The organism is Acidocella sp. C78 (assembly GCF_907164655.1).
Map to the genome: position 1 here is coordinate 1 of NZ_CAJQZK010000067.1, position 100,447 is coordinate 100,447.

Consider the following 100,447-nt stretch of genomic DNA (forward strand, 5'->3'; position numbering starts at 1 on the left):
CACGGTGACCGCGGTGAACGCGGCGATGCCGTTCCTCGAAAAATCCGATGCCGCCTCGATCGTGGTGATCTCCTCGGTCTCGGGCCGCGAGGTGGATTTCGCCGCCGGCCCTTATGGCGTGTTCAAGGCGGCGCTGATCCATTACGCCAAGGGTCTGTCGTTCCAGCTCGCCGGCAAGGGCATCCGCGTCAACGCGCTCTCGCCGGGCAATACCTATTTCCCCGGCGGGGTGTGGGAAAAGATCGAGCACGGCAATCCGGCGCTGTACAAGGAAGCGCTCGCCCTCAACCCGACCGGGCGGATGGGCCGGCCTGACGAGGTGGCGCGCGGCGTGGTGTTCCTCGCCAGCCCGGCGGCAAGCTTCGTCACCGCACCAATCTCGTGGTCGACGGCGCGCTGACCCGCGGCGTGCAGTTCTGATCGCGCGTCATCTCCGACCGACAAAAAACCCGCCCGGATCGTCTCCGGGCGGGTTCGTCTTTGCCGCGAAGGGCGAGGCTCAGTCGTAATAGCCAGGCGCGTGTTTGAAGCTCGGCCAGGCGATCGGATCATGGCCAGTCACCACCGTCGCACCGGTCTTCTCGGCGAGCGTGCGCAGCTTCTGCACCGAGCGCACGGTATCCACCGTGCTGGCAAGGAAGCCCGGCAGCGCCTTCTCATCCCAGTGATCGGTCGTATAGGCGGCATCCACCGTCAGCAGCATCGGGCCCGCCTTCGGCAGCGTGACGAGGAACGATTGATGCCCGGGCGCGTGGCCGGGGTGAAGACGGTGCGGATCACTCCATCGCCGTAGAGATCGTAGAAATCATCGGCGGCGCCGTTGAGGAACTGCCATTTCAGGCCCGGCCTGTCGAAATCCTTGCGGATATAGCCGCCGGCGGCGAACCAGTCCGGCGTGTAGGCATATTCGTATTCCGCCCGCTGCACGAGATGGGTCGCGTTCGGAAACCGGCCGATCGCCCCGGTATGGTCGAGATGCAGATGCGATTGCAGCACGTAGCGCACGCTGGCCGGATCGATGCCGAGCTTCTGCAACTGCGGCAGGCAGGCTTCCTCGCGCGTCATCACCGGGAGGTAGACATCGCAGACCGCGCCCCAATGCGCCCGCATGTCCTCGGCGACCTCGGCGGCATTGCCGCCATCGATCACGATATTGCCTTTCGGATGCGTGATGAGGAACCACGGCACCGGGATTTCGTAGGGATCGTTGCCCTGGTTCATCTTGATCGAGGCGGTCACGGTCTTGAGCGTGCCGCAGCTGAACATGTAGAGCCTGATGTCTGACATTTTCCTTACCCTTGTGTTATTGAGGTTTTACCAATTGCGCATCGACTGGCGGAGTATGGTCTCCAGAATGCCGGCATCCACCGGCTTGGGCGATCCGGCGAGCAGGCGCTGCTGTTTCAGCGCGCCGTCGATGATCGCGGGAATATCCGCCTCGGTGTAGCCGAGTTCGGCGATGCCCGACGGGGCGCCGACGGCCTTCATCAGGTCGATCAGTGCCGCCGGCAGCGAGTCCGGGCCGGGGGTCTCGATATCGTGGCCGCGCAGCAGGCTGGCGGCGCGGATATGTTTCTCGGGTGCCGCGTCATAGGTGTAGCGGAATGCCGCCGGCGACGTGACGATCACCGAAAACCCGTGCGGCACGAAGGCGTGGTTCCGCGAATAGCCGGGCGCGTGATAGACGTGCTTCAGCCCGGCGATCGGATAGGCGCAGGCATGGGGAATGTGCACGCCGGCGGTGCCGAAGCCGATGCCGGCCATCGTCGCGCCGAGCATCATCGTCCCGCGCGCCTCGTAATCCTCGCCATCGGCCACGGCGCGGGCGAGATATTTCCCGCCGAACTCGATCGCCTGGAGCGACCAGATATCGGCCACCGGGTTCGAGCCCTGATAGGGCGGCCGATCGTCCGGCGAGGCCGGTTTCGGCCGCTGGTTGAACGGTTTCGAGATATAGCTCTCGACTGCGTGGCAGATCACGTCGAGCCCGGCAGAGGCCGTCACGCCCGCCGGCGTGGTGCGGGCGAGGGCGGGATCGACCATGGCGAGGGTCGGCCGCATGTAGCGATGCGAGATGCCGCTCTTGACCTTCAGTTCGGGGATATCGAGCACGGCGACGGTGGTCGCCTCCGATCCCGAGCCGGATGTGGTGGGTAGCGCGATCAGCGGCCGCAGCGGTCCGGGCGGCTTCTTGCCGCCGCCGATCGGCGGGTTGACATAGTCGATCACCGCCCCGCCATGGGTGCTGATCAGGTTGGCGACTTTCGCGGTATCGATCGTCGAGCCGCCGCCCAAGGCGATGAACCCGTCGCAGGGATGCGCCTCCGCGAAGGCCGCGCCGCGGGCGAAACTGTCAATCGTCGGCTCGACATGGATATCCTCGAACCGGTCGAAGGTGATGCCGGATGCGGCGAGGATTCCCTCGATCTGCTCGATCAAGCCGAACTGGTGCAGCATCGGGTCGGCAACCAGGATGACATGGCGAAGGCCAAGGCGCTTCGCCTCCCAGCCGAGCTCGTCAGCCGCGCCGATTCCGTATTTCAACTGGGTGGCTTCGAGCGTGAAGACGCTTTCGAAGCCTTGCTCTGCCGTCTGGCTCATGAGTTCCTCCATTTTCCGGCCGGGAGCTGGCCGGTGCGGGAGGGACTATGCCCTTTCCAGGGCGGCGCGCAATCGCCCGCCCGCCGCGCCAAGCCGCAGGCGCGCCTCGGTCGTGCCGATTCGCAACACCAGCATGACGATCGCCGTTTTTACTTCGTAACCGCTTGTTTCAAGGGCATCTTTGGCATCGGCCTCGGACGCGCCGGCAATCGCGCGGACGATGCGGATGGCGCGGGCGCGCAGCTTCGCATTGGTGGCGCGGAGATCGACCATATAGGGGCCGAACGTCTTGCCGAGGCGCATCATCACCGTGGTGGAGAGCGCGTTGAGCGCCAGTTTCTGGCTGGTGCCGGCCGAAAGCCGGGTCGAGCCGGCGAGCACCTCAGCACCCGTCGCGATCACCACCGCGATGTCGGCGGCGGTGGCGAGCGGGCCATCGGCATTGACGATCGCCCCGGTCAGCAGGCCGCGCGCGGCGGCGGCGCGCAGCGCGCCGAGGGTGAACGGCGTGCGCCCGGAGGCGGCGATGCCGACGAGACCATCCGCCGGGCCCGCCTTGTGCTCATCGAGCAGGGCGGCAGCGGCATGCTCATCGTCTTCGGCGCCCTCGACCGCGCCGGTCACCGCCGCGCGGCCACCGGCGATCAGGGGAATGATCACCCCGTCCGGCAGCGAGAAGGTCGGGCCGCATTCCACCGCATCGAGCACCGCGAGGCGGCCGGAGGTTCCAGCACCGGCATAGAACAGCCGCCCGCCGGCTTCGAGCCGCGCCGCCACCTCCTCCGCCAGCCGGGCGAGCGACGGAATGGCTCGCTTCACCGCCGCCGCCGCTCCCTGTTCCTGATCCAGCAACGCGCCCATGATCGTGCCGGTGGCCGCCCGGTCGAGTTCGTCGAGATCGCGGCGGATCGTCTCCGTCGCCGGCATGGCGGGGGCCTGGCGCGCCGGGGCGGGCAGGGGATGCAGCGCCGCGCCGCCGATCCAGGCATTGCGGATCTCGAATCCATCGTCGAACCAGATGAGATCGGCCAGGCACCCGGCGGCGAGCCGCCCCCGATCTGCCAGGCCGAGGGCTGCGGCGGGGGCTTCGGTCGCCGCAGACAGCGCGGCAGCGGGTGCGATGCCGGCACCGATCAGGCGGCGCAGCCCTTCATCGAGCGTGATCGTCGCACCGGTGAGCGACCCGTCCGGTCGCCGCGCGGCGCCGTCCCGCGCCTGCGCGGAATCGCCGCCGAAGCGTGCCATGCAGCCCTCGGGCAGGCCGGCGAGGCTGACCGAGTCGGTCACCGCCACCGCCCGCGCCCCGGCGGCGGCGAAGCCGAAGCGCAACGCCAGCGCATCCGCATGCACGCCGTCGGCGATGAAACACGCATGCACCCGCGCATCGGCGAGGGCGACGCCGATCAGCCCCGGATCGCGATGATGAAACGGCCGCATCGCAGTGAACACATGCGTCACCAGGCGGGCGCCGGCCTCGATCGCGGCTTGCGCGGCTGCCGCATCGGCATCGCTGTGGCCCAGTGCCACCGCCACCCCCGCGCCCGTCAGCCGCCGCACCGCCGCAAGCCCGCCCGGCCGCTCCGGCGCGAGGGTGACGAGCTTCAGCGTGGCGGCAAGATCGGGGTCGGCCAGAAGCTCGTCCAGCGCCGCGCCGGTCGGCTCCCGCAGCCAGTCCGCGCGGTGGGCGCCGCGCCGGTTCGGTGCGAGGAACGGGCCTTCGAGATGCAGGCCAAGCATACGCGCGGCCGGTTCGCCCGCCATCGCCGGCATCGCCGCGCGCAGGCGCCGCGCCGCGCCGTGCAGGGCGGCGAAAGGCGCGGTGATGACCGTGGGCGCGAAGCTGGTGACGCCCCGCGCGGCGAGGTTCCGGCAGAGATGGCGGAATCCCTCGGTGTCCGCCTCGGCGCAATCGACGCCGAAGGCGCCGTTATTGTGCAGATCGATCAGGCCGGGGGCGAGGACGCCGCCCTCAAGCCGCAAATCCGGGTTCGCGGGATCGTAGTCAAGCACCGCGGCGATCCGCCCGCCCTCGACAACGACCGCGCCGGGGCCGGTGATCGCCCCGTCGCGGAACAGGCGGTCCGCCGCGATCAGCATCGGCTCAGCGGACGAGCATCGGCCCCAGCGGATGGCCGGCAAAGACATGAACGTGCAGATGCGGCACTTCCTGGTGGCTGTCCGGCCCCATATTTGCGAGCAGCCGATAGCCGGTCTCTTCCGCGCCGATCTGCCGCGCCACCTCGCCCACCGCGCGCACGAAACCGGCGATCTCGGCGTCGCTGGCGGTGGCCGAGAAATCGGCGAAGGAGACGTATTTCCCCTTCGGGATCACCAGCACATGCTGCGGCGCCTGCGGGTTGATGTCGTGAAAGGCGAGGGCGAATTCGGTTTCGAACACTTTCCGGCAGGGGATTTCGCCGCGCAGGATTTTGGCGAAGACGTTCTGCTCGTCATAGGGCGGCTTGCCGCTCACACCTGGTTTCATGGAATTTTCCTCGTTTCCGCGATCGACAGCAGCATCGGGCGGGACGCTTTTTCGGCGATCCCGGATATCCCTTCCCGGCGCTGGAGTTCCAGCCATACATCCTCCGGCCGCAGCCCGGCCGCCACCCACATCACCAGCAGGTGATACAGCACGTCCGCGCTCTCGGCGATCAGCGCCTCACGATTGCCGGAGATGGCCTCGATCAGGCACTCGACCGCTTCCTCGCCGAATTTCTGCGCCACCTTGTTGATCCCGCGCGACAGCAGCCGCGCCGAATGGCTGACCAGCGGATCGGCCGACTTGCGGGCAAGGATGGTCGACCACAGCCGGTCGAGAACCTGGGCGTTGGGGGCTGCCGGGTTCAGTGGCGGAACCGGCGGATGGGTCGCCGCCGCGCGAGCCTTGGGCTTGGCTTTCGGTTTGGCGGCGGTCTTGCTGCCCGCCTTCTTCGCCTTGGTATCCGGCAGGGTGGATTTCACGGGTTTCTTGGGCATGGGGAACCTCTAGCGCGGGCCGACCGGGCGAACCGGCAGGCCGGCGGCGGCAAGAGCGGCCTTCACCTCGGCGATGGTGAACTGGCCAAAATGGAACACACTGGCAGCAAGCAGGCCGGTCGCGCCCGCCGCGGCACCCTCGACGAAATGCGCGAGCGTGCCGACGCCGCCCGAGGCGATCACGGGGATGTTCACCCGCGTGGTCACGGCGCGCAGCAGGTCGAGATCGAAGCCGAGGCCGGTGCCGTCGCGGTCCATCGAGGTAAGCAGGATCTCGCCGGCGCCGCGCGCCGCCATCTCGGCGCACCAGCCGACCGCGTCGATCCCGGTGCCGCGCCGCCCGCCATGGGTGAATACTTCCCAGCCATCGCCGCCGCGCCGCGCATCGACCGCGACGACGACGCACTGGCTGCCGAATTTCCGCGCCGCCTCGTTGATGAAGTCAGGCCGGGATATGGCGGCGGAGTTGATGCTGCACTTGTCCGCACCAGCCAGCAGCAGGCGGCGCATGTCATCCGTCGTGCGGATGCCGCCGCCGACGGTCAGCGGCAGGAACACTTTGGCTGCGGTGCGGCCGACCACGTCGATGATCGTGTCGCGGTTCTCGTGGCTCGCGGTGATGTCGAGAAAGGTGAGTTCGTCGGCGCCCGCGCGGTCATAGACCACGGCCTGCTCCACCGGATCGCCGGCATCGCGCAGCGAGACGAAGTTCACCCCCTTCACCACGCGCCCGTCCTTCACGTCGAGGCAGGGAATGACGCGCAGCTTCAGCATGAAGCGGCCTCCGCCAGCGCCGCCTGCGGATTGATCCGGCCATCGTAGAGGGCGCGGCCGATGATCGTGCCGGCAAGGTTCGGCGTGCGGCCGGCGGCGGCGCGCAGGTTACGGATATCCTCGATGCCGGCTACACCGCCCGAGGCGATCACCGGGATGGTGATGGTGGCGGCGAGGGCTTCGGTGGCATCGAGATTGAGGCCCTGCAGCATGCCGTCGCGCGCGATATCGGTATGGATGATCGCGGCGATGCCGGCATCCTGCAGCCGCATCGCCATCTCGGTCGCCGGTAGCGACGATGTCTCGGCCCAACCCTCGGTGGCGACCATGCCGTCCCGCGCGTCGATGCCGACGACGATCCGCCCCGGAAAGGCGGCGGCCGCCTCGCGCACTAGGCCAGGGTTCTTCACCGCGGCGCTGCCGAGAATGACGCGCGAGATGCCAAGCTCGATCCAGGCGGCGATGCCCGCCATGTCGCGGATGCCGCCGCCAAGCTGCACCGGCATCGCCACCGCGGCGAGGATCGCGCGCACCGCCGCGCCATTCACCGGCCGCCCGGCAAAGGCCCCGTTCAGGTCGACAACGTGCAACGCGGCAAATCCGGCGGCCTCGAAGGCGCGGGCCTGGGCGGCCGGGTCCTCGGCATAGATCGTCGCCTCGTCCATCTCGCCGCGGCGCAGCCGCACGCAGGCGCCATCCTTGAGGTCGATCGCCGGGTAGAGGGTCAGAGCCATGTCAGGACGCCTGCAACATCTTGTAGTAGAAATGACCGCCGATCGTCTGCCCATCGGTGCGGGCATAGGCCGGATGGGTGCCCCAGCGGATGAAGCCAACCGTCTCGTAGAGCGCGATGGCGGCGGTCTGGGTCTCGCGGACATCGAGGTTGAGCACCTGATAGCCGAGCGCGCGCGCGCGGTCTTCTACCCGCTGGACGATCAGCCGGGCGAGGCCATGGCCGCGTGCGTAGGGGGCGACGAAATTATGCGCGAGCGTCGCGCCGAAAGCCTGCGCCTCGTTGTTGCGGGGCGGGCGGACGAGTTGGGCTGCGCCATAGATCACGCCATCCATCCGGCCGACGAACAGCTCCCGCTCCGGCACCATCACGACGCCGCGGAAATACTGTTCGAGTGCCGCGCGCCCCGGCGGGCGCAGCCAGCCGAACCCGCCGCCATCGATGATCGCCGCATCGGCCGCCTCGCACAGCGTCTGCATGTCGTCATCGGCGAGCGATGTCAGGCGGTCCACCTGCATGCTCGATGGTGGCGGCAGGTCGCAAAGATCGGAACAGGTCATCATGGCATCCAGCGCAGGAAATTCCCCAGAATGGTCAGGCCGACCTCCTGGCTTTTCTCAACGTGGAATTGTGTACCCGCCCGGTTCCCGGTTGCAACCATTGCCACGATCTCTTCACCGTACGAGGTGGTGGCGATCACCGTGCTGCGGTCGTCCGTGCGCAGGGCGTAGGAATGCACGAAATAGGCATGGTCGCCCGGCGTCAGCCCCTCGAGCAGCGGATGCGCGCCCGGGGTGAAGGCCAGCTCGTTCCAGCCCATATGCGGCAGGCGCAGGCCATCGGCGCGAATCGGCGCGATATCGCCGCGAATCCAGCCGAAGCCGGGCGTGGTTTCGTGTTCGAGCCCGCGTTCGGCCATCAGCTGCATACCGACGCAGATACCAAGGAACGGCGCTCCGGCCTCGACCCGGCGATGCATTGCGGCGGCAAGGCCGGGGCGGGCGGCGAGCCCGTGCGCGCAATCGGCGAAGGCGCCCTGACCGGGCAGCACGATGCGGTCGGCGTCACCGACGATCCCGGCATCGTCGGTGATCGAGACGGTCGCATCGAGCCCGAGCCGGGAGGCGGCGAGTTCGAGCCCGCGCGCCGCCGAGGCGAGATTGCCGCTGCCGTAATCGATGACCGCAATCCTCACAGCACCCCCTTGGTCGAGGGAATCGCGCCGGCGGCACGCGGATCGGGCTCGACCGCCATCCGCAGCGCCCGCGCCGCGGCCTTGAACGCGGCCTCGGCCACGTGATGCGCGTTGTGCCCGGCGCGGCGGGTCAGGTGCAGCGCGAAGCCGCCATTGGCGGTCAGCGCCTGGAAGAATTCCTGCACGAGCTGGGTGTCCATGTCGCCGATCGTCTGCCGCTCGAACGGCACGTCGAACACCAGGAAGCCGCGGCCGGAAAGGTCGATCGCGGCCTCGCACAGCGCTTCGTCCATCGGAGTCGCGGCGAAGCCGAAGCGGGTGACGCCGCGCTTGTCGCCCAGCGCCTCGCGGATCGCCTGGCCGAGCACGATGCCGACATCCTCGACAGTATGATGGGCATCGATATGCAGGTCGCCCTCGGCGCGGACGATCAGGTCCAGCATGGCGTGCCGGCCGAGTGCGGTCAGCATGTGATCGAAGAACCCGATTCCGGTGGCGATGTCGGTGTTGCCGGCGCCATCGAGGTCGAGCATCAGCTCGATCGAGGTTTCGGATGTGGTGCGCGTGATGCTTGCAGTTCGGCTCATGCGGGCTGGCCTAGCCCAATTTCGCCGGCCCGCCAATCAGCCGGCCGGCGAAACTTCGCTCAGTGGTTGATCTGTTCGAGCGCGAGCCCCCTGGTCGAGGGGCCGAGCGCGATCATCGCGATGCCCACCAGCATCGCGATCCCGATGAACACCGCCACTCCCGGCACGCCGTACCGGGCGAGCAGAACGCCGATCGCGAGGCCGGCGAAGGCTGCCGCCAGCCGGCTCCACGAATACACGAACCCGACCGCGCGGGCGCGAATCCGGGTGGGATACAACTCAGGCTGGTAGCCATGATAGGCGAAGGACATCACGTTCGACGCGAGGGTGAACAGCACGCCGAGGGCGATCAGCACCGGCGGCGCCGAGCTTTGCGCGAACAGGCCGATCACCACCGCCATGATCACGAGCGCGCCGATGATCTGCGTCTTGCGTTCGATCCGGTCGGCGAAAACCGTGCCGAGCAGTGGGCCGAACGGATTGGCGATGGCGATGATGAAGGCGTATTCGAGACTGTGCGTCACGGTGATGCCGCGATGGATGAGCAGCGTCGGCACCCAGGCGGCGAAGCCGTAGAAGCCGATCACCTGCGCCATGTTGAAGACCGACAGGATGATGGTCCGCCGCAGATACTCGTCGCCGAAGATCTCCATGATCGACCCCGCGCCGCCTTCTTCCGGCGCGGCGGGCTGCGGCGGCGGCAGGGGATGGCCGGTTTCTGCGGCCACCCGCCGCTCGATATCGGCGACGATCGCCTCCGCCTCCGCCATCCGGCCGTGGCGGGCCAGCCAGCGCGGGCTCTCCGGAATGCCCCGTTGCAGGGCAAACACCACGACGGCGCCGACCGAGCCGATCAGGATCAGCACCCGCCAGTAGTCCAGCCCGAACGGCTTGCTGCCCTTCATGGCATAGGCCAGGAACGCGATCAGCGGCACCACGAGAAACGTGATGAACTGGTTCACCGCGAAGGCCTTGCCGCGCTCGCCCCGGGGGATGAGTTCCGAAATGAAGGTATCGATGGTCACGAGTTCGACGCCGATGCCGATGCCGGCGATGAACCGCCAGATATCGAGCGCGAGCCCGCTGGTCTGAAACGCCATGATCGCGGTGCAGACCATGTACCACAGCAGCGCCCCGGTGAAGACCGCGCGGCGTCCGAACTTGTCGGCGATCTGTCCGAACAGCAGCGCGCCAACCCAGAGCCCGGCGAAGGTGGCGAACACGAAAGTGCCGAAGCCCGCGACCTTCAGCACGCTGAGCCCCGCCAGGAAGCCGAGCGATTCCGGCTTGAACAGCCCTTCGCCCACCATGCCCGGCGCGACATAGCCGGTGAAGAACAGGTCGTAGAACTCGAAAATGCCACCCAGCGAGATCAGGACGATGATGGTCCAGACCGCGCGCGACGGCGGCAGGCGGTCGAGGCGGGCGGCGATCGTCGCCGCAGTCCGGTCCTGCATCCGGTCCTGCATGTGAGTCTCCCTGAATGTTTTTTATCGGTAAATTTGGGTAGCCAACACTAAGCCCGGGCCCGGAAACCTGGCAAGCCGGGCCTGCCACGGGGGCCGGTCAATCCCGCTGTTCCCGGCGGTCCTGGTCGCGCACCAGCCAATAGACGATGCCGAGCGACAGGAACGCGACCGAAAGCGCCATGAGCTGCAGCGCGTTCTCATGCGCCAGATCCATGATGATCAGCTTGCGAACGATCGCGAGCATCCCGATCAGGATGACCACCCGCACGCGCACCGGCCCCTCGTCGCGCTCGCTGGTCACCAGGATCGAGCGTTTGAATTCCAGCGCGATGACGACGGTGAAGATTCCCCCGAACACCGACTGGAACACCGCCGCGTTGGTGGGGTCGAACGTCGTGGCGAGAATGTCGTGCGCGATGTTCACGACGAGATGCGCGAGCGCCGCCGTCACCACGATCGCCATCAGCAACGTCACCGCCTGGACGACGATGAATTCGAAATACTGATAGGCCCTGCTGCCGAACCGGCGGTCCATCCTCTGGTCTCCCCGAAGCCGCGACGGGGAATATAGCGGTTTTTTCATCGCTTGCATGCATGAAAGGCACTCAGGCTTGCATCGCCCTGTCCCCTTGGGCGGCTTGCCCGCCCCTTCGCGCGGTGCCATCTGGAGGGCATGATGAACTCCAATGATCCGGTCGGCTGGCACGGCACGACCATTCTCTGTGTGCAGCGGGACGGGCAGGTGGCCATGGCCGGCGATGGCCAGGTCTCGCTCGGCAACACCGTGGTGAAGGGCAATGCGCGCAAGGTGCGGCGCATCGGCAACGGCAACGTCGTGGCCGGGTTCGCCGGTGCCACGGCCGATGCCTTCACCCTGCTCGAACGGCTCGAGGCGAAGCTGGAGCGCTTCCCCAACCAGCTTGAGCGCGCCTGTGTCGAACTCGCCAAGGACTGGCGGACCGACCGTTATCTCCGCCGGCTCGAGGCGATGATGGCGGTGGCCGACCGCACCCACGCCTTTACCCTCACCGGCAATGGCGACGTGCTTGAACCCGAGGACGGCATCATCGCCATCGGCTCCGGCGGGAATTACGCCCTCGCCGCGGCGCGCGCGCTGATCTCGGTGGACGGCATGACCGCCGAGGACATCGCCCGGCGAGCGATGAAGATCGCCGGCGACATCTGCGTCTACACCAACCATCACGTAACGGTGGAAATCCTGTGATCGACAGCCCGACCTACACGCCGCGCGAAATCGTCTCCGAGCTCGACCGGTTCATCATCGGCCAGCAGGACGCGAAGCGCGCCGTCGCCATCGCCCTTCGCAACCGCTGGCGCCGCCAGCAGCTCCCCGAGGGGCTGCGCGAGGAGGTGGTACCGAAGAACATCCTGATGATCGGCCCGACCGGCTGCGGCAAGACCGAGATCGCCCGCCGCCTGGCCAAGCTCGCGCAGGCGCCCTTCATCAAGGTCGAGGCGACGAAATTCACCGAGGTCGGCTATGTCGGCCGCGATGTCGAAAGCATCGTGCGCGATCTTGTCGAGGTGTCCCTCACCATGCTGCGCGAGATGAGCCGCAAGGGCGTGCAGGCCCGCGCCGAGCTTGCCGCCGAGGATCGCCTGCTCACCGCGCTGGTGGGCGAGGGCGCCTCGTCGGAAACGCGCAACCGCTTCCGCCGCATGCTGCGCGATGGCGAGCTGGAGGACAAGGAGATCGATGTCGACGTGAGCGAGGCGCCGCCCAACGTGATCGGCCAGATGGACATGCCGGGCATGCCGCCGGGCGGAGCCATCAATCTTGGCGACATGATGAAGTCGATGTTCGGCCGCCAGCACGGCCGCAAGCGCATGACCGTCTCGGCCGCCCGCGCCGCGCTGGAGCGCGAGGAGGCCGACCGCCTGCTCGACAACGAACAGCTCAACGCCGACGCCCGCCTGCATGCCGAGACCCACGGCATCGTCTTTCTCGACGAGATCGACAAGATCTGCGCCCGCACCGAGAGCGGCTTTCGCGGCGGCGATGTCTCGCGCGAAGGCGTGCAGCGCGACCTGCTTCCGCTGATCGAGGGCACGACGGTCTCGACCAAATACGGCCCGGTGAAGACCGATCATATCCTCTTCATCGCCTCCGGCGCCTTTCACGTCGCCAAGCCGTCCGACCTTCTGCCGGAACTGCAGGGGCGGCTGCCGATCCGCGTCGAGCTCGCCTCGCTCTCGCGCGAGGATTTCCGCCGTATCCTGACCGAGCCGGAACACTCGCTGCTGAAGCAGTATGTCGCCCTGCTCAAGACCGAGACTGTCGACCTGCACTTCACCGACGATGCGATCGAGGCGGTGGCAGCACTCGCCGCCGACATCAACGACCGGGTCGAGAATATCGGCGCGCGCCGGCTCGCCACGGTGCTGGAGCGGCTGCTCGAGGAGATCAGCTTCGCCGCGACCGACCGCGCCGGCGAGACGGTGACGGTCGATGCAGCACTCGTCGAGGAGAAGGTTGCCCCGCTCGCCGCGCGCGGCGATCTCGGCCGCTTCATCCTGTAACGGCTCTGGCTGTAACGGCTTTGGCCCCCGGCATCGCCGGGGGCTCAATCCCCCAGCAGCCGGCGCCGCGACTCGAATTCGGCGGCGTCGATCTCGCCGCGCGCGAACCGCTCCTTGAGAATGTCGAGCGCCGTGCGCTGCGGCGGATGCGCCGGCCCGTGGGTGAACATTCCGGCGGAACGCAGCACCGCCACCGCCACCATGACGATCACGGCGAGAACGAGGATCATGAAAAAAGGTCCGAGAAACATCGTCGTCCACCCATCATCCCACCACATCATGCCCGGCCTGTAGCCGAATCCGCCCGGTCCCGTCCCGGCCTGCGCGAAGGCGAGGCCTGGCAGGGCGACGAGCGCGGCCGGTGCCGCAATCCGTTTCAGCCTGTTCATGATCGAGCCTCCTTATCCATCAGATTACGAGGCCAATATCGCGGTATCACGCCCGTCTCGGCATTGATCTATATGGATAAGCCCCGGCGCTCCGCGTAACGCTGGCTTGCGCCAACCGGGCGCCAACCGGAACGCAGCGGAAGATCAGCCGGCGCCGCGCGGGTCGACCGGCATGATCGGCGCATCGTCTCGCGCAATCGCGGCGCCGGCGGCGAGCAGCACGTCCTCGCGGAAGGGGGCTGCGACGAGTTGCACGCCCAGCGGCGCGCGGCCGGCGAACCCGGTCGCGACATTCAGCCCCGGCAGGCCGACCAGGGGCAGCGCGATCTGCGTCGCCTGCGCGTCCCACACACGGCGGAACGCATCGGGCCCGGCAAGGTCGAGCCCGTCGCGGAAGGGCAGTTCGCCGGATGTGGGCATCATCAGCACCGGGAAGCGGGCGAGCTGCTGGCGCCAGGCGCGGGCGATGGTGGCGCGGCGCTTCAGCGCCTGGGCAACCACGTCGCCCGGCCAGGATTGTGCCTGCTCGCGGAACGAGTCGATCACCGTCATCGCGCCCGGATCGCCTTCCTGCGCCACGGTCGCGGCCAGCGTGGCGAACCCGTCGCCAAGCCAGAGCTGGATCTGCACCTCGACCGCCTCGCGCATATGCGGCAGGTCGTCGATCGTCTCGACCGTCCAGCCCGCACTCTCAAGCGCCCGGCCGGCCGCGATCAGCGCCGCCTCGACCTCCGGCGCCACCGCCATGCCGCCGGGGCGCAGGCAGAGTGCCGCCCGGCGCGGCAGATCCGGCCCATCGAGCGGTGCGGGGCACCACCACGGGTCGCGCGGGCCGTCCGGATCAGGATCCGGCTGCGCCATCGCCGCCAGGGCCAGCCGCAGATCCGCCATGCTGCGCCCGATCGGGCCGGAGACGGCGGTGATCTGCGCGCCGATGCCGCGCTCGGGCCCCGAGGCGTTGAACGCTGGAACACGGCCGATGCTGGGCCGCAATCCGTGCAGGCCGCAGGCATAGGCAGGGTAGCGGATCGAGCCGGCAATGTCGGTGCCGTGGGCGAAAGCGCCGATCCCGCTCGCGACCGCCGCCGCCGCCCCGCCGGACGAGCCGCCGGGGGTCAGCGCCGGGTCATGCGGATTGCGCGTATCGCCGTGCAGCAGGTTGGTCGTGAACCAGCGCATCGAGAAGGCGGGGGTATTGGTGCGGCCGATGATGACCGCCCCCGCGCGTTCGAGATTGTCGACCACCGGGCTGCTGCGCTGCGCGACCAGGTCTTTCTGCAGGCGGATGCCGTTGGTGGTGGCGAAGCCCTTCTGGTCGATATTCACCTTCACCGTGATGGGAACGCCGGCGAGCGGGCCCGGATCGTCGCCGCGGGCGAGTGCCTCGTCGATCCGTGCCGCGGCGGCCAGCGCCTGCTCCGGGCGATGGTCGATCACGGCGTTGATCGCCGGGTTCGCCTCGTCCAGCCGGGCGAGCGCGGCGGCTGCCGCCTCGCGTGCCGAAACCTCCCGCCGGCGGATGCGCCCGGCGAGGTCGGATGCGGTGAGGTGCCAAAGTTCGGTCATTGTCGCTCCTGTCGTCTCCGCCGGTTCAGCCCGGCTCCAATCCGCACCAGGCGGCGACGAAGAGCGCGATCGCCTTCGTCACCCGCCGCACCGAGGCAAGGTCGACCGCCTCGTCGATCCCGTGAATGCCGCGCGAGACCGGGCCGTAGCACAGCGCCGGAATCCGGTCGTAGAGCGCGTGAACCCGCGCATCGAGATAGGCGCCGGTGGTCATCGTGCCGAGCGGCGCGCCGGTCGCCGCCGAATGGGCGTCGGCCAGCGCTGCCTCCGCCGCCGATCCCGGTTCCAGCACATAGCCCTCGGCGAAGAAGCCGTTGAAGCTGACGCGAGGCTTGTTGTTCGCAAGCATCGGGTCGGTCGCCGCGAAGGCAGCGATCCGCGCCTCGATCTCGCGCGCGGCATCGGAGGCTCGCGTACCGGGATAGAGCGAGATGCGGCAGGAAAGCCGGCATTGGCTCGGCACCGAGGAGGCCCAGTCCCCGCCCTCGATCCGGCCGAGATTGAGGTTGATCGGGTGCGGCTCGGCGGCGAAATGCGGATGCGCGCCCTTGCGCGCGTTCCACTCCGCCTCCAGCCCGCGCAGATCGGCGATGATGCGATACGCGGCATCGATCGCGTTCGCGCCCTCCGCCATGGCGCGCACATGCGCCGGCGCGCCGCGCACCTCGATCTCGAACCAGAGCACGCCGACATTGGCGCGCACCAGCCGCTCGTCCTGCGGTTCGGGAATCAGCGCGGCGTCGGCGCGATAGCCGCGTAGATGCGTCATCAGCGCGCCATTGCCGGTCGATTCCTCCTCGACCACCGATTCGACATGCACGGTGCCCGCCGGCTGGAACCCGGCGCGGCGCAGCGCGTCGAGCGCGAAGATATTGGCGGCGTGGCCGGCCTTCATGTCGGCAGCACCCCGCCCGTGCATCCACCCCTCCGCGATCACCGGCTCGAAGGGCGGATGGCGCCACATATCCGCCGGGCCCGTCGGCACGACATCGACATGCGCCTGCAGGATCAGCGACCGGCCGGCATCGCGCCGCGGGCGATGGGTGCCGATCACGATCGGCGCATCGGAATGTTCGGCCGAAATCCGGCCCGCGCCCGCATGCCGCGCCAGCGCGTCGCGGTCCATCGTGAAGCGGTCCATCGCATAGCCGCGGTCCCGCAGCGCGCGATGAACAAAATCCTGGATCGGCGCCTCGGCGCCGCGGATGGAGGGGAAGCGCACCAGCGCCTGGGTGAAGGCGATCTGCTCGTCGAAGCCGGCATCCACGGCGTCCATCAATCGTGCCGCCAGATCCGGCTCCAGTGTCATCGCCGCCTCCCGTTATTCTGGCGACGATTTGAGAAGCCGCAGCTGCCCCTGTCAAGCAAGGGCGGGCAGGATCAGAACAGACCGGCCCCCGACAGACCGCCATAGACGCCAAGCCCCGCCGTCAGCACCGACATCGCGATCGCGAGCCCGGCATACCAGCCCCGCAGCCGCACCTGCGGCGGCAGCGCCTTGAGGCCGAGCATCACCAGGAAGCCGAGCACCAGCGGCAGCAGCAGCGCGTTCATCACCTCGACGGCGATGTTCAGGATAACCAGATTCGGCACCACGCCGACCAGCACCGCGCCGAGGATCAGGCAGGCGGCATACACACCATAGAACCACCTCGCGCGCAGCGGATGATCCTCCAGCGAGCGGCGATAGCCCGCCACCTCGCCAAGTCCCCAGGCCAGCGCCAGCGAGGCGACGATGGCCGCCACCAGCCCGGCGCCGAGCACGCCGGCGCCGAACACGAGCTTGCCCATCGCCACGCCGAGATAGGGGGTGAGTGCCGCGGTGATATCGCCCACCGTGTTCAGGCTCGCATTGGGGTTGTGCCGGCCGATCGTCGCGGCGGTCGAGATCAGCACCGCCGCCATGACGAGCTGGGTGACGATGGCGCCGATCGCGGTATCCCAGCGCGCATATTTGAAATCCGCCGGCGTCAGCCGCTTATCCGCCACCGCCGATTGCTGGTAGAAGATCATCCACGGCATGATGACGGCGCCGATATTGGCGGCGACAAGGTAGAGATAGCCCGGATCGCCGAGCGCCGGCTGGAAGGTCTGGGCGGCGATCTGCCCCGCATCCGGCCGCGAGACGAAAGCGATGACAAAGAACACCAGCTCGAACAGCCCGAGCCCGATCGCCACCCGCTCGACCCGACGATAGGAGCCGGTGAACGCGACCACGAGCAGGAACACCACCGAGAGCGTCAGCGTCGCCGCGCGGGGGATGCCATAAAGCTCGCCCACGCCGGCCACGCCCGAGAATTCCGACAGCAGCGCCCCGATCGTGGCGACCGCGAGGCCCGCGGCCGAGAGCCACGCCCAGCCCTTGCCGAACGTGTCGCGGATCAGCTCGCCATGGCCCTTGCCGGTGAAGATGCCGAGCCGGACGGTCAGCTCCTGCACGACATACAGGATGGGGATCAGGATGAACTGCAGCAGCAGCAGCCGATACCCCCAGGCGACGCCGGATTGCGACGCCGTGATGATGCTGCCCACCTCGGTATCCGCGAGCATGACCACGATGCCAGGGCCGAGCACGGCGAGAAAGGGCAGGCGCGAACGACGGGAACGCGGTGACACGGCGGTCTGCGACAAGAGCGGTCTCCGGGATAAATTGAGAATGAGAATTATTCTCAATTACTGGTCACGATGGATACAGGACCTCTCAGGTCCTGTCAACGAGCGGGCCGATTCATCGCTGCCGCCGACGCGCCGGTTGACTTCCGCTTGCCCGGAGAGGAAATCCGCGGCCATGATCCAGATCAAGCTGCACAACACGAAAACACGCCGGCGCGAGCCCTTCGTCCCTGCCGATCCCGCGCATGTGAAGCTCTATGTCTGCGGTCCCACGGTCTATGACCGGGCGCATCTCGGCAATGCGCGCACCGTGGTGGTGTTCGACACGCTGGTCCGCCTGCTGCGCCACCTGTTTCCGCGCGTCACCTATGTGCGGAACATCACCGACATCGATGACAAGATCAACGCCCGCGCCGCCGAAACCGGCGAGCCGATCGGCGAGATCACCGCGCGGACCACAAGCTGGTTTCATAACGACATGGCGGCGTTGTATTGCACGCCACCCGATATCGAGCCGCGCGCAACCGGCCATATCGGCGATATCATCGCCCTGATCGAGCGCCTGATCGCCCGCGGCCACGCCTATGCCGCCGAGGGCCATGTCCTGTTCGCCGTCGCGACAGACGCGCAATACGGCAAGTTCTCCGGCCGCTCGCCCGAGGAGCTGCTGGCCGGCGCGCGGGTGGATGTCGCCACATACAAGCGCGATCCGGGCGATTTCGTGCTCTGGAAACCCTCGCCGCCCGACCTGCCGGGCTGGGACAGCCCCTGGGGAAGCGGCCGGCCGGGCTGGCACATCGAATGCTCGGCGATGATCCACGCCACGCTCGGCGAGACGATCGACATCCATGGCGGCGGTGCTGACCTCATCTTCCCGCATCATGAGAACGAGATCGCCCAGTCCTGCTGCGCCTTTCCCGGCTCGGAACTCGCCCGCGTCTGGGTGCATGCCGGCATGTTGCAGGTGAACGGGCAGAAAATGTCGAAATCCCTCGGCAATTTCCGCACCGTGCAGGACGTGCTGGGCGAGGCGCCAGGCGAGGCGGTGCGCTTCCTGCTGCTCAAGACGCAGTATCGCGGCGTGCTCGACTTTTCCACCGCCGCGCTGGCCGAGGCCAAGCGGGAGCTCGACCGGTTCTACCGCGCACTGGAAAAACACGCCGACCCCGCGCCCGCCGCCACACCGCCCGCCGCCTTCATCGAGGCGCTGGCGGATGATCTGAACACGCCCGGCGCCATCGCCGAACTTCATGCGCTGGCCGACGCGGCGATGCAGGGCAATGCCGCCAGCGCCGCAAGCCTGCGCGCCGCCGGCGAGCTGATCGGCATTTTCAACCAGACGGCCGGCCAGTGGTTCCGCGGCGATGTGGCCGACGATGCGCGGATCGACGCGCTGATCGCCGAACGCCTCGCCGCGCGGAGGAACAAGGATTTCGCCCGCGCCGACGCAATCCGCGCCGAACTCGCGGCCGCCGGCATCCTGCTCGAGGACGGTCCCGGCGGCACCACCTGGCGGCGCGCGTGACCGGTCGCGACGAAGGCGCCGATCTCGCGCCGATCGACCCGTCCCCCGTCATCATCCTGGTGCGCCCGCAGCTGGCCGAGAATATCGGCTCGGTCGCGCGGGCGATGGGCAATGGCGGGCTGTTCCATCTCCGCCTCGTCGCCCCGCGCGACGGCTGGCCGCAGGACCGGGCGATGCGCACCGCCTCCGGCGCCTACCGCATCCTTGAAGCCGCGACGGTGCATGACACGGTGGCCGATGCGGTGGCCGACCTGCACCGCGTCTTCGCCACCTGTCCGCGCCCGCGCCACATCGTCAAGCCGCTGCTCACCGCCCGCGGTGCCGCCGCAGAACTGCGCGAGGTCGGCGCCCGCGGCCTCAAATGCGGCATCCTGTTCGGCCCCGAGCGCGCCGGCCTCGACAATGACGACATCGCCTGCGCCGACAGCCTGATCCGCTACCCGCTCAACCCGCGCTTCATGTCCCTCAACCTCGCGCAGGCGGTGATGGTGATGGCCTATGAATGGTGGATCGCCGGCGAGGCCGCGCCGGTCCGCACGTTGCAAACCCACAAGACCCATGTCGCGACCAAGGGCGAGCTGGAAAACTTCCTCACCCACCTGATCGCCGAATGCGACGAGGCCGGGTTCCTGCGCAACGAGCAGAAGCGCCCCGGCATGGTGCGCAACATCCGCCATTTCTTCCAGCGCGGCGAGGTGACGGAACAGGAATTGCGCACGCTGCATGGCATCGTCACCGAACTCGCGCGCGGTCGTCGCGCGCGTTGAGTCGGCGTCCCCATTCTGTCATCATGAGGCCGCCGCAGCGAGGCGGCGATCAGCGGAGTGGACAGCGTGATGGACCAGGTCGAACATGCAGCGCCGAACGCCTTCCTCAACGACGTGCGCGCCGTATCGGCGCAGATGCAGGGCGCGTTCCGCGAGGAACACGCGGCGGGTGCCGACCCCGCGCTTGTCCTGCTGCAAAGCGCGCTGACCGCCGAGATTCTCTGCGTCTGGCGCTACACCATGATGTCGGTCTCGCTGGCCGGGCTGAAACAGCCGCGCATCGGCGCCGAGTTCCAGGAACAGGCGAATGACGAGCGCCGCCACATGGTCGCCATCGCCCAGCGCATCCGCGAACTCGGCGGCACGCCGGATTTCTCCCCGCACGGGCTCGAGACCCGCTTCGGCGAATTCGGCACCAGGGCGGATCTCGCCGGCCTCGTCGAACAGAACCTCGCCGCCGAGCGCGAGGTGATCGGCCTCTATCGCCGGATGATCGACCATTTCGAGCCGCACGACCAGGTCACCGCGCTGATGCTCGCCAACATCCTCGAAGAGGAAAGCGAGCACGCGACCGACATGCAGGACCTGCTCTCGATCGAGACCGGCGGCCACGGCTGAAACGACTGCCGCGCGGTTGCCGAACCGCTACCCCAGCAGGCCGATCAGCCCGCGCAGCAGCATAGCGGGCGGCGGCGGGCAGCCCGGAATCGTGAGCGTGACCGGCAGGACCGACGCCGTGCCCCCGAGGCAGTCCGGGCTCGCCGCGAACACCCCGCCATCGCGCCCGCAATCGCCCACGGCGACGACGAATTTCGGCGCCGGCATCGCCTCATAGGCCAGCCGCGTCGCGGCGCTCATGTTCCGCGTCATCGGGCCGGTGACCAGCAGCACATCCGCATGGCGCGGCGAGGCGACCAGTTTCAGCCCGAACCGCTCCAGATCGTAGAGCACGTTGCCGAGGGCGATGATTTCCAGCTCGCACCCGTTGCACGATCCCGCATCCACCGCGCGGATCGCCAGCGACCTTCCAAGCCGCCGCAGCGCTGCGCGGTCGAGTTCCGCGACCAGCGCGGCGGTCTCGGTGTCGTGCGGCGGAGCCGGCTCGGTCAGGGTGCCGCGATGGAGGCTCTCGAAAAGCGTTCTGCGCATTACAGGTCGCACCCCGAATAGGCGGCATTGAAGCTCTTGTTGCAGAGCGGGAAGTCGGCGACGATGTTGCCCTCGATCGCCGCTTCCAGCGCCGGCCAGAGAAACCACGACGGATCGCGCAGGAACGCATCCGCCACCACCGGGCCGCACAGCCGCACCGCGGCGAAGATATCGCCCCTGAACCCTTCCGCCAGCGCGCAGCCGAATGCCTCGCCGCCGCTTTCCGGCAGCGCCGCACGAATGCCGCCCTCCGGCAACGCGTCGAGCATGTCGCCGATCAGCGCGGCGCTGGCGCGGATCTCGGCGATCCTGATCCGCGCCCGCGCATCGACGTCACCGGCCGAGAGCGACGGCACGGCGGGCGCGTGGCGGTCATAGGGCGGGTAGGGCGCATCGCGCCGGGCGTCGAAATCCTGCCCCGCGGCGCGGCCGACATAGCCGCCGCAGCCAAGGCGGCGGGCGAGATCGGGAGCGAGCCGCCCCGCGCCGACCACCCGGTCCTGCAACGAGGCGGTCTTGCCATAGAGTTCGACCAGCCTCTCGAACCGCCCGAGCCACGCCGGCAGCTCGGCCCGCAGGGACGCGGCGGCCACGGGCGCCAGATCGGCGGCAACGCCGCCGGGGACAATGCGGTCCATCATCAGCCGGTGGCCGAAACAGGCATCGGCCTGGCGCAGGATCGTCTCGCGCAGCGCGCCGGCATGGGCGTTGATCAGCGGGAATCCGGCATCGTTGCAGATCGCCCCGAAATCGCCGGCATGATTGGCGAGACGTTCGAGTTCCGCCATCACCCCGCGCAGGGCGGAGGCTCGTGGCGGCACGGCAACCTCGCGCGCCGCCTCCACCGCCCGCGAAAAGGCCCACGCATAGGCCACGGTCGAATCGCCGGAAACCCGCCCGGCCAGCCGCACCGCGGCATCGGGCGCGCTGCCCTGCATCAGCCCGAGCGTGCCCTTGCGCGTGTAGCCCAGCCGCGCCTCCAGCCGCACGATCGTCTCGCCGTTCACCGTGAAGCGGAAATGCCCCGGCTCGATCGTCCCGGCATGGATCGGCCCCACCGGAATCCGGTGCAGCCCCTCGCCCTCGGCGGGCAGGAACGCGAAATCCCGCTCATGGTCGAGCCAAGGGCGAGGATCGGGCAGTCCTTCGGCGCGCAGCCCGCTCGCATCCTGCAAGGCCCGCTCCATCAGGATCGCCCCCGGATGATATTGTCCGATCGAGGGATAGGTGCCGTCCTCCGCGCGCAGCGCGATCACCGCGAGATCGCTCCCATCCGGCCGCCGTGTCGCGAGATGAACGCGCGAACCCGCGTCATCTCCTGTCGCCCAGACCGCGACCAGCACCCGCGCCCCCGCGGCGAGCGAAGCGCCGGCGGCGCGCCATCCGGCGGCATCGACCATAAGCGGCGCGTCAGCCGAGCAGGGCAGCGGCATGGGCGAACCAGTCATACAGAAATCCCGGCAGCGCGATGCCGACGGCGAGCACGAGCGCGAGATGCAGCAGCAGCGGCGTCGCGGCGGCGGAACTCGGTGCGTCGCCCGGGCTCGGCGCGCCGAAGCAAAGCCCGGTCATCCGCAGCAGCAGCGCGCCGAAGGCGAGCAGGATGCCGAGGCCGAGCAGCACCGCGAGCAGCGGGGCGCGGGCGAAGGTCGAGGTGATCAGCAGGAATTCGGAGGTGAAGATGCCGAAGGGCGGCAGGCCCGCAATCGCCGCGATGCCGGCCACGAGTGTCCAGCCGAGAAAGGGGTGGCTCGCCGTCAGTCCGCCGATCTCGGCGATTTTCTGCGTCCCCTTGGCCTGCGCCACATGCCCGACCGCGAAGAAGATTGCCGACTTGGTCAGACTGTGCATCGCCATCTGCAACAGCCCGGCGAGATTGCCGATCGGCCCGCCAATGCCGAAGGCGAAGGTGATGATGCCCATGTGCTCGATCGAGGAATAGGCGAACAGGCGTTTGATGTCGCGCCTGCGGTAGAGCATGATGGCGGCGAAGAACAGCGTGACGAGGCCGAACCCCTCCATCAGTCTCCCGGCGGCGATGCTCGCATGGCTGGCGGCGAGCAGGATCTTGAAGCGCAGCAGCGCATAGAGCGCCACGTTCAGCAACAGGCCGGACAGCACGGCCGAAATCGGCGTCGGTCCCTCGGCATGAGCGTCGGGCAGCCAGGCGTGCATCGGCACCAGCCCGGATTTGGTGCCATAGCCGATCAGCAGGAACACGAAGCCGACATCGAGCAGCGCGGGGTCGAGCGCGGCGGCATGGCGGAGCAGGCCGGTCCACTGCATCGCCTTCATTCCGCCGCCCAGCGCCGGCTGGGCCGCGAGATAGACCAGGATCGTGCCGAACAGCGCGAGCGCGATGCCCACACTGCCGAGGATGAGATATTTCCACGATGCCTCGATCGCCGCCGGCGTGCGGTAAAGCCCCACCATCATCACCGTCGACAGCGTGGCGAGTTCGACGCCGAACCACATCAGCCCGAGATTGTTGCTGACCAGCGCGAGATTCATCCCAAGCATCATCGCCTGATACATCGCGTGATAGAGCCGCAGGTGATGCGGCGCGAGGCGGCCGGTGTCGATCTCGTGGCCGATATAGCTCGCGCTGAACAGGCTGGTGGTGAAGCCGACCAGACCGTTCAGCAGCAGGAAGGCGATGTTCAGCCCATCGACCAGGAACAGCCCGTCCGGCGCCGGCTGGCGGAACAGCAGCACGGCGGCGGCGGCAACCGTCGCGAAACTCGCCAGCGCGTTCAGCCGCGCGGCCAGCCGCCATGAGGGTATGAAGGCGAGCAGCAGCATGGCGCCGCCCGGAATGGCGAGGGTGCCAATCACCGCGGCGAAGGCGGCGCCCGCCCCGGTCATTGCAATTCTCCCCGGAACGCGTCCAGCGCCGCGCTGTCCACCGTGTCGAACCGCTCGCGGATGCGGAACAGGAACACGCCGATCACGATGAAGGCGATCAGGATCGAGAAGGCGACGCTGATCTCCACCACCAGCGGCATGCCCTCGGCACCCGCGGCGGCGAGGATCAGCCCGTTCTCCAGCATCATGAACCCGGCGATCTGGCTCACCGCGTTGCGCCGTGTGACCATCATCAGCATGCCGATCAGGATGACCGACAGCGCGAGTGCGAGATCCTCCCGCGCCAGCGCGTCGGCCTGGGCGGCGGTGCGCAGCATCACCAGCAGCGACAGCGCGACGAGGCCGATCCCGGCCAGCATCGTCAGGCTGATCCCGCCCACCGTCTCGACCTCGCGATGGATGTCGAGCCGCTCGATGATCCGGTGCAGCGCCAGCGGAATCGCCACCGCCTTGAACCCGATCGCGATCGCCGCGGTGATGTAGAGTTCCGGTGCGCGCTGCAACCAGGCCTGCCAGCCGACCGCGATACCGAGCAGGGCCGCGTGCAGCGCCAGCACATTGACGAGTGCGGGCAGCCGGTCCTGATACAGCATCATCAGGCTGACCAGCACCAGCGCGCCCGCCAGCACATGGGCAAGGCCGAAGGCGGTGGCGCCGGGGGTGAAGGGGGCGAGCATCAGCGTCACAGCGAGGCCGACATGAACAGCAGCAGCGTGCCGAGCAGGCCGAGCATCAGCGCCGCGCCGACGAAATTCGGAATCCGGAAGACCCGCATCTTGGCGATCGTCGTCTCGAACCCGGCCAGCGCCACCGCGCCGAAGCCCAGCTTGCCGGCATAGCTCGCAAGCCCCAGCGCGAGGGCAGCGGGCCCGGCACCCGGCGGCGCGATGCCGAAGGGCGCGAAGATGCAGGCGATCAGCGACATGTAGAGCAGCAGCCGCATCGCCCCGGCCAGCTCGATCAGCGCGAGGTGCCGCCCGGAATATTCCAGCACCATCGCCTCATGCACCATGGTCAGCTCCAGATGCGTCGCCGGATTGTCGACCGGGAATCGCCCCGTCTCGGTCAGCCCCACCATCACCAGCGCGACCAGGCCGAGCGCGAGCGACAGCCTGAGCCCCTCGGCGCCGGAATGCATGAAGGTGGCGATCGCCGAAAGCTGGCTGGTGCCGGCGACGAGGGCGACGGTGAAGACGATCATCAGCATCGCCGGTTCGGCGAGCGAGGCGAGCATCGCCTCCCGGCTCGCGCCGATGCCGCCAAAGGCGGTGCCGGAATCGAGTGCCGCCAGCATCTGGAAAAAGCGCGCGCTGCCGAGCAGGGCTGCGATCACGATCAGGTCGCCCGACCATGAGAATTGCAGATTGGTCGCGAATTCCGGCACCAGCGCCGCGGCGACCCAGGTGGCGGCGAAGATCACGTAAGGGGAGACGCGGAATAGCCATGAGGAGTCCTCCGGCACCACCGCCTCCTTCGCCACCAGCCGGGCGAGATCGCGATAAACTTGCAGCAGCGGCGGCCCGGCGCGGCGCTGCAACCGCGCCTTGACCTTGCGCACGAAGCCGGTCAGCAGCGGTGCCGCCAGCAGCGCGATCGCCATTTCCAGCGCCTGCAGGGCCAGATGCACGATCAGGCCCATAGCGCCACCGTCGCGAGCAGGATCAGTAGTGTGACGAACACCATCGCGAGATAGCGCCGTATGGTCAGGAATTGCAGCCGGTTGGCACGGTCGGCGGCGCGATTGATCAGTGCGGCCAGCGCCAGCGCGCCGCCATCCCACACCGGATCGGTTATGCGCGCGGCGAAGCGAGCGGGCGCGGTCGCTCCCGGCGGTGGCATCACCACCTCGTCGCGGGCGCGGAACAGCAATGTCGCGAACACGCGGCGGATCGGCTGGCTGAACCCCGCGGGCGAATATTGCGTGCCCGCCGGCAGCGCCGCGTCGCCCGCGGTGAGAAAGCCGCACCCCAGGGCACCGCCCGGCGCAGGGCGCGCGAGCCGAAGCGATGCAGCCCCAGCGCCGCAAGACCGCTGGTCACCGCGATGAACAGCGCGATCAGTAGCGGATCGTACGAACTCTGCCGCGCCGGCACCGGCAGCAGTGTGAGCCCGCTCCAGCCCGGCCGCGCCGGCAGCGACACCCCGGCCAGTTCCCGTACCACCGGGGCGAGATGGCCGAGCACCAGCGCCGGCATCAGCCCGAAGATCACGCAGAGCGACGCGAGCCCGATCATCGCGGCGCGCGAGATCCCGTCGGCCTCATGCGCCGTGGCGGCGGCCGCGCTGCGGGGGCGGCCGAGATAGGCCATGCCGTAAAGCCGGACGAGACAGGCGCTGGCAAAGGCCGCCGCCAGCGCCAGCAGCGCGCCGGCCGCCGGCACCGCGAGCTTGAGCCCGAATTGCGGCAGCGACGGGCTGAGCAGCACCGCCTGCAACAGGAGCCATTCCGAGGCGAACCCGTTCAGCGGCGGCAGGGCCGCGATCGCCATCGCCGCGACCAGCATCGGCACCGCGCTGACCCGCATCCGGTGGATCAGCCCGCCAAGCTCGGAAAGCCGCCGCGTGCCGGCGCCGTGCTGGATCGCGCCGGCGCCGAAGAACAGCGTGCTCTTGAACAGCATGTGGTTGAAGGCGTGGAACAAGGCGGCGGTGAGCGCGAGGCTCGCGGCCAGCGCCAGGCCATCGGCCCGGAAGGCGAGGGCAAGGCCCAGCCCCGCGAAGATCAGTCCGATATTCTCGATCGTGCTGTAGGCGAGCACGGTCTTTACATCGTCTTCCAGCAGCGCCTGCAGCACGCCGAGCACGGCGGAAACCGCCCCCGCCGCGAGCACCACGAGCCCCCACCACCAGGCGGCCGGCCCGGCGAGATCGAAGGCGATGCGGATGAAGGCATAGACCACCACCTTCGTCATCACCCCGCTCATCAGCGCCGAGACATGGCTCGGTGCGGCGGGGTGCGCGCGCGGCAGCCAGACATGCAGCGGCATCAGCCCCGCCTTCGACCCCGCCCCCAGCAGCGCCAGCAGCATCGCCACATCAGCCGTCCATTGCGGTCTGTGCGAGGCGATGATGGCGGCGAATGCGTATGCCCCGCGCGGCCCGGCGAGCAGGCCGAAGGCGAGCAGCAGCATCAGCGTGCCGGCGCTCGCCATCAGCAGATAGACGAACCCCGCCAGCCTCGTCTCCGCCCGCTTGTGGTCCGCCATCACCAGCGCCCAGGAGGCGAGCGACATCAGCTCCCAGAACAGCAGGAACCCGTAGGCGTCGGCCGCGATCACCACAAGGTTCATCGCCGCCAGAAACACCGGGTAGAAGGGCAGCACGCGCCACGGTTCGGCCTCGTGCCGCCCGTAGCCGAGCGCGTAGAGACTGGCGGCCGCACCGCCGAGATCGACCAGCACGAGGAACGCGGCCGATAGCGGATCGACGGCGAAGCGCATGCCGATCCCCGGCAGGCCGAGCGGCAGGGTGACGCCCGGTGCCCGGCCGCCGAGCGCGCCAAGGGCAATGGCAAGTGCGACCAGTGAAACGGCGAGCGACCCGCCATAAACAACCATTCGCCCTGCATCGCGGCGGGACAGAATGGCGCCCGCCGCGCCGAGCGCGAGCCAGGCCAGGGCGCAGACCAGCAGCGCCGCCGTCACGTCCCGCTCTTGAGGCGCACGCCGCGCCCGCCAGTGGCATCCGATACATCGCCGGGCCGGATCACGATGATCCCCGCCCGATCCAGCGCGTCCAGCAGCTTCATCAGCGAGTCGACATTGCCGCGGATCACCCCCTCGCTCGCCTCCATCCGCTGGATGGTCGGCAGCGACAGGCCGGACAATTCCGCCAGATCCCGCTGGTCGATGCGAGCAGGGCGCGCGCCGCCTTCAACTGACCGGAAGAAATCATGTATGAAACATCATCTCATGCGTTTGAACCATCATAAATAATCGGCAGCTCATACCGGCACGCATTTTGTTCGCAGCAGGAATGCGCCCGGCACGCAGCGGCGCGCCGGGCGACGGGTCAGGAGCCGGTCAGGACACGATCCGGTCCGGGTCGCGCATCACCACGTAGATCGCCGGGATCACCAGCACCGTCAGCAGGGTGGACGAGGCGAGGCCGAACAGCAGCGAGATCGCCAGGCCCTGGAAGATCGGGTCGAGCAGGATCGTCGAGGCGCCGATCATCGCCGCGAGCGCTGTCAGCAGGATCGGCCGGAAGCGGATGGCGCCGGCCTCCAGCAGCACCTCGCGCAGTGTCAGCCCCGGCCGCGCGCCGTGGCGGATGAAGTCCACCAGCAGGATCGAGTTGCGCACGATGATGCCGGCCAGCGCGATGAAGCCGATCATCGAGGTCGCGGTGAACTGCGCGTGCAGCAGCCAGTGCCCGGGCATGATGCCGATCAGCGTCAGCGGCACCGGGGTGAGCACCAGCAGCGGCACCTTGAAGCTGCGGAACTGTGCCACCACCAGAACATAGATGCCGAGCAGCGCGACGAGGAACGCCGCCCCCATGTCGCGGAACGTGACATAGGTGATCTCCCATTCGCCATCCCAGAGCAGGGTCGGGTGCGCCTCGCTCGCCGGCTGGCCGCGGAAGCTGATCACAGGTTTCGGCAGCTTTCCCCAGTCATGCTGGTTGATCAGCTTGTCCACCGCGAACATCGCATAGATCGGTGCCTCGAACTTTCCGTCCAGCTCGGCGGTGACCATGTCGGCGAAATGCCCGTCGCGCCGGTAGAGCACGCGCGAGCCCTCGCTGCGCGTCACATGCACCACCTGCCCGAGTTCGACGACCGACTTGTCCGCCGGCACTGCGTTGGCCGGCACCGGCGTATCCGCCAGTTGCTGGCTCCAGTCGAGCGCCCGATTGGGCAGGCCGATCGCGATCTCGATCGGCAGTCTGTTCTCGCCGCGATAGGAATAGCCGACCTTCATGCCGCCGAAGAGATCCTGGATCGTGTCATAGACATCGGCCTGCCGCACGCCGAAATATTCCAGCCGGTCCTGGTCGATCGCGATATGCAGCTGCTTCTGCCGATGCCCCCAGGAATCGTCGACATCGACGATGTAGGGCACCTTCCTGAACAGCTTCTTGACCTCCTGTGCGACCGCGAGCCGCGTCGCCTCGTCCGGGCCGTAAATCTCGGCGAGCAGGGTGGCAAAGACCGGCGGGCCCGGCGGCGCCTCGACCACTTTCAGCACAGCTCCCTTCGGCAGCGCCAGGCGCCTGAGCAGGCGCCGGCGCAGCTCGCCCGCGATCTGGTGGCTCTGCTGCGACCGCTCGCCCTTGGGCGACAGCATCACGTGCAGGTCGCCCTGCCAGGGCTGGTCGCGCAGGTAATAATGCCGCACCAGCCCGTTGAAATCGAAGGGCTGCGGCGTGCCGGCATACACCTGCATGGACCGCACCTCCGGCATCGTCCCGGCGATCCGCGCGGCGGCGAACAGCGTCTGCTCGGTCTGCTGCACGGCGCTGCCGGCGGGCAGGTCGATCAGCACGTTCAGGCTCGACTTGTTGTCGAACGGCAGCAGCTTCACCGTCACCGCCTCGGTATAGAACATCGCGCAGGCGGCGATGGTGGCGATGCCAACCAGGGCGAGAAACAGCCCGGCGCGCCGCCGTGTGCGCAGGATCGGCGCGGCAACGGCGCGGTAGAGCCGCCCCAGCCGGTCCGGATGCGCCGCCGCCACCCCCGCCTCATGGGCGAGGGCAGGGGTGGTCAGTTCGAGAAACTCGATGTCTCCGGCCCGGTCTTCCTCGGTGAAGCGGTCGCGCCCGGCCAGCTTGTACATCAGCCACGGGGCGATGATCATCGCGGCGAAGAACGAGAACATCATCGCCGCCGAGGCGTTCACCGGGATCGGCGCCATGTACGGCCCCATCAGACCCGAGACGAACAGCATCGGCAGCAGCGCCGCGATCACCGTCAGCGTCGCGACCACCGTCGGGTTGCCCACTTCCGCCACCGCCTCGATCGCCGCCCGCCGGCGCGAGCGCGTATCCGGCATCGCCCAGTGCCGCGCGATGTTCTCCACCACCACGATCGCGTCGTCCACCAGGATGCCGATGGCGAAGATCAGCGCGAACAGGCTCACCCGGTTGATCGAGTAGCCCATCATTTCCGAGGCGAACACGGTGGCGAGAATGGTCGTCGGAATCACCACCAGCGTCACCACCGCCTCGCGCCAGCCCACCGCGAAGGCGATCAGCACGACGATGGAAATCGTCGCCAGCCCGAGATGGAACAGCAGTTCGTTCGCCTTCTCGTTGGCGGTGCGCCCGTAATCCCGCGTGACCTGCACCGAGATGTCGGAGGGGATCAGCGAGCCTTCGAGGCTCTTCACCCGCGTCAGCGCGGCGTCGGCCACCACCACGGCGTTGCTGCCCGCGCGCTTGGCCAGCGCCACCGTCACCGCCGGCGCCGTGCGCCAGTGCCCGGCATCATGCGTGATGGCGAAGACATGGCTCTGCAACGGCGCCGGCCCGACGACGACATGGGCGACATCCCGCAGATAGACCGGCCGCCCGTCCCGCGTGGTGATCAGCAGCAGGCCGATATCCGGCACGCCGAACAGCGTCTGCCCCGCGGCCACGTCGCGCAGCCCGCCGCGGTCGAACACGCGGCCGGCGATGAAGCTGCGATTGGCGTCGGCCACCCGTGAAGCGAGCTGCTGCAGCGTCACGCCATAGAGCATCAGCTTGTCCGGTTCCGGCTCGACGCGGATCTGCATCGGGTCCGATCCGGCGATGTAGCTGAGCCCGACATTCGGAACCTTGATCAGCTGGTCCTGCAGCTTGGTCGCGATCTGCGACAGCGCGCCCTGGGTCCAGTGTGTCGCCGCCCCCGGTTTCGGCGCGAGGGTGAGGGTGAGGATCGCGACATCGTCGATCCCGCGCCCGACCACCAGCGGCGGCGGAATGCCGATCGGGATGCGGTTCATGTTGGCGCGGATCTTGTCGTTCACCCGCACCACCGCGGCATCCTCGTTGGTCCCCACCCGGAAGCGGGCGGTGACCAGCACCTGGTCGTCGCGGGTCTGGCTGTAGATATGCTCGACGCCGGGGATCGCCTTCAGGATCGTCTCCAGCGGCTTGGTCACGAGTTCCGCGGCGTCGGCCGCCTTCAGCCCGTTCGCCTGCACCATCACGTCCACCATCGGGACATGGATCTGCGGGTCCTCGTCGCGCGGAATGGTGGTGATGGCGACCAGCCCGGCGGCCAGCGCCGCGAGCAGGAACAGCGGCGTCAGCGGCGAGCGGATGAAGGCGCGGGCGAGCCGCCCGGAAATGCCGAGCCTCACGGCCGCACCAGCACGTCGCCCGGCACGAGGCCGGCAAGGATCTGCACCCCGTCGGGCATCGCGCGGGTCGGCAGCGGCAACCCAAGCTGCACCGGTGCGTCGATCACGCTGCCATCCTTCTGCCGCAGCCTCACATAATCCTGGCCGAAACGGGTGAACACGAAGCCGGACGGCACCACGATCGTCCGCCGCTCACCTGCCGGCACAAAAACCCGCACGCGTTCGCCCACGAAATAGCTGCCGATCCCCTTCACCTCGGCATCGGCGCGCACATCCCCGGCGACGATCTGCGGATAGACCAGGGTGATGCGGCCGAATTGCGCCCCCGCCAGGCCGAATTCGCCGCCATCCAGCCGCACCATGTCGCCCACCTTCAGATGCAGCGCGTGCCGTTCGGGAATCCTGAGGCGGAGAATGAAATTCTGCTCGGCGACGGTTGCGACCGTGTCGCCCGGCAGCACCACCGTGCCATCGGTCACCGGCACGCTGAGCACCCGCCCGGCGATCGGCGCCAGCACCGCGCCCTCGTCCTGCTGCTGGGCGGCCACGGCGCGCTGCGCGATCCGCGCGCGGAGCGTGCTGGCGGCAACATCCACCGCCGTCCGCGCCTGGTCGAGCTGCTGGCGCGACACCGCGCCGCTATGCGCCAGCGCCGTGGTGCGCCGTAGATCGGTCTGCGCCTGGACGAGGCTCGCCCGCAACCCCGCGATCTCGGCGTCCAGCGCCTTGATCTGCAATTCGAGCTTCCGGTCGTGCACGGTGGCGATGACCTGCCCCGCCGTCACGCTGTCGCCGTCATGCACCGTCAGGGCGGCGACGGTCCCGCCGATCCGCGTGCGCGCCGGCACCACGTTGCGGCTTTCGACGGTGGCGAACACGGCCTTCTGGTCCGGCACCATGCGGGCGGCGACGGTGAAGGTCGCCGCGGGCGTTGCGGCACCTGCCGGCGCCGCCCCGAACAGGAGCAGGAGCGGCAGCAGCAGGGCGGGAAGGGAGAGCGGGCGGGGCATGCTGGCGTTCCTTGTCCGGGGCGGCGCGATGGCGGGAGGTCAGCGGCGGTCGATCACCTGGCCGGTGGCGGAATCGAGCGCGACATACGGCATCCCCGCCGCTTTCCACGCCATCATGCCGCCGGCGAGATGGGCATTCACCGCAAGGCCGGCCTCGCGACACTTCGCCGCCGCCATCGCCGAGCGCTTGCCCGAGCCGCACTGAAACACGATCGGTTTGCCGGGGTCCTGCGGCAACATCGCCGGATCGAAGGTGGAGAGCGGAAACAGCATCGCGCCATGAATGCGCTCCACCGCGAATTCCTGCGGTTCGCGCACATCGACCAGCAGGATGCGGCCGGCGCGCAGGTCGTCATGCACGGTGGCAGGGTCGAGGTCGCGCAGAGGTGTAGGTGTCGTCATGTCGAAATCTCCGTTGTCGATGAAGGATCGGGCGCCGCGCAGGTCGCACCCTCCGGACTACAATAAATTCCGGCAAGGGCCGCAATCACGGTGCGGGCCGGTGCGCTGGCGATGGAATACCGGATGCTCTGCCCCTCGCGCCGTGCGGTCACCAGCCCGTCCTTGCGCAGCAGCGCCAGGTGCTGGGAGACCGCGCTGTCGCGGATCTGCAGGAACGCGACCAGCTCGCCCACCGACCGCTCGCCGTCGAGCAGCTGGCAGAGAATGAGCAGGCGATGCCGGTTGGCCAGCGATTTCAGCAGATCGCTGGCTTCATCGGCCGCCAGGTTCATCGCGTCGACATCCAGTTTCATACTTGCGTATATACGAATATATGCATATATTGTCAATTGTGGCGGCGCCGGAACGTCCGGCCGCACCGCAGCGGCAGTGTTCTCCCGGCTGTCCGCGCGGGCGTTGATCCAGGTCAAGCCGGCGTCGCCGCAAACCAATTAACATCGCCCCGGGCGCGGCGGAGCGCCGCCTTCGCCGGAGCGTTCGGAAAGGCAGGAAAGCATGGCAGAGATTGTGGTCCTTGGCGCGGGGCTCGGCGGCACGCTCGCCGCGTTCGAAACCGCGGGACAGATCCGGCCGGAAGACAGGATTACCCTGATCGGCGAGCGGAACACGTTCCAGTTCACGCCGTCGAACCCCTGGGTCGCCGTCGGCTGGCGCGACCGCGCGGATATCGAGGTCTCGCTCGACAAGGTGACGCGCCGCAAGAACATCACCTTCCGCACCGAGGGCGCCGCCCGTGTGCACCCTGCCGAAAACCGCGTCGAGCTGAATGGCGGCGACAGCATCCCCTACGACTATCTGATCATCGCTACTGGCCCCGAACTCGCCTTCGACGAGATTCCCGGCTGCGGCCCGGAGCGGAACACGGTCTCGATCTGCCAGACCGATCACGCCGCGTCCGCCTTCGAGGCGTTCGAGCGCTTCTGCGCCAATCCGGGGGCGGTCGTGGTCGGCGCGGTGCAGGGCGCATCCTGCTTCGGCCCGGCCTACGAATTCGCCTTCATCCTCGATCGCGAGCTGCGCAAGCGCCGCCTGCGCAGCAAGGTGCCGATGACCTTCGTCACCTCCGAACCCTATATCGGCCATCTCGGGCTCGATGGCGTGGGCGACACCAAGTCGCTGATGGAGAGCGAGTTGCGCCATCGCCACATCAAGTGGATCACCAACGCGAAGATCGCCGCGGTGGACGCGGAAAAGGTCGTGGCCGAGGAAGTCGACACCGACGGCCAGACGATCGCGACCCACGACCTGCCCAGCCGCTTCACCATGTTCCTGCCCGCCTTTCGCGGCGTGCCGGCGCTGCGCGGCATCGAGGGGCTGGTCAATCCGCGCGGCTTTGTGCTGATCGACGAGCACCAGCGCAATCCGGCCTATCCGAACGTCTTCGGCGTCGGCGTCTGTGTCGCGATCCCGCCCGTGGGCAAGACGTCGGTGCCGGTCGGCGTGCCGAAAACCGGGTTCATGATCGAGTCGATGGTCACCGCCACGGCGCATAACATCGGCGCGCTGCTGCGCGGCGAGGCGCCGCACGCGCGGGCGACGTGGAACGCCGTCTGCCTCGCCGATTTCGGCGATGGCGGCGTGGCCTTCGTCGCCCAGCCGCAGATCCCGCCGCGCGACGTCAACTGGGCCTCGACCGGCGCCTGGGTGCATCTCGCCAAGATCGGCTTCGAGAAATATTTCCTCCGCAAGATCCGCGCCGGCGAGAGCGAGCCCTTCTACGAGCGCTTCCTGATGAAGCAGCTCAATATCCACAAGCTTCATCACAACGACCGCAAGTCAGCGAAAGGAGCGGGCCATGGCTGACGCGACCCATATCGTCTGTCCGCATTGCGGCGCGGTGAACCGCATCCCGCCGGCGCGCCCGGCCCGCGCCGCGCAATGCGGCGCCTGCCATCGCAAGCTGTTCGACGGCCATCCCGTCGCGATCGACCAGGCCGGCTTCGAGCGCCACGCCGAGCGGGACGGGATTCCCCTTCTGCTCGATGTCTGGGCGCCGTGGTGCGGACCGTGCCGGATGATGGCGCCGCAATTCGAGCAGGCGGCGGCGATCCTGGAACCGGAGGTCCGGCTGCTCAAACTCAATGCCGACGAGGCGCCGGAGGTCTCCTCCCGCCTCGGCGTGCGCGGCATCCCGTCGCTGTTCCTGCTCAGGGGCGGCCAGGTGATCGGCCAGAGCGCCGGGGCCATGAGCGCGCAGGCCATCGTCGATTTCGCGCGCCGTCACCTCGCGGCGGCCGCGTGATTTTCAGAGCCCCATCCGAGCAGATGGAGTCATCTGACCGGATAAAGATGCTCTGTTAATGAATATCATAGAGCACTGCATCCGATCCAACAGGATCGGAAAGTGCTCCAGGACAAGGGACATGTAATCATGAATGTGGACAAGACCGTTCTCAGCTTCGCGGGCTTCATGGTGCTGCTCAGCCTCGTGCTGGCCTGGCTGGTCAGCCCATGGTTCTACGTCCTCACCGCACTGGTGGGGCTCAACCTGTTCCAGGCCGGCATCACCGGTTTCTGCCCCGCCGCCATGCTGCTGCGGCGGCTCGGGGTGAAACCGGGCTGCGCCTTCCGCTGAGGGTGTCCCGGCCGCTCAGCGATAGCGGCCGTGGCGTTGCAGCACCTCGATCTGGTATCCATCCGGGTCGGCAACGAAGAAAAACCGCGCGAGCAGGGCGCCGTCGCGCTTGAACTCGACGATCTTGCGCGGCGCCCAGCCTGCCGCCTCGAAGCGTGCGTGCTCGGCATCGAGATCGTCGACGCAGAAGGCGATATGGCCATAGCCGTCGCCGAGCGCATAGGGCTCGGCCCAGCCCTTGTTGATCGTCAGTTCGAGTTCGAAATCATTTTCCGCGTTGCGCAGATAGACCAGCGTGAACGTGTCGAAATCGAGCCGGTCGGCGATCGCAAGACTGAACGCCTGCTCGTAGAACGCAACCGAGCGCGCCTCGTCGAGCACGCGGATCATGCTGTGGATCGCCTTGGCCATGCGCAGTCCCTCCTGTTCGGCGCCGGGGCGGCCGGCGCGGGTTGCATCGGCGCTGTATAGGCTGCCGGCAGCTTCTTCCCAAACCTCTCCGGCAGGCGGTGTTCGGGCGGTTCAGCATGTCATGGCCGGAAGCAGAACAGCGCCGGTACGCATTCGTTCCGTTTCAGAACACCGCACCACCGCCGGCGCCCCGATGCATGCCGCCCCGCGCGTCTGGCATTGCTTTTGCTTTGAAACATCCGAAGCCGGGCAGGCCGCCCGGCGCGGGCGCCTGGCCGCAAGGCGCCTTCGGGGAGGAACGATGTGCAATCTGTTGCAGGGGCAGAACCCGGGGCATTTCGCCCAGACCAGCCGCTCGATCCGGCTGGCCGGCCGTTCGACCAGCGTGCGGCTCGAAGGCGTGTTCTGGGTCACGCTGGATGAAATTGCCGCCGCCGAGGGCGTTTCGGTTCCCCGCCTCATCGCGCAGTTGCATGACGAAGCGGTGGATTGGCTGGGCGACATCGCCAATCTCGCCTCGCTGCTGCGCGCGGCATGCATCATCTACCGCCGGCGGTCTCCCTGATCCGGCTCAGGCGGGAGGCGTGCCGCCGCCAATCCTGTTCTCGGCGATCCAGCGTGCGGCCAGCACCAGCGTCCCCATCGTGAAATCAGGTCCGTGGCGCGCCACCATTTCCTCGGCAAGCGCGGCAACCCGCTGGAAGTACGCGTCCTTGCTGCGCTGCTCGTCGTTCATCTCCATTTGCATCTCGGTCTCCCTTCCTGAGTCGCCGGTCATTTGAACATCCGCTCCGGAAACGTGGTGATGCTCACCATTCCATCCGCGCCAGCGGCGGCGAGATGGTGGCCGTCGTCCGACCAGCCGAGCGCTGTCACCGCGCCGCCCTCGGGGCGGATGAGCACTTCATCCCGCCCGCCGATCTGGACGAGCAGGATCTGGCCGTTGGCGTAGCCGGCCGCAACCAGCGGCCGCGCCGGATGGGCGGCGATACTCTCCACCGCCACCAGCCCGGCCCGGCCGCTCACCAGCGCGCCGGTCATGTCGCCATCGAGCGGCGGCGTCGCCATCGACCAGGCGGCGACGCGATAGGCGCCCGAGGCGACGATCGACGCGGCGGGGATGCTCCAGGCCGCATCGCGCGTCGCCATCGGAAAGCCGGTGACGGTGCCGCTGCGCCCCCCGGCGTGATCGACCATGAGAAAGCCGCCCGCCTCCAGCGTGCAGGCGAGCCAGGCCCCGTCGTCGCGCCACGCGAGCGACAGCGGGCGCGACAGCAGGCCGAAGACCATCGGCGCCCTGCCGCTCCCATCGAGTGCGACGATGCTCAGGCTTTCCGCGCGCGCGATCGCGAGGTGACGTCCCGCAGGCGATAACCGGATGGCGACGACCTCGCCCTCGCCATCATCGGCGAGCGGATCGGACAGCGCGCCCGCGCCCTGGCACAGCCGCACCGCGTCCCCGCCGGCGATGGCCGTGAGCGAGGCGGCCCGCGCGTGATCGAGAGCGACGACCGGCGTTCCGATCCGCGCGCGCGTGCCGCGCACCGCGCCATCCGGCCCGAGCGTCAGCACGCTGCCATCACCGGCGCCGACCAGGAAGCCGCTTTCATCGCCGGCGACGATGGGGGGCACATCCTGATGCAGCGCGGCGGATACGGCGGGGGGCGGTGCCGGGCGGCTGCGCGGGCGGATCGTCGTCTGGCCGACATCGCCGCTCACCCGGATCCGCGTCTCCGGTGGCTCCGGATCCTCGATCGGCACGACCGTTACCGTGCCGTCGGCGCAGCCGAAAGCGACCGCGGCACCATCGGCGCTGAAGCGCGGCGGGCCGGCCGGCGCCGCGCATGGCCAGGCGCGGCCCAGCAGGTCGAACAGCGTAAGGTGTTTTGTCGCGGTCTGGTTCATCGCCCGTCTCCCCGGTTCAATTGCCCGCCAGAGCCGCCAGATGCCGGTCGATCTCGGCCATTTCCGCCTCCACCGCCTCGATCCGCGCCGCGCAATCGGCCTGCGCCTCCCGCAGCGCGGCGGCTTCGCCGTTTGCGGCACTTAGCGACCCCGAGTCCTGCATGCGCGCATCATCCTCAAGCCGCTGCATGTCGATCTCGAGCCCGGCCAGTTGCTGCAGGGTGCGCAGCGCCTCGGCGTTCAGCGCGGAGATGGCGCCGACAAGGGCGAGCCTGCGTCGCAGCAGTTGCTGCCGCTCGGCATCGGCGCCGGTCATGGAGCTTCGCCCCGCGCCGCGTCCGGTGCGGCGAAATCCGCGAGCTGGCCCGGCAGGTCAGGAATCTGCGCGCGGAACCGCGTCTCCGCCATCTCGATATGGTTGCGCAGCTGGTCCCAGATATCGATCCGCAGCAGCGACGAAGCATCGCCGATCAGATGCTCGATCTCGCCGATCCCGAACTGTCGCGACAGGGCGACGCCGGAAAACACGAACTCGCGCAACAGCGTGGCATGCCGCTCGACGAACAGCCGGATCATCGGGTGGGTGGTCTGGTTCATCCCGGCGCGCGCAAGCGAGGCGGTGATGAAGCTCTCGAAATGCGTCTGCATCCGGTGCTGGCTTTCGCCGAGAAAGGTCATGGTGAACACCAGGTCGCGTGACATCAGCCGGATCAGCTGCTCGGTCACGTCTCCGCCGCCTGCCGCCGGGGATGTCGGGTCCATGTCTGGCCGCTGTTTGTCGGGCACCTGCGCCTCCTCGCCTCGATCGCCATGCCTCGGCTGGGCGATCGTCGCTTGGCGAGAATTAGCCACCCATGCGGGCGAAAGTCAATTTGATTGTTTGAAGTGATATTCATCTATATTTGAAATATGCCAAGTATTACACTTGTCATTTACAGATGTAAATTTCCTTTACATTGTGCGTTGCGGCATTGCGTCGGCACTTTCCGATATCCGCCGCGTTCGTGCGCATGACCATCCCGCCGGCCTTTTGGCATGGGATTTGCTCTGATTTGTCCAGAAGAAAATCATCGCGCGTGGCGCGGTGCCAGAAGAACGAAGGAACGGAGGAAACCGGATCGGCTTCGCGCGACACTGCGCCGTCACCGATCAGGATCGTTCGAAGACCTTTGCCGGGATCCGGCAGGCAACGCCCCGCAACGCGGCGCAGGCCATCCGGAAACTCGCACGGCGGCACCTGAGCCGCTTTCCGCCCGGGTCACGGGACCCGCGGCGCAAACAAGGTGGAGGTTTGAAAACATGACGTCCCTGACGCTCAACAAGATCACCTCGCAGCGCGGCATATCCGTGGGCGAGGCAACCAGGAAGATTTCCGATCTCGGGTGGAATCCGACCTATGTCCAGGAGGCGATGACCTACCCGACCGACTACAAGATCACCAAGGCCCCGCGCGATCCGATGAAGCAGGTGCTGCGCTCCTACTTCCCGATGCAGGAAGAGAAGGACAACCGCGTCTATGGCGCGCTCGATGCGGCGCTGCGCGGCGACATGTTCCGCAATGTCGAGCCGCGCTGGGTCGAATGGATGAAGCTGTTCCTCGCGATCATCCCCTTCCCGGAAATCTCCGCGGCGCGTTCGATGGCGATGGTCGCCCGCCTCGCGCCGGGCGAGGACCTGCGCACCGGGTTCACGATGCAGATGGTCGACGAATTCCGTCACTCGACCATCCAGATGAACCTCAAGAAATGGTACATGGAGAACTACATCGATCCGGCGGGCTTCGACATCACCGAGGAAGCCTTCGGCAAATGCTATGCGACCACGATCGGCCGGCAGTTCGGCGAAGGCTTCATCACCGGCGACACGATGACCGCCGCCTGCATGTATCTCACCGTCGTCGCTGAAACCGCCTTCACCAACACGCTGTTCGTTGCCATGCCCTCCGAGGCCGCCCGCAACGGCGACTACGCGCTGCCGACCGTCTTCCTCTCGGTGCAGTCCGACGAGAGTCGGCATATCGGCAACGGACACTCGATGCTGATGGCCGCCCTCAAGGAGCCGGAAAATCATCTCCTGCTCGAGCGCGACCTGCGCTACGCCTTCTGGCAGAACCACGCGATCGTCGATGCCGCGATCGGCACCTTCATCGAATACGGCACCACCAATCGCGACAAGTCGAAGGAATCCTACGCGGAGATGTGGCACCGCTGGATCTTCGAGGATTACTACCGCACCTACATGCTGCCGCTTGAGAAATACGGCATCAAGGTGCACCACGACGATGTCCAGGCCGCCTGGAAGCGCCTGACCGAGAAGCTCTACGTCCACCACGTCGCCCAGTTTTTCGCTGTCGGCTGGCCGGTGAATTTCTGGCGCATCGAGGCCCAGCGCGAGGCCGACTTCGAGTGGTTCGAGCAGAAATATCCAGGCTGGTACGCCAAGTTCGGCGATTTCTGGAAATGGTACGACAAGCTCAGCCATCGCGGCGAGAAGGTCATCACCTTCAATGAGGAGGTCGGCTACGTCTATCCGCATCGCTGCTGGAGCTGCCTCGTCCCCTGCCTGATCCGCGAGGACATGGTGGTCGACGAAATCGACGGCAAGCTCCACACCTTCGCCCACGAGCTCGATCGCTGGACCGCGGTCGAGGCCTTCGCCGACGAGTATCAGGGCCACCCGACCCCCGCGATGGGCCGCTTCAGCGGCAAGCGCGAGTGGGAGACGGTCTATCACGGCTGGGATCTCGCGGATGCGATCAAGGATCTGAACTTCGTCCGCTCCGATGGCAAGACCCTGGTGCCCCAGCCGCATCTGCGCTTCGAGGATAGCGAACTGTGGACGCTCGATGACGTGCGTGGCCACACCCTGCTCTCGCCGCTCACCCTGCTGCGGGAGATGAGCCCGGAGGATCGCGCGAAGCATATCGCCGAATATCGCGCGGGCTTCACGATCACGCCGTTCAACTGATCCGGCGGACCTTGCGGGAGCCGTTGCCCCGGCTCCCGCTTCCTTCTCAACGCGACACCTCCGGCGCCCCGCCGGAGCGTGATGGACTTTCGGGAGATGGGCCAGATGGGTGGCACGCATACGGTGAGGCTCGAGCCGGTCGGTGTCGAGTTCGAGGTCGAGGACGGCGAAACGGTGCTCAACGCCGCCTTCCGCCAGGGCATCGCCCTGCCGCATGGCTGCAAGGAGGGCCAGTGCTCGGCCTGCAAGTGCATCCTGACGGATGGCGAGGTCGACATGCTGAAATACTCGACCTTCGCGCTGAACGATATGGAGCGCGAAAGCGGCCATATCCTGCTCTGCCGCACGATCGCCTATTCGGACATGGAGGTCGAACTCCTCAACTATGACGAGGAAGTGCTGGCGCGGTCGATCGCGGTGCGGACCTTCAACGGCCGGATCGCCGAGATTGCAAAGCTGACGCACGACATTCGCGGAATCACGATCGATCTCGACTCCCCGATCAAGTTCTGGGCCGGACAATATGTCGACATCACCGTCACCACGGAAAAAGGGGAGACGATTACGCGCTCGTTTTCCATGGCAAATACGCCGGACCAAGCCAAAAGCCTCTCCTTCATCATCAAGAAATACCCCGAAGGAAAATTCTCCGGCGAACTCGACAGCGGCGGAATCAGAATCGGCGCCGATGTCTCCCTCACCGGACCCTATGGGACCTGCTTCCGGCGGGAAGGACGAGCCGGACCGCTGATCCTCGTCGGCGCCGGCTCCGGCATGTCGCCGATCTGGTCGATCCTGAACGATCATCTCGCCAGCGGCGAAAGCCGGCCGGTCTATTTCTTCTATGGCGCGCGCACGCGGGAGGATCTTTTCCACCTCGATCGCATCGCGCAACTCACTGATCGCTACCCGGAGCTGGAATTCATTCCGGTTCTCTCGCACGCCGGCGGCGATGCCGGCTGGGAGGGCGAACGCGGCTTCGTCCATGAATGCGTCGATGCGAGGCTGAAGGCCCTCGGCATCGATGGCGAGGGCGACGTCTATGCCTGCGGCCCACCCCCCATGATCGACGCGCTGCAACCGGTGCTGTTCCTGAACGGCTTCGAGAACGAGCGCGTCTTCTTTGACAGGTTCACCACATCCTCGAGCGTTCCCGTTCCCGCCGGTCACTGATCGCGCGCCGCACGGGCAAACCGAAACCCAGGGAGAGACACCATGCCAGCCTTGTCGAGTTCAGTCGGATCGGGTGCCGCGGGAGCGGCGATTTTCGCGGATTCCGACAGCCGCCGCTACCGTTATTTCGAGCCGCGCGGCAAGCGCGCGACCCATTACGAAGACGTCACCGTCGATGTCCAGCCCGATCCCGAGCGCTACCTGATCCAGAACTGGATCATCTCCTTCGCGAACGGCAAGGGCGCCTATGTGAAGGACGCCACGGCGCTGAAAAGCAGCAACTGGCACGCCTTCCGCGCGCCGGACCAGGAATGGGAACGCACCCACTACCAGCGCCAGTCCCGCATCGAGACGATGGTGCAGAGCGTCATCGCCAATGCCCGCCGCGCCGGCGCCCCGGCGAATTTCGACAAGGTCTGGCAACGCATCCTGCAAGCCCATCTCGGCGCCTGGAAACACGCCGAATTCGGCCTCGGCACCTCGCTGATGCAGGCGCAGCGCTACGGCTACACGCAGATGATCAACAACGCGACGCTGACCAATTCCTCCTACAAGATGCGCCTCGCGCAGGATATCACGCTCTACCTCGCCGAAATCGGCATGGACATTCCCGGCTGGAACGACGAGCTCGGCAAGGTCGCCTGGCTTGAGGACCCGATCTGGCAGGGCACGCGCGAGGCGATCGAGACGATCATGGGGTCGAGCGACTATCTCGAACAGTATTTCGCGATCAACATCGTCTTCGAGCCGCTGGTGGGCGAGCTGTTCCGCTCCGGCTTCCTGATGCAGGTCGCCGCCGCCAACAACGATTTCGTCACGCCCCCGGTGATCTCCGCCGCCGAGGCCGATTACGAACGCAACCTCGCGAACACGATCGACCTCATCTACCTCCTTGCCAACGACGAGAAACACGGCGGCGAGAACCGCGCCATCCTCCATGGCTGGCTCGAAAAACACCGCGCCCTCGCCGACAAGGCGGCCCTCGGCCTGCAACCGATCTGGTCGATGCCCCATTCCAAACCCGTCTCGTTCCAGGATGTCAGGGCGCAGTCGCAGGAGCGCATCGGCAAGATCCTCGGCGAACTCGGTCTCGCCTGACGCCCCGCACAGGAGATAATATCATGTCAACAGCAGCACGCGACGCGACCCATTCGACCATCTTCAAGCAGATGAAGGATATCACCTTCGAGCAGACGATCTCGGATCAATGCGGCGTGACGATGAACGATTCGGTCGAGGCCCGCGCCATCGCCGAATTCATGAGCGACAAGCCCGGCGTCACCGTCACCTACCAGCCCGCCCTGATCCGCATCGACGGCCACGGCAAGCTGATCTTCAAGATGGACGAGATCGGCGAGTATCTCGGCCGTGACATGACGGCCGAGATCTTCGAGGTGAACACCTCGACGCATTACGGCCGCATGGTCCGCGTCGACGACAACACCGTGATCCTGTTCGGCAATATGGACGACGTCTTCGAATACATCTGAACCGCGGCACTCCGGCGCGCCCGCGCGCAACCCGCGCGTGGCGCGCCGACCGGCAAGCAATCAACACGTGGAGGAAACCATGTTCGTAACGCCCGAGGGCAAGGAAATCTTCATCGTCGATGGCCACACCCATTTCTGGGATGGCAGCCCGGCGAACCAGAGCAACATTCACGGCAAGCAGTTCATCGAGTGCTTCTTCGCCTATCACAACGCGCTGAGCCCGCCCGACAAATTGTGGCCGAAGGAGAAGTTCGAGAAATACAGCGCCGATGATCTCTATCGCGATCTCTTCATCGACGGCCCCGACGATGTCGCGATCGTGCAGTCCACCTACCTCAAGGATTTCTACAAGACCGGTTTCAACACGATCGAACGCAATGCCGACGTCGCCGCCCGCTATCCCGAGCGCTTCATCATCAATGGCGCGTTCGACCCGCGGGATGGCGAGAAGGCGCTCGAATATATCCATTACATGAAAGAAACATATAATATCCAGGGCGTGAAACTCTACACCGCCGAATGGAACGGCGCCTCCCGCGGCTGGCGGCTGAACGATCCCGAGGCCTACAAATGCTTCGAGCTGTGCGAGAAGCTCGGCATCAGGAACATGCACGTCCACAAGGGTCCGACCATCATCCCGCTGAGCAAGGACGCCTTCGACGTTCACGACGTCGATTACGCCGCGACCGACTTCCCCAATCTCAACTGGGTCGTCGAGCATTGCGGCCAGCCCCGCATCGACGATTTCTGCTGGATCGCGGTGCAGGAAGCGAATGTCTATGGCGGCCTCGCCGTCGTGCTCCCCTTCATCCACTCCCGGCCGCGCTACTTCGCCGAAATCATGGGCGAGTTGCTGTTCTGGCTCGGCGAGGACCGCATCCTGTTCGGCTCCGACTACGCGATCTGGACGCCGCGCTGGCTGGTCGAGAAATTCTGGAATTTCGAGCTGCCTGAGGATGTGAAGCAGGAGCGCGGCATCGATCTCACCCCGGCGATCAAGGAAAAGATCCTCGGCCTCAATGCAGCCAAGCTCTACGGCATCGATATCGCGGCGAAGAAGGCGGCGCTTGCGGCCTCGCCGCTCGCGGTCGCCGCCGAATAGGCCGGTCCACGCAGCGCGCCGGTCATTCGGCCGAAGGGAGACAAAATGGCTAAGCTGCTTCTGCATAATTCCGAAGCGCGTCGCGCGCTGGCCCGCGGTGTGGGCCGGCTCGCGGCCGCCGTCGAGCCGACGCTCGGGCCTAAGGGAATGAACGCGATGATCGACCGGCCGATCGGCACGCCGATGGTCACGCGCGATGGCGTCAGCATCGCGGTGGAAATCGAGCTGCCGAACCGGTTCGAGAACATGGGCGCGCAGGTGGTCCGCGAGGTCTCGATGCAGACCAACGAACTGGCGGGAGACGGCACTACCACGGCGATCGTGCTGGCCAACGCGCTCGTCCAGGCCGGCGTCGAGGCCAGCGAGCGCGGCGCCCGCGCGGTCGATCTCATCCGCGGGATCGATCTCGCGGTCGAGCGCGTGGCCTCCTCCCTCAAGGCCGCCGCCCGGCCCGCTTCCGGCAACGGCATGCTGGCCGCGGTGGCCAACATCGCCGCGACCGAGCCGCATCTCGGCGCCTTGGTAGCCGAGGCCTTCGCGCGGGTCGGCGCCGAGGGCGTCATCACCACCGATTTCAGCGTGACCACCGAAACCACGCTGGACGTCGTTGAAGGCATGTCCTTCGATCGCGGCTATATCTCGCATCACATGGTGACCGATCAGGAGAAGATGGAGGCCGTGCTCGAACGGCCACTGATCCTGATGACGGATCTCAAGATCCGTGATCCCCATGCGCTCGATGCGGCGCGGGCGCTTGCCGCCGAGGCCGGCCGCCCGCTCCTCGTGATCGCCGAGGAGGTGGCGCCGGAGGTCGTCGTCAGCCTGCTCGGGCGCGACGGGCCGGGCCGCTACCTCGTCGTGCACCCGCCCGAATACGGCAACTGGCGCAAGGCGATGATGGAGGATATCGCCATCATCACCGGCGGCCGCGTCATCGCTCGCGATCTCGGCGGCCGGATCGAGGATGTCACCGAAGCTGATCTCGGCGGCGCCGAGCGGGTACGCACCAGTGCCACGCACACCGCGATCATCGGCGGCGCCGGCGATCCGGCTGCGATCGCCGCGCGCCGCGCACAGGTTCAGCGCATGCACGATGCGGCACCGCCCAACATCGAGCAGGACAAGCTGCGCGAGCGCCTCGCGAAACTTTCCGGCGGCACCGCCATTCTCTATGCGGGCGGGGCGACGCCGGTCGAGCAGAAGCGCACGATCCAGCTGATCGAGGATTCGCTCGCCGCCGTGCGCGCCGCGAGCGAGGAGGGAGTGGTTGCCGGCGGCGGCACCGCGTTGGCGCAGATCGGCCCGGTGCTCGACGAGGTGCTGGCCGGCGTCAGCGGCGATGTCGCGGAGGGGGTGAAACTTGTCCGCTCCATCCTCACAAGGCCGCTCTGGCGCATCGTGACCAATGCCGGCGGCGACCCTGACCACGTGATCGCCAAGGTTTCGGCGGTGAATGGCGGCTTCGGCTACAACGCCGCCATCGGCACGTTCCAGAACATGTATGATGCCGGCATCATCGATCCCGTCCGCGTCACCTGCACGGCGCTGCGCAACGCCGCCTCGGTCGCCAAGCTGATCCTGACCACGGAAACGCTGGTCGGCGATCTGGGCGAGGACGAGGAAGACCCGACCGCTTCTCCCGCCCGTGGCGGCGGCGCCGAGCGTCTCGGCCGCGCCTGACCGCAGGGGCGGGCCGAGCGGTGGTCAGAACAGCGACAGCTGCGCCGCCGCAGCTGTCGCGCGCGGCTTGGCGAACTGGCTGCAATCGAGCGGCGGCGGCGTTTCGCTCAGCCCGAACTGGCGCGCCGCCCGTTCGAAACGCGCGCGCAAGAGCCCCGCATAGGCCCCGGTGCCGCGAAACCGGCTGCCGAAGGCGGCATCATTCAGCGCGCCGCCGCGAGTCTGGCGGATCAGGCTCAGCACATGCGCGGCGCGGTCCGGCATGGTGCGGTTCAGCCAGTCCTCGAACAGCGCGCCCAGCTCGTGCGGCAGGCGCAGCAGGATCGCATTGGCGGACGACGCGCCCGACCGCGCCGCCGCTTCGAGAATGCGCTCCAGCTCGGGATCGTTGAGCCCCGGAATCATCGGCGCGGCCAGCACGCCGACCGGGATTCCCGCCTCTTTGAGTCCGGCCATCGCATCGAGCCGCCGCGCCGGTGTCGCCGCGCGCGGTTCCATCGCCCGGGCGAGCCTTGCGTCCAGCGTCGTCACCGAGAGATGCACGCGGGCGAGGTTGCGCGTCGCCATCCGCGCCAGAATGTCGGCATCCCGCAGCACTCCGGCCGATTTGGTGACGATCGCAACCGGATGTCCGAACCGCTCCAGCACCTCCAGCACCGCGCGCGTCAGCCGCAGCTGCCGCTCGACCGGCTGATACGGGTCGGTATTCGAGCCCAGCACGATAGTGGCCGGTTGATAGCCCTTGCGCGACAGCTCGCGCTCCAGCAGCGTCGCCGCCTCGGGCTTGAACACCAGCTTGGTCTCGAAATCGAGCCCCGCCGACAGGCCGATCCACGCATGGGTCGGCCGCGCATAGCAGTAGATGCAGCCATGCTCGCAGCCCCGATACGGGTTGAGCCCGCGATCGAAACCGAGATCCGGACTGTCGTTGCGGCTGATCACCGATTTCGTCGCGTCGCGGATCAGCACCGTCTCGGGGGCTGCCTCCTTCTCGTCCAGCATGCCCCACCCGTCGTCGAACGCATCATGGCGCGTGGTTTCGAACCGGTTGGGTGGGGCAAGCCTGGTGCCACGGCCGTCGGGCCGAAGGCCTCGCGGTATGAATGTGTCCATGTTCGTGCTCCGTTCCTACGCAGCACACCGGAAATCACGCGCGCTGTCAAGAACAAAACAAGAACATAGGCCGAATTCAGCTCCGCCCGTACGTGTCCTCGTAGCGAACGATATCGTCCTCGCCGAGATAGGAGCCAGACTGCACCTCGATCAGCGTCAGCGGGATCTTGCCGGGATTCTCCATCCTGTGAACGCAGCCGAGCGGCAGGTAGATACTCTCGTTCTCGCGCACGAGATGCGTCTCGGCGTCCCGCGTCACCAGCGCCGAGCCGGCCACCACCACCCAGTGCTCGGCACGGTGGAAGTGCTTCTGCAGGCTGAGCTTCGCGCCGGGCATCACCACGATCCGCTTGACCTGGAAGCGGTCGCCCTGAATCAGGCTCTCATAGAACCCCCAGGGCCGGTACACTCGATTGTGATCCTCCGCCTCGGGCCGCTTCATCCGCTTCAGCGCATCGACGACGCGCTTGACGTTCTGCGCCTTGTCCCGGTGCGCGACCAGCACGGCATCCGGCGTCGTCACCACAACGGTGTTCTCGAGCCCGAGAACCGCGGTCATCGCGCCGTCACTGCGGACATAGCAGCCGCTGGAATCCTCGATCACGGCATCGCCCAGCGCCGCGTTGCCGGCCGCGTCCTTCTCGGCGATGTCCCAGATGGCCGACCACGAGCCGACATCCGACCAGCCGAGCGCGGCCGGCACCACGGCGGCGCGGTCGGTCTTCTCGGCAATCGCGTAGTCGATGCTGATATCGGGCGCGCTGCGGAACGCCGCGGTTTCAAGCCGGATGAAATCCAGATCGGGGATCCGCGCGTCGAACGCCGCCCGCACGCTGCGCGCGACCTCGGGGGCCAGCCGCTCCATCTCCGCCAGCATGGTCCGCGCGGTCGCGACGAACATGCCTGAATTCCAGTAATGCCGCCCGTCGGCGATCAGCCTCGCCGCTGTCGCCGCATCCGGCTTCTCGACGAAGCGGGCGATGCGGAACGCGCCTTCATGCCCGGCCAGCGTTTCGCCCTGCTCGATATAGCCATAGCCGGTTTCGGCCATATTCGGCTGCATCCCGAAGGTGACGATCTGCCCGTCCCGCGCGGCAGCGGCGGCGATGGCGAGCGCGCGGCCGAGCGAGTCCGCATCCGCGATCGAGGCGTCCGCCGCCATGATCCACATCACCTGGTCGGGATTGGTTTCGGCGATCAGCAGCGCCGCGGCTGCGATGGCCGGCGCGCTGTTCCGCCCCACCGGCTCCAGCAGGATCCGCGTTCCCTCATGGCCCTCGCCGCGCAGCTGTTCGGCGACGATGAAGCGATGCGCCTCGTTCGCCACCACGATCGCGGGCGCGAAACGCTCGCCCTGGGCCCGCGCCGCGGTTTCCTGCAGCATGGTCCGCGACGACACGAGCGGCCAGAACTGCTTCGGATACGATTTGCGTGAAACCGGCCAGAGCCGTGTTCCGGTTCCGCCGGCCAGGATGACCGGCACAATTCCGGCCATGGGCAAGGGCGCTGGCGATGAAGTCGGTCCTGACATGCAAATTCCCTCAAATTGGATGCGTTCCATTGCCAGCGCACAACAATTGCGTCCAGCATGGATCCCCGCAGGAGGATGAACAAATGTTTAAAACAGCTTTCGATGATCTGACCAGTGCCGAATTGCAAGCCCTCCTGCCGCGCCGTCCGCTGGTGCTGCTGCCACTCGGCAGCCAGGAAGACCAGGGCGCGCATGCCCCGATGGGCGATTTCCGCCTTGCCGAAGCGCTGGCCCGGCGGATCGCGCGCGCCGCGACCGATTCGGGCACTCTCACCCTCGCGGCCCCGGCGCTGCCCTTCGGTGCCGCGGATCATTTCGGCGCCGTGCCCGGCGGCCTCGCGCTCGCCCCCGCCACCTTCCGCGCCGTGCTCGCCGACCTGATCGCCGATCTGCGCCGCACGGGGTTCGAGCGTATCGTCATTCTCAACGGCCATGGCGGCAACGCGCCGCTGGTGCATGAGGCAACCCTTGCCATCCGCCGCGCCGGCGGGCCGGTGATCCCGTCCTTCTATCTCTGGAAGGTCGCAAGCCGCCTGATGCAGGCCCGCATCGGCCCCGCGCCCGGGCGGTTCGGCCATGGCGCCGAGCCGCTCGCCTCGATCGCGCTCTGCCTCCGCCCGACGTCTCCCGCCCCGATCTTGCGCGCAAGCCCGCCGCCGGCGCCAGCCTGCTTGGCTGCCCGGTCACCGGCTTCGGCACGATCGGCTTCGAGGGGTCGATATCGACGCGCCCGCCGAATATCCCGAGATCGCGCCGGCCTCCGCCACCGCCGACGCCACCGGCGCCGATGCCGCGCTCGGCGAGGCGGTCGTCGCCGATCTGGTGGCGCTCGCCGCGCGTTTCTGCGCCCATGTCGCGGCGCTGGCATGAGCCTGGTTCCCGCCTGGATACCGGTGACCATCGCCGCCGCGCTGTTCCAGGTCTGGCGAACGGCGCTGCAGGCCCGGCTGCGCGGCGCGCTCAGCGCCCCGGCGGCCGGCTTCGTCCGGTTCGTCTACGCGCTACCGGCCGATATCCTGCTGCTCGGCGTGGCGCTTCTCCTGCTCCGCCGCGCCCTGCCGGCGATCCCGCCCGCCTTCCTGCTCGATTGCCTCGCCGGCGGCATCGCCCAGATCTTCGGCACCATGCTGCTGATCATGGCCTTCGGCCACCGCAATTTCGTGGTCGGCACCGCCTATGCGAAGACCGAGGCGGCGCAGCTCGTCATCTTCTCGGTTCTGGTGCTCGGGGTGCGGATTCCGCCGCTCGCCATAGTCGGGATCATGCTCGCGGTTGCCGGCGTGCTCGCGCTGTCCTTCGTCGGCCAGAAACTCTCCCCGGCCGATCTGCTGCGCGCCTCGGTGCAGCCCGCCGCTCTCTGCGGCCTCGGGTCCGGCTTCGGCTTTGCCGTCACCGCGATCCTGCTGCGCGAGGCGACGCTGACGCTCGGCCCCGCCACGCCGGTCGTGCTCAAGGCCGTGCTCACCCTCACCGTCACCAACCTGCTGCAAACCCTGGTCCAGGGCGGCGTCATGGCGCTGCGGAACCGGGGCGAACTGGCCAAATGCTTCACCCTCTGGCGGCGGGCGGCGCCGGTCGGCCTGCTCTCCGCCTGCGGCTCGGGCTGCTGGTTCGCCGGCTTCGCGCTGACCAGCGCCGCCCTCGTGCGCGGCTTTGGCCAGATCGAGATCCTGTTCACCCTTGCGGTCGGCCATTTTTTCCTCGGCGAGCGCACGCGGCGCGGCGAGATGGCCGGACTCGCTCTGGTCAGCCTCGGTGTCGTGCTCATCGCCGCGGCGGGGATCGGCTGAGCCAACGGCGCGCCAGGGCAGGGGAGGGCAGGGCCCGGGACTACCCTGATCGGCGCCTGCCCTGATCGGCGCCTGCCCTAATCTGCGACGGCCAGCAAGCGCCCCCGTTCGCGCAGCATGGCCTCGGCGCGCAGCAGGTCGGCCTCGGTCGTGATCTTGAAATTCTCCTCGCTGCCCGGGACCATCTCGACCGTGAGGCCTGCGAGCTCCGCCACCGCGCAATCATCGGTGAAGTCTCGCCCCGGATGTGCCGCATGCACGCGCCGATGCGCGCCGAGGATCGCCTCGTAGCGGAAGCCCTGCGGTGTCTGCGCCCGCCACAGATCCGCCCGCTCCACCGTTCCGGTGACCACGGCGCCGCGGCACCGTTTCAGCGTGTCGGTGACCGGCACGCCGACCACCGCGCCGGGCACGCGGCCGAGCGCGTCGAGCACCGCGCCGATCACGGTCGGGGCAACGAAGGGCCGCACCCCGTCATGGATCAGCACCGTCTCGGGGGCGAGGGAAGCGATCGATTCGAGGCCGTTGCGCACCGATTCCTGCCGCGAGGCGCCGCCCGTCACCGGTTCCACGAGCCCGAGCCCTGCCATGGCCTCGTCATACAGCCCCCGATCGGCGGGGTTGATCACCACCCGCACCGCCCGCACCGCCGCATGCCGGCGCAGCGCCTCAGCCGTGCGGCGAAGGATCGGCACGCCGTCAAGCAGACGGTACTGTTTCGGAATGGGACCGCCGAGGCGATGGCCACGGCCGGCGGCGACGATCAGTGCGACAGTCATGGGTTCCCCGGTCTGGCGCGGCGGCGCCGCGCTCCGTTCCCCCTGAAAGCAGAACCGGCCGGCAAAGGCAAACCGCGCCGCCCGGGGCTGTGAACCGTTTGTGTCAGCGCCGCCATAAAAATAACAAAATCATAGGTTTATATGGAAATAATCAGAAATATTCATTGATTTCCCTCCGCCGTCCCGCCGGGCTAGTTTGCACCGCAATAACGAGCCTGTCGAAGGCTTTCGCGTTTAACACAAGGCTTTCACCGCATGATGTCCACCGCCATTCCGTTCAGCCGCCCCTTCATCGTCGGGCAGGACAGCCCCGTGAGACGGCGTGGCCTCGGTGCGGAGATCGCCTGCCGCGGCGTCGGCCTGCATGGCGGACAGGACGTGACTCTGCGCCTCGTCCCCGCCGAGCCCGGTTCTGGCATCGGCTTCCGCCGCACCGATCTCGGCGTCACCATTCCCGCCCGCCACGACCTTGTGGCCGATACCAGGCTCTGCACCGTCCTGGCCGATCCGCACCGGCCGGAAGCCAGGATCGGCACGGTCGAACATGTCATGGCGGCGCTCGCCGGCCTCGGCATCGACGATGCGCTGATCGAGGTCGACGGCCCGGAGGTCCCGATCCTCGATGGTTCCGCGGCGGAATTCGTTTTCCTCATCCGCTGTGCCGGCATTGTCGAAACCGCCTTGCCGCGGGACATCATCGACATCTGCCGCCCCATCCGGGTGAGCGACGGCGCCGCTTTCGCCGAGCTGCGCCCCGCCGCCGCGGGTGAATATGGCTTCACCGCGGCACTGCAGATCGACTTTCCCGCCCGTGCGATCGGCCGCCAGGCGCTCTCCCTCGAAATCACCCCGGAAAGCTTCACAACCGAGCTGTCCCGCGCCCGCACCTTCACCATGAAACAGGATATCGACCGTCTGCGCGAGGCGGGCCTCGCCCTCGGCGGCACCCTCGGCAACGCCGTGGTGGTCGATGGCGACAGCATCCTCAACCCCGAAGGGCTGCGCAGCCCTGACGAGTTCGTCCGCCACAAGCTGCTCGACGTGGTGGGCGATCTGGCGCTGGCCGGCGCCGCCATTCGCGGCCGGTTCATCGGCGCGCGCACCGGCCACCGGCTCAACAACCTTCTGCTGCGCGCCTTGTTCGCCGATGCCGCGAACTACCGCCGCGCCAGCACCGCCGCCCCGGATCTCGCCGCCGTCGCCTGAGCCGGCGGCTGCGGCCTCGCGGCGCGGCGACGCCCCTATCTCGTCGCCACCGTCAGCTTGCCATTCTGCAACCGATAGATCCTGTCGAGCTTCTCCACCCCGGTCAGCCGGTGGGTGATCATCAGCACCGTCCGCCCGTCCAGCGTGTTGTTGAGCGTGGCGAGGAAGGCGCGCTCGGTTTCGAGGTCGAGGCCCGAGCACGGCTCGTCGAGAATCAGGATCGGCGCCGGGCTCAGCAGCACCCGCGCCAGCGCGAGGCGCCGCCCCTGGCCGCCGGAAAACTGCGAGCCCTGTTCGCCGACCCACGTCTCCAGCCCGTCCGGAAGCGCACGCACGACATCGGCGATCCGCGCCGCCTCCAGCGCCGCCCAGAGCGCCTCGTCATCGGCATCGTCGCGCCCGATCAGCAGGTTGTTACGGATCGTGTCGGCGAAGAGATGCGTCGCCTGCGACAGCCAGGCGATCCGCGCGCGCACATCCGCGGCCCGCAGCGTGCCGATATCCGTCCCGCCGAGCCGGATCCTGCCCTGCTCGGGCGCCGCCAGCTTCAGCGCCAGTGCGGCGAGCGTCGACTTTCCCGCCCCTGACGGCCCGAGCACCGCGACCCGCGACCCCGCCGGCACGTCGAGCGACAGGTCGTCGAACACCGCCTGGCCCTCCGGCGTCCAGCGGAACCCGACATGCTCGAAGGCGAGCGCGTTGCCGGCCGGCATCGGCGCCGGGCGCTCGGGATCGCGCACCGGCGGCGCGGCCTCGGCCGCTTCGAGAACCCGCGTCGCCGCCGCCGAGGCCCGTCCCGCGATCACGCCCGCGCGCGGCATGCCGCCCACCGCCTCGAACGCGGCGACGACGACGAAAACCGCCACCACCACGGCCAGCGGATGCGCGCCATGGATCAGCAGCACCGCGAGCAGCGCGCCCTGGGTGGCGAGGAAGGCGAGACCCTGCAATGCCGCCCCGCGCGCGGCGAGGTCGCGTTCGGCGCGGAACAGCCGGGATTCCTGCCATTGCACACCGGCGAGCATCCGCCCCTCGGCCTCGTAGACCTTGATTTCCCGCAACCCCGTCAGCGTGTCGAGCACCGCGACGCGCAGGGCGCCGCCTGCCTCGGTCTCGTCCGCCGCGGCCGCCCGCGCCGCGACCATCGCCCGCCACGGCATCACGAACGCGACGATGGCGAACAGCGCCAGCACCAGCACCGCGGCGGCGTCGTCATCGTGGCCGATCACCACCAGCAGCGCCGGCACCAGCATCACCGCGCCGAGCAGCGGGATCAGCAGCCGCAGCAGCACCCCGTCCAGCGCCTCGATATCGTTGACCAGCCGCGCCAGCACATCGCCCGAGCGCCGGAACCCGAGCCCGCCGGCGGCACTGCGCGCGAACCCGCGATAGAACCACAACCGCAGCGCCGCCAGCGCGCGGAAGGTCGCATCATGCGTCGTCAGCCGCTCCAGATACCGCAGCACCACCCGCGCGACGCCGGTCACCTCCAGCACCACCGGCACGACAACGGCGAGGCCGATCGCCGAGGCCGCGATATAGTGCCCGGCGCCGGCCATCAGTGCGACTCCGGAGGCAAGCGAGGCCAGTGCGACCAGCGCGCCGAAGGCGATCGCCGGCGCCTGCCGCCGCCAGATCAGGATCACCCGCAGCAGCGGCGCGAACACGACATCCCTCATCACGCCACCCCCTCGAGCCGCGCCGCCTGGGCGGCGCCGAGATCGAGCTTGCGGCCGCTGAATTCATGGGCGAAGGCGGCATGGCTGGCGAGCACTACGGTCCGCCCGATCGCCAGCCGCCTGAGGCTGTCCACCACCTCGCGCTCGGTCGCCGGATCGAGCTGCGCGGTCGGCTCGTCGAGCAGCAGCAGGCTGGCATCCTTGAGAAAGGCGCGGGCAATCGCGATCCGCTGCGCCTGGCCGCCTGACAGCCCGTAGCCGCCATCGCCGATGCGGGTCGCCAGTCCTTCGGGAAGCTGGTCGGCGAACTCGCTCACCCGCGCGAGCCGCGCCGCCTCCAGCAGGTCGGCCTCGCTCGCCTCCGGCCGGCCCATCCGGATATTCTCCTCGATCGTTCCGGCGAACAGCACCGGCCGCTGGCTGATCAGCGCCGTCATGCGGGCGAGGGCGGCTGGCACGATCGTCTCGATCGGCGCGCCGTTCAGCGTGATCCGCCCGGATTGCGGCCTGATATAGCCAAGGAGCAGCTCGATGATGGTGGATTTTCCGGCGCCCGAGGGGCCGACCAGCATCATCATCTCCCCGCGGGCAACTGGAAGCTGAGATCCTGCAACACCGGGCCGCGCGCCTCGCTCCAGGCGAAGCCGACCTGCTCGAAACCGATCGTGATGCCCCGCGCCGTCACCGTGCGGATGGCATCCGGCGGCACCGCGACCGTCTGCGGCTCGGGCAGGCCGACCAGGTCTTCGGCCGCGGTCTGCGCGGTCATCCGGTCCTGATACACGGCCGAGAACGCGCGCAGCGGCGCGAAGAACTCCGGCACCAGCAGCACGCAGAACAGCGCGGTCGGCGCCAGTGCTGCGTGGCCGGCGAGCAGCGGCCCGGCGAAGCGGATGGCGATCCCCACCAGCGCCGCCGCGGCCAGCAGGTCGAGCGCCGTGGCGTTGAGGAAGGCGATGCGCAGAATTCGCATGGTGCGGTGGCGCAACTCGTCGGCGGCGCGGCCGAGCGATGCCGCCTCGGCCTCCGCGCGCCCGGCCAGCACGATGGTGGCGATGCCGCGCACGCGATCGAGAAAGCGGGTCTGCAACCGCGCCATCGCGGTGAACTGGCACCGCGCCGCGACCCCGGTGCCAATCCCGGTCATGGCCATGAACACCGGCACCAGAACGCCGCTCACCGCTAGGATGAGCCCGCTGCGCCAGTCCGCGATCGCGGCGGCGAGCGCGACCAGCGCCGGCCCGATCGCGGCGAGCCGCGCCGCCGGAATCCAGCGCCCGTGCAGCCCGTTCATCGCCTCGACGCGGTCGACCACGATGATCGACAGCTCCGCCGAATGCCGCCCGCGCAGCAGCCCCGGCCCCGCGCTCATCAGCCGGCCCAGCGTGTCGCTGCGCAGCCGCCGGCGGGCGGCGATACCGAGCCGGCTCGCCTCGTGTTCCTGGCCGACGATCAGCCCCGCCCGCAGCAGGGCGGCGGTGATGAAGCCGAGCCCGAGCAGCGCGACGGGCAGATGCCCCGGCGCGATCGCCGCGGCCAGCAGCCCGGCGGCGCAGGCGATCTGCCCGATCGCGATGAGGGTGGAGGCGATGCCGAGCCCGATCGCGAGCCGGGCGCGGCGTCCTCCAAGCCTGATTTCCTGATGGATCCACTGTTTCGCGGGAGACGATTGGCGTGCCATGACCGCTACATATAGTTACCCCGCCGATTTCCAAAGTGCGCTTCCGCCTCCGGCGCGGCCCGCTCGCGGATAGTTTATGTTTTCCGAATGTATGGCCGCGCCTTTGCCGGCGGAACAGCCTTCCGCCAGCGGGCATGGACGCGGCCGCCGGATTCCCTCAAAACGCCCTCAACCAGCCGTCTTTCATGGAGACACACCATGCAGATCGTCCGTCATCTCCACGACCTGCGGGCCGCCCGCGCGGCGCTGGCGGAAGGCGGCCGTGCCTCCCTCGCTCTGGTGCCGACCATGGGCGCGCTGCACGAGGGCCATCTCTCCCTGGTTCGCGCGGCCCGCGCGGCCGGGCACGTCGTGGCCGCCTCCATCTTCGTCAACCCCACCCAGTTCGGTCCGAACGAGGATTTCACCCGCTACCCGCGCGACCCCGCGCGCGACTGCGCGCTGCTCGCCGATGCCGGCTGCGCGCTGGCCTGGCTACCCGAGGTGGCGACGATGTATCCGCCCGGCGATGCCACCATGATCGATGTCGCCGGGCTGTCGACGGTGCTCGAAGGCGCGGTCCGACCCGGCCATTACCGGGGCGTGGCGACGGTCGTGGCCAAGCTGCTCGGCCAGGTGGGGCCGAACGCCGCCTGGTTCGGCGAGAAGGACTGGCAGCAGGTGCAGGTCATTCGCCGCGTCGCGAGCGACCTGTTCCTGCCGGTGGAGATTGTCGTCGGCCCGACCCTGCGCGAGGCAGACGGCCTCGCGATGTCCTCGCGCAACCGTTATCTCGACGCCGCCGAGCGCGCCCGCGCGCCGCTGCTGCATCGGGTCCTGCTACGCACGCGCGACGAGCTGCGCGCCGGCGCCCCGGTCGGCGCGACCCTTGCCGCGAGCCGGCAGACGCTCGCCGCCGGCGGGTTCGTCCTAGATTATCTCGAACTCGTCGACGAAACGAGTCTGGCCCCGCTCGCGGCGCTCGATTCGGGCGCCCGCCTGCTCGCCGCCGCCCGTCTTGGCACCACCCGCCTGCTCGACACGATCGGCGTCTGAAACGCCCTAAAATAAGCTCGTCGTCGCATTTATCGTGTCACGTTAAGGTATATTTTACCCATCCTGCTTCATCATCCCGTCACGTGGGACGCGTCGATGGAGTAGTGTCTTTTGAGTGTATCGCAGTCACCGGACTTTCGGCCGACAGCGGCCACCGCGCCGGTTCGGTCGGGCGTTTCGGAGTCCGGTTCGGCTGAAACGGAGCGTCGCGAGCGCGCGTCGCTCCGCCGTCTCGAAGCCGGCGAGCAGCGCAAGCGGGCGGCCCGCCTCGCCGATGCCTTGCGGCAGGACAGTTTCGTCCGCCGCTACATCCCGCGCCTCAGCCTCGCCCCCTCCGCCGAGCGGTTCGTTGGCGCCGATCTCTGGCTCGGCCTGCCGAACCGCCGCCGCGGCCTGATGCCGGTCGCTCCCCTGCTGCGCGGGATCGACCGGGCGATGCTGCGTCACGACATGCTGTCCTACACGCTGCGCGCCGTCGCGGCCGAACTCGCCGCCGGGCCGCCGGGCTGGCATGTCGGCGTTCCGCTTCCTGGCGCCACCCTCGGGGATGGCTACGCCGTCGGCCTCGTGCGCCAGGCCTTCGAGCCGCTCGGCATCGACCTCCAGAGGCTCGACATCCTGATCGACGAAGCCGACCTCGTGATCGGCGGCGAGCATCTCCAGCAGCAGATCGCCGGCCTGCGGGACGCCGGAATTGGCGTCATCCTCGAAGGGTTCGGTCACGATTTCGGGGGGCTTGCCCTGCTGTCCCGCCTGCCGTTCAGCGGCCTCAAATTCGACCGCCGGCTGGTTCGCGCCCTGGTGGCCGATCCCGCCGGGCCGGACGTGGTGCTGATCCGCGCCGCGATCGACATCGCCCGCCGGTTCGACGTCACCGTCCTGCTCGATGGGGTGGAAACCGAGTCCGAATTGCAGAAAGCCCGGGAGCTCGGAATCGCCGAGGTGCAGGGGCCATGGATCGGGCCCGCCATGGCGGCGGACATGCTTCGCGCGCGGCTGCCGGCCGGGATCTGAGCCGCGCAGCACGGCCCGAACCCTTCGCGGTTGGCGGCGCGGGAGCTTGCCGGAACGCCCGATCCGCGCCAGACATGACGGCATGACCCGTGCTCCGCACTCTGCCAGCCCCGACGAAGCCGGCCGCGCGATTCGCGGTGCCCTCGCTGCCTGTCGGCCAGGCGCCTCGATCTGCCCGACGGATGCCGCCCGGCATCTCGCCGCCGCGCGCGGCGAAACCGCGCCCGACGCCTGGCGCCACCATCCGCCGCACCGCGCTCGACCTTGCCCGCGAGGGCAGCATCGTGATCCTGCGCAAGGGCAAGGTGGTCGAACCCGATGCCGTGCGGGGCGTCATTCGTCTCGCCCAGCCCGCCATTCCTCCCGGAGAGACCGCCTGATGGCTGTTGGATTGTTGCCCCTGCTGCTCAGCATCGTCTTCCCCGCCTGCGGCTTCGCCGGCGCCGCCGGCGTCACCCCGCCGGGGCATGTCGATTTCCCCCATCTCGCCCTCCCGGCCTCGCCCAACAAGGCGCTGGCGGCCCCCGCCGGCTTCACCCCGAAACCCACGTTCGACACGCCGCGCTACGGCCTGCCGCCCGCCGCGCTCTATGCGCTCGTCGCCCGTGTCGCGGCCGCCGAGCCGCGAACCTATGGCCTCTCGGCCGATCCGGCCCGGATGCAGCAAGCCTGGGTCGCGCGCACGCCCGTGGCGAACTTCCCCGATGTGGTGATCGCTCAGGTCCGCCCCGACCCGGCCGGCGGCAGCGACCTGATCCTCTATTCCCGCTCGCTCTACGGCTATTCGGATTTCGGCGCCAATGCCGCCCGGCTGCGGCGCTGGCTCGATGCCATCTCCCGCGCGGCGGCGCCGCATTCATGAGGTTCCTGCGCGCGGTGATCGCCGCCCTGGCGGATGCCTGGCGCCTCGCCCGGCCCTATTTCGCCTCGAAAGAGCGCTGGCCGGCGCTGGCCCTGCTCGCGACCATCATCGCCCTCAACCTCGTCTCGGTCTATCTCAACGTTCTTTATTCCTACTGGTACAAGATCTTCTACAACGCGCTCCAGGCCAAGGACGCCGCCGGTTTCTGGCAGTCGATCTTCACCTACCGGATGATCAAGGGCTATCCCTGGTTCGTCCCCGGTTTCACCGAGATCGCCACCCTCAACATCCTCGTCGGCGTCTACGCCTTCTATCTCCAGCAGATGCTGGAAATCCGCTGGCGCCGCTGGATCACCGAAAATTTCGTGGCTGACTGGCTGGCCAACCGCGCGCATTACCAGCTCAGCCTGAAGGCCGAGGCCGGCAGCCCGCTCGATAACCCCGACCAGCGGATCGCTGACGACCTGCGCAGCTTCGTCTCCAACAACCTGTCCCTTGGCATCAGCTTCATCTCCAACATCGTGAACCTCTGCAGCTTCATCTTCGTGCTGTGGTTCCTGGTGCCGCCGCTGCACCTGCTTGGCCTGGTGATCCCCGGCTATCTGGTCTGGATCGCGATCGTCTATTCGCTCATCGGCACCTATCTGACCCATGTGATCGGCTGGAAACTGATCCCGCTGAGCTTCCAGCAGCAGCAGGTCGACGCCGATTTCCGCTTCAATCTCATCCGCGTGCGCGAGAACACCGAGCAGATCGCGCTCTATGGCGGCGAGGCCGAGGAAGGGGTCGGCCTGAAGCAGCGCTTCCATGCGATCTACCTCAACTGGTGGAAGATCATGAAGCGCACCAAGGCGCTGAACTTCTTCACCATCGGCTTCAGCCAGGTGGCGATCATCTTCCCGATCCTGATCGCCGCCCCCGGCTATTTCTCCGGCCTCTTCACCCTCGGCCTGCTGCTGCAGATCAACAATATCTTCGGCAACGTGCAGGGCTCGTTCTCCTGGTTCGTTTCGGCCTATCCGCAGCTGGTCGGCTGGCGCGCCACCGTGCAGCGTCTCGATGGGTTCGAGCGCGCGGTGAAGCAGGCGCACGCGCACCGGCCCGACCATGTCGTCGCGCCGGCGGATGCAGCACTGCATGCCGAAGATCTCACCGTCTCGCTGCCCGACGGGCGGCATCTTTTCGCCGGCGCCAGCCTCGCCATCGAGCGCGGCGAGCCGGTGGTCATCACCGGCCCCTCCGGCACCGGAAAATCCACACTGTTCCGCGCGCTCGCCGGTATCTGGCCGTTCGGCCGCGGCCGCGTCGCCCGGCCCTCCGGCACGGCGATGTTCCTGCCCCAGAAACCCTATTTTCCGCTCGGCTCGCTCAAGCGCGCGGTCGCCTATCCGCAGCAGGAATACGAGGTGGACGACGAAACCGTCCGCGCGGCCCTCGCCGAGGTCGGCCTCGGCGGCCTCGGCCTGCGTCTCGAACATGTCGACAACTGGGCGCTGCGCCTGTCGGGCGGCGAGCAGCAGCGCCTCGCCCTTGCGCGCGTGCTGGTCGCGCGGCCGGACTGGCTGTTCCTCGACGAGGCGCTCTCCGCGCTCGACGAGGAGTCGGCCGCCAGCCTCTTCGCCATGCTGCGCGCCCGCATGCCGGCGATGCAGATCGTCTCGATCGCCCATCACGAAAGCCTGATCCGCCTGCATCCCAGGCGCATGCGCATCAGCCCCGGCGAGGGCGGCCATGCCCGCGTCGACGCAGCCGAGACCGCCTGACCCGAAAGACCCGCCATGACCGACGCCGCCGCATTGCCGCGCTCCATCGCTCTGTTCGGCCATCGTGGCGCGCGCGGCCTGCGTCCCGAAAACACCATCGAGGGCTTCGCCGCGATCGCGTCGCTCGACCTGACCGGCGCCGAATTCGATGTCGGCCTGACGGTCGATGATGTCGTGGTGGTTCACCACGATCCGCGCCTCAATCCCGACATCGCGCGCGATGGGGCAGGGAACTGGCTCGCGCCCGAAGCCGCCCCGCTGCTTCGCGCGCAACGCTTCGCCGAACTCGCCGCCTACGATGTCGGCCGGCTGCGGCCGGGATCGGACTATGCCGCGCGCTACCCCGCCCAGGCGCCGGCGGATGGCGCGCGGATTCCCACGCTCGATGCGGTGATCGAGGCGCTTGCCGGCCGCGATCTCCTGGTGGAGGTCAAGACCTTCCCCGACCATCCCGACCGCACGGCGACGCCCGAACGCATGGCCGCCGCGGTGATCGACACGCTCCGCCGTCATCGCGCCATCGGGCGTACGCTGCTCTTTGCCTTCGACTGGCGGGTGCTGCGCGCCGCGGCGGCAATCGAGCCGGGCCTGCGCCGGTGCGGCCTCACCGCGCCGGATACGGTGGAGGCCGCCCCGCTCTGGCTCGGCGGCATCGATCTAGACGCATTCGGCGGCCAGCTCCCGCGCGCGGTCGCGGCCCTGGGGGCCGTGTGCTGGGCGCCGTTTCACGGGACGCTCCAGCAGAGCGAAGTCCGCGAGGCCCACGCGCTCGGCCTCCTCGTGTTGCCCTGGACCGTCAACACCGCCGAGGCGTTCGACCGGATGATCGGGTTCGGCGTCGATGGCATGATTTCCGATCGTCCCGATCTCGCCCGTGACGCCATCGCGCGCGCCGGCTTGCAACTCGCCGCCCCCGGCTTCGTCGCCGCCGCACCAGGCTGAATCCCAGTAATTCGCGCGCCGCGCGGCGTGGCAGAGAAACCGCCGCAACCCCGGCGCCCGCCAGCCCGCCTCGTCGAGCAATATGTCCACAGGCGCGAACAATTCGTGCGGATGCGCGATGCTTCCGGCGGTGAATTCCCTGAAATGCTTGGGCTTCAGCGCATAGAGAACCCTGATGTCGCGCACCGGCAGCGCGGTTGGCGTCTCCGGTGCGGCATCGAGCAGGCCGATCCGCTGCCATCGCTGCGTCGGGTCCTGCGCGCAGACTGGCCGGCGCATCCATCCGGCGGGGCAGGAGACCAGCAGCGAATGCAGGCTCGGCGCATAGCGGGACCGCTTGTCGAGCAGGTTCTGCAAGCTGCCGCAGATCTCGATCGCGAAGAGATCGACGAACGGATCGGCGCTATTGCCGCCGAACCACAACCACAGCCCGTCGGGGAAGGTTCGCATCCGCGAGGCGCCGGGAATCTTCAGGGCAGGGGCCTCGGTTTCCTGAACCGGTCCCGGCCGGGCCCGCAGCCACACCCCGCGCTCGTCCGCATCTGCGGGTTCAAGCCCCGGCGGCGTCTGTGGCCATGCCCTGATCCGGTCGCGCAGGTAACTGTCCATGCTCTGAAACTGCGTCATTTTTCATCCAAATTGTTATTTTGAAAATCGAAATACTACCTAAGATAGTAATACTCCACACGCCGACGGATTCAAGCCGAATCGTCGTCTTCGTTGAAACTTTGTTGATGTACGTTCGACCCCCGCCGAGTTGTTGCGGCTTCGAGATGTGTGTAATGGCGACCCACGCGCCGATGGTGGCGATGATCCTGCCAATAGGATAAACTGCATTCATGAATGACCTGACCGAGACCGACTTGCGCCGCAGCGCGACCTCGTCGTCAGCACCTGCAGTCGCCGCGCGCCGCAAGCGGCGTCCGTTTGTAATTCTGGCGCTGTTGCTGATCGGTCTTGCCGCCGCGGGCCTTGCCTATTGGTGGAGCACCCGCGATTTCGCCTCCACCTCGGATGCGCAGATCGAAAGCGCGATCCATACGATTTCCGCCCGCGTCCAGGGCAAGGTCGTGGCCGTTCTGGTCAGGACCAACCAGCACGTCGTGCGTGGGCAGGTGCTCGTCCGCCTCGATCCGCGGGCCCAGCGCGTGGCGCTCGACCGCGCCGAAGCCGGCGAGGCCGAGGCGAAGGCCGATCTCGCCGCGCGCGAGGCCGACCTCGCGGTTGCCCGCGCCAATGTCGAGGTGGCCGACGCCTCGCTGTTCCGCGCCCGCCGTGACGAGGCGCGCTACACCAGGATCGATCCGCGCGCGATCACGCCGACAACGCGCGATTCCGTCGCCGCCGCCCTGCGCGGCGCGGTTGCCCGCGCCGACGCCGCCCGCCAGCAGGTTGGCGCCGCCAATGCCGCTGTCGCGGCAGCGCAAGCCGCGCTCAAGGCCGCCACCGTGAATGTCGCCGACGCCCGGCTCAAGCTTGGCTACACCGAAATCCGCGCCCCGGTTTCCGGCTGGGTCGCGCGCAAGAGCGTGCGCACCGGCAATGTCGTGGCCCCCGGAGCCGGGCTGATGGCCATTGTCGGCGATCGCGTATGGGTTACCGCGAACTTCAAGGAGACGGCGCTCGGCAGGATTCATCCCGGCCAGAACGTGCGGGTCTATGTCGATGCCATCCCCGGCATCGCGTTTCACGCGCGGGTCGCCAGCATCCAGCACGGCACCGGGAGCGTCTTCTCGCTGCTCCCGGCAGAGAACGCCACCGGCAATTACGTCAAGGTGGTCCAGCGCGTCCCCGTCCGCATCGACTTCGACGACAGCCGCCTGCGCAACCATCTGCTCGCGCCCGGCATGTCCGTCGAGCCCTATATCCGCATCCGCGGCCAATGAGCCTGCTCTACGCCACGCGGCCCAACACGCCGCGTTCGGCGGCAGGCGTCTACAATCCCTGGTTGATCGTGGCGATGGTGGCGCTGGCACCGTTCATGGAGGTGCTCGACACCACCATCGCCAATGTCGCGCTCACCCATATCGCCGGCTCGCTGGCGGTCAGCCCCGACGAAAGCACCTGGGTGCTTACCTCCTATCTCGTCTCGAACAGCATCATCCTGCCGATCACCGGCTGGCTGCAGGAGGTGGTCGGCCGCAAGCGGCTGTTCCTGATCTGCGTCGCGCTCTTCACCGCAAGCTCGGTCCTCTGCGCGCTCTCGACCTCGCTGTCCATGCTCATCGTCGCCCGGGTGCTGCAGGGCATCGGCGGCGGCGGCCTGCAGCCCGTAACCCAGTCGATGTATGCCGACAGCTTCCCCCCCTCGCAGCGCGCCCAGGTCTTTGCGGTATTCGGCGTGGTGATCATCGTCGCCCCCGCCACCGGGCCGATCCTCGGCGGCTGGCTGACCGACCATCTGTCCTGGCACTGGGTGTTCCTGATCAACCTGCCGATCGGCCTCATCGCCTTTGCCCTGATCGCGATCTTTGTCGACGAACCCGAACTTCTGATCCGCGAGCGCGCCGCCCGCCTCGCCGTCGGCCTGCGGTTCGACTGGTTCGGCCTCCTGCTGGTCGCTGTCGGGTTCGGCGCGTTGCAGATCTTTCTCGACAAGTTCTCGATCGACGACGGATTTGGCAGCGTCTTCATCCGCTTCCTGTTCGTGCTCTGGTCGGTCTCGCTCGTCACCCTCATCGTCTGGGAATGGAACCACCCCGCGCCGGTGGTGAATGTCCGCCTCTTCGCCTACCGAAACTTCGCGATCTGCTGCCTCGTGATGTTCGTCATCGGCTTCATCCTGCTCAGCACCACCCAGCTGCTTCCCCAGCTCACCCAGACGCTGATGGGCTACTCCTCGGAAACCGCCGGTTTCGCCCTCGCCCTCGGCGGCCTCGCCACGATCGGGCTGATGCCCGTCGCCGGCATCGTCACCGGCCGGATCATCCCCGCGCGCGTGCTGCTGGTGGGCGGTCTGCTCGAAACCGGCATCGCGCTGGTCTTCCAGTCGCACCTGGCGCCCACCGCCTCGTTCTCCACCATCTCGATCGACCGGGTGCTGCAGGTGATCGCGCTGCCCTTCCTGTTCATCCCGATTTCGGCGCTGTCCTATGTCGGCCTGCCACCGGCCCGCAACGGCGATGCCTCCGCCATCATCAACCAGGTGCGCAATATCGGCGGCAGCATCGGCATCTCCTTCGTCACCTCGATGCTCGCCTGGCGTACCCAGTTCCATCATTCAAGACTTGCCGAATCCGTCACACCGTATGCCAGCCTGCACGGAAGGACCCTTTCGCAGGTCGCCGCGGCGGTGCAACATCAGGCAGCGTTCATGAGCTATCTTGATTTGTTCCATATTCTGGGCCTGATGGCCCTGCTGGTCTGGCCGGTCGTGCTGTTGCTGGGCACCCCGTCCGCCCGCGCCGCCGAAGGAGTGGTCTATGAAATCTGATGTTTTTGCCGCCCGCCTGCGCCGGCGGGCCCTCATGGGCCCGGCGCTGATCGCGGCCCTCGCACTCGGCGGCTGCGAACTCGGCCCCAATTTCCACGCGCCGCGAACGAGGACGGCTTCATCCTTTCTCGCCCATCGTCCGGCGCTGACCTCCCCGGAGACGGTCAGCCAGGGCAAGGTCGACCTCGCCTGGTGGCAGAGCTTCGGCGATCCCGCCCTCAGCGGTCTTGAGCAGCAGGCCATCGCCCGCAATCTCGACGTGAAGGCCGCCACCCAGCGCCTCGCCGAAGCCGAGGCCCAGGCGCAGATCGAGGGCGCGGCACTCTACCCGAACCTCAATTTCGCCGGCTCCTACACGCGCGAGAAGCCGAGCAACAAGGGCGTCTTCACCGCGCTCAGCGGCGGCGGGTCAACCTCGACCAGCACCAATGCCGGCTCCACCGCCAGCGGCGGCTCGACCTCGATCGGCGGCGGCGGCCTGCCCGGCGCGCAGCTCCAGCCCTTCAACCTCTTCCAGTACGGTTTCTCCTCGGTCTTCGATTTCGATCTCTGGGGCAAGAACCGCCGCGCGGTCGAGGCCTCGCTCGCCGCGGTGCAGGCCTCGCGCGATGCCCGCCGCGCCGTCCTCCTCAACACCGAGGCCGAGGTGGCGCACGATTACATCAATCTGCGCGCCGAGCAGGCGGTCCTCGCCATCACCCGCCGCAACCTCGCCAGCGCCAGCAACATCGCCGGGCTGATCCGCCAGCGCCAGCAGGCCGGCCTCGCCAACGCGCTCGACGTCGCCGACGCCGAGGCCCAGGCGGCGTCGATCCGCGCCCAACTCCCCGCCCTGCAAACTTCGATCTCAGCGGACATCAACCAGCTCAGCCTCCTTCTCGGCGAGGGGCCGGAAGCCCTCCGCGCAAGGCTGATCACCGCGAAACCGATTCCGCCGGTCCCCCCGGTGGTGCCGATCGGCCTGCCCTCGCAACTGCTCCAGCGCCGTCCGGACATCCGCGAAGCTACCGCCCGCCTGCATGAAGCCACCGCCGAGATCGGTGTCGCCAAGGCGAGCTTCTTCCCCGACATTTCGCTCGCCGGCTCGGTGTCGCTGCAGGCGCTGCAATTCTCCAACCTGAACCAGCTTTCCGCCGTCACCTACGCGATCGGCCCGCAGATCACCATGCCGCTGTTCGAGGGCGGCCGCCTGCGCGGCGAGCTGCACCTGCGCAAGGCGCAGCAGCGCGAGGCCGCGGTGAACTACGCGAAAACCGTGCTCACCGCCTTCCATCAGGTCGACAACGCGCTGACCGCCTATGACGAGGAGCAGAAGACCCAGGACGCGCTGAAAACCGACGTCACCCAGACCCGCCGCGCGCTGTCACTCGCCCAGGAACGCTACCGCGAAGGCCTCGTCGACTATCTCCAGGTCCTCACCGCGCAGCAATCCGTGCTGGCCGCCGAACAGGCGCAGGCGCAGAGCCAGGCGAGGATTTCGGCCGACCTCGTCACGCTCTATCAGGCGCTCGGCGGCGGCTGGGAGCATAACGAGCCGCCCGCCGCCGGCTGAGGCCTCAGGCGGCCCGGCTCAGGCTGCAGCCCAGCCCGCGCACGATCTCGTAGCTGCGCCGGCGCGCCGCATGGTCGTGGATCTGGCAGGCGATCATCAGTTCGTCGGGGCGGAATTCGGCCATGAAGCCGGCGAGCTTCGCCGCGACCCGCGCCGGCCCGCCAACCATCGCATAGGCCAGCGCATGCTCGACCCCGGCGCGCTCGCGCTCGCTCCATCCCCCGTCGAGCGGCGCGGGGCGCGGCAGCAGCCCCGGCTGGCCGCGCCGCAGATTGACGAAGGCGCGCTGCTGCGAGGTGAACAGGAAATCCGCCTCCTCGTCATCCGGCGCGGCGCAGACCGTGACACAGATCATCGCATGCGGCTTCGCCAGCTGTGCCGAGGCTGGAACCGGCTGCGATACCGCGTCAGCGCGGCACCCAGCAGATCGGGGGCGAAATGCGCTGCGAAGGCGAAGGGCAGGCCGAGCGCGGCGGCGAGTTCGGCCGAGAAGGTGCTCGATCCGAGCAGCCAGATCGGCACGTCGAGCCCCGCGCCCGGCACCGCGCGCACCGCCTGCGCCGCGTCCGCCGGCTGGAAATACGATTGCAGCTCGATCACATCCTCGATGAAGCGGGCCTCGGTCCCCTCCATGTTCCGCCGCAGCGCGTGGGCGGTGCGCGGATCGGTGCCCGGCGCGCGGCCAAGCCCGAGATCGATCCGCCCGGGATGCAGCGCGGCCAGCGTGCCGAACTGCTCGGCGATCACCAGCGGCGCATGGTTGGGCAGCATCACCCCGCCCGAGCCGACGCGGATCCGCGTCGTCGCCTGCGCCACATGCGCGATCACGACCGAGGTGGCCGCGCTCGCGATTCCGGGCATGTTGTGGTGTTCGGCCAACCAGTAGCGGTTGAAGCCGAGGGTTTCGGCGTGGCGGGCGAGGTCGATGCTGTTGCGCAACGCGTCGCCCGGGTGGCGCCGTCCGGCACGGGGGCGAGGTCGAGAACCGAAAACGGGAAGCCTTCCATCATATCCATATAGGGAAGGCAGCCCGCCTTTCAGTCAAGACGCCGTCAGGTATGTGGCCCTGCGATCCTTGTGTGGACCACAGGGCCCGCCATCACGCGGCCTGGCGCTTCGCCATCGCCGCCTGCAGGTTCTCGTCGAGCTTGGCGAGGAAGTCCTGCGTCGTCATCCAGGGCTGATCCTTCGAGATCAGCAGCGCGAGATCCTTGGTCATGAACCCGCTTTCCACCGTCTCGACGCAGACGCGCTCCAGCGTCTCGGCGAACTCGGTCACCTCGGGGGTCTCGTCGAACTTGCCGCGATAGGCGAGGCCGCGGGTCCAGGCGAAAATCGAGGCGATCGGGTTGGTCGAGGTCGGCCGGCCCTTCTGGTGCTCGCGATAGTGGCGCGTCACGGTGCCGTGCGCCGCCTCGCTCTCCACCGTCTTGCCGTCCGGGCTCATCAGCACCGAGGTCATCAGCCCGAGGCTGCCGAAGCCCTGCGCCACGATGTCGCTCTCCACATCGCCGTCATAGTTCTTGCAGGCCCAGATATAGCCGCCGTTCCATTTCAGCGCCGAGGCGACCATGTCGTCGATCAGCCGGTGCTCGTAGGTCAGGCCGCGCTTGTCGAACTCGGCCTTGAACTCGGCGTCGAAGATCTCCTGGAACACATCCTTGAACATGCCGTCATAGGCCTTGAGGATGGTGTTCTTGGTCGAGAGATAGACCGGATAGTTCCGCGCCAGCCCGTAATTGAAGCTCGCCCGCGCGAAGCCCTCGATCGAGGCCTTGGTGTTGTGGATGCCGAGCGCCACGCCGGGGCCCTTGAAATCATGCACGTCGAGGATCAGCGGCTTGCTGCCATCGGCCGGAATGTAGGAGAGCTGCACCTTGCCGGGGCCGGGGATCTTGGTTTCGGCGGCGCGGTAGATGTCGCCATAGGCATGGCGGCCGATCACGATCGGCTGCGACCAGTGCGGCACCAGGCGCGGCACGTTCGCGCAGATGATCGGCTCGCGGAAGATCGTGCCGTCGAGGATGTTGCGGATCGTCCCGTTCGGGCTGCGCCACATCTGCTTGAGGTTGAATTCCGTCACCCGCGCCTCGTCCGGCGTGATCGTGGCGCACTTCACCGCGACGCCGTATTCCCGCGTCGCCAGCGCCGAGTCGACCGTCACCTTGTCGTCGGTCGCATCGCGGTTCTCGATCCCGAGATCGAAATATTTCAGGTCGATGTCGAGATAGGGCAGGATCAGCTTGTCCTTGATGAACCCCCAGATGATCCGGGTCATCTCGTCGCCGTCCATCTCCACGATCGGGTTCTTAACCTTGATCTTGGCCATTCCGAAGCTCCTTGCGGCAGTTTGCGACGGTCTAGCCATGCGCCCCGCCCGCCGCAAGACGGTGGACGGCAGGGCAGGGGTGTTCTAGGACGGCGGCCAGATTTGGAGGATCGACATGACGTCTGGCCTGGGCCACGCGACCGACTGGGACCGCGACGCCGCACTTACCGCGGCCCGCATCCTGCTCGAAATCAGGGCGGTGAATTTCCGCCCCGAGGAACCCTACACCTTCACCTCGGGCTGGAAGGCGCCGGTCTATATCGACTGCCGCAAGATTATCTACTTCCCCCGCGCCCGGGCGAAAATCTGCGAGCTTGGCGTCGAGAAGCTCTACCGCCATGTCGGCTTCGAGACGATCGAGGCCGTCGCCGGCGGCGAAACCGCGGGCATCCCCTACGCCGCCTGGATGGCGGACCGCATGGGCCTGCCGATGGCCTATGTCCGCAAGAAGCCCAAGGGCTTCGGCCGCAACGCCCAGATCGAGGGCGACGTGCCGGAGGGCAGGAACACCCTCCTCGTCGAAGACCTCACCACCGATGGCGGATCGAAAATCCACTTCGCCAACGCGCTGCGCGAGGCCGGGGCGATCTGCAACCACGTCTTCGTGGTGTTCTATTACGGCGTCTTCCCCGGCAGCCTGAACACGCTGGCCGAGATGGGCATGTCGCTGCACCATCTCTGCACCTGGTGGGACGTGCTGGAAGCCTGCCGCGGTGGCGACTATTTCCCCGAGGCGACACTCGCCGGCGTGCGCAGGTTCCTCGAAGACCCCGTCGCCTGGTCGGCGAAGCATGGCGGTGTCGCCAGCGCCGAGGAGGCCGCCGCCTACAAGGCGTCGAAATAGAGCACGATATTGATAATTGGAGCATCATCCGATCAGATGACCCCATCCGATCGGATGATGCTCAATCCCGCGCTCAGAACAGCCCAGCCGCGATGTTGATGGCGAGCGCCAGCACCACGGTGTTGAACAGGTAGCCGATCACGCCCTGCAATGTCGCGAGCCGGCGCATCTTGCGGCTGAGGATGTTCACGTCCGACACCTGGAACGTCATCCCCAGCACGAACGAGAAATAGACGAAATCGAGATAGTCGGGCGCCTCGCCACCCGGAAAGGCAAGCCCGCCCTCCGGCCCGCTTTCGGTCGCCGCGTAATATTCATGCGCGTAGCGATAGGTGAAGGTGATCTGCGTCATCAGCCACGAGGCCACCAGCGTCGCCGCCACCAGTGCCACATAGGGCGTGTGCGCCGCCGCCCCCGCCCCCTTGCCGCGCGCGGCGAAGATCACGATCGCGGTGAAGCTCATCAGCGCGCCGGCGATGCTCAGGCCGAAGATCGTCCATTCGCCTTCCTCCTGCCGCGCCGCGTCATCGCCGATCCGGGTGTGATCGGCGCGGCTGAAATGCAGCATCGCCAGCACGACATAGGCGGCAACGGCGATGTCCCAGCACAGCACCGCGCGCAGCGTCGGCGCGATCGTGGCGGGCAGCAGCAGCGCGGCCAGAAGGCCGCAGAGCAATCCGGTAAACAGGCGCGGGTGGCTGCGCGCGACCCGCACGGCGAGGGGAGATGTCCACATGCCGCGCAGGATACACCAATCCCGCGCCGCCGGCAGATACCCTCGCCGGTTCAGCCCCGCATCAGCGCCCGATACGCCATCTGGTCGTCATGCATCCGCCGGAACACGGCATATTTGCGGGCATGGAACGCCGTCCGCGCCGCCTCCGGCGCGATCACCGCCCCGGCCCGGCTCATCGCCGCCATTGCCGCCGGCAGGTCGGGATAGGCGCCGCCGGCCACGGCGCCGAGAATGGCGCTGCCGAGCAGCACCGCTTCCGGCTCCGCCGGCAGCACGATCCGGCATCCCGTCGCATCGGCGTGCTCGCGCAGGAACAGCGGGTTCTTCGTCCCCCCGCCGGTCGCCATGATCGTGTCGATCGCGTAGCCATGTTCGTTCATCGTCTCGATGATGTGCCGCGTGCCATAGGCCACGGCCTGGATCGTCGCGAGATAGAGCCGCGCGCACTCAGCCTCGTCCGCCGCGAGCTTCAGGCCCGAGATCATGCCCAGCAGGCTCGCATCGGCCCGTGGCGAGCGGTTGCCGTGAAAATCGGGAAACACGTGCAGCTCCCCGGTCAGCTCCCCGGTCAGCTCCCCGGTCAGCGCCGCGGTCGAGCCGGCCTCCGCCGCCATCTGCCCGACCATCGCATTCAGCCGCTCATAGATGCTCACCCCCTCCGCCTTCGCGGCCTCGGCAAGCGCGGGATAGGCGGCATGGGTCGTCACCACGTGGTCGATCAGCGCGCCCGTCGCCGACTGCCCGCCCTCGCTCAGCCACATCCCCGGAAGCATCGCCGCGTGATATGGTCCCCACACGCCGGGAACGAAGCGCGGCTCCGGCGCCACTGCCATGTGGCAGGACGAGGTGCCGCCGATCAGCGCCACCCGCCGCCCGAGCGCGGCCGCATCCGGCGCCGCTCCGTCGAGTGCCGCGCCGATCACCCCGATCCCGCCGGCATGCGCGTCGATCGCCGAGGTGCCTACCGGAATCCCCGGCGTGAGACCAAACGCCGCCGCCGCTTCGGCCGAGAGCCCGCCGCCCACCGGTGTCGCGATCGGCAGGATCGTGGTGCCGATCCGCGCGAACCCCTCATCGGCGAGTTCGCCAAGCCCGATCGCCCGGAAATACCCCTCGTCCCAGCGGGATTCGTGGCCGAGATAGGTCCATTTGCACACGGTCGAGCAGAGCGAGCGGCTGGTCGCCCCCGTCGCCCTGTAGGTGAGGAAATCCGGCAGGTCGAAGACATGCCGCGCCGCCGCCCAGCTTTGCGGCGCGTGCCGCTTCAGCCACAGCAGCTTCGGCGTCTCCATCTCCAGCGAGATCCGCCCGCCGACATAGCGCAGCACCTCGTGCCCGCCCGCATTGATCTCCTCCGCCTCGGCCCGCGCGCGATGATCCGCCCAGAGAATCACGTCCTGCGCCGGGTCGCCGTCCGGCTCCACCGGCAGCGGCGCGCCGGCCGCATCCAGCACCACGAGCGAGCAGGTCGCATCGAACCCGATGCCCCGCACCACCAGCCCGCCGCCCGCCTCCGTCATCGCGCGGCGCACGCACGCGCTCACCGCTCCCCAGATATCCGCACTCGATTGCTGGATGAAATCCGCCCGCGGCCGCCAGCTGCCGATCGCCCGCGTGGCACTCCCGCGCATCGCCCCGTCAAGGCCGAACACGCCCGCGCGCGCGCTCCCGGTGCCGACATCGACGCCGATGACGACATGGTTTTCCGGATGGCTCATGGCGGTTCTCCTCGTTCCGGTTATGGCTCAGCCCGCTTCGGCGATGAAGGCGTCGAGTGTCGCGAGATCGGCGATCCCCTCCATCCCGCCCTTGCGGCTGACGGCCAGCGCGCCGGCCGCGCGGGCGTAGTCGAGCGCCCGCCGCGTCCCCATCCCCTGCAACAGGCAGGTGACGAAGGCGGCGCCGAAACAGTCGCCAGCCCCGGTCGGGTCGACCTCCTCCACCGGAAAGGCCGGCAGGTCGAACTGTTCCTCGCGTGAGCGGAAACTGACACCCTTGCGGCTGCGCTTGATCACCACCATCCGCACGCCGAGATCGAGCAGCTCCTCGACCGCCGCGCGCTCCGACTTCGCCTCCGTCGGCAGCAGAATCTCCGGCCCCGAGGGCAGGAAGATGTCGGTATAGCCCAGCATGAATTCGAGCCCGGCGCGCATTTCGGGAATCGTCAGCATTTCCTTGCGGATATTCGGATCGAACGAAATCACCGCCCCATTCGCCTTGGCCAGTTCGATCGCCTTTTTCATTTCGTCAATGACATGAAACGAAAACAGCGACGTGCCCATGATATGGAAATGCGCGCATTGCGCGAGCATCGCCCGCGCCGCCGCGTCGATCGTGATCCGCCCGGCGGCGCTGCGCTTGAGGTTGAACAGGAAGTCGCGGTCGCCATCCTCGCGGTAGCGCACGAAGGCGCTCGCCGTCACCTGGTCCGGCTCGATCCGCACGGCGCTCACATCCGCCCCTCGCGCCGCAGCCGGTCGACGCAGAGCCAGCCGAAATCGTCGTCGCCGATGCAGGAGATGATGCCCGCGCCAGCCCCGAGCCGCGCGGCCTGGGCAATGAAGGTCGCCGGCGCGCCGCCGGGGAAGGGGCCGAGCAGCCGGCCGGGCTCGTGAAAGCCCTGCCCCTTTTCCTCGGCGAGAATGTCGACGAGGATTTCACCCATGGTGACGATCATGCCGGTCATGACGCCTCGCCGAATGCCTTGGCGCCGGCGCGCTGCCGTGCCGGGTGGCTGGAGAAATGCGCCTCCGTCCCGGCCTCGGCATCCACCGGCCTGAAGCCCGCGCCCAGCAGGATGTCGCGCAGCCGGTTGCTCGGCAGCCCGGGCAGGATCAGGTCGGAAATCCCGGCAAGGCCGAGCTGTGCGGTGCGCCGTTCGAGCGAAAGAGCGGGGTTGCCGATCAGCACGATGCTGCGCGTGCTGCGCCGTATCGCCGCCTCGGCCAGCCGTTCGGCGGGTTTGGCGGCCAGCAGCAGGGCGGCGTCGGCCGACAGCGCGTCCGCCTCGAAGATCGACCAGCCGAGCGCGAAATGGTCGAGCATCCTGAGCGCGCCCGCGCCCTCGATCATGCCGCTGTCAGGCGCGATCTCGCCGCCCAGCAGATGAATCCGCGCATCGAGGCAGGTGCGGGCAAGCGGGATCGCCTCGGCGCTGGTCAGCACCACCGAAAGTCCGGGAATTTCCGCGAGCCACGGAATCGCCTGCGTCGCCAGCGGCCCGGGGCCGACCAGCACCGTCTGGTCCGGCCCGATCAGCGCCTGCGCCCGCCGCAGCATCGGCACCAGCTGCGCCTTGGTCAGCGGCGCGCCGGCGGGCCGGTCGCGCGGAGCGGCCGATTTCGCGGCGATCGCCTTGCCAAAACTGCGGACGATCAGCCCCTGCTCCTCGAGATAGGTCAGGTCGCCGCGAATCGTGACTTCGGAAACCTTGAGCGCCGTGCTGAGTTCATCCACGCGCATCTGCCCGTACTGACGGATCCAGTCGGCGATCTGCAACCGCCGCTGCAACACGGCGCTCTTTGCGCCGACCGTCAAAGCGATGCCCCGGAACGTTCCATGCGGCATCGATGCCAGTAACCCGACCGGAAGTCTATAGGTTTCGAAACGAAAGAAATTTTTTCACCAGCAAACCCGATTTTCCGCCGCTCTCGCCATATTTCTATTTCAAATTCCTATCTTTCGATGTTGCGCCGCGGCATGATTTTGTCGTTGACTTTCCAAACGAAAGCCAGCTACCTGCGAATCACAAGTTGTGCCGGCGCGCCGGACGCAACATGCGGGGGGATATCCAGCCTTCCGGTCGCACCCGGGCGGGGCGCGGGCCGGGTTTCCCCGATCGCACTGGCCCTTGCGGGCTCACCTCGCGCAGCCCCGTCTGCGCACGTCCCGGCGCGCGGTTTGCGAGCGCCGTGCTTCAGTCGATGAACCGGATTGTTCGAGAGGGAAACGCTTCATGAAACGACAGATCAGGACTGCGATGGGCGGACTCGCCCTCGGTTGCCTCGGCATCGCCGCCGCTCACGCGACGACGCTGACGATCGCGACGGTCAACAACCCCGACATGCTGCAAATGCAGAAACTGTCGCCCCAGTTCACCAGGGAAACCGGCATCAAGCTGAACTGGGTGGTGCTGCCGGAAAACACCCTGCGCCAGCGCGTCACCACCGATATCGCGACCAATTCCGGCAATTTCGACATCGTCACCGTCGGCTCCTACGAAGTGCCGATCTGGGGCAAGGCCGGCTGGCTCGCGCCGGTGAAGAACCTGCCCGCGAGCTACGACGCGAAGGATCTGTTCCCCACCGTGCGCAAGGGTCTGTCCTACAAGGGCACGCTCTACGCCCTGCCGTTCTATGCCGAAAGCTCGGCGACGTATTACCGCAAGGATCTGTTCAAGGCCGCCGGCCTCGCCATGCCGGCGCACCCGACCTATGCCGAGATCGAGACGTTTGCCGCCAAGATCAACGATCCCTCGAAGGGCATCTACGGCATGTGTCTGCGCGGCCTGCCCGGCTGGGGCGAGAACATGGCCTATTTCACCACGCTGGTGAACACGTTCGGCGGCCGCTGGTTCAACATGAAATGGCAGCCGCGGATCGACAGTCCGGCCTGGAAGAAGGCCGCCGATTTCTACGTCAACATCGAGAAGAAATACGGCCCGCCCAACGTCACCTCCAACGGCTTCACCGAGAATCTGGCGCTGTTCAGCCAGGGCAAATGCGGCATGTGGATCGACAGCACGGTCGCGGCCGGCTCGCTGTGGGACCCGAAAACCTCGAAGGTCGCAAGCGAGGTCGGCATGGTTTCCGCCCCGGTCGCGGTCACGCCGCACGGCGCGCATTGGCTCTGGGCCTGGGCGCTCGCCATGCCGAAAACCACGCGCCACAAGGCGGCCGACATGAAGTTCCTCGAATGGGCCACGTCGAAAGCCTATCTCAAGCTGGTCGGTCACACATTCGGCTGGGTCCAGGTCCCGCCCGGCACCCGCATCTCGACCTACAGCAACCCTGACTACCTCAAGGCGGCTCCCTTCGCGGAGGCGGTCAAGAACGCGATCCTGACCGCCGATCCGAATCACCCGACGCTGAAGCCCGTGCCCTATACCGGCGTGCAGTTCGTCGCGATCCCGCAATTCGAGGGGATCGGCACCGAGGTCGGCCAGCAGCTCGCCGCCGCCCTCGCCGGGCAGAAATCGGTCGACGCCGCCCTCGCCCAGGCCCAGAAGGCCACGGCGCGGACGATGAAGGAAGCCGGTTACCACTGAGTTCGGCAAGGAAGGAGGCGGCGTCGCGGATCTTCCGGGGCGCCGCCATCCGCCGGAACGCGGGAGCGCATGATGAGCCAGCCTGTATCACCCACGATGACAAAAGCCGCTCCCTCGGCCGCGCCGCGCCGCCAGGTGCGAACCCTGCCGCTGCTGCTCCCGCGGTCGTCCTCCTGCTGCTCTGGTCGATCCTGCCGCTGCTGCAGACGATCCTCTATTCGTTCCAGCACTACAACCTGATGGAACCGCCGGCGGCGTATAATGGCGGCCTCAACTATACCTACCTCTTCACCGATTCCTCGACCTGGACGGCGATCTGGAACAGCGTGGTGCTGGTCGCCGGCGTGCTCGCCGCCTCGATCGTGTTCGGCACGATCATCGCGCTGCTGCTCAACAACGATTTCCCCGGCCGCAACATCGCCCGGCTGATGGCGATCGCGCCCTTCTTCGTGATGTCGCCGGTCGCCGCCCTGATCTGGAAGAACCTGCTGCTCGATCCGGTCAGCGGCCTCGCCGGCTGGCTGATGACGCTGGCGGGCCTCAAGCCCATCGCCTGGTTCAGCGTCTATCCGATGCTCTCGATCGTGGTGATCTATTCCTGGCGCTGGATTCCCTTCGCCACCCTCATCCTGCTCACCGCCCTGCAATCGCTCGATACCGACCAGCTCGAAGCCGCGCGGATGGACGGTGCGAAGGGCTTCGCCCGCCTGCGCTACATCGTGCTGCCGCATCTCGGCCGGCCGATCTCGATCGTGGTGATGCTGGAATCGATCTTCATGCTCTCGGCCTTCGCCGTCATCTACACCACCACCAATGGCGGCCCCGGCGATGCGACGACGACGCTGACCTACATGATCTTCATCCGCGCGCTCAACGATTTCTCGATCGGCAGCGCCTCGGCCGCCGGCGTCTTCGCGATCGTGCTTGCCAACATCCTCGCCTTCTTCCTCATCCGCGCGGTCTCGCGCACGTTGCAGGCGTGAGGTCCCGCCGATGAAACCCTCCCTCGCCAGCCGCGTCGTCCTCGCCACCCTCGCCTGGGCGGCAGCGCTCATCATGGTCTTCCCCATCCTCTGGATGCTCGTCACCGCCTTCAAGACCGAAGGCCAGGCCATCGCGATCCCGCCGCTGCTGATCTTCACGCCCACGCTCAGGAGCTTTTTCGACGCGACGCAGAACGCCGGCTACCTGCTCTTCGCGCTCAACAGCGTGATCGTCAGCGTCGGCGCCACCGTTCTCGCCATCGCCATCGCCTTTCCCGCCGCCTACGCGCTCGCCTTCTTCCCTGGCAAGCGCACGGAATTCACCCTGATGTGGATGCTCTCGACCAAGATGCTCCCGGCGGTCGGCGTGCTGATGCCCATCTATCTCTTCCTCAAGAACGTCCACCTGCTCGACACGCGGCTCGGCCTCGTGGCCATCGACACGCTGATGAACCTGCCCATCGTGGTCTGGATGCTCTATTCGTTCTTCAAGGATATACCTCACGAAATCCTCGAAGCCGCGCGCGTCGACGGGTTGGCCCGCGCCAGCAGATGATCCATCTGCTGCTCCCGCTCGCGGGGCCCGGGGTCGCCTCCACGGCGCTGCTCTCCGTCATCCTCGCCTGGAACGAGGCGTTCTGGAGCATCAACGTCACCGCGTCGCACGCCGGCACGCTCGCGGCCTATATCGCGCGGTTCTCGGCGCCGGAGGGATTGTTCTGGGCGAAACTCTCGGCGGCCTCGGTTCTCGCGGTCGCCCCCATTCTGGTCTTCGGCAGCCTGACCCAGCGCCGCCTCGTGCGCGGGCTCACATTCGGCGCGGTGAAATAGGAGCGGATCATGGCGAAACTTCTGCTGGAAAAGGTCGAGAAGCGATACGAGGGCTTCCACGCCATCAAGGGCGTGGATCTGTCGATCGACGATCGCGAATTCGTTGTCTTCGTCGGCCCCTCGGGCTGCGGCAAGACGACGCTGCTGCGCATGATCGCCGGGCTCGAGGAAATCAGCGGCGGCGATTTCAGCATCGATGGCGTGCGCGCCAACGACATCCCGCCCGACAAGCGCGGCCTCGCCATGGTGTTCCAGACCTATGCGCTCTACCCGCACATGACGGTCGCGGAAAACATGGGCTTCGCGCTCAAGATGGCGAAAGTCCCCAAGGCCGAGATCGAGCGGAAGGTCGCCCACGCCGCCGAGATGCTGCAACTCGACAAGGTACTCGCCCGCCGCCCCAAGGCGCTCTCCGGCGGCCAGCGCCAGCGCGTCGCCATCGGCCGCGCCATCGTTCGCAATCCGAAAGGATTTCTGTTCGACGAACCGCTGTCGAATCTCGATGCCGCGCTGCGCGTGCAGATGCGCACCGAACTCGTGAAGCTGAACAAGCAGCTCGAAACCACGATGATCTACGTCACCCACGACCAGGTCGAGGCGATGACGATGGCCGATCGCATCGTGGTGCTGAACGGCGGCATCGTCGAGCAGGTCGGCTCGCCGCTCGAACTCTATCACAACCCGGCCAATCTCTTCGTCGCCGGCTTTATCGGCTCGCCCAAGATGAACCTGCTGCAAGGCGTCGTCTCCGCGCGCGACGATGCCGGCGCGGATGTGAAACTCGACGATGGCGGCAGCATCCGTGTCGCGGCGGCCAACATCGCCGCGGCCCCCGGCCTGCGCGTCACGCTCGGCATCCGGCCCGAGCACACCGCGCTCGCCGCCGATGGCGAAATCGGCGGCACCGCCGATTTCGTCGAGCATCTCGGCAATGAAACCCTCGTCTATGTCAGGCGCCCCGGCGAGGCGCAGATGATCGTCAAGGCCGACGATCTCGCCGGCGTGCGCATGGGCGATCCCGTGCGCATGAAGCCGCAACCCGCCCGCGCCGTGCTGTTCGGGCCGGACGGCAAGGCGCTGCTGCGGCGCGAATTCCACCTGCGCTGAGCACCACGCCAGCGCAGGACAACACAAGGAGCGGACATGTATCTCGAGAAATATGACCTCAAGGGGCGCAACGCGGTCGTCACCGGCGGTGGCCGCGCGATCGGCCTCGCCTGTTCCACCGCTCTGGCCGAGGCCGGCGCGCATGTCGTCATCGCCGACCGCGATGCCACCGTCTGCGAGGAAGGCAAGGCCGAACTCGCGAAGCTCGGCTACTCGGCCGACTCCGTCGTGCTCGACGTCACCGACCCCGACGCGGTGAACGCCGCCGCCGATGCGCTGAATGCGAAATTCGGCGCGATCGACATCCTGGTGAACAATGCCGGCATCGCCCGCTCGGGCGTCGCCGCCGAGGACGTGACCGACGAGCACTGGCTCGATGTCATCAACGTCAATCTCAACGGCGTGTTCTGGTGCGCCCGCGCCTTCGGCCGCGCCATGCTCGCCCGCCAGCGCGGCGTCATCGTCAACACCGGCTCGATGTCGGGCTTCATCTCGAACAAGCCGCAGAAGCAGTCCTTCTACAACGCGTCGAAGGCGGCGGTGCACCATCTCACCCGCTCCCTCGCCGGCGAGTGGGCCGATCGCGGCGTGCGCGTCAACGCCGTCGCGCCCACCTATATCGACACGCCGCTGACCCGCTTCGGCATGGAGGATCCCGAACTCAACCGCATCTGGCTCGACATGACGCCGATGCACCGCGTCGGCCAGCCGCACGAAATCGCCTCGGTGGTGCTCTTCCTCGCCTCCGACGCGTCGAGCCTGATGACCGGCTCGATCGTCCTCGCCGATGGCGGCTACACGGTCTGGTGAGGCAGCGATGAGCGGACGCTTGCAAGGCAAATACGCGGCGATCACCGGCGGGGCAGGGGGCATCGGCCAGGCGATGGCGGCCGGCTATATCGAGGAGGGTGCGACTGTCTGCATCGCCGACCGTTCGCGCGCGGCGGCGGAGGCGGTCGCGCGCGATCTCGGGCCGCAGGCGCATGCCTGTGCCCTCGATGTGGCGGACATGAATTCCATTGCCGCCTTCGCCGATTTCACCGCAGCGCGCGGCGGGCTCGACATCCTGGTGAACAACGCCGCGGTGTTCGATCTCGCGCCGATCGCCGACATCACCGAGGCGAGCTACGATAAGCTCTTCGCCGTCAACGTGAAGGGCCTGCTCTTCACCCTGCAGGCGGCAGCCCGGCAGATGATCGCGCTCGGGCGGCGCGGGCGGATCATCAACATGGCCTCGCAGGCCGGCCGCCGCGGCGAGGCGCTGGTCGGCGTTTACTGCGCGAGCAAGGCGGCGGTGATCAGCCTCACCCAGTCCGCCGGGCTCGACCTGATCCGCCACGGCATCCGCGTCAACGCCATCTCCCCCGGCGTGGTGGACACGCCGATGTGGCAGGAGGTCGATGCGCTGTTCGCGCGATACGAAAACCTGCCGGTCGGCGAGAAGAAGCGCCAGGTCGGCCTCGCCGTGCCCTATGGGCGGATGGGCCGGCCGGACGATCTCGTCGGTGCCGCCATCTTCCTCGCCTCCGACGAGGCGGAATACATCGTCGCCCAGACGCTCAACGTCGATGGCGGCAATTGCATGAATTGACCGCAAGCGGGCCGCCGGTGTTGAGTTGACCGGCGGCCCGGCCTATACCGGGCAGCGGCAACCAGGGATTATTTTGACCCATGAATTTTTCCCAGCCCATTATCGACCCGTTCGACTACGTGGTGTTCGGCGGCACCGGCGACCTCGCCCGCCGCAAGCTGTTGCCCGCACTCTACCTCCGCGATCTCGACGGCCAGTTGCCGGCGTCTTCGCGCATCGTCGGCTCCGCCCGCACCGAACTCTCCGCGGCCGGGTTCCGCGAGCTGGTCGAGGCGAGCCTGCGCGAATTCATCGCCGACAAGCTCGATCCCGCGGTGCTCGCCCGCTTCCTCGCCCGGCTGCATTATGTCTCGGTCGATGCCAAGGCCGCGCGCGGCTGGCCCGAACTCGCCGCCTTGCTCGGGGATGCGCCGCGCCAGATCCGCGTCTTCTACCTCGCCACCGCCCCCGAGCTGTATGGCCCGATCGCCGACAACATCCACGCCCACGGCCTGCAAACGCCGGAAACCCGCATCGTGCTGGAAAAGCCGATCGGCCACGACCTTGCCTCCGCCCGCGCCATCAACGACCGTGTCGGCGCGGTGTTCGAGGAGAGCAACATCTTCCGCATCGATCATTATCTCGGCAAGGAAACGGTGCAGAACCTGCTGGTGCTGCGCTTCGCCAACTCGCTGTTCGAACCGGTCTGGAACCATAACGGCATCGATCATGTGCAGATCACCGTCGCCGAAACCGTCGGCGTCGAGGATCGTGGCGGCTATTACGACCATACCGGCGCCCTGCGCGACATGATCCAGAACCACCTGATGCAGCTGCTCTGCCTCGTGGCGATGGAACCGCCGGCAACGCTCGATCGCGAGGAAGTGCGCGACGAAAAGATCAAGGTGCTGAAATCCCTCGCCCCGATTTCCCGTGACGATATCGCAACGAAATCCGTCCGCGGCCAGTATCGCGCCGGCGCGATCAAGGGCGGCCCGGTGAAATCCTATGCCGAGGAAAACGACATCGCCCCCGGCTCCACCACCGAAACCTTCGCCGCGCTGAAGGTCGAGGTCCGCAACTGGCGCTGGGCCGGCGTGCCGTTCTACCTGCGCACCGGCAAGCGGATGCCCGAAAAGGTCTCGGAAATCGTCATCCAGTTCAAGCCGGTGCCCTACTGGATCTTCCCCACCGGCTCTGACCGCGCGATGCCGAACCGCCTCGTCATCCGCGTGCAGCCCGACGAGCATATCCGCCTGCATCTGTGGACCAAGGAACCCGGCCCCGGCGGCCTGCGCCTGCGCAACGCCCCGCTCAACCTGAGCTTCGCCGAAACCTTCAAGAACAACCATATGCCGGATGCCTACGAGCGCCTGCTGATGGATGTGGTGCGCGGCAACGCCACGTTGTTCATGCGGCGCGACGAGGTCGAGGCCGCCTGGGAATGGACCGAATCCATCCTCGATGCCTGGAATTCCGCCGGCGACCGTCCCAAGCTCTACACCGCCGGCACCTGGGGCCCGTCCGAGGCGGTGGCGATGATCGTCCGCGACGGCCGCACCTGGTTCGACGAACAGGCCGGCTACGGCGCCGGCGACTGACACGCCCCGCCGGGGCGCGCGTACTGCGAGGAGCAAAAACATGGTTCAGGATGCGATCGCACGGGTCACCGACCGGATCAGGGCGCGCAGCGAGGCCGGGCGCGCCGCCTATCTGGCCCGCACGGGCGCGCTGATTGCGCGCGGCGTGCACCGCGGCGCGGTCGGCTGCGCCAATCTCGCCCACGCCCTGGCCGGCTGCGCCAAGGCCGAGCAGGACGACCTCAAGCGCGACGACAAGCCGAATATCGGCATCGTCACCTCCTATAACGACATGCTCTCGGCGCATCAGCCCTTCGGCCGCTTCCCCGACCTCATCAAGCACGCCGTGCGCGAGGCCGGCGGCATCGCCCAGGTCGCCGGCGGCGTGCCGGCGATGTGCGACGGCGTCACCCAGGGGCGGGAAGGGATGGAACTCTCGCTCTTCTCGCGCGACGTCATCGCCATGGCCACCGCCATCGCCCTCTCGCACGACGTGTTCGACGGCGCGCTGCTGCTCGGCGTCTGCGACAAGATCGTCCCCGGCCTCGTCATCGCCGCCCTGTCCTTCGGCCACCTGCCGGCCATCTTCGTCCCCGCCGGGCCGATGCAATCGGGCATTTCCAACACCGAGAAATCCCGCGTCCGCCAGCTCTACGCCGAGGGCAAGGTCGGCCGCGCCGAACTGCTCGACTCCGAAATCGGCGCCTATCACAGCCCCGGCACCTGCACCTTCTACGGCACCGCCAACTCCAACCAGATGCTGATGGAGATCATGGGCCTGCATCTGCCGGGCGCCTCCTTCGTCAACCCCAACACCGAGCTGCGCGACGCGCTGACCAGTGCGGCGGCGAAGCGCATCCTCGAAATCACCGCCCGCGGCAACGAATTCACCCCGGTCGGCGAAATGGTCGACGAGCGGACGGTGGTGAACGGCATCATCGGCCTGCTCGCCACCGGCGGCTCGACCAACCACACCATCCACCTTGTCGCCATGGCCCGCGCCGCCGGCATCGCCATCACCTGGCAGGATTTCTCCGATCTGTCCGAACACATCCCGCTGCTTACCCGCATCTATCCCAATGGCAGCGCCGACGTGAACCACTTCCAGGCCGCCGGCGGCATGCCGGTGCTGATCGGCGCCCTGCTCGATGCCGGCCTGCTGCACGGCGATGCCCGCACCGTCTGGAGCCCCGACGGGTTGCAGGCCTATCGCGACCAGCCGGTGCTGGAGGAAAAGGTCCTGCGCTGGAAACCCGCCCCGGCCGAAAGCCTCGACCGCGACGTCCTGCGCGATGCCTCCGAGCCCTTCAGCAAGGATGGCGGCCTGCGCATCATGCACGGCAATCTCGGCCAGGCCGTCACCAAGATCTCCGCCGTCAAGCCCGAGCACCGCGTCATCGTCGCCCCGGCCCGCGTCTTCCGCAGCCAGGAAGCGATGCAGGAGGCGTTCAAGGCCGGCGAACTGCACCGCGATTTCGTCGCCGTCGTCACCCATCAGGGGCCGCAGGCGAACGGGATGCCCGAATTGCACAAGCTGACACCGCCCCTCGGCGTGTTGCAGGATCTCGGCTTCAAGGTCGGCCTCGTCACCGATGGGCGGATGTCCGGCGCCTCCGGCAAGGTGCCCTCGGCGATCCACGTGACGCCGGAATGCGCCTGCGGCGGCGCGCTGGCGAAGGTGAGGGATGGCGACATGATCAGGCTCGACTGCGAGGCCGGCATAGTGGAGGTTCAGGTGGATCAGGCGGAATTCGCGGCGCGGCCGCTCCCGGAAGTCGATCTCTCGGCGCATCACCACGGCATCGGCCGCGACCTGTTCGGCGCCTTCCGCGCCGCCGTCGCCGGGGCCGATCTCGGCGCGAGCGTCTTCGCATGAACCGCCAGGACGGGCTCGCTGCCCTGCTCGCCGTCTCGCCGGTCATCCCGGTCCTGACCATCGACAGCGCGCAGGATGCCATCCCGCTCGCCCGCGCCCTGATCGAGGGCGGCGTCGGCGTCGTCGAGGTCACGCTGCGCACGAAGGCGGCGATGGAGGCGATCGCGGCGATGGCCGAAGCGGTGCCGGAAATGGTCGTCGGCGCCGGCACCGTCCTCACCCCGTCGCAATATCGCGAGGTGGAGGAGGCCGGTGCGAAATTCGTCGTCTCGCCCGGCTCCAGCCCCGCCGTCCACGCCGCCGCGGCGCAGAGCCGCGTGCCCTTCCTCCCCGGCGCTGCAACGCCGACCGAGGTGCTGCATCTGCTCGAAGCCGGCTTCCGCTACCAGAAATTCTTCCCCGCCGAGCAGGCCGGCGGCATCCCGATGCTCAAGGCGATCGGCGCGCCGATCCACGAGGTCACCTTCTGCCCGACCGGCGGCATCACCCCCGCCTCCGCGCCCGACTATCTCGCGCTGGCCAACGTGATCTGCGTCGGCGGCTCCTGGCTCACCCCGGCCGATCTGCTCAGCGCCGGCGACTGGCGGGCCATCACCGAGCGCGCCGCCGCCGCCGCCGCCCTGCGCCGCTGAACCCGACCCGCCGGCGACCGCCGGCAAAGACGATCAACGGCGACCGCCGGCAAAGACGATCAACGGCGACCGCCGGCAAAGACGATCAACGGCGACCGCCGGCAAAAGACGATCAGCGGCGTCAGCCCGCGAAAAACATCAGCGTCGTCAGCGCGAAGAGCGGCAGCAGCACAATGAATGCCGCCCCCATATACCCGATGAACCCCGGCATCCGCACGCCGCGCCGCGCCGCGATCGCGCGGATCATCAAATTCGGCGCGTTACCAAGATAGGTCAGCCCGCCGAACAGCACCGATCCGGCGGCGAAGCTTGTCAGCAGCGTCGCCGGCGGGGCGACCAGCCGCGCCGCGTTCCCCCCGGCCGCCTCGAAAAACATCAGATAGGTCGGCGCGCTGTCGAGAAACGCCGAGGACAGGCCCGAAGCCCAGAACCACAAGCCCGCCGATTGCGGCAGCCCCGCCGCCGCGACCGTGCGCAGCACCGGCGGAATCGTCGCGAAGATCGCGAAGAACAGAACGGCGATCTCGCGCATCGGCTCCCAGGCGAACTGGTTGCGCGCGCGGATCGCCCGTGGCGTCACCCGCTCGGAAATCGCGACGAAAACGGCCGCAGACAATGTGATCGCGATCTGCCCCGCCGGCAGCGATGCCGGCCCGATCGCGATCTCCGGCCCCGGCTCGATCCCGGCCAGCGTCAGCACCGCGATGAACATGCCAAGCAACGCGAGATTGGCGCCGCCGCGCACCCTCAGCCGCTCGGCCTTGCGCACCGGTTCGCGCCGCGCCAGCCGCCAGTCGATCGCGAAGGCGAGCGCCAGCACCGGCACCACCACCACCAGCATCGGCCCGGCGAGGTTGAACAGCGGCCAGAAGAACGGCACCCCGCGCAGGAAGCCGATCAGCAGCGGCGGATCGCCGAGCGGCGTCAGCGCGCCCCCGGCATTGGCCACCACGAAAATGAACGCCAGCACCAGATGCCGCACCTCGCGCCGCGCCGCGTTGGCCGCCAGCAGCGGGTGGATCAGCAGCAGCGAGGCTGCGATCGTCCCCATCGCCGAGGCGAGCAGCGTGCCCACCGCCAGCAGCAGCAGGTTGCCGCCCGGCCGCCCCCACGGCCCGCCGGCGATCAGCACCCCGCCGCCCAGCGTGTAGAGCGCCATCAGCACCGCGATGAAGGGCATGAAATCGACCAGCCCCGAATGCCAGAGTTGCGCCAGCGCCGCCGCCGGCCCGGCCGCCATCGCCCCGATCGCGAGTCCGAGCGCCACCCAGAACAGGCTGATCCGCACCATGTGCCGGTGCCAGACGCGCGGCGCCAGCCCCGGCAGCAGGGCGAAACTCGCCAGCGTGCCCAAGAACGGCGCGACTGCGGCAAGCCCGCTCACCGGCGCGTGCCCCGGCGTCCGGCTTTCAAGATCCCGCGCGGCAGGGCAGGGCGGATTTGCGCGCGCGGCAGCGTCAAACTAAAGATGCGGAAACGGAACACGGTCACGAAGGAGAGCAAGCCTCATGGAAATGTCGGGAGAACGGCTGATCGCCGCGCCGCGCGCGGCGGTATGGGACGCGCTGAACGACCCCGAAGTCCTCAAGGCGTGCATACAGGGCTGCGAATCCATTGAAAAGCACTCCGATACCGAGATGGCCGCGACGGTTGCCGCCAAGATCGGCCCGATTTCCGCGCGCTTCAATGGCAAGGTGACGCTGGCCGATCTCGATCCGCCCAATTCCTACACGATTTCCGGCGAAGGGCAGGGCGGTGTCGCCGGCTTCGCCAAGGGCGGCGCGAAGGTCCAGCTCGCCGATGCCGAGGGCGGCACGAAGCTGACCTATCAGGTCTCCGCGCAGATCGGCGGCAAGATGGCCCAGCTCGGCGCCCGGCTGATCGATTCGGTGGCGAAATCCTACGCCGAGTCCTTCTTCACCAAATTTTCCGAAAAACTCGCCCCCGCCCCGGCAGCCGTCCCGGCTCCCGCGCCGGACCAAACCAAGGAGACCGCCAGCATGGCCGACCACGCCCACGATCACGCCCACCCCGCCCATGGCGAGGATCGCAGCAACCCCGTCATCGCCGGCCTGCCCCTCGGGATCTGGGTGCCGATCATCATTTCGGCGGTTGTCGTGGCACTGGTCCTCTCCAAATACATCGGATGACCGAAACCGCCCTCCCGCGCACCGTCGCCGAAACCGCCGAACTGCTCGCCCGCGGCAACTACGTTGCCGACCGGGCGCTGGCCACCAGCGTGCATCTCGCCCTCGCCATGGGGCGCCCCCTGTTCCTTGAGGGCGAGCCCGGCACCGGCAAGACCGAGATCGCCAAGGTCCTGGCCGAGCAGCTCGGCCGGCGTCTGGTGCGCCTGCAATGCTATGACGGGCTCGATCTCGCCGCCGCAGCCTATGAGTGGGATCACGCCCGCCAGCTGATGGAAATCCGCCTCGCCGAATCCGCGGCGCCAGCCGCGCCTCCCTGCGCGAGACGCTGTATTCTGCCGAATTCCTGCTCCGCCGGCCGCTGCTCTCGGCGATCGATCCGGGCCTGTCGCCCGCCGTCCTGCTGATCGACGAGCTCGACCGCGCGGACGAGCCCTTCGAGGCCTTCCTCCTCGAATTGCTGGGCGATTTCCAGATCACCATTCCCGAGCTGGGCACCATCGCCGCGGCGACGAAACCCGTCGTCGTCATCACCTCCAACCGCACCCGCGAGGTGCACGACGCGATCCGCCGCCGCTGCCTCTACCAGTGGGTCGACTATCCCGATGCCGCCCGCGAGCGCGCCATCCTCGCCGCCCGCGCGCCTGCGGTGCCGGCGAAGCTCTCCGCCCAGGTGGTCGCGTTCGTCCAGCGCATCCGCACCACCGACATCTTCAAGCTCCCCGGCGTCGCCGAAACGATCGACTGGGCCTCCGCCCTCGCCGCGCTCGACGAGGTCGAACTCGCCCCCGCCGCGGTCGAGGACACGCTCGGCGCCCTGCTGAAATACCAGGACGACATCGCGAAAATCCGTGGCGAGACCGCCGCCCGCCTCACCGGGGAGGCGATCCAGGCGGCATGAGTGCCTCCGATACGGGCCGGCTCGCGCCGAACGTGATGCATTTCGCGCGCCTGCTCCGGCGCGCCGGCCTGCCCGTCGGCCCCGGCGAGGTCATCGCCGCCGCCGAGGCACTCACCCATGTCGACATCACCGACCGGCGGGTGATGCGCGCGGCCCTGCAAGCGGTGATGCTGCGCCGGCACGAGCACGCGCTGCTGTTCGACCAGGCCTTCTCGGCCTTCTGGCGCAACCCCGATGCCGCGAAATTCGCCCAGATGCTGGCGGCGATGGATGGCCGCGCCCCGCGCGAGGAGAAGGCCGCCGCCGGCGCCCGCCGCCTTGCCGAGGCGATGGCGGCGGCGAAGGCACGCGAGCAGGAACCCCGCCCCGACGAACGCCGCGAGATCGACGCGATCCTCTCCGCCTCCGCCCAGGAACGCCTCGAAACCCTCGATTTCGAGGCGATGAGCGCCGAGGAGATCGCCGCCGCCAAGACCGAGATCGCCCGTCTCGCCTTGCCGCTCGATGAACGCCGCACCCGCCGCTTCCGCCTCGCCGCCCGCGGCAGCCGGGTCGATCTCAAGCGCACCCTGCGCGATTCGATGCGTCATTCCGGCGAGGTGTTCGACATCGCCCGCCGCGTGCCGCTCACCCGCCCGCCGCCGCTCGTCGTCCTGTGCGACATTTCCGGCTCGATGGCCCGCTACGCGCAGATCCTGCTGAACTTCCTCCACGCCGTCGCCAACGACCGCGAGCGCGTCACCACCTTCCTCTTCGGCACGAGGCTGACCAACATCACCCGCCAGCTCGCCCGGCGCGACCCGGAAGAGGCGTTCGAGCAGGTCGCCAGCGCGGTGCCGGACTGGTCGGGCGGCACCCGCATCGGCGAGGCGCTCGGCCAGTTCAACCGGCTCTGGGCCCGCCGCGTGCTGGCGCAGGGTGCTGTCGTCCTTCTCGTCACCGACGGGCTCGACCGCGAGGGCGCCGTCGGCCTCGCCGACAACATGGCAAGGCTGCACCGTTCCTCGCGCCGGCTGATCTGGCTCAATCCGCTCTTGCGCTACGATGGCTTCGCGCCGAAATCGCAAGGCGCACGGGCGATGCTGCCCTATGTCGACGAGTTCCGCCCGGTGCATAACCTGGCCAGCCTGCGCAGCCTGGTCCAAGCCCTGTCGGGCGAGGCGCCGCCGCGTCTGCAGGCCGCCGCCCTGTGGGAGACCCGCCAATGAGCGACACCGTATCCGACGCCGAGGACATTCTCGGAATCGCCGCCGCCTGGCACGCGGAAGGCGAGCAGGTGGCCATCGCCACCGTCACCAGCACCTGGGGCAGCTCGCCGCGCCGCGTCGGCAGCCGCATGGCCGTCACCGCCTCCGGTCGCATCGCCGGCTCGGTCTCCGGCGGCTGCATCGAGGGCGCGGTGGCCGAGGCCGCCCAGCGCAGCATCGAAACCGGCGCGCCGCAGCGCCTCGATTACGGCGTCACCGACGAACGCGCCTGGGAGGTCGGCCTCGCCTGTGGCGGCAAGGTCTCGGTCTTCGTGGAAAAGCTCTCGTGAAGGCCGCCCATCTCGCAGCCCTGCGCGAAGCCGCCGCCGCCCGCCGCCCGGTCGCCTTCGCCACCAACCTCGCCACTGGTGCTGCCTTCATCCTGCCGGACGAGGCCGCCCCCGCCGCACTTGCCGCCGAGGCCGCTGCCATGCTTGCCGCCGACCGCAGCGGCACCGTCACCATCGGCGACGACGCCTGGTTCATCGAGTCGCGCAACCCGTCCCCCCGGCTGCTCGTCATCGGCGCGGTGCACATCGCCCAGGCGCTGGTGCCTTTCGCGCTGGCCTCCGGCTTCGCCGTCACCGTGGTCGATCCCCGCCGCGCCTTCGCCACCGCGGATCGCTTCCCGGCGTCGCCATCGCGACCGACTGGCCGGACGAGGCGCTGGACCGCCTCGGCCTCGATTCCCGCACCGCCGTCGTCACCCTCACGCACGACCCCAAGCTCGACGATCCGGCGCTGCGCCGGGCGCTGGCCGCCGATCCGTTCTATGTCGGCGCGCTCGGCTCGCGGAAAACCCACGCCGCCCGGCTCGATCGCCTGCGCGCCGTCGGGGTCGATGATGCCGCGCTCGCCCGCATCCGCGCCCCGGTCGGCCTCGATATCGGCGCCGTCACCGCGCCCGAGATCGCCCTGTCGATCATCGCCGAAATCGTCGCCGCCCGCCGCGGTCGCCTCGCCGCGCCATGATCTTCGGCGCCGCCCCGCTCGCGGCCGATCTCGCCGGCGCCATCCTCGCCCACAGCCTCAAGACGCGCGATCGCGTCATCCACAAGGGTGCGGTGCTCGATGACGCCCTGATCGCCGCCCTGCGCGCCGCCGGCCATGCCGAGGTCACCGTCGCCCGGCTCGAACCGGGCGACGTGCCGGAGGAAGACGCCGCCCGCCGCCTCGGCGCCCATTTCGCCGGCCCCGGTCTGCGCGTCGCCGCCCCGGTGCATGGCCGCGTCAACGTCTTCGCCGAAGCCCACGGCCTGTTCCGCCTCGATGCCGCCGCCATCGCCGCCCTTAACGGGCTCGACGAGGCGATCGCCCTCGGCACCCTGCCGGATGCCGCGCCCGTCGCCCCCGGCGACATGCTGGCAACCCTCAAGATCGTCCCCTTCGCCGTCCCGGCGCGGTGATGGCGCGCGCCGCGTCCCTGCTCGGCGCGGGCGCGCCGCTGCGGATCGAGGCGTTCCGGCCGTTGCGCACCGGCCTCGTCCTCTCCCGCCTGCCGCAACTGAAGGACGCGGCGATCCGCAACACGATCGAGGCGACCCGCCAGCGCGTCGCCGCCCGCGGCGGCGCCCTGCTCGACCCGATCGAGACCCCGCACGAAACCGCGCCGATCCGCGCGGCGATCGACGCGCTCCTCGCCCAGGGGGCCGATCTCGTGCTGATCGCCGGCGCCTCCGCCGTGACCGACCGCGCCGATGTCGCCCCCGCCGCCATCACCGAAGCCGGCGGCCGGATCGATCGCTTCGGCATGCCGGTCGATCCCGGCAACCTGCTCTGCTTCGGCCGCATCGGCGCGGTGCCGGCCATCGTCCTGCCCGGCTGCGCCCGCAGCCCGAGGCTCAACGGCATCGATTTCGTGCTCGACCGCGTCTTCGCCGGCGAACCGCTCGACGACGCGCTGATCGCCTCGTTGGGCATTGGCGGCCTGCTCAAGGATTTCGCCCCCCGCCCCGAACCCCGCGTGCCGCGCGCCGCCCGCCGCACCGCGCCGAAAATCGCCGTCATCGTGCTGGCCGCCGGACGCTCCTCGCGCGCCGCTCCGCAGAACAAGCTCCTTGCCCGCCTGCAGGATGGCCGCGCCCTCGTCGCCGCGACGGTCGATCACGCGCTCGCCGCCCGCGCCGCCCTCGTCCTCGTCGTCACCGGCCATCAGGACGATGCGGTGCGCGAGGCGCTGACCGGCCGCCCGGTCCGCTTCGTCCACGCCGCTGGCTTCGCGTCCGGCATGGCCGCGAGCCTCGCCGCCGGCATCAACGCCCTGCCGGCGGACACGGCGGCGGCGCTGATCTGCCTTGGCGACATGCCGCTGGTCGACGCCGCCGCGATCGACCGGCTGATCGCCGCCTACGATCCCGACGAGGGCCGCGCCATCGTCGTCCCCACCCATCGCGGCCGCCGCGGCAACCCGATCCTCTGGGATCGGAGCTTCTTCCCCGAAATCGCCGCCCTCACCGGCGATGCCGGCGCGCGCCACATCCTCGCCCGTCATGTCGACCGGATCGCCGAGGTCGAAATGCCCGACGATGCCGTCCTGCGCGATTTCGACACGCGGGACGCGCTGGCCGAACTCAAGGACCGCCCATGAAACCAGGACTGACCATCTCCCGCGTGCTGCCCGAACCGGTCGAGGCCCGCGCCGCCGAGGGCTTCGCCGCCCGCTTCCTCGCGCAGGACGGCGCCTTCGACGCCGAGTCCTTCCTCGCCGCGCTCGATGGCGCCGCCGCCGCCCTGGTCACCCCCGCCGACCGGCTCGACGCCGCCGCGATTGCCCGCATCCCTGCCGGCCTGCGCGTCCTCGCCACCTTCTCCGTCGGCACCGACCATATCGATCTCGACGCCGCCAAATCGCGCGGCCTCGCCGTGGTCAACACGCCGGACGTGCTCTCCTTCGCCACCGCCGAGCTTGCGCTCACGCTGATGCTCGCCGCCGCCCGCCGCACCGGCGAGGGCGAGCGCATCGTCCGCGCCCGCGCCTGGCCGGGCTGGACGCCGACCTACCTCCTCGGCACCAGCCTTGAGGGCAAGACGCTCGGCATCCTCGGCATGGGCCGCATCGGCCAGGCGCTGGCGCGGATGGCGCAGGGCCTGTCGATGCGCGTGGTCTATCACAACCGCCGCCGCCTCGCCCCGGCGCAGGAGGGCGGCGCCGCCTTTATCGCCGACGAGGCCGATTTCCTCGCCGCGGCGGACGTGCTGTCGATCCACCTGCCCGGCGGCGACGCGACGCGGCACTGGCTGAACGCTTCGCGCATCGCCCGCCTCAAACCGGGCGCCATCGTCATCAATACCGGCCGCGGCACCACGATCGACGATGAAGCCCTCGCCGCATCACTCGCCAGCGGCCATCTCGGCGCCGCCGGGCTCGACGTCTTTCCCGCCGAACCCGCCGTGCCCGAGGTCTATCTCGGCCTGGAGAACGTCGTCCTGCTGCCCCATCTCGGCAGCGCCACGCGCGAGACCCGCACTGCGATGGGCATGCTGGCGCTGGACGGGATCGAGGCCGTCCTCGCCGGCCAGTCTCCCGCCAACCGCGTGGTCTGAACCGGCAACACCGCACGTCCCCGCCCGCGAGGACGTGCCGGACGCCTCAGAACGTCAGCGTCATCACCAGCGGCGTTGCGGCGAACAGCACAAAGGCCAGCAGTCCGGCAATGTCCTGCACCCGCTGCCAGTGGTGGATATGTCGTCGCAGCGTGGTGATGGCGGGATCGACGATGATTCGGTCGGGCAGTTCGATCGTGGTCGGCATGGCCCCGCTCCTTCGCGCCGTGGCGGCGGTGCCACCGTGGCCCCGCCGCCATGCGCTAGAGCACTTTCCGATCCATCCGGATCGGATGTAGTGCTCTATGATATTGATGATCAGAGCATCTTTATCCGATCAGATGGCTCCATCTGATCGGATGATGCTCTAATGCGCAGCCTATACCCAAACCGCTCGTTTGCCATCACCGCGAAAACAGCGTGGCAGCGTCCCGCGCCGGGGTCAGCCGGCGCGTTGGTCTTGCGCGCCGGGGTCAACCGGCGCGTCGGTCTTGCGCGCCGGGGTCAGCCGGCGCGTCGGCTTTGCGCGCCGGGGTCAGCCGGCGAGTCGGTCTTGCGCGCCGGGGTCAGCCGGCGCGGCCCCAGATCCGCAGAAACACCCTCTTGTAGCCGTTCGGCGGATTGAACACGTCCTTGTCGCCGCCGTCCTGGTTGACGTTTTCCGGGGTAAACAGATGCACCGGGTCAGGCTCGGCGACCGGCTTCTGCCCGGCGAAGGCGCGGTTCAGTTCATCGACGCATTGCCAGCCCTCCAGCTCCAGCGGTGCGGCGACGGTCGCGGTCTGGAACTGTTTCGAGCGGATGCGCTGGAAGGCCGATTGCGAGCCGTCGCCCGCCGAAACGTTGTAGGGCGGGCCGTCGCCGCGATGCCCGGCGGCGGACAGGCCAGGCGCCATGTAGTCGTAATAGAGGTCGTTGATGGCGAGCGAATAGGTCCATTTCTTGCCGTATTTGGCAAGCAGCGCCGCGGTCACCTGCGGCATCCGCGTCGCGGTCGAGGAGAGCGGCACGTTCTCGATGCCGAGCAGGTGGCAGCCCTTGCAATCGCGGATGATCGCCGCCATCCGGTTCGATTTGGCGAGCGCGATCGAGAATTCGCTGGTGGTGAAGATGACGACGCCGGCATGCCCGTCCGAGCGGGCGATAGCGTAGAGTGCTGCGGCGCGGGCGACCTCCAGCGGGTCCTGCGCGACGTTGTAGACGATGGCCGGCTTCGCGATCGGGCCCGGCTTGGGGCTGACATTCCAGCCGACCACCTTGATCCCGGCCTTGTCGGCCTGTTCGATGAACGGGGCGGATTGCGTCGCATCCAGCCCGCCAAGGACGATGCCGGCGGGTTTCAGCGCGATCGCCTCCGACAGGGCGGCGTTCTGCCCGGCCGCCGTGCCCTTGCCGTCGAGCAGGCGGAAGCGCCAGCCGATCGCCGTCGCCGCCGCGCGCACCGCCTTGCCCACGCCGCGCGCCCCGCCATTCGACTGGTTCGACGAGACATAGACGATGAACTTGCCCGCCACCGCCTTGGGCCCGGTGGTCGGCCCGGTATAGGGCAGGGCGGGATTGGTCGCGGCGGCGACATACTGGCGCGCCGTCGCGAGCATCGACGGCGCGGCCAGCGCTTGTGCCGTGAAGCCGGCGACGGCCAGCGCCGCCAGCAGTGTGATGTTCTTTTTCATGAGTCCTCCCCGGTTGCGGCGGTCGCCGGCGGCGCCGCCTTGATGAGAACGCCGCGTCGCCGCTGCGCGAGACCGGCCAGGCCGATCGAGACCACGAGGGTGACGCCGTTGAACAGGCTGGAGACGAAGAACGCGCCGCCGAGCTGCTCGATGCCGGAAATGCCGACCGCGAGCAGCAGCTCCGCCACCACCGTGCCCCACACATTCACCCGGCCGGGGCGGATCGTGGTCGAGCCGAGAAAGGCGCCGACCAAAGCGGGCAGCAGGTAGCTCAGCCCGAGGCTGGTCGCGCCGATCCGCAGCTGTGCCGCCAACACCACCGAGGCGAAGGCGGTCAGCACGCCGGAGGCGACGAACACGAGGATAACGTGCCGCCGCACCGCGATGCCGTTCAGCTCGGCGGCGCGGCGGTTGGCGCCGATCGCATACAGCACGCGGCCGAGCGGCATCCGCTCCGTCACCAGCCAGAGCAGCAGCGCCACCACCAGCACGTAGAGCGCGGGGAATGGCACGAGGCCGAACAGGCGGCCGTCATTGATGGCGGTGAAGGCGGCGGGCAGCGTGCCCACCACCTGCTCGCCGCCGGTATACCATTCGGCGAGGGCGTAGATGATGGTGCCGGTGCCGAGGGTGGCGATGAAACTGTCGATCTGCGCGATCTCGACCAGCATGCCGTTCATCAGCCCGAACAGCCCGCCGAGCGCGAGCACCGCCAGCACAGCCAGCGGCCAGGGCCAGTGATACTGCACCTGCAGGCTGATCGCGATGATCGACCACAGCACGATGCCGTAGCCCACGGTCAGGTCGATCCGCCCGGCGATCATCGGCGGCAGGGCGGTGAGGGCGAGCAGGGCGACGACCGATTTCACCACGAAGATCGCCCGCATGTTGCCGGCGGTGGGGAACGTGTCCGGCAGCAGCAGCGAGAACAGCACGATCAGTGCCACCGTGAGGATCGGCAGGCCATAGACGGTGAGCAGGCGGCGGCGGAGTTCGGCGCGCGGCAGGACGGCGCGTTCGGCGCCGCTCGGCTCCAGCGCGTCGGACTTAAGCGATTCCATCGCGGATCTCCCCGGTTTCAGGTGGTGCCGCCGTCGCGATGCCGGCGGAGGCGGCGGCGAGCAGGCGTTCCATGGTCAGCGCCGCCCCGGCGATCTCGCCGACCACGGCGCCGCGATCGAACACCAGCGCGCGGTCGCACAATTCGGCGATCTCCTCGAAATCCGACGAAACGACGACGATCGCCGCCCCGGACGCGGCGGCGGCGGCGAAGAGGCGGTAGATATCGGCCCTGGCGCCGACATCGACGCCGGCGGTCGGGTCCTCGAACACCAGCAGCCGGGCGGCCTGGTCGAGCCAGCGGCCGACCACGACCTTCTGCTGGTTGCCGCCCGAAAGCTGCTCGATCGGCAGCGACGGATCGTTCGGCCGCAGGCCGACGGCGCGGCCGAGGGCGGCAGCGCGGCGGGCGAGGCGGCCGGGCGGGACGATGGAAAGCGGCTTCATGCCGTGGGCATAGGCGTTGAGGAAGGCGTTCTCGGCGACCGAAAGGCGCGGCGCGGTCGATTCGCCCACCCGGTCGCCGGCGACGAAGCCGATGCCGAGCGCCATCGCCGCCTGCGGGGAGTCCGGCGCGGACGCGATTCCGTCGAGCAGGATGCGGCCTTCGCTGCGCGGCGCGAGCCCGAACAGGGCGCGGCCGAGCCGCTCCTGCCCAGCGCCGACGAGGCCGGCGAGGCCAAGGATTTCCCCGGCGCGGACCGAAAGGTTCACCGGCGGCCCGCCGGCGACCGAGAGGTCGCGGCATTCGAGCCGGACCGCGCCGGGTGCGGCATCGGCGCGGCGATGCCGGGCGACGGCGTGGCCGACGATCATGCCGATCAGCGCCCCGGCATCGAGTGTCGCGACCGCGCCGGCCCCCGCCAGCCGCCCGTCGCGCAGCACCACCGCCTGGTCGGCCAGGGCAAACACCTCGTCGAGCCGGTGCGAGACATAGAGCATCCCCACGCCCTTGGCGCGCAGCCGGCGCAGTGCCGTGAACAACCGTTCGACCTCGGCGGCGGGCAGGCTGGCGGTGGGTTCGTCGAGCACCAGCATCTCGCCCTCGCCGGCCAGCGCCCGGGCGATGGCGACCAAGGCGCGCTCGGCGCGGGCAAGGTCGCGGATGCGGGTTTCGGGGTGGAGATCGACGCCAAGCTCCGCCAGCGCGGCGGCGGCGCGGCGGGCGGCGGCACGCCGGTCGATCAGGCCGAGGCGGCGGGGAAAGCCGAGGGCGAGGCCGAAATTCTCGGCGATCGTCATCCAGTCCACCAGGCCGAGATCCTGATGAATGAACCGCACCGGCAGGCTGCCCGGCACGGCCGGCGCGCCGCGAAAGCTGATCTCGCCGCGATCCATCGGGTAGACGCCGGCGAGAATCTTGATCAGCGTCGATTTGCCCGCCCCGTTCTCGCCGAGCAGGGCGACGATCTCGCCCGCGTTGACGGTGAGATCGACCGCATCCAGCGCCCGCGTGCCGCCGAAACTCTTGCAGATGCCGCGCATGGCCAGGAGTGGCGCGGTATTGCCGCGCATGGCAAGCAGCGGCGCGGTCATGGCGCGCCCGCTTCGCGTCGGGGAAAGGCGCGCATCAGCGCGGCGGTATCCGCCCCGCCGAGCCCCTCGGCAATGCGGGCGCGGTGGGTGGCGAGGGTCGCGTCGAGCAGCGGTAGGGCGAGGCCCGCCTCGGCGGCGAGGCCGGCGGCGCCGGCGAGGTCCTTCACCATGTTGTCGAGCCGGCCGGTCGGGGTTTCGTCGCGGGCGGCGAATTTCGGTCCGAACTCGCGCAGGATGGCGGAATCGGCGCGGCCGCCGGACAGTGCTTCGGGCAGGCGCGCGGCATCGACCCCGGCGGCCTCGGCCAGCGCGATCGCCTCGGCGAGGGCGGCGAAGCCGACGCCGCAGAGCAGCTGGTTGGCCAGCTTGGCCGCCTGCCCGGCGCCGGTGCCGCCCATCAGGGTGAAGCGCGCGGCGAGATGATCCATCACCGTGCGGGCGGATTCGAAATCGGCGCTGGTGCCGCCGGCCATCACGGCGAGCCGCCCGGCCAGCGCGCCGGGGGCGCCGCCGGAGAGCGGGGCATCGAGCCAGCGCCCGCCGCAGGCGGCGGCGAAGCCGGCGGCCAGCGCGCGGGTCGCCGCCGGGTCGATCGAGGACATGTCGATCACCAGCGTCTCCGGCCCGGCGACGCTGGTGATTCCGCCAGCGCCAAACATCACGGCGCGAATGCCGGCGGCATCGTTCAGGCTGAGAATGACGAAGGGGCAACCCCGCGCGGCCTCGGCCGGGCTGGCGGCGGGCAGGGCGCCCTGCGCGGCGAGGGCGGCGAGCTTCGGCGGATTGCGGTCGTGCACGCGCAGGCCGAACCCGGCGGCGAGCAGGCGGCGGGCGATCGCGCTGCCCATCACCCCCGCGCCGATCAGCCCGATCGCGGTCATACGACGCTCGTCAGCCCGCCATCGACGAAGATCATCTGGCCGTTGACGAAATCCGACGCGGCGCTGGCGAGGAAAATCGCCGCCCCCTTCAGCTCGTCCGGCTCGCCCCAGCGCCCGGCCGGCGTGCGCGCGGCGAGCCAGGCGGAGAAATCGGCGTCGGCGGTGAGGGTTGCGGTCAGCTCGGTGCGGAAATAGCCGGGCGCGATGGCGTTGACCTGAATGTTCCGCCCGCCCCATTCGGCGCAGAGCCCGCGGGTGAGCTGGCGGACCGCGCCCTTGCTCATCGTGTAGGGCGTGATCGAGGCGCGGCCCAGCTCGCTCTGCACCGAGGCGATGTTGATGATCTTGCCGCGGTTGCGGGCGAGCATCCGCCGGCCGACCGTCTGCGCCATCACGAAGGCGGCGCGGACATTGAGCGCCATGATCCGGTCGAAGGCGTCGAGCGGGAAATCCGCCGCCAGGGCGCGGTGTTGCAGCCCGGCGTTATTCACCAGGATGTCGATCGGCCCGTCGGCCTCGATCCGCGCGATGGCGTCCGCGGTGGCGTCGGCGTCGGTGACATCGAAACAGGCGGCATGGGCGTCGAGCCCGAGGGCGCGCAGCGCGGCGGCGGCCTCCTCCAGCCGCCCGGCGTCGCGCGCGTTCAGAATGACCGTCGCCCCGGCCTCGGCGAGCCCGGTGGCGATGGCGCGGCCGATGCCGCTGCGCCCGCCGGTGATCAGGGCCCTGCGGCCCGAAAGGTCGAACAGAGTCAGTCCCACGTATCCATCCCCGACCGGCAAATGCCGGTCATTTATTGGCTCCACCGGCAAATGCCGGTCATTTTTCTGATCCGCCGGCACGGGCCGGTCTCGAATTTTATGCCGGCTCGTGCCGGATGGTTGCCGAACTGCCGAAACCGGCGCATGTTAGCGGTAACACTTTTGATGCCGTAACACGAACCCGGCCCACCGCTCAAGGAGGAAATCACCATGACAGCGATCGTGATCCACGCCGCGGGCGATCTCCGGATCGAGGATCGCCCCGCGCCGCCGCCGGGGCCGGACGAGGTGCGCGTGCGGGTGCTGCGCGGCGGGATCTGCGGCTCCGACCTGCATTACATGCGCCATGGCGGCTTCGGCCCGGTGCGCCTGGCCGAGCCGATGGTGCTCGGCCATGAGGTGGCGGGCGAGGTGGAGGTTGCCGGCGCCGCGTCGGGTTTCGCGCCCGGCGAGGCGGTGGCGATCGACCCGTCGCTGCCCTGCGGCGCCTGCCGGTTCTGCCTTGCCGGGGCGACGCAGCATTGCGCCGACATGCGGTTCTTCGGCAGCGCGATGCGCCGGCCGCACATCAACGGCGCGTTCCGCTCCGCGATCACGGTGCCGGCGCGCCAGCTCGTCCGGCTGCCGGCGGGGCTGTCGGTCGAGCGCGCCGCCTTCGCCGAGCCGCTGGCGGTGGGGCTGCACGCCGCGGCGCGGGCGGGGATCGGGCCGGGGATGCGGGTGATCATCGCGGGCATGGGGCCGATCGGCTTGCTCGCCTTGCTCGCGGCACGGCATCGTGGTGCTGCCGAGATCGTCGCCTGCGACGTGCTTGGCGCCCCGCTCGCCCTCGCGGCCCGGCTTGGCGCGACCGAAACGGTCGATCTCGGTCAGAAACCGGAGGGTCTCGCCCGCTTCGCCGAGGGCAAGGGCCGGTTCGATGCGGCGATCGAGGCGTCGGGTGCCGCCGCCTCGCTCGCCGGGCTGATCGCGGTGGTGCGCCCGCAGGGACGGATCGTCCAGCTCGGTCTTGGCGGCGACATGACCCTGCCGCTGATGGCGCTGGTGAGCAAGGAGATCGAGCTGGCCGGCGCTTTCCGCTTCGGCCCCGAATTCGCCGAGGCGGTGGCGCTGCTCGCATCCGGCGCGATCGACCCCGACCCCCTGCTCAGCGCGGTGCTGCCGGCGGCGCGGGCGGCGGAGGCTTTCGCGCTCGCGGCTGACAAGGCGCGCGCGGTGAAGGTCCAGCTCGCCTTCTAGGCGCTGGCGCGATGACCTCCCCGCTCGATCGCGCGCCGACGATGGACGATGTCGCCGCCGCCGCCGGCGTGTCGAAAATGACCGTCTCGCGGGCGTTGCGCGGCGCGGTGGTGGCGGCGCCGACGCGGGCGCGGATCATGGAGGCGGTGTCCCGGCTCGGCTATGTGCCGCACGCGGCGGCCGGCGCGTTGGCCAGCCGGCGGTCCGGCTTCGTCGCCGCCATCGTTCCCTCGATGGACAATTCCAACTTCGCCGAAACCGTCGCCGGGCTTGAGGCCGCGCTCCGCCAGGCAGGGCTCGACCTGCTGCTGGGCACCACGCTCTACAGCAGCGCCCGCGAGGAGGCGCTGCTCCACACGCTGATGCGCCACCGGCCCGAGGGCATCGTGCTGACCGGCGGGGCGCACAGCCGGCGCGTCGCCGCCTTGCTCGGCCGCTCGGCGCTGCCGGTGGTCGAGACATGGGATCTGCCCGCGTCCCCCATCGGCGGCGTGGTCGGCTTCTCCAACCGTGCCGCGGGGGCGGCGATGACGGCGCATCTCGCATCGATCGGGCGCCGCCGAATCGCCTTTCTCGGCGGCGCCTCAAGGCGCGATCCGCGCGGCGAGGAGCGCGGCCGTGGCTATGAAGAGGCGCTGGCTTCCGCCGGGCTCGGCCCGCCTCGTCTGTTCCGCCACGGCCAGCCGCCGCTCTCGATGCGCCACGGCGCCGAGGGCATGGCGCGGCTGCTGGAACGCTGGCCCGAGATCGACGCGGTCGTGTGCGCCAGCGACCTGATCGCCTTCGGCGCGATCGGCGAATGCCAGCGGCGGGGTATCGCCGTGCCGGCGCGCATCGCCATCGGCGGCTTCGGCGATTTCGAGGTGTCGCGCTGCGCCGTGCCGGCGATCAGCACCGTCGCGGTGGATGCGCGGGGTATTGGCGAGCGCGCCGGAGCGATGCTGGCCCGCGCGGTCGCTGCCCGCCGCCGGGGCGATGCCCTCCCGCCCGAGCGCATCGAGGTCGGGCTCCGCCTCGTCGCCCGGGGCAGCTCGCTGCTATCCGGCCCGCCGCCCGATCCGGCCGTCTGAAGCCCGGCGCGGTTCCGAACCGCGCAACGCCGGGCCGGATCAGGACGCCTCGCTCCGCACCAGGCGCAAAAGCGGCGGCGCGTCCGGCTTCGCCGCGCCGGATGCAAACCGGAAACGCCCGACGATCCCCGAAAGCGCCTCCGCCTGCCCGGCAAGGGTGGCGGTGGCGGCGTTGGCCTCTTCGGCCATCGCCGCATTCTGCTGGATCGCCTGGTCGAGATAGCCGATTGCCGAATTGATCGCGCCGATATCGTCGGACTGCGCGGCAATCGCCGCCGCCATCTCGCCGATCCGCCCATTCATCGCCTCGACGTCCCGGAAAATGCCCTGCAATGCCTCGCCGGTGCGGGCCACCAGAGCGACGCCTTCCGTCACCTGGCGGCGCGAGCCGAGAATGAGCGGGGTGATCCGCCTCGCCGCGTCCGACGAACGCTGG

Annotated in this window: 98 protein-coding genes and 7 pseudogenes; 50 read left to right on the forward strand and 55 right to left on the reverse strand. The window is 68.5% G+C overall.

The window, feature by feature from the left end:
* Positions 1-400 (forward strand): SDR family NAD(P)-dependent oxidoreductase (locus ACIDOCELLA78_RS86565; protein ID WP_249675526.1); only part of this gene is annotated, 400 nt, incomplete at its 5' end.
* Between the two features lie 99 nt (positions 401-499).
* Here ACIDOCELLA78_RS86565 and ACIDOCELLA78_RS86570 read toward each other — a convergent pair.
* From ACIDOCELLA78_RS86570 to ACIDOCELLA78_RS86630, 13 genes are all read right to left on the reverse strand, one after another.
* Positions 500-703, reverse strand: coding sequence for a hypothetical protein (locus tag ACIDOCELLA78_RS86570; RefSeq protein WP_249675530.1), 204 nt, complete (start codon positions 701-703; stop codon positions 500-502).
* Positions 694-1,287: an N-acyl homoserine lactonase family protein gene (locus tag ACIDOCELLA78_RS86575; protein ID WP_249675534.1), complete on the reverse strand. Its 594-nt coding sequence runs from the start codon at positions 1,285-1,287 to the stop codon at positions 694-696. Before ACIDOCELLA78_RS86575 ends, ACIDOCELLA78_RS86570 begins: the two co-directional genes overlap by 10 nt.
* A 27-nt stretch (positions 1,288-1,314) precedes the next feature.
* The gene (locus tag ACIDOCELLA78_RS86580) at positions 1,315-2,601 is read right to left on the reverse strand and encodes a hydroxyacid-oxoacid transhydrogenase (RefSeq protein WP_249675551.1); all 1,287 of its coding nucleotides are present in this window, start codon (positions 2,599-2,601) and stop codon (positions 1,315-1,317) included.
* A gap of 45 nt (positions 2,602-2,646) precedes the next feature.
* On the reverse strand, positions 2,647-4,698 hold the full coding sequence (gene nagA / locus ACIDOCELLA78_RS86585; RefSeq protein ID WP_201728306.1) for an N-acetylglucosamine-6-phosphate deacetylase: 2,052 nt from the start codon (positions 4,696-4,698) through the stop codon (positions 2,647-2,649).
* A gap of 4 nt (positions 4,699-4,702) precedes the next feature.
* Positions 4,703-5,086 (reverse strand): histidine triad nucleotide-binding protein, encoded by a 384-nt coding sequence (locus ACIDOCELLA78_RS86590; protein ID WP_201728307.1) that lies wholly within the window; start codon positions 5,084-5,086, stop codon positions 4,703-4,705.
* Positions 5,083-5,580 carry a phosphoribosyl-ATP diphosphatase gene (locus ACIDOCELLA78_RS86595; protein WP_201728308.1) on the reverse strand — a complete coding sequence of 166 codons (498 nt, stop codon included), beginning with the start codon at positions 5,578-5,580 and terminating at the stop codon, positions 5,083-5,085. The genes ACIDOCELLA78_RS86590 and ACIDOCELLA78_RS86595 overlap by 4 nt, the downstream gene beginning before the upstream one ends.
* Before the next feature lie 9 nt (positions 5,581-5,589).
* Complete coding sequence (gene hisF, locus ACIDOCELLA78_RS86600; RefSeq protein WP_201728309.1) at positions 5,590-6,354, reverse strand: imidazole glycerol phosphate synthase subunit HisF; 765 nt, start codon at positions 6,352-6,354, stop codon at positions 5,590-5,592.
* Entirely contained in the window at positions 6,348-7,088 is a 741-nt protein-coding gene (gene hisA, locus ACIDOCELLA78_RS86605) for a 1-(5-phosphoribosyl)-5-[(5-phosphoribosylamino)methylideneamino]imidazole-4-carboxamide isomerase (RefSeq protein WP_201728310.1), read from the reverse strand. Before hisA ends, hisF begins: the two co-directional genes overlap by 7 nt.
* Before the next feature lies 1 nt (position 7,089).
* Complete coding sequence (locus tag ACIDOCELLA78_RS86610) at positions 7,090-7,650, reverse strand: GNAT family N-acetyltransferase (RefSeq protein ID WP_201728311.1); 561 nt, start codon at positions 7,648-7,650, stop codon at positions 7,090-7,092.
* On the reverse strand, positions 7,647-8,282 hold the full coding sequence (hisH, locus tag ACIDOCELLA78_RS86615; RefSeq protein WP_201728312.1) for an imidazole glycerol phosphate synthase subunit HisH: 636 nt from the start codon (positions 8,280-8,282) through the stop codon (positions 7,647-7,649). Before hisH ends, ACIDOCELLA78_RS86610 begins: the two co-directional genes overlap by 4 nt.
* The gene (gene hisB / locus ACIDOCELLA78_RS86620) at positions 8,279-8,869 is read right to left on the reverse strand and encodes an imidazoleglycerol-phosphate dehydratase HisB (protein WP_201728313.1); all 591 of its coding nucleotides are present in this window, start codon (positions 8,867-8,869) and stop codon (positions 8,279-8,281) included. The genes hisH and hisB overlap by 4 nt, the downstream gene beginning before the upstream one ends.
* Before the next feature lie 59 nt (positions 8,870-8,928).
* Entirely contained in the window at positions 8,929-10,338 is a 1,410-nt protein-coding gene (locus tag ACIDOCELLA78_RS86625) for an MFS transporter (RefSeq protein WP_249675554.1), read from the reverse strand.
* A 97-nt stretch (positions 10,339-10,435) separates the two neighbouring features.
* Positions 10,436-10,873: a phosphate-starvation-inducible PsiE family protein gene (locus ACIDOCELLA78_RS86630; protein ID WP_201728314.1), complete on the reverse strand. Its 438-nt coding sequence runs from the start codon at positions 10,871-10,873 to the stop codon at positions 10,436-10,438.
* Positions 10,874-11,011: 138 nt separating this feature from the next.
* Here ACIDOCELLA78_RS86630 and hslV point away from each other — a divergent pair, with 138 nt between their 5' ends.
* Both hslV and hslU read left to right on the forward strand, forming a co-directional pair.
* Complete coding sequence (hslV, locus tag ACIDOCELLA78_RS86635) at positions 11,012-11,563, forward strand: ATP-dependent protease subunit HslV (protein WP_201728315.1); 552 nt, start codon at positions 11,012-11,014, stop codon at positions 11,561-11,563.
* Complete coding sequence (gene hslU / locus ACIDOCELLA78_RS86640) at positions 11,560-12,879, forward strand: ATP-dependent protease ATPase subunit HslU (RefSeq protein ID WP_374223241.1); 1,320 nt, start codon at positions 11,560-11,562, stop codon at positions 12,877-12,879. Before hslV ends, hslU begins: the two co-directional genes overlap by 4 nt.
* Before the next feature lie 44 nt (positions 12,880-12,923).
* Here hslU and ACIDOCELLA78_RS86645 read toward each other — a convergent pair whose 3' ends face one another.
* The 4 genes from ACIDOCELLA78_RS86645 to ACIDOCELLA78_RS86660 all read right to left on the reverse strand — a co-directional run bounded on the left by ACIDOCELLA78_RS86645 (position 12,924) and on the right by ACIDOCELLA78_RS86660 (position 17,465).
* Positions 12,924-13,268, reverse strand: coding sequence for an SHOCT domain-containing protein (locus ACIDOCELLA78_RS86645; RefSeq protein WP_201728316.1), 345 nt, complete (start codon positions 13,266-13,268; stop codon positions 12,924-12,926).
* Between the two features lie 144 nt (positions 13,269-13,412).
* Positions 13,413-14,834 (reverse strand): amidase family protein, encoded by a 1,422-nt coding sequence (locus ACIDOCELLA78_RS86650; protein WP_201728317.1) that lies wholly within the window; start codon positions 14,832-14,834, stop codon positions 13,413-13,415.
* Positions 14,835-14,859: 25 nt separating this feature from the next.
* Positions 14,860-16,143 carry an ArgE/DapE family deacylase gene (locus ACIDOCELLA78_RS86655; protein WP_201728318.1) on the reverse strand — a complete coding sequence of 428 codons (1,284 nt, stop codon included), beginning with the start codon at positions 16,141-16,143 and terminating at the stop codon, positions 14,860-14,862.
* A gap of 71 nt (positions 16,144-16,214) precedes the next feature.
* The gene (locus ACIDOCELLA78_RS86660; protein WP_201728319.1) at positions 16,215-17,465 is read right to left on the reverse strand and encodes an NRAMP family divalent metal transporter; all 1,251 of its coding nucleotides are present in this window, start codon (positions 17,463-17,465) and stop codon (positions 16,215-16,217) included.
* A gap of 157 nt (positions 17,466-17,622) precedes the next feature.
* On the opposite strand from ACIDOCELLA78_RS86660, the gene cysS reads away from it, so the two are divergent.
* The 3 genes from cysS to ACIDOCELLA78_RS86675 all read left to right on the forward strand — a co-directional run bounded on the left by cysS (position 17,623) and on the right by ACIDOCELLA78_RS86675 (position 20,357).
* Positions 17,623-18,972, forward strand: coding sequence for a cysteine--tRNA ligase (cysS, locus tag ACIDOCELLA78_RS86665; RefSeq protein ID WP_201728320.1), 1,350 nt, complete (start codon positions 17,623-17,625; stop codon positions 18,970-18,972).
* A complete protein-coding gene (locus ACIDOCELLA78_RS86670) occupies positions 18,969-19,739 on the forward strand; it encodes an RNA methyltransferase (RefSeq protein ID WP_201728321.1) in 771 nt (256 codons plus the stop codon). The genes cysS and ACIDOCELLA78_RS86670 overlap by 4 nt, the downstream gene beginning before the upstream one ends.
* Before the next feature lie 69 nt (positions 19,740-19,808).
* Positions 19,809-20,357 (forward strand): bacterioferritin, encoded by a 549-nt coding sequence (locus tag ACIDOCELLA78_RS86675; protein WP_249675557.1) that lies wholly within the window; start codon positions 19,809-19,811, stop codon positions 20,355-20,357.
* 27 nt (positions 20,358-20,384) lie between these two features.
* Here the strand turns inward: ACIDOCELLA78_RS86675 and ACIDOCELLA78_RS86680 are convergent, their stop codons facing one another.
* The 12 genes from ACIDOCELLA78_RS86680 to ACIDOCELLA78_RS86735 form a co-directional block, all read right to left on the reverse strand.
* A complete protein-coding gene (locus ACIDOCELLA78_RS86680) occupies positions 20,385-20,888 on the reverse strand; it encodes an NADH-quinone oxidoreductase subunit B family protein (RefSeq protein WP_201728323.1) in 504 nt (167 codons plus the stop codon).
* A complete protein-coding gene (locus ACIDOCELLA78_RS86685) occupies positions 20,888-22,336 on the reverse strand; it encodes an NADH-quinone oxidoreductase subunit C (protein ID WP_201728324.1) in 1,449 nt (482 codons plus the stop codon). The genes ACIDOCELLA78_RS86680 and ACIDOCELLA78_RS86685 overlap by 1 nt, the downstream gene beginning before the upstream one ends.
* Positions 22,299-23,753, reverse strand: a complete 1,455-nt coding sequence (locus ACIDOCELLA78_RS86690) for a hydrogenase 4 subunit F (RefSeq protein ID WP_201728325.1) — start codon at positions 23,751-23,753, stop codon at positions 22,299-22,301. The genes ACIDOCELLA78_RS86685 and ACIDOCELLA78_RS86690 overlap by 38 nt, the downstream gene beginning before the upstream one ends.
* Positions 23,750-24,430 (reverse strand): hydrogenase-4 component E, encoded by a 681-nt coding sequence (locus tag ACIDOCELLA78_RS86695; protein ID WP_201728381.1) that lies wholly within the window; start codon positions 24,428-24,430, stop codon positions 23,750-23,752. The genes ACIDOCELLA78_RS86690 and ACIDOCELLA78_RS86695 overlap by 4 nt, the downstream gene beginning before the upstream one ends.
* Positions 24,431-24,435: 5 nt before the next feature.
* Complete coding sequence (locus ACIDOCELLA78_RS86700; protein ID WP_201728326.1) at positions 24,436-25,392, reverse strand: respiratory chain complex I subunit 1 family protein; 957 nt, start codon at positions 25,390-25,392, stop codon at positions 24,436-24,438.
* Positions 25,383-25,634 carry a hypothetical protein gene (locus ACIDOCELLA78_RS86705; protein WP_249675559.1) on the reverse strand — a complete coding sequence of 84 codons (252 nt, stop codon included), beginning with the start codon at positions 25,632-25,634 and terminating at the stop codon, positions 25,383-25,385. The genes ACIDOCELLA78_RS86700 and ACIDOCELLA78_RS86705 overlap by 10 nt, the downstream gene beginning before the upstream one ends.
* Complete coding sequence (gene hyfB, locus ACIDOCELLA78_RS86710; RefSeq protein ID WP_249675563.1) at positions 25,592-27,397, reverse strand: hydrogenase 4 subunit B; 1,806 nt, start codon at positions 27,395-27,397, stop codon at positions 25,592-25,594. Before hyfB ends, ACIDOCELLA78_RS86705 begins: the two co-directional genes overlap by 43 nt.
* On the reverse strand, positions 27,394-27,579 hold the full coding sequence (locus tag ACIDOCELLA78_RS86715; protein WP_374223242.1) for a transcriptional regulator: 186 nt from the start codon (positions 27,577-27,579) through the stop codon (positions 27,394-27,396). The genes hyfB and ACIDOCELLA78_RS86715 overlap by 4 nt, the downstream gene beginning before the upstream one ends.
* 196 nt (positions 27,580-27,775) lie before the next feature.
* Positions 27,776-31,045: an efflux RND transporter permease subunit gene (locus ACIDOCELLA78_RS86720; protein WP_201728327.1), complete on the reverse strand. Its 3,270-nt coding sequence runs from the start codon at positions 31,043-31,045 to the stop codon at positions 27,776-27,778.
* The gene (locus tag ACIDOCELLA78_RS86725; protein ID WP_201728328.1) at positions 31,042-32,055 is read right to left on the reverse strand and encodes an efflux RND transporter periplasmic adaptor subunit; all 1,014 of its coding nucleotides are present in this window, start codon (positions 32,053-32,055) and stop codon (positions 31,042-31,044) included. The genes ACIDOCELLA78_RS86720 and ACIDOCELLA78_RS86725 overlap by 4 nt, the downstream gene beginning before the upstream one ends.
* A 39-nt stretch (positions 32,056-32,094) precedes the next feature.
* A complete protein-coding gene (locus tag ACIDOCELLA78_RS86730; RefSeq protein ID WP_201728329.1) occupies positions 32,095-32,457 on the reverse strand; it encodes a rhodanese-like domain-containing protein in 363 nt (120 codons plus the stop codon).
* Positions 32,454-32,927, reverse strand: coding sequence for a helix-turn-helix transcriptional regulator (locus ACIDOCELLA78_RS86735; protein WP_249675565.1), 474 nt, complete (start codon positions 32,925-32,927; stop codon positions 32,454-32,456). The genes ACIDOCELLA78_RS86730 and ACIDOCELLA78_RS86735 overlap by 4 nt, the downstream gene beginning before the upstream one ends.
* Positions 32,928-33,012: 85 nt before the next feature.
* On the opposite strand from ACIDOCELLA78_RS86735, the gene ACIDOCELLA78_RS86740 reads away from it, so the two are divergent.
* The 3 genes from ACIDOCELLA78_RS86740 (at position 33,013) to ACIDOCELLA78_RS86750 (ending at position 35,092) form a co-directional block, all read left to right on the forward strand.
* On the forward strand, positions 33,013-34,320 hold the full coding sequence (locus tag ACIDOCELLA78_RS86740) for an NAD(P)/FAD-dependent oxidoreductase (protein WP_201728330.1): 1,308 nt from the start codon (positions 33,013-33,015) through the stop codon (positions 34,318-34,320).
* Positions 34,313-34,759, forward strand: a complete 447-nt coding sequence (locus ACIDOCELLA78_RS86745; protein WP_201728331.1) for a thioredoxin domain-containing protein — start codon at positions 34,313-34,315, stop codon at positions 34,757-34,759. Before ACIDOCELLA78_RS86740 ends, ACIDOCELLA78_RS86745 begins: the two co-directional genes overlap by 8 nt.
* A 129-nt stretch (positions 34,760-34,888) precedes the next feature.
* Complete coding sequence (locus ACIDOCELLA78_RS86750; RefSeq protein ID WP_249675568.1) at positions 34,889-35,092, forward strand: DUF2892 domain-containing protein; 204 nt, start codon at positions 34,889-34,891, stop codon at positions 35,090-35,092.
* A gap of 15 nt (positions 35,093-35,107) precedes the next feature.
* Here ACIDOCELLA78_RS86750 and ACIDOCELLA78_RS86755 read toward each other — a convergent pair whose 3' ends face one another.
* Complete coding sequence (locus ACIDOCELLA78_RS86755) at positions 35,108-35,503, reverse strand: VOC family protein (RefSeq protein ID WP_201728333.1); 396 nt, start codon at positions 35,501-35,503, stop codon at positions 35,108-35,110.
* Positions 35,504-35,804: 301 nt separating this feature from the next.
* On the opposite strand from ACIDOCELLA78_RS86755, the gene ACIDOCELLA78_RS86760 reads away from it, so the two are divergent.
* A complete protein-coding gene (locus ACIDOCELLA78_RS86760) occupies positions 35,805-36,068 on the forward strand; it encodes a ribbon-helix-helix domain-containing protein (RefSeq protein ID WP_201728334.1) in 264 nt (87 codons plus the stop codon).
* Positions 36,069-36,074: 6 nt separating this feature from the next.
* On the opposite strand, the gene ACIDOCELLA78_RS86765 is transcribed toward ACIDOCELLA78_RS86760, so the two are convergent.
* From ACIDOCELLA78_RS86765 to ACIDOCELLA78_RS86785, 5 genes are all read right to left on the reverse strand, one after another.
* Positions 36,075-36,251: a hypothetical protein gene (locus ACIDOCELLA78_RS86765; protein WP_214006277.1), complete on the reverse strand. Its 177-nt coding sequence runs from the start codon at positions 36,249-36,251 to the stop codon at positions 36,075-36,077.
* A gap of 26 nt (positions 36,252-36,277) precedes the next feature.
* Positions 36,278-37,408 carry a WD40 repeat domain-containing protein gene (locus ACIDOCELLA78_RS86770; RefSeq protein ID WP_201728335.1) on the reverse strand — a complete coding sequence of 377 codons (1,131 nt, stop codon included), beginning with the start codon at positions 37,406-37,408 and terminating at the stop codon, positions 36,278-36,280.
* 16 nt (positions 37,409-37,424) lie between these two features.
* Positions 37,425-37,724, reverse strand: a complete 300-nt coding sequence (locus ACIDOCELLA78_RS86775) for a hypothetical protein (protein WP_201728336.1) — start codon at positions 37,722-37,724, stop codon at positions 37,425-37,427.
* On the reverse strand, positions 37,721-38,194 hold the full coding sequence (locus tag ACIDOCELLA78_RS86780) for a hypothetical protein (RefSeq protein ID WP_249675570.1): 474 nt from the start codon (positions 38,192-38,194) through the stop codon (positions 37,721-37,723). Before ACIDOCELLA78_RS86780 ends, ACIDOCELLA78_RS86775 begins: the two co-directional genes overlap by 4 nt.
* A 142-nt stretch (positions 38,195-38,336) precedes the next feature.
* Complete coding sequence (locus tag ACIDOCELLA78_RS86785) at positions 38,337-38,645, reverse strand: hypothetical protein (protein WP_201728337.1); 309 nt, start codon at positions 38,643-38,645, stop codon at positions 38,337-38,339.
* 62 nt (positions 38,646-38,707) lie between these two features.
* Between ACIDOCELLA78_RS86785 and ACIDOCELLA78_RS86790 the strand changes: the two genes are divergently transcribed.
* The 6 genes from ACIDOCELLA78_RS86790 (at position 38,708) to ACIDOCELLA78_RS86815 (ending at position 45,820) form a co-directional block, all read left to right on the forward strand.
* Complete coding sequence (locus ACIDOCELLA78_RS86790) at positions 38,708-40,375, forward strand: aromatic/alkene/methane monooxygenase hydroxylase/oxygenase subunit alpha (protein ID WP_201728338.1); 1,668 nt, start codon at positions 38,708-38,710, stop codon at positions 40,373-40,375.
* Between the two features lie 105 nt (positions 40,376-40,480).
* Positions 40,481-41,548 carry an NADH:ubiquinone reductase (Na(+)-transporting) subunit F gene (locus ACIDOCELLA78_RS86795; protein WP_249675573.1) on the forward strand — a complete coding sequence of 356 codons (1,068 nt, stop codon included), beginning with the start codon at positions 40,481-40,483 and terminating at the stop codon, positions 41,546-41,548.
* 42 nt (positions 41,549-41,590) lie between these two features.
* Entirely contained in the window at positions 41,591-42,646 is a 1,056-nt protein-coding gene (locus tag ACIDOCELLA78_RS86800; protein ID WP_201728339.1) for an aromatic/alkene monooxygenase hydroxylase subunit beta, read from the forward strand.
* Positions 42,647-42,669: 23 nt separating this feature from the next.
* The gene (locus ACIDOCELLA78_RS86805) at positions 42,670-43,038 is read left to right on the forward strand and encodes an MmoB/DmpM family protein (RefSeq protein ID WP_174502530.1); all 369 of its coding nucleotides are present in this window, start codon (positions 42,670-42,672) and stop codon (positions 43,036-43,038) included.
* Between the two features lie 79 nt (positions 43,039-43,117).
* On the forward strand, positions 43,118-44,140 hold the full coding sequence (locus ACIDOCELLA78_RS86810) for an amidohydrolase family protein (protein ID WP_201728384.1): 1,023 nt from the start codon (positions 43,118-43,120) through the stop codon (positions 44,138-44,140).
* Positions 44,141-44,185: 45 nt separating this feature from the next.
* A complete protein-coding gene (locus ACIDOCELLA78_RS86815; RefSeq protein WP_201728340.1) occupies positions 44,186-45,820 on the forward strand; it encodes a molecular chaperone GroEL in 1,635 nt (544 codons plus the stop codon).
* A 24-nt stretch (positions 45,821-45,844) separates the two neighbouring features.
* Here ACIDOCELLA78_RS86815 and ACIDOCELLA78_RS86820 read toward each other — a convergent pair whose 3' ends face one another.
* Positions 45,845-46,933: a PA0069 family radical SAM protein gene (locus tag ACIDOCELLA78_RS86820; RefSeq protein ID WP_201728341.1), complete on the reverse strand. Its 1,089-nt coding sequence runs from the start codon at positions 46,931-46,933 to the stop codon at positions 45,845-45,847.
* Between the two features lie 76 nt (positions 46,934-47,009).
* Positions 47,010-48,416: a mannose-1-phosphate guanylyltransferase/mannose-6-phosphate isomerase gene (locus ACIDOCELLA78_RS86825; protein ID WP_249675601.1), complete on the reverse strand. Its 1,407-nt coding sequence runs from the start codon at positions 48,414-48,416 to the stop codon at positions 47,010-47,012.
* Between ACIDOCELLA78_RS86825 and ACIDOCELLA78_RS86830 the strand changes: the two genes are divergently transcribed.
* Complete coding sequence (locus tag ACIDOCELLA78_RS86830; protein WP_201728388.1) at positions 48,316-48,543, forward strand: hypothetical protein; 228 nt, start codon at positions 48,316-48,318, stop codon at positions 48,541-48,543. The genes ACIDOCELLA78_RS86825 and ACIDOCELLA78_RS86830 overlap by 101 nt on opposite strands.
* A 4-nt stretch (positions 48,544-48,547) precedes the next feature.
* Positions 48,548-50,254: a creatininase family protein gene (locus tag ACIDOCELLA78_RS86835; RefSeq protein ID WP_249675575.1), complete on the forward strand. Its 1,707-nt coding sequence runs from the start codon at positions 48,548-48,550 to the stop codon at positions 50,252-50,254.
* Positions 50,255-50,331: 77 nt separating this feature from the next.
* Here the strand turns inward: ACIDOCELLA78_RS86835 and ispD are convergent, their stop codons facing one another.
* Positions 50,332-51,033, reverse strand: a complete 702-nt coding sequence (gene ispD, locus ACIDOCELLA78_RS86840) for a 2-C-methyl-D-erythritol 4-phosphate cytidylyltransferase (protein WP_201728344.1) — start codon at positions 51,031-51,033, stop codon at positions 50,332-50,334.
* Between the two features lie 258 nt (positions 51,034-51,291).
* Here ispD and lpxC point away from each other — a divergent pair, with 258 nt between their 5' ends.
* The gene (lpxC, locus tag ACIDOCELLA78_RS86845; RefSeq protein WP_201728385.1) at positions 51,292-52,239 is read left to right on the forward strand and encodes a UDP-3-O-acyl-N-acetylglucosamine deacetylase; all 948 of its coding nucleotides are present in this window, start codon (positions 51,292-51,294) and stop codon (positions 52,237-52,239) included.
* Positions 52,240-52,274: 35 nt separating this feature from the next.
* On the opposite strand, the gene cydC is transcribed toward lpxC, so the two are convergent.
* Together cydC and cydD are read right to left on the reverse strand one after the other, a co-directional pair.
* Entirely contained in the window at positions 52,275-53,918 is a 1,644-nt protein-coding gene (gene cydC, locus ACIDOCELLA78_RS86850; RefSeq protein WP_201728345.1) for a thiol reductant ABC exporter subunit CydC, read from the reverse strand.
* Positions 53,918-55,599: pseudogene (gene cydD / locus ACIDOCELLA78_RS86855) on the reverse strand (thiol reductant ABC exporter subunit CydD). The gene cydC and the pseudogene cydD overlap by 1 nt, the downstream one beginning before the upstream one ends.
* Positions 55,600-55,797: 198 nt before the next feature.
* Here cydD and panC point away from each other — a divergent pair.
* The 10 genes and pseudogenes from panC to ACIDOCELLA78_RS86905 all read left to right on the forward strand — a co-directional run bounded on the left by panC (position 55,798) and on the right by ACIDOCELLA78_RS86905 (position 66,200).
* Positions 55,798-56,634 carry a pantoate--beta-alanine ligase gene (gene panC / locus ACIDOCELLA78_RS86860; protein WP_201728346.1) on the forward strand — a complete coding sequence of 279 codons (837 nt, stop codon included), beginning with the start codon at positions 55,798-55,800 and terminating at the stop codon, positions 56,632-56,634.
* Positions 56,635-56,745: 111 nt separating this feature from the next.
* A complete protein-coding gene (locus ACIDOCELLA78_RS86865) occupies positions 56,746-57,648 on the forward strand; it encodes an EAL domain-containing protein (RefSeq protein WP_201728347.1) in 903 nt (300 codons plus the stop codon).
* Positions 57,649-57,730: 82 nt separating this feature from the next.
* A pseudogene (locus tag ACIDOCELLA78_RS86870) lies at positions 57,731-58,028 on the forward strand (DUF3253 domain-containing protein).
* Positions 58,028-58,510 (forward strand): DUF1499 domain-containing protein, encoded by a 483-nt coding sequence (locus tag ACIDOCELLA78_RS86875; protein WP_201728348.1) that lies wholly within the window; start codon positions 58,028-58,030, stop codon positions 58,508-58,510. Before ACIDOCELLA78_RS86870 ends, ACIDOCELLA78_RS86875 begins: the two are co-directional and overlap by 1 nt.
* Entirely contained in the window at positions 58,507-60,273 is a 1,767-nt protein-coding gene (locus tag ACIDOCELLA78_RS86880; RefSeq protein WP_201728349.1) for an ABC transporter ATP-binding protein/permease, read from the forward strand. The genes ACIDOCELLA78_RS86875 and ACIDOCELLA78_RS86880 overlap by 4 nt, the downstream gene beginning before the upstream one ends.
* A 15-nt stretch (positions 60,274-60,288) precedes the next feature.
* Positions 60,289-61,215: a glycerophosphodiester phosphodiesterase family protein gene (locus ACIDOCELLA78_RS86885; protein ID WP_201728350.1), complete on the forward strand. Its 927-nt coding sequence runs from the start codon at positions 60,289-60,291 to the stop codon at positions 61,213-61,215.
* A gap of 27 nt (positions 61,216-61,242) precedes the next feature.
* Positions 61,243-61,866, forward strand: a complete 624-nt coding sequence (locus tag ACIDOCELLA78_RS86890; protein WP_201728351.1) for a hypothetical protein — start codon at positions 61,243-61,245, stop codon at positions 61,864-61,866.
* Between the two features lie 188 nt (positions 61,867-62,054).
* Positions 62,055-63,101, forward strand: a complete 1,047-nt coding sequence (locus tag ACIDOCELLA78_RS86895; RefSeq protein ID WP_201728352.1) for an HlyD family secretion protein — start codon at positions 62,055-62,057, stop codon at positions 63,099-63,101.
* Positions 63,098-64,648 (forward strand): DHA2 family efflux MFS transporter permease subunit, encoded by a 1,551-nt coding sequence (locus ACIDOCELLA78_RS86900; RefSeq protein ID WP_201728353.1) that lies wholly within the window; start codon positions 63,098-63,100, stop codon positions 64,646-64,648. The genes ACIDOCELLA78_RS86895 and ACIDOCELLA78_RS86900 overlap by 4 nt, the downstream gene beginning before the upstream one ends.
* The gene (locus ACIDOCELLA78_RS86905; RefSeq protein WP_201728354.1) at positions 64,638-66,200 is read left to right on the forward strand and encodes an efflux transporter outer membrane subunit; all 1,563 of its coding nucleotides are present in this window, start codon (positions 64,638-64,640) and stop codon (positions 66,198-66,200) included. The genes ACIDOCELLA78_RS86900 and ACIDOCELLA78_RS86905 overlap by 11 nt, the downstream gene beginning before the upstream one ends.
* Before the next feature lie 4 nt (positions 66,201-66,204).
* On the opposite strand, the pseudogene ACIDOCELLA78_RS86910 reads toward ACIDOCELLA78_RS86905, so the two are convergent.
* Together ACIDOCELLA78_RS86910 and ACIDOCELLA78_RS86915 are read right to left on the reverse strand one after the other, a co-directional pair.
* A pseudogene (locus tag ACIDOCELLA78_RS86910) lies at positions 66,205-67,216 on the reverse strand (LLM class flavin-dependent oxidoreductase).
* Between the two features lie 83 nt (positions 67,217-67,299).
* Complete coding sequence (locus tag ACIDOCELLA78_RS86915) at positions 67,300-68,529, reverse strand: NADP-dependent isocitrate dehydrogenase (RefSeq protein ID WP_201728355.1); 1,230 nt, start codon at positions 68,527-68,529, stop codon at positions 67,300-67,302.
* 115 nt (positions 68,530-68,644) lie between these two features.
* On the opposite strand from ACIDOCELLA78_RS86915, the gene ACIDOCELLA78_RS86920 reads away from it, so the two are divergent.
* Positions 68,645-69,373 carry an orotate phosphoribosyltransferase gene (locus tag ACIDOCELLA78_RS86920; protein WP_201728356.1) on the forward strand — a complete coding sequence of 243 codons (729 nt, stop codon included), beginning with the start codon at positions 68,645-68,647 and terminating at the stop codon, positions 69,371-69,373.
* A 73-nt stretch (positions 69,374-69,446) separates the two neighbouring features.
* On the opposite strand, the gene ACIDOCELLA78_RS86925 is transcribed toward ACIDOCELLA78_RS86920, so the two are convergent.
* Genes ACIDOCELLA78_RS86925 through ACIDOCELLA78_RS86945 form a run of 5 tightly spaced genes read right to left on the reverse strand, consistent with a single transcriptional unit; the run spans position 69,447 to position 73,676 of the window.
* On the reverse strand, positions 69,447-70,109 hold the full coding sequence (locus ACIDOCELLA78_RS86925; protein WP_201728357.1) for a DUF1345 domain-containing protein: 663 nt from the start codon (positions 70,107-70,109) through the stop codon (positions 69,447-69,449).
* Positions 70,110-70,159: 50 nt separating this feature from the next.
* Positions 70,160-71,827 carry an FGGY-family carbohydrate kinase gene (locus ACIDOCELLA78_RS86930; protein ID WP_201728358.1) on the reverse strand — a complete coding sequence of 556 codons (1,668 nt, stop codon included), beginning with the start codon at positions 71,825-71,827 and terminating at the stop codon, positions 70,160-70,162.
* A 27-nt stretch (positions 71,828-71,854) separates the two neighbouring features.
* Positions 71,855-72,562 carry a sugar kinase gene (locus tag ACIDOCELLA78_RS86935; protein WP_249675589.1) on the reverse strand — a complete coding sequence of 236 codons (708 nt, stop codon included), beginning with the start codon at positions 72,560-72,562 and terminating at the stop codon, positions 71,855-71,857.
* On the reverse strand, positions 72,559-72,795 hold the full coding sequence (locus tag ACIDOCELLA78_RS86940) for a PfkB family carbohydrate kinase (RefSeq protein ID WP_249675593.1): 237 nt from the start codon (positions 72,793-72,795) through the stop codon (positions 72,559-72,561). The genes ACIDOCELLA78_RS86935 and ACIDOCELLA78_RS86940 overlap by 4 nt, the downstream gene beginning before the upstream one ends.
* Complete coding sequence (locus ACIDOCELLA78_RS86945) at positions 72,792-73,676, reverse strand: DeoR family transcriptional regulator (protein WP_201728359.1); 885 nt, start codon at positions 73,674-73,676, stop codon at positions 72,792-72,794. Before ACIDOCELLA78_RS86945 ends, ACIDOCELLA78_RS86940 begins: the two co-directional genes overlap by 4 nt.
* Before the next feature lie 388 nt (positions 73,677-74,064).
* Between ACIDOCELLA78_RS86945 and ACIDOCELLA78_RS86950 the strand changes: the two genes are divergently transcribed.
* The 9 genes and pseudogenes from ACIDOCELLA78_RS86950 (at position 74,065) to eda (ending at position 83,954) form a co-directional block, all read left to right on the forward strand.
* On the forward strand, positions 74,065-75,375 hold the full coding sequence (locus tag ACIDOCELLA78_RS86950; RefSeq protein WP_201728360.1) for a sugar ABC transporter substrate-binding protein: 1,311 nt from the start codon (positions 74,065-74,067) through the stop codon (positions 75,373-75,375).
* A gap of 239 nt (positions 75,376-75,614) precedes the next feature.
* Positions 75,615-76,358, forward strand: a complete 744-nt coding sequence (locus ACIDOCELLA78_RS86955; protein ID WP_249675595.1) for a carbohydrate ABC transporter permease — start codon at positions 75,615-75,617, stop codon at positions 76,356-76,358.
* Between the two features lie 10 nt (positions 76,359-76,368).
* Positions 76,369-77,189 (forward strand): annotated as a pseudogene (locus ACIDOCELLA78_RS86960) (carbohydrate ABC transporter permease).
* A gap of 9 nt (positions 77,190-77,198) precedes the next feature.
* Positions 77,199-78,296, forward strand: coding sequence for an ABC transporter ATP-binding protein (locus ACIDOCELLA78_RS86965; protein WP_201728361.1), 1,098 nt, complete (start codon positions 77,199-77,201; stop codon positions 78,294-78,296).
* Between the two features lie 36 nt (positions 78,297-78,332).
* Positions 78,333-79,106, forward strand: coding sequence for an SDR family NAD(P)-dependent oxidoreductase (locus ACIDOCELLA78_RS86970; protein WP_201728362.1), 774 nt, complete (start codon positions 78,333-78,335; stop codon positions 79,104-79,106).
* Positions 79,107-79,113: 7 nt separating this feature from the next.
* A complete protein-coding gene (locus tag ACIDOCELLA78_RS86975) occupies positions 79,114-79,887 on the forward strand; it encodes an L-iditol 2-dehydrogenase (protein WP_201728363.1) in 774 nt (257 codons plus the stop codon).
* An 80-nt stretch (positions 79,888-79,967) separates the two neighbouring features.
* Positions 79,968-81,467 (forward strand): glucose-6-phosphate dehydrogenase, encoded by a 1,500-nt coding sequence (gene zwf, locus ACIDOCELLA78_RS86980; protein ID WP_201728364.1) that lies wholly within the window; start codon positions 79,968-79,970, stop codon positions 81,465-81,467.
* A 40-nt stretch (positions 81,468-81,507) separates the two neighbouring features.
* Positions 81,508-83,322 carry a phosphogluconate dehydratase gene (edd, locus tag ACIDOCELLA78_RS86985; RefSeq protein WP_201728365.1) on the forward strand — a complete coding sequence of 605 codons (1,815 nt, stop codon included), beginning with the start codon at positions 81,508-81,510 and terminating at the stop codon, positions 83,320-83,322.
* On the forward strand, positions 83,319-83,954 hold the full coding sequence (gene eda, locus ACIDOCELLA78_RS86990; RefSeq protein WP_201728366.1) for a bifunctional 4-hydroxy-2-oxoglutarate aldolase/2-dehydro-3-deoxy-phosphogluconate aldolase: 636 nt from the start codon (positions 83,319-83,321) through the stop codon (positions 83,952-83,954). The genes edd and eda overlap by 4 nt, the downstream gene beginning before the upstream one ends.
* Positions 83,955-84,075: 121 nt before the next feature.
* Here the strand turns inward: eda and ACIDOCELLA78_RS86995 are convergent, their stop codons facing one another.
* Positions 84,076-85,338, reverse strand: coding sequence for a sodium:proton antiporter (locus ACIDOCELLA78_RS86995; protein ID WP_201728367.1), 1,263 nt, complete (start codon positions 85,336-85,338; stop codon positions 84,076-84,078).
* A 124-nt stretch (positions 85,339-85,462) separates the two neighbouring features.
* Between ACIDOCELLA78_RS86995 and ACIDOCELLA78_RS87000 the strand changes: the two genes are divergently transcribed.
* The 9 genes and pseudogenes from ACIDOCELLA78_RS87000 to ACIDOCELLA78_RS87040 all read left to right on the forward strand — a co-directional run bounded on the left by ACIDOCELLA78_RS87000 (position 85,463) and on the right by ACIDOCELLA78_RS87040 (position 91,792).
* Positions 85,463-86,104: a carbon monoxide dehydrogenase subunit G gene (locus tag ACIDOCELLA78_RS87000; RefSeq protein WP_201728368.1), complete on the forward strand. Its 642-nt coding sequence runs from the start codon at positions 85,463-85,465 to the stop codon at positions 86,102-86,104.
* Positions 86,101-87,002: pseudogene (locus ACIDOCELLA78_RS87005) on the forward strand (AAA family ATPase). Before ACIDOCELLA78_RS87000 ends, ACIDOCELLA78_RS87005 begins: the two are co-directional and overlap by 4 nt.
* Entirely contained in the window at positions 86,999-88,210 is a 1,212-nt protein-coding gene (locus ACIDOCELLA78_RS87010; protein ID WP_201728369.1) for a VWA domain-containing protein, read from the forward strand. Before ACIDOCELLA78_RS87005 ends, ACIDOCELLA78_RS87010 begins: the two are co-directional and overlap by 4 nt.
* Positions 88,207-88,539, forward strand: coding sequence for an XdhC family protein (locus tag ACIDOCELLA78_RS87015; protein WP_201728370.1), 333 nt, complete (start codon positions 88,207-88,209; stop codon positions 88,537-88,539). The genes ACIDOCELLA78_RS87010 and ACIDOCELLA78_RS87015 overlap by 4 nt, the downstream gene beginning before the upstream one ends.
* Before the next feature lie 140 nt (positions 88,540-88,679).
* Positions 88,680-88,826: pseudogene (locus ACIDOCELLA78_RS87020) on the forward strand (xanthine dehydrogenase); the annotation flags it as partial.
* An 89-nt stretch (positions 88,827-88,915) separates the two neighbouring features.
* Positions 88,916-89,221 carry an XdhC family protein gene (locus ACIDOCELLA78_RS87025; RefSeq protein ID WP_283770827.1) on the forward strand — a complete coding sequence of 102 codons (306 nt, stop codon included), beginning with the start codon at positions 88,916-88,918 and terminating at the stop codon, positions 89,219-89,221.
* A 92-nt stretch (positions 89,222-89,313) separates the two neighbouring features.
* A complete protein-coding gene (locus ACIDOCELLA78_RS87030) occupies positions 89,314-89,655 on the forward strand; it encodes a hypothetical protein (protein ID WP_307850881.1) in 342 nt (113 codons plus the stop codon).
* Entirely contained in the window at positions 89,655-90,836 is a 1,182-nt protein-coding gene (locus ACIDOCELLA78_RS87035) for an NTP transferase domain-containing protein (protein WP_307850882.1), read from the forward strand. Before ACIDOCELLA78_RS87030 ends, ACIDOCELLA78_RS87035 begins: the two co-directional genes overlap by 1 nt.
* Entirely contained in the window at positions 90,833-91,792 is a 960-nt protein-coding gene (locus ACIDOCELLA78_RS87040; protein WP_201728371.1) for a D-glycerate dehydrogenase, read from the forward strand. Before ACIDOCELLA78_RS87035 ends, ACIDOCELLA78_RS87040 begins: the two co-directional genes overlap by 4 nt.
* A gap of 46 nt (positions 91,793-91,838) precedes the next feature.
* Here ACIDOCELLA78_RS87040 and ACIDOCELLA78_RS87045 read toward each other — a convergent pair whose 3' ends face one another.
* From ACIDOCELLA78_RS87045 to ACIDOCELLA78_RS87070, 6 genes are all read right to left on the reverse strand, one after another.
* The gene (locus ACIDOCELLA78_RS87045; RefSeq protein WP_201728372.1) at positions 91,839-92,000 is read right to left on the reverse strand and encodes a hypothetical protein; all 162 of its coding nucleotides are present in this window, start codon (positions 91,998-92,000) and stop codon (positions 91,839-91,841) included.
* A 358-nt stretch (positions 92,001-92,358) separates the two neighbouring features.
* The gene (locus tag ACIDOCELLA78_RS87050; protein ID WP_201728373.1) at positions 92,359-93,465 is read right to left on the reverse strand and encodes a substrate-binding domain-containing protein; all 1,107 of its coding nucleotides are present in this window, start codon (positions 93,463-93,465) and stop codon (positions 92,359-92,361) included.
* On the reverse strand, positions 93,462-94,526 hold the full coding sequence (locus ACIDOCELLA78_RS87055; protein WP_201728374.1) for an ABC transporter permease: 1,065 nt from the start codon (positions 94,524-94,526) through the stop codon (positions 93,462-93,464). Before ACIDOCELLA78_RS87055 ends, ACIDOCELLA78_RS87050 begins: the two co-directional genes overlap by 4 nt.
* Positions 94,513-96,060, reverse strand: coding sequence for a sugar ABC transporter ATP-binding protein (locus ACIDOCELLA78_RS87060; RefSeq protein WP_249675598.1), 1,548 nt, complete (start codon positions 96,058-96,060; stop codon positions 94,513-94,515). Before ACIDOCELLA78_RS87060 ends, ACIDOCELLA78_RS87055 begins: the two co-directional genes overlap by 14 nt.
* A complete protein-coding gene (locus tag ACIDOCELLA78_RS87065; RefSeq protein ID WP_201728375.1) occupies positions 96,057-96,941 on the reverse strand; it encodes an NAD(P)-dependent oxidoreductase in 885 nt (294 codons plus the stop codon). Before ACIDOCELLA78_RS87065 ends, ACIDOCELLA78_RS87060 begins: the two co-directional genes overlap by 4 nt.
* A complete protein-coding gene (locus tag ACIDOCELLA78_RS87070; RefSeq protein WP_201728376.1) occupies positions 96,938-97,702 on the reverse strand; it encodes a glucose 1-dehydrogenase in 765 nt (254 codons plus the stop codon). Before ACIDOCELLA78_RS87070 ends, ACIDOCELLA78_RS87065 begins: the two co-directional genes overlap by 4 nt.
* A gap of 210 nt (positions 97,703-97,912) precedes the next feature.
* On the opposite strand from ACIDOCELLA78_RS87070, the gene ACIDOCELLA78_RS87075 reads away from it, so the two are divergent.
* Together ACIDOCELLA78_RS87075 and ACIDOCELLA78_RS87080 are read left to right on the forward strand one after the other, a co-directional pair.
* Entirely contained in the window at positions 97,913-98,941 is a 1,029-nt protein-coding gene (locus ACIDOCELLA78_RS87075) for an L-idonate 5-dehydrogenase (protein WP_201728377.1), read from the forward strand.
* 11 nt (positions 98,942-98,952) lie between these two features.
* On the forward strand, positions 98,953-100,011 hold the full coding sequence (locus ACIDOCELLA78_RS87080; RefSeq protein WP_201728378.1) for a LacI family DNA-binding transcriptional regulator: 1,059 nt from the start codon (positions 98,953-98,955) through the stop codon (positions 100,009-100,011).
* A gap of 39 nt (positions 100,012-100,050) precedes the next feature.
* On the opposite strand, the pseudogene ACIDOCELLA78_RS87085 reads toward ACIDOCELLA78_RS87080, so the two are convergent.
* Positions 100,051-100,447 (reverse strand): annotated as a pseudogene (locus ACIDOCELLA78_RS87085) (hypothetical protein); the annotation flags it as partial.

Bases quoted from the DNA above. Each gene is read 5' to 3' on its own strand.
- ACIDOCELLA78_RS86895 (WP_201728352.1), top strand. From the start codon at position 62,055: ATGAATGACCTGACCGAGACCGACTTGCGCCGCAGCGCGACCTCGTCG.
- ACIDOCELLA78_RS86595 (WP_201728308.1), bottom strand. From the start codon at position 5,580: ATGCCCAAGAAACCCGTGAAATCCACCCTGCCGGATACCAAGGCGAAG.
- ACIDOCELLA78_RS86675 (WP_249675557.1), top strand. From the start codon at position 19,809: ATGGACCAGGTCGAACATGCAGCGCCGAACGCCTTCCTCAACGACGTG.
- eda (WP_201728366.1), top strand. From the start codon at position 83,319: ATGAACCGCCAGGACGGGCTCGCTGCCCTGCTCGCCGTCTCGCCGGTC.
- ACIDOCELLA78_RS86770 (WP_201728335.1), bottom strand. From the start codon at position 37,408: ATGAACCAGACCGCGACAAAACACCTTACGCTGTTCGACCTGCTGGGC.
- ACIDOCELLA78_RS86905 (WP_201728354.1), top strand. From the start codon at position 64,638: ATGAAATCTGATGTTTTTGCCGCCCGCCTGCGCCGGCGGGCCCTCATG.
- ACIDOCELLA78_RS86650 (WP_201728317.1), bottom strand. From the start codon at position 14,834: ATGACCGAACTTTGGCACCTCACCGCATCCGACCTCGCCGGGCGCATC.
- cydC (WP_201728345.1), bottom strand. From the start codon at position 53,918: ATGAGGGATGTCGTGTTCGCGCCGCTGCTGCGGGTGATCCTGATCTGG.
- ACIDOCELLA78_RS87035 (WP_307850882.1), top strand. From the start codon at position 89,655: ATGGCGCGCGCCGCGTCCCTGCTCGGCGCGGGCGCGCCGCTGCGGATC.
- ACIDOCELLA78_RS86575 (WP_249675534.1), bottom strand. From the start codon at position 1,287: ATGTCAGACATCAGGCTCTACATGTTCAGCTGCGGCACGCTCAAGACC.
- ACIDOCELLA78_RS86745 (WP_201728331.1), top strand. From the start codon at position 34,313: ATGGCTGACGCGACCCATATCGTCTGTCCGCATTGCGGCGCGGTGAAC.
- nagA (WP_201728306.1), bottom strand. From the start codon at position 4,698: ATGCTGATCGCGGCGGACCGCCTGTTCCGCGACGGGGCGATCACCGGC.
- ACIDOCELLA78_RS86885 (WP_201728350.1), top strand. From the start codon at position 60,289: ATGACCGACGCCGCCGCATTGCCGCGCTCCATCGCTCTGTTCGGCCAT.
- ACIDOCELLA78_RS86610 (WP_201728311.1), bottom strand. From the start codon at position 7,650: ATGATGACCTGTTCCGATCTTTGCGACCTGCCGCCACCATCGAGCATG.
- ACIDOCELLA78_RS86970 (WP_201728362.1), top strand. From the start codon at position 78,333: ATGTATCTCGAGAAATATGACCTCAAGGGGCGCAACGCGGTCGTCACC.
- hisA (WP_201728310.1), bottom strand. From the start codon at position 7,088: ATGGCTCTGACCCTCTACCCGGCGATCGACCTCAAGGATGGCGCCTGC.
- ACIDOCELLA78_RS86940 (WP_249675593.1), bottom strand. From the start codon at position 72,795: ATGACCGGCATGATCGTCACCATGGGTGAAATCCTCGTCGACATTCTC.
- ACIDOCELLA78_RS87065 (WP_201728375.1), bottom strand. From the start codon at position 96,941: ATGACCGCGATCGGGCTGATCGGCGCGGGGGTGATGGGCAGCGCGATC.
- ACIDOCELLA78_RS87000 (WP_201728368.1), top strand. From the start codon at position 85,463: ATGGAAATGTCGGGAGAACGGCTGATCGCCGCGCCGCGCGCGGCGGTA.
- ACIDOCELLA78_RS87050 (WP_201728373.1), bottom strand. From the start codon at position 93,465: ATGAAAAAGAACATCACACTGCTGGCGGCGCTGGCCGTCGCCGGCTTC.
- ACIDOCELLA78_RS86590 (WP_201728307.1), bottom strand. From the start codon at position 5,086: ATGAAACCAGGTGTGAGCGGCAAGCCGCCCTATGACGAGCAGAACGTC.
- ACIDOCELLA78_RS86915 (WP_201728355.1), bottom strand. From the start codon at position 68,529: ATGGCCAAGATCAAGGTTAAGAACCCGATCGTGGAGATGGACGGCGAC.
- ACIDOCELLA78_RS86655 (WP_201728318.1), bottom strand. From the start codon at position 16,143: ATGACACTGGAGCCGGATCTGGCGGCACGATTGATGGACGCCGTGGAT.
- ACIDOCELLA78_RS86815 (WP_201728340.1), top strand. From the start codon at position 44,186: ATGGCTAAGCTGCTTCTGCATAATTCCGAAGCGCGTCGCGCGCTGGCC.
- ACIDOCELLA78_RS86775 (WP_201728336.1), bottom strand. From the start codon at position 37,724: ATGACCGGCGCCGATGCCGAGCGGCAGCAACTGCTGCGACGCAGGCTC.
- ACIDOCELLA78_RS86925 (WP_201728357.1), bottom strand. From the start codon at position 70,109: ATGTGGACATCTCCCCTCGCCGTGCGGGTCGCGCGCAGCCACCCGCGC.
- ACIDOCELLA78_RS86835 (WP_249675575.1), top strand. From the start codon at position 48,548: ATGTTTAAAACAGCTTTCGATGATCTGACCAGTGCCGAATTGCAAGCC.
- ACIDOCELLA78_RS86750 (WP_249675568.1), top strand. From the start codon at position 34,889: ATGAATGTGGACAAGACCGTTCTCAGCTTCGCGGGCTTCATGGTGCTG.
- ACIDOCELLA78_RS86820 (WP_201728341.1), bottom strand. From the start codon at position 46,933: ATGGACACATTCATACCGCGAGGCCTTCGGCCCGACGGCCGTGGCACC.
- ACIDOCELLA78_RS86965 (WP_201728361.1), top strand. From the start codon at position 77,199: ATGGCGAAACTTCTGCTGGAAAAGGTCGAGAAGCGATACGAGGGCTTC.
- hisF (WP_201728309.1), bottom strand. From the start codon at position 6,354: ATGCTGAAGCTGCGCGTCATTCCCTGCCTCGACGTGAAGGACGGGCGC.
- lpxC (WP_201728385.1), top strand. From the start codon at position 51,292: ATGTCCACCGCCATTCCGTTCAGCCGCCCCTTCATCGTCGGGCAGGAC.
- ACIDOCELLA78_RS86625 (WP_249675554.1), bottom strand. From the start codon at position 10,338: ATGCAGGACCGGATGCAGGACCGGACTGCGGCGACGATCGCCGCCCGC.
- ACIDOCELLA78_RS87040 (WP_201728371.1), top strand. From the start codon at position 90,833: ATGAAACCAGGACTGACCATCTCCCGCGTGCTGCCCGAACCGGTCGAG.
- ACIDOCELLA78_RS86760 (WP_201728334.1), top strand. From the start codon at position 35,805: ATGTGCAATCTGTTGCAGGGGCAGAACCCGGGGCATTTCGCCCAGACC.
- ACIDOCELLA78_RS86680 (WP_201728323.1), bottom strand. From the start codon at position 20,888: ATGCGCAGAACGCTTTTCGAGAGCCTCCATCGCGGCACCCTGACCGAG.
- cysS (WP_201728320.1), top strand. From the start codon at position 17,623: ATGATCCAGATCAAGCTGCACAACACGAAAACACGCCGGCGCGAGCCC.
- ACIDOCELLA78_RS86755 (WP_201728333.1), bottom strand. From the start codon at position 35,503: ATGGCCAAGGCGATCCACAGCATGATCCGCGTGCTCGACGAGGCGCGC.
- ACIDOCELLA78_RS86695 (WP_201728381.1), bottom strand. From the start codon at position 24,430: ATGCTCGCCCCCTTCACCCCCGGCGCCACCGCCTTCGGCCTTGCCCAT.
- ACIDOCELLA78_RS86875 (WP_201728348.1), top strand. From the start codon at position 58,028: ATGGCTGTTGGATTGTTGCCCCTGCTGCTCAGCATCGTCTTCCCCGCC.
- ACIDOCELLA78_RS86805 (WP_174502530.1), top strand. From the start codon at position 42,670: ATGTCAACAGCAGCACGCGACGCGACCCATTCGACCATCTTCAAGCAG.
- ACIDOCELLA78_RS86730 (WP_201728329.1), bottom strand. From the start codon at position 32,457: ATGACGACACCTACACCTCTGCGCGACCTCGACCCTGCCACCGTGCAT.
- ACIDOCELLA78_RS86690 (WP_201728325.1), bottom strand. From the start codon at position 23,753: ATGACCGGGGCGGGCGCCGCCTTCGCCGCGGTGATTGGCACCCTCGCC.
- hslV (WP_201728315.1), top strand. From the start codon at position 11,012: ATGATGAACTCCAATGATCCGGTCGGCTGGCACGGCACGACCATTCTC.
- ACIDOCELLA78_RS86950 (WP_201728360.1), top strand. From the start codon at position 74,065: ATGAAACGACAGATCAGGACTGCGATGGGCGGACTCGCCCTCGGTTGC.
- ACIDOCELLA78_RS86740 (WP_201728330.1), top strand. From the start codon at position 33,013: ATGGCAGAGATTGTGGTCCTTGGCGCGGGGCTCGGCGGCACGCTCGCC.
- ACIDOCELLA78_RS86830 (WP_201728388.1), top strand. From the start codon at position 48,316: ATGGTCCGCGACGACACGAGCGGCCAGAACTGCTTCGGATACGATTTG.
- ACIDOCELLA78_RS86810 (WP_201728384.1), top strand. From the start codon at position 43,118: ATGTTCGTAACGCCCGAGGGCAAGGAAATCTTCATCGTCGATGGCCAC.
- ACIDOCELLA78_RS87055 (WP_201728374.1), bottom strand. From the start codon at position 94,526: ATGGAATCGCTTAAGTCCGACGCGCTGGAGCCGAGCGGCGCCGAACGC.
- ACIDOCELLA78_RS86570 (WP_249675530.1), bottom strand. From the start codon at position 703: ATGCTGCTGACGGTGGATGCCGCCTATACGACCGATCACTGGGATGAG.
- ACIDOCELLA78_RS86955 (WP_249675595.1), top strand. From the start codon at position 75,615: ATGGAACCGCCGGCGGCGTATAATGGCGGCCTCAACTATACCTACCTC.
- ACIDOCELLA78_RS86725 (WP_201728328.1), bottom strand. From the start codon at position 32,055: ATGCCCCGCCCGCTCTCCCTTCCCGCCCTGCTGCTGCCGCTCCTGCTC.
- ACIDOCELLA78_RS86765 (WP_214006277.1), bottom strand. From the start codon at position 36,251: ATGCAAATGGAGATGAACGACGAGCAGCGCAGCAAGGACGCGTACTTC.
- ACIDOCELLA78_RS86945 (WP_201728359.1), bottom strand. From the start codon at position 73,676: ATGCCGCATGGAACGTTCCGGGGCATCGCTTTGACGGTCGGCGCAAAG.
- hisB (WP_201728313.1), bottom strand. From the start codon at position 8,869: ATGAGCCGAACTGCAAGCATCACGCGCACCACATCCGAAACCTCGATC.
- ACIDOCELLA78_RS86795 (WP_249675573.1), top strand. From the start codon at position 40,481: ATGGGTGGCACGCATACGGTGAGGCTCGAGCCGGTCGGTGTCGAGTTC.
- ACIDOCELLA78_RS86975 (WP_201728363.1), top strand. From the start codon at position 79,114: ATGAGCGGACGCTTGCAAGGCAAATACGCGGCGATCACCGGCGGGGCA.
- ACIDOCELLA78_RS86800 (WP_201728339.1), top strand. From the start codon at position 41,591: ATGCCAGCCTTGTCGAGTTCAGTCGGATCGGGTGCCGCGGGAGCGGCG.
- ACIDOCELLA78_RS86645 (WP_201728316.1), bottom strand. From the start codon at position 13,268: ATGAACAGGCTGAAACGGATTGCGGCACCGGCCGCGCTCGTCGCCCTG.
- ACIDOCELLA78_RS86700 (WP_201728326.1), bottom strand. From the start codon at position 25,392: ATGGGCCTGATCGTGCATCTGGCCCTGCAGGCGCTGGAAATGGCGATC.
- ACIDOCELLA78_RS87080 (WP_201728378.1), top strand. From the start codon at position 98,953: ATGACCTCCCCGCTCGATCGCGCGCCGACGATGGACGATGTCGCCGCC.
- ACIDOCELLA78_RS87045 (WP_201728372.1), bottom strand. From the start codon at position 92,000: ATGCCGACCACGATCGAACTGCCCGACCGAATCATCGTCGATCCCGCC.
- ACIDOCELLA78_RS87015 (WP_201728370.1), top strand. From the start codon at position 88,207: ATGAGCGACACCGTATCCGACGCCGAGGACATTCTCGGAATCGCCGCC.
- ACIDOCELLA78_RS86580 (WP_249675551.1), bottom strand. From the start codon at position 2,601: ATGAGCCAGACGGCAGAGCAAGGCTTCGAAAGCGTCTTCACGCTCGAA.
- ACIDOCELLA78_RS86920 (WP_201728356.1), top strand. From the start codon at position 68,645: ATGACGTCTGGCCTGGGCCACGCGACCGACTGGGACCGCGACGCCGCA.
- ACIDOCELLA78_RS86930 (WP_201728358.1), bottom strand. From the start codon at position 71,827: ATGAGCCATCCGGAAAACCATGTCGTCATCGGCGTCGATGTCGGCACC.
- ACIDOCELLA78_RS87075 (WP_201728377.1), top strand. From the start codon at position 97,913: ATGACAGCGATCGTGATCCACGCCGCGGGCGATCTCCGGATCGAGGAT.
- zwf (WP_201728364.1), top strand. From the start codon at position 79,968: ATGAATTTTTCCCAGCCCATTATCGACCCGTTCGACTACGTGGTGTTC.
- ACIDOCELLA78_RS86880 (WP_201728349.1), top strand. From the start codon at position 58,507: ATGAGGTTCCTGCGCGCGGTGATCGCCGCCCTGGCGGATGCCTGGCGC.
- ACIDOCELLA78_RS86900 (WP_201728353.1), top strand. From the start codon at position 63,098: ATGAGCCTGCTCTACGCCACGCGGCCCAACACGCCGCGTTCGGCGGCA.
- edd (WP_201728365.1), top strand. From the start codon at position 81,508: ATGGTTCAGGATGCGATCGCACGGGTCACCGACCGGATCAGGGCGCGC.
- ACIDOCELLA78_RS87010 (WP_201728369.1), top strand. From the start codon at position 86,999: ATGAGTGCCTCCGATACGGGCCGGCTCGCGCCGAACGTGATGCATTTC.
- ACIDOCELLA78_RS86685 (WP_201728324.1), bottom strand. From the start codon at position 22,336: ATGACTGGTTCGCCCATGCCGCTGCCCTGCTCGGCTGACGCGCCGCTT.
- panC (WP_201728346.1), top strand. From the start codon at position 55,798: ATGCAGATCGTCCGTCATCTCCACGACCTGCGGGCCGCCCGCGCGGCG.
- ispD (WP_201728344.1), bottom strand. From the start codon at position 51,033: ATGACTGTCGCACTGATCGTCGCCGCCGGCCGTGGCCATCGCCTCGGC.
- ACIDOCELLA78_RS86630 (WP_201728314.1), bottom strand. From the start codon at position 10,873: ATGGACCGCCGGTTCGGCAGCAGGGCCTATCAGTATTTCGAATTCATC.
- ACIDOCELLA78_RS86790 (WP_201728338.1), top strand. From the start codon at position 38,708: ATGACGTCCCTGACGCTCAACAAGATCACCTCGCAGCGCGGCATATCC.
- ACIDOCELLA78_RS87060 (WP_249675598.1), bottom strand. From the start codon at position 96,060: ATGACCGCGCCGCTGCTTGCCATGCGCGGCAATACCGCGCCACTCCTG.